We start from the raw sequence: 115,343 nt of genomic DNA on the forward strand, positions 1-115,343 counted from the left end.
CAAAGACATATCCTTTACACTGAGCTGAAGCTCCCTTACAAAGGGATCGAACATTTCTTTGGATACTGAGGGATTTCGTGTTTTCCCAAATGAAATATCCTCATAGAATTCCAAAACCTGTTTTAAATTTTGAAAGGCACCATTGTGCATATAGGGCGCGGTAAAACGTAGGTTTCTAAGTGAAGCTGTCCTAAACGCGAAACTTTCCTCAAAGCCGCTATCCGGTTCTGGAACCTTATTGTTTTCCGGAACTCCCAGTACGTGTAACTTATAGTCCGAAAACATGGGGCCATTATGGCAATTGATGCAACCAACCGATTTAAACAGTTCAAAGCCTTCCTTTTCCGAGTGGGATATAGCGTCAACATCCCCTGCCATATATTGATCAAAACGCGAATTGTTGGCCACTAGGGTTCTTTCAAAAGAGGCAATGGACATTCCAATATGAATGCTGTCTATTGGTGCATCCTCACCAAAAGCTTCCGCAAAAAGACTTTTGTATTCAGGAATGGATTCAAGTCTGGAGGCCACTTCGGTTAAAATTTGTGACTTCGAAAAATGGACACCCTTCATTTCTTCCAGAGTCTTGATAGGTTCCAACGCCTGTTTTTCCAAACTCTTTACACGGTCGTCCCAAAACATGGGAGCATTTTCCGGATCATAATCGTCCTTCCCATGTATTCCATTATATGCCGTGTTTAAAATGGTGGGTGAATTGCGTTTCATTTGGGGAATTATGTTGGGCTCCTTAAATGCCCTCTTGCTTCCCAAACCCTGACCATTTGCCCCAATGGACAGATCCAAGAACTCGGCATATCCGGTGGCCGGATGATGGCAACTGGCACAGGCAATGTCCTTGCTGCCCGAAAGAATGGGGTCATAGAAAAGAAGTTTCCCCAAAAGTTCCTTCTCCTTGGAATTTGGATTTCCTATCGGTGTTTTTATAATCTTAGGTAGGGCGGCAACCTTGGCAATCTCCTTGGGCTGAGGTATATCTATTTCCTGTTTCTTGTTAGGATGGCCACAGCCTGCCAAAATTACGAACAGGGCCAGTACATAAATACAAAAATAAATCCTCATACTTCTTTACTTTTACCAAGACAAGTTTACCACATAAACAGCTCAATAACAAGTACAAAACCTTAAAAAATTACAGATCCAACACCTTTATCTGATTCCGATAAAGTTCTATCTTGCCCTCATTTTCCATTTTTTTCAATAGCCGTGACACCACCACTCGGGAGGTGTGGAGATCGTAGGCTATTTCCTGATGTGTAGCATACAACACATCATCATGGGTTACTTTGGCCTTATCCTGCAGATGCTTCAATAAACGCTCATCCATTCTTAGAAAGGCAAGAGTATCTATGGTCTCCATAAGTTCCATCATTCTTGCGTGATAACTGTCCAGGATAAACTGTTGCCAAGTTTTATACTTGCCCATCCAAGTTTCCAGGTACCCCACCGGAATCATCAATAATTCCGTATCGGTTTCGGCAACGGCCCTTATACCACTTTTTTTGTCGCCCATACAACAGGAAAAAGTCATGGCACAGGTGTCTCCTTTTTCTACGAAGTACAACAACAGTTCATTACCATCATCATCTTCCCTTAAGACCTTAATAGCCCCACTTAGCAATAAGGGCATGGTCTTAATATTATCCCCTATTTCCATTAACGTTTGGCCCTGACTAACTTTTTTATAGCTACCCACCGTTCTAATTTCTTCCAACAACTCTGGCTCAAAAAGATAACCATAATGTAATTGTAATGCTTCTGTCATTCTTGTTGTATCAAATGTTAGGTTGAATAATTACGGAAAAAATCTTTTCAGATCCATTCACTGTCTGAAATCCTAGGTGTAAGTCCTCTTGGTTCACCGCATAAGGATAAAAGGAAATTGGCTCTATACACAGCATATTGGGTACCTCTGTCCACAACATAAAATTCCCAAAGCCTTCCGTTTTTATACTAAGCTTGCCATTATCCATTAAGGTAAGGGAAGTACAGTCCATTACTGGCAGTGCCCTACTTCCAACGTCAAGGACCTCCTGCAAAAAAATTGTTCTTTCTTCGGCTTGTATCGTTACATTTTCAGAATGCAACTTAAAGGCTGGATGATATCCCAACATAAAGGGCATACCTTCCTCTGTTATTATTTTAAATTGAATTTTTAATCCGTTTTCCAAAAGCTCGAAGGACTTCGTAAATTCAAAATTATAAGGCCATGACAAATATTCCTCGGTGGATTTAGAGGGATATTTGGAGTTCTTCATTGAAGTTCCCGAAGCATATTGTTTCCTAAAGACGGCTTTGGTATCGGTTTGCGACGCAAGTTGGTATGCCATTTCCCTTAAAAGACCATGTTGATCCTGGACCGCTATACCCTTAGGGGTAGTAACCCTAAAATTTGCTTCATTGGTGGGGCCTATTATCGGAAACATTTCGGTATCCGAGTTTCGCCATCCTGGGCTACCCTTTTGGTGAATATACTCGTGCCCGGCAACTGCATAACCTACCAATTCTCCTTTATCTATTTTCACTATTTGATCATGTAGTTTTAGATTCACCATCTACTTTTTCTTTTTAGGAGGAAAGTTATCACTTTGTTACTGATTCAAGATTCAAAAAAAATACAAAATTCTATTCGAACTTTATGGCCTTTACCGGTGATATTTTAGTAATAATATAGGACGGCAGAAGCAACATCAACAGACATAAAATTAAAACACCAATATTGAGCAATACCACGGTCATCACATCAAGGTGCACCGGAATATAATCTATATAATACTCCTTGGGGTTGGGAAATTTGAACATACGGAATTTGTACTGCAATCCTATAATGCCCAAACCAATGATATTGCCCAACAAAAGTCCAACACCAATCAAATAAGTGGCATTATATAAAAATATTTTGCGAATACTCCAATTGGATGACCCCAAGGCCTTTAAAATACCTATCATTTGGGTCCGCTCCAATATTAAAACGAGAAGCGCGGTTATCATATTGATACCCCCTACGATGATCATTATGCCAATGATCAATGCTATATTAAAATCGAAAAGACCAAGCCATTCAAAAATCCTGTAATACTTGTCCTTTATGGTCTGAGTATCAAGATTGGATAAGGTCTTCCCATAAATTTCCTTGGCCTTATTGTCCATTTCATCAAAATCGTCCACAAAAATTTCAAAGTTCCCCACTTCATTGTCGGCCCATTTATTCATATGTTGAATATGCCGCAGATCAATAAAAATATAGGAGCCATCCAGCTCTTCAAATCCACTGTCGTATATACCGGTTATAGTAAATTTTCTTTGATTAGGCATTTTGGATGCATCATCTTCCTTAAAGAAAATGGCAACGAAGGAGTCCCCTGTTTTTAAATTTAACCGATTGGACAATACCTGGGATATCAATGTTTCACTATTAATTTCCCCCTCAAAATTGGTTAGGGAACCATCTACCAAAAACTCTTTAAAAACATCCCAATTATAGTCAGGCCCAACACCTTTGGCCAGAATGCCTTCAAAAGTCTCTTCGGTTCTTATTATCCCTGCCTTGGTAGCTACTCCCTGAATATGCCGTATGCCGCTTACCGACTTAAATTCCGGGTAAAATTCCTGATCAAGGGAAACAGGAACCATGGAAACATCGGAAGTGTTGTTGTCGTAGTTATATATCTGGATATGGCCATTAAAGGCAGCGATCTTTTCCCGTATTTTATGCTTTAGACCAACCCCGGTAGAAATGGCCACCAACATCATTATCACCCCCAATGCAATTGCCGCTATAGCTATTTTTATTATTGGTGCAGATATACTAATTTTATGCTCTTTACCTGTAACCAGGCGTTTGGCAATAAAAAATTCTAAATTCAATTTATGGCAGTTTTTTCCGTTTTCAAAAATACAGTTTTATTATTGTTTTTTACACTTTCTGCTTGTGGAAACCACACCAAAACCAATAATAAGGAACTTAAATCCGTGGTAGCACGGGATACCGTTGCTACGGATCTACCCATAATCATAGCTGCCAACAGAACCGAAACTTACCTGCCTTTACTTGAGGGAAAAAGAGTTGGAATTGTAGCCAATCAGACCAGTGTGATCTTTAAGGATACCCAACCCTTGTCCTACACCCATATTGTGGATTCCCTTTTGGCCAAGGGCATCAATATTAAACTAGTATTTGCTCCTGAACACGGATTTCGGGGAGAAGCCGATGCCGGGGAAAAGGTAAGCGATGGAAAGGATGAAAAAACCGGACTTCCCATAATTTCCCTCTACGGAAAAAACCGTAAACCTTCCAAAGCTCAATTGCAGGATGTTGATGTTGTTCTGTTCGACATTCAGGATGTGGGGGTACGTTTCTACACCTATATTGCTACCATGCAATTGGTCATGGAGGCTTGTGCAGAAAACAATATTCCCATAATTGTATTGGACAGGCCCAACCCAAACGGGCATTACGTGGATGGTCCTACCATGGAAACCGAACACAGAGGCTTTTTGGGAATGACCAATATTCCCTTGGTATATGGCATGACCATTGGGGAGTATGCCAATATGATCAACAAAGAAGGATGGTTGGAAAACAAAGTTGTAGCGGACCTGACCGTAATCCCGATGGAAAATTACGATCATCATAAAGATTATATATTGCCCATTAGGCCCTCCCCCAACCTTCCCAACAACACCTCTATTTATCTCTACCCCAGTTTGGGATTATTTGAAGGGACCAATATAAATGCAGGCCGTGGAACAGAGTTTCAGTTTCAGCGTTACGGCGCCTCCTTTATGGACAGTACAAAATACAATTTTAAATATACCCCTGCTCCCAATTTTGGATCGAAGGACCCCAAACAGAATGGCAAAATTTGCTATGGAAAGGACCTCTCCAAAACCCCTAAAATGAATACCGTGAATTTGGAGTACCTATTGGATGCTTACAAAAACACCAAGGACAAAAGCCTGTTTTTTAATACAAGTGGCTTTACCAGACATGCCGGTACCACCAACTTACAAAAGCAGATCGAGGCCGGACTTTCCCATGAGGAAATAAAGAAAACCTGGCAAAAAGATATTGATCAATTCCAAAAAATAAGGGCCAAATATCTGATTTACAATTGACCCGTGGATTTTACATCCATTTTTTCAGGGGATTTATAAGGCTTAAACGGAATTTTCAATAAAGCTCCTATGTCTGAATTTTCCTTTTCATTGGGATAGGTATCCACACCATAGACAATTTCACTATTGGGCAATTTCATAAAGGTTCCAAGTAGCCTATCCCAAATAGAAAATATATTCCCATAATTGCTGTCCGTATAGGGTAATTTATAGTGGTGGTGCACTTTGTGCATATCTGGAGAAACAATGACCCAACTCAACACTTCATCCACCTTTTTGGGCAGTGAAATATTGGCATGGTTAAATTGTGACAAAATAACCGACAGGGCCTGATATATCATAATGATGGCTATAGGTGCCCCAACCACAAAAGTGCCGAAACATGTAAAAATAAACCGCACCACACTTTCTCCAGGATGGTGCCGATTGGCAGTAGTAGTATCCACTTCATGATCGGTATGATGAATAAGATGAAAGCCCCAAAGCACCTTTACCTTATGCTCTACCCAATGGGCCAACCAGGCACTAAGAAAATCCAGCATCATTACCCCCAACAAAATTTTTAACCATAAAGGCATTACAGGTAACCACTGTAGGATCCCAAAATTATTGGCTATGGTCCAATCACTGGTTTTTAACAATAAAAAAGCCAAGGGGAAATTTACAAGTATGGTGGTCAGGGTGAAAAAAATATTGATGCCAGCATGTCTTAGCTTGCTATATTTTAACTGAAACAGGGGGATGATATACTCCAGTATCCAAAAAAATGCAATCCCTGAAACCAATATGATACTTCGGTGTGCGGGAGGGATCGTTTCAAAATAATTGTAAATGGCTTCCATTCTCTAAATTTACAAAATAGTTGTATGTAAATAAATACCCAACAAAAAAGTAATTTATTGTTACCCTTTGATAATCAGGGTTAATTTTGGAAATGAGCTACTTAAGCTTAATTGCTTTTTTCATTTCTTCCACTATATTATATGCAGCTGGACAAATGGCCACATTCTTTAATGTGAGGCTACTTATTTGCTGAAATTTATTCCTATCCGTATGTGGAAATTCACGGCAGGCCTTAGGCCTTACCTCATAAATGGAACAGTAATTATCGGCACCCAAAAACGTACAGGGCACACTTTGAAGCACATAGTCATTATCCTCGTCCACCCTTAAAAATTGATCGATAAATTTCTGTGGTTTCATTCGGAAATGTTTGGCAATACGCTCTATATCGGCATTGGTAAATAGCGGACCAGTTGTCTTGCAACAATTGGCGCATTTTAAACAATCGGTTTTCCTAAACTCCGCCTCGTGCAGATCCTGCATTACATAGTCCAAATCCTTTGGTGGTTTTTTCCGAAGTTTGCCAAAGAATTTCTTATTCTCACTATGTTTTTCCTGCGCCAGCTTGGGAAGTTGCTTTATTACCTCATCCATTATGGAATAAACTTTTAAAAGTTGGTTAAAAGTCCCACATTTGCATGTAAATAACAAATTTAAATGGCTAAGGACATACTGGGCAAGGCACTTTTGGATTACCAATCCGGTAAATATTCTAAAGATATAAAGACCTATTCGTCATTGGATGAGGAGGATATAATACCCATTCCCTACCTCTTTAGGGACTTTAAGAAAATGCCCCCTTTGGAACAAAAGGCGCTAAAGCTTTGCAAGGGCAACATCCTGGATATTGGCTGTGGAGCAGGAAGCCATTCCCTCTATTTACAGAAAAAAGGCCTTGCCGTTACAGCCTTGGACCAATCTCCAGGAGCCATTGAAACCTGCAAACTAAGGGGTATAGAACATACTGTATTACAAGACATTCAAGATTTTAAGCTTCAAAAATACGACACCCTGTTAATGCTCATGAACGGAATTGGGATAGTGGGAAAATTAAAGAACATAGACCAATTCTTTACCCATTTAAAATCGCTCTTAAAACCTAAGGGGCAGATACTCCTGGATTCAAGCGATATCATATATATGTACGATGAAGATGAGGATGGGGGCTATTGGATTCCGGATAACCAAAACTACTATGGGGAAGTCACCTTTGAAATGGAATATAGGGGAGAGAAAAGTGAACCCTTGGATTGGTTATATTTGGATTATAATACCTTGCAACGTGCGGCAAACGCAAATAATTTAACTTGTGAACTTGTAAGCAAAGGAAAACATTACGACTATTTAGCCAGACTTACCCTTTTGGAGTAATACCGTGCCATATTTGTCGTTATCATAATAGTATCAGTCCTTTAATAAAAACTGACAATAATGAAAAAATTATCCCTAGGGCTCTTGTTGGCCTTTATCTTTTTCCTAGGTTGTTCCAAAGACTCCAGCGACAGCGATACCTTAACGGTTGATAAAACGGCCAATCTAAAAGGTCCGGGCGATTCTGCAAACGACTTACTGTCCGACTCCAAATTTAAAAACTTGGTCATCGAAATTGCCTATGTCACCAATTATGCGCCTACGGAAACTGCCGTTTCCAATTTTGTAGCGCTTTTAAACGAACGTTCCTACAAGGACGACATAAGTATTATATACCAAGAATTGGACTCTCCTAAAAAGGATAGTCTGTCCATTGAAGAAATATTCGATTTGGAAAAAGAAAACAGAACTGTATACAACAACGGTGACACCTTAGGGCTGTACATCTATTTCACAGATGCCACTGCCAGTGATGACAATCCAGATGAGGATCTTGTAACCCTTGGGGCCGTATACCGCAACACCTCCATGGTGATTTATGAAGCCACCATTAGAAATTTGGCCTCTAAAAGTTCGTTGATCAGCACATCTACAGTGGAAGCAGCTACCTTAAACCACGAGGCCGGACATTTATTTGGATTGGTAAACCTGGGAACACCGCCAGTAAACGAACACGAAGACCCTGATGCCAAAAGCCATTGCAACGAACAGAATTGCCTTATGCGGGCAGAACTCCAATTTGGATGGGGAATGGCCAAAATGTTAACGGCAAAAAACGGGGCAATCCCCAGTTTTGGACCTGAGTGTCTCCTTGATCTACAAGCCAACGGGGGCAAATAATTCTAATACGAAAACCTATTATAAACAAATGAAAAAAATAATTACCACCACAAACGCGCCTGCTCCGATAGGACCTTACAACCAAGCCGTACTGGCAGGAAACACCCTGTATATCTCAGGGCAAATTCCTATAGACCCAAAAACTGGGGATTTGGTATCAGGAGATATTAAAAAGGAAACCGAGCAATCCATGCAAAATTTAAAAGCCATTCTTACCGAGGCAGGAATGACTTTTGAAAATGTTGTTAAATCATCGATTTTCGTAAAGGATATGCATCAGTTTTCACAAATAAACGAGGTATATGGCGCCTATTTTGATGCAGATACCGCTCCGGCAAGGGAAACTGTTGAAGTTGCCAATCTTCCCAAATTTGTAAATGTTGAAATATCTATGATAGCTATTAAATAGAGCCTTTGTGAAATTCAACCAGACCTTCAATGGGTCTTTGTCTAATTACGCCTAGGATAAGATCATTTCTTTCTACCACTGTAGCCAGTTCTTCACGTAGGTAATATGCAATACTGCCCACAAAACTTACAGGAACTTTTGTGGCCAATTCAAACTGCATAATGTAATTGTTCACAAACTGCTGAAAGCCCTTATCTATCACCCCTCTACAATAGGGGTGGTTTTTATTTTCTACAATAAATCTGGCAAAAGTGGCCAAATAGGTATTTGGATTGGGTTGCTTGTAAAGATTTTCCTTGATTACATCAGCATCCAAATTATATTCCTTGGCAAACTTTGTAGCCAAGTCCATAGGGATTTTATTAAAGTAATAATCCCTTATCAATTTCCTTCCAAAAAAGTTACCACTACCATCATCCATAGGGATATAGCCCAAGGAGGTAACCTTTTGATGCAATTTCTCACCATCATAATAGCTGCAATTGGAACCCGTACCTAAAATACAAACAATTCCATGTTGCCCTATTTTTGTGGTAGCAAATATGGCCGCATAGGTATCTTCCTTAACCTCTGCCTTGGCATTGGGGAAAAAATCATTAAAAATCTCCGTTAAAAACTTTTTCATCCTATCGGTACCACAACCGGCACCGTAAAAATACAGGTGGGTAACAGCCTCCCTATTCTTTGAAAGCTCAAAATTATTGGCCAAACGGTCTTCGATTACAGGACGCGTCAACACTTCAGGACTTAATCCCAAAGTTTGTGTCATGAACAACTGGTTACCCTTCTCATCCAAGGCAATCCAATCCGATTTTGTTGCACCACTATCTACAATCAATATCATATAACAAGATTATTAATAAAGAATCCTGAAAATAAGCAAAAATTTACTTAATCTCAGGATTCTTTTAATTATTACCCTTTAAGACTATAATTTATGGATGTATTGCGCTAAGTCTACCAATTTATTGGAATATCCAGACTCGTTATCATACCAAGAAACTACTTTAAAGAATTTCGAATTCAATTCGATTCCAGCTCCAGCATCAAAAATACTAGTTCTGGCATCCCCGATAAAATCTTGGGAAACAACCGCCTCGTCCGTATATCCTAAAATTCCTTTCAATTCTCCTTCAGAAGCCTTTTTAAACGCTTTTTTGATCTCCTCATAAGAAGTCTCCTTCTCCAAACGTACCGTTAAATCCACTACAGACACATCGGCTGTTGGAACACGGAAAGCCATTCCTGTTAATTTACCTTGCAATGCTGGAATAACCTTGGTTACCGCCTTAGCTGCACCTGTTGAAGCGGGAATAATGTTCAATAGGGCACTTCTACCACCTCTCCAATCTTTTTTGGAAGGACCATCAACCGTCATTTGAGTAGCAGTTGTTGCGTGAACCGTAGTCATTAAAGCCTCTTCTATACCAAAACTATCATTCAATACTTTAGCCATAGGAGCCAAACAGTTGGTAGTACAGGAAGCGTTTGATACAATCTTATCGGATGCCTTAACTTCCTTATGGTTTACCCCCATTACAAACATAGGCGCATTGCTGGAAGGAGCTGAAATAACCACTTTCTTGGCACCACCATCTATGTGATATTGTGCAGTTTCCAAAGTAGTGAAAATACCGGTACATTCAGCAACGATATCGGCACCAACCTCATCCCACTTCAAATTCTTTGGATCTCTTTCAGCAGTAATCCTAACCGTTTTACCGTTTACTACCAAATTACCATCCTTTACTTCAACGGTACCATTGAATTTTCCATGAACCGAATCATATTCCAACAAATAAGCAAGATGTTCTACATCCAGCAAATCGTTAATAGCAACTACATCTACATTATCCCTTTCTACGGTAGCTCTGAAGACCAATCTTCCTATTCTACCGAAACCGTTAATCCCTATTTTCAAGTTTGACATTTTTATTGTTTTTAATGTTTAAAATTATGTTGTCATGATATCGGAAACCCTCATAAGCTCCTTATCAATTTTTGTATGCCCCTTTATTGCCTTACTGATAGGCGTAAGGGTAATTGTATTATCCTGTATACCAACCATTAAGTTGGTCTTTCCTTCCAATAATGCTTCTACTGCCTTAACACCCATTCTACTGGCCAATACACGATCAAAACAGGATGGTGCCCCTCCTCTTTGCATATGCCCCAAAACGGATACACGTACATCATAAATGGGCAGATGTTCTTCTACATATTCCTTTAGCTCGAAAACATTTTTACCAGTTTTGTCGCCTTCCGCTACCACCACAATACTTGATGATTTTCCGGATTGCTTACTGCGCTTCAAAGATTCCAACAATCTTTCAAGGCCCAAATTTTCCTCAGGAATCAAAATCTCTTCCGCTCCTGCGCCTACACCTGCATTTAAGGCGATGTGGCCAACATCCCGACCCATAACCTCTACAAAGAACAGCCTATTGTGCGAACTGGCGGTATCCCTAATCTTATCTATACATTCAACAGCGGTATTCAAGGCCGTGTCAAATCCTAAGGTATAGGTAGTGCCAAAAATATCGTTGTCTATAGTACCAGGGATTCCGATTACAGGAAAATCAAATTCCTTATTAAAGGTCAATGCACCCGTAAAGCTACCATCTCCCCCAATTACTACAAATGCATCTATACCTGCTTTTTTTAATTGGTCGTAAGCGACTTGCCGACCTTCCTTGGTCCTAAAAGGCAAACAACGGGCAGATTTAAGTATGGTGCCTCCCTTGTTTATAATGTTGTTTACACTACGTGCATCCATTACCTTAAAATCACCCTCCATCATGCCTTCATATCCTCTATAGATACCAACGCATTCAACTTTTAAATAGGCACATGTACGTACTACTGCCCTAATAGCAGCATTCATTCCCGGTGAGTCTCCTCCTGATGTAAAAACACCAATCTTTTTTATTGCTGAAGCCATAAAAATTTTAAAAAAACAAAACTAGCAAACTTATTTCAATAATTACCCGACTTTGGCTTTAATTTGACAACAACGGACCACTCCAACGTTTTCGTTGAATAATTTCTTGGAAATTGTTAAATTCATAAACAATTATTCATGAAAAGTGATTATTCCGAAATAAGACAAGACAACCAAAAATAGCCAAAATCGGCCCTTATTTCTTGCCTAAAATTTTGCGTAACAACTCTTTAAAGCTATCGAAGTCTACTTGATAGGAAAGTCCAACGCCTTGTGTATATCCCTGACGATCTGCCAGAAATTGCTGGATTTCATTTTCCCGATTGAAAATTTTGGCACTTAGGGTGCCTTCTTCGTTCAACAAAATCTGAACTTCCACATCTCCTGCAACCACAGTTTCAGATACTCCACCCACCGGGACCCCTACCCTTCCATTAAGCAAGACCCTGTCGCTGATCTGGGTAGACAAGGTTACCCCTAACCTATTCTCTGTCTGAATATCCGTGCTCCTATCCAAAATACCTTGCTCATAAGACAATCCAAAATTTAATTTGTCATTGTCGCCAGCCAATAAGGAGTTGAGTATTCCAGAGGCAGATTGAAGTAGGTTTCCTGTAACGGCCTGTTGGTTTATACTCGTCTGTTCATTTACAAAAGAGCCTTGTGCCAATAGAAAAAGGGCATTTTTTTCGGCAATGGTGGGATCCTGCAATCTGTATTCCAATTCGGATTTAACAATGGAATTGGTACCGGGGAACTCTATCCTCCAATCTATAACCGGACTTTCCAGTTCTCCGGTTAACCTTACCACTACATCGGTAGGTATACGCCTTGTATATCCGGGATTATCCAAAAGCGGAGCGGGGTTTGCATTTAAGGAATAAACGGCTTCCATATTTAACTGTGCCGCCAAGGGCTCCCTTTCCCAAGTAATATTACCTCCAGGTTTCACCTTAAAGGTCTTGTCCACAATGCCACCAAACTTATAGCGAAACTGTCCAGTCACTACCACAAAATCCCCGTACATGTTAAATTTACCGTTGGTATTGATTTCAATAAACAAAATTCCCGCACCTGTCCCCTTTAAGGAACTGCCTGTTTTGGTATCTACAACAATTTCAACCTCCGCATCAGGGGTAACATCCAGGTTAAAGGCCAGCTCAAGACCCTCCACCTCCTTTAAAACCCTTTGGCCCTTTTCCGTTTCCTCGACTTTCTTACCTACAAAATTGATAAATGAAAAATCCCCAACGCTAACTACATCACTTATTGGGATTTTTAAGGAAGTACCGCGTGCCGTCTCCCCATCTACATTGATGGTAAGGGCATTGGTAGGTCCAAATATTCTTCCCGTACCATTTAAATAACCGGCACCATAGTACAATACCTCTTCCTTAAATGGCGTATTAAGTATTAAAAAACGGTCATTGTTGGTATCCACATCCAAATCCAAACTCCAATTCCTAAATAGCCTATGTGTTATAGTACCATCCAAGGTTGCCTTGGTATTCATGGCCACATCGGTAAGTTTGATCTGCTGAAAATTAAAGGTCTGGTCGGATAACTTTACCCTGGAGTATGGCGCAAAACTATAATCCACATTTAAATAAGGAATGGCGATACCGGCTTCATTTAAAGAGAGTACACCGCTCCAATTAGGATTATTTATTGGCCCCTTAAGAATGGCACTACCCTGTAACAAGCCCCTAATATTGGTGATGACACCCTCGCCCAACGGGCTAAATGGCTCCAAATTAAACTTATTGAAATCCACTATGAGATTTGCCTGGGGAATCTCTTCCCTATTGGAGATATTCCCGACCACACTGAGCTTCTCAGCCCCCTTATCCACCAAGGTAGTGTTCACCACAAAATCTGTCAAATCCCTATTGCCCACAATACCAATGGCCAAATCTCCCAGGGTTATATTGTTGATCCCGAAGTTTTTGATATTCAAATTGGAGGATGGCAGGTAAACATTGTCTTTCTGTAAAACGTTCAAGGTACCGTTCACCTCCCCATGCAACTTAAGACTGTCTATGGCGGGTGTAATCTTGCCTAGGGTTACTATCTTAAACTGAAGCTCAACATCCTTATAGGTAGAATCGGCCAACTGTCCTCTTAAACGAATCTGCTCCTGTTCATTATTGTTCATTACCACTTCCTCAATAGTAATGCTATCCAAGGTTTTATTGAGGATTACCTTATTCTTATTGTTCCCATCCTTATTGAGTATCCATTTATTTCCTTTAAAACTAATATCGGAAGTTTTTAGACCAATAACAGATTTGTTCTCCTTGTTGAAGGTATGGTAGAAATTGAGGTTGTAACTGTCATTATATTCACTACCCCCTTTAAATTCCGTTCTAAAAAACAGGGTATCCTTTAAGGTAGTATTGATCAGATTAAAATCTTTCACATCATAGTAGGGCGTTGCCAGATCCCCAATAGAAACATAGGTATTGAATAATGGGTTTTTGTTGTCTATCTTAACGTCTATACTATCCAATTCATTACCGTAGGCAACTATACTGGGCGATTTAAACGTTAGTTTAAAATCCCCTTCATCGGCAATGATATTGCCCCTAATAAAAGTATTGGGATCAAACTTCACCTCTGGAAAGAACACATCCACAATCTTGTTGTAGATTTTGAAATTGAATGCCAATCTCTGATTTGCCGATATATTGAACGGTCTATAATTGGTGTAAATACTACCCAAGGAATTTTGCAGCAACCTGCCGAGCTCCTTGACTTTAAAATTACCTTTCAAATAACCGGTAATAATATCGGGCGAATTAATATCGATAATTCGGGTACTGTCGTTTTCAAAGGTAGACGAGACCTTAAAATCCTCAAAGTAGTAGGTCTCGTTCTTGTTCTGGTAATTGGTTTTGGTAAATTTTATATCCCCCACAATATTGTCCAAGGAATTACCACTAATATCCATATTTATATCCCCCTTGAAAATGGATACACTATCATTTATAAAGTTTATCTTTTTAAGATCTGCATAGTCTACCGAAGCGATAAAATTGAAATTATTCCTGTTTTCCGCAAAATCGGCCAATCCCTTAAAACTAAATTGAATATTTTCATCACTACATAGCAGGGAACCATCAAAAAGCTGCTCTTTAATTATACCAGACACGTTGATATCCTTATAGTCGTAGCCATTAAAATTTATGGAATACACCTGCCCTATTACCTCGGTGTTCAAATATTCCATGACCATCCCCTTGCCTTCCACATTAAAATCCAGATTTGTAACACCCACCTTATCGGCTTCGATTAAATTTCCAAGATCAAAATCGATCAAAGACACAAAACCCTTGTAAGAGGCGTCGTCAATATGATCTATATCCGTAAGTTCCAGGTCCACATAACTACTTCCAATAAGAGTATTGATGTTGGCCTTGGTATTTATTGAAGATTCCGTGATAAGGGCATCTCCCCTAACCGTAAACTGACCCAATTTCTGAATCGAGGAGGGCAACACGTCCAAAATATTGGGGAGCAAGGCCCTAAGTTCATAGTAACTGGAGGTAACGTTCTTCATATTGGCCTCTAGCACAAAGCCGACATCCTTCGTAAATAAGTTCTTGAAATTAAAATCCCCACGGATTCCCGTATTATCGGTTGTCAAAAACAGATCGTTCGTATTCAGATCGTTCAGCACGCCATCAACCATGGTGGAGAATGAAACAATAATATCACTCCCAAATTCATTATATAGTAAGTTCACTTCATTTAAGGCCACCGTAGATTCCACGAATTCGGCATCAATTTTTACCTTATTCAAAAAGTCCTTAAAATCTTCCCTTTCATAATTGAATATCACCTTGCCCATTAAATGGGATTGCGGAGTTTTGATGCTCAGGGAGTCAAAACGCATCTGCTGTTTGGTATATTTGAATTCGGTGGCCATTTCATTTACTACCACCCCCCTTTTACTATTAAAGGACATTTTTTCAATATTGGACGTAACATCCGGACCAACAATGGTAAAATCTGAAGCGGAAATATTAAGGTCCGTAAAATTCAACATTTCCGTGGTCTCCCTATTTTCATCTATGAGCCTAAATTTACTATCGCTTATTTCTACATCTGAGGAAGAAAAATAAAAGGGAGGCGTACCCGGGGCCCTGGGTTTTTTATCGTCCAACTTATCAATAAACACCTCAAGATTGGTATTCTTGTCATCCTGATAGGTCCTAAGCTTAAAATTGAGTCGCTCAATAGCTATATCGCCAAACTCCAATTTACCGTTCACCAAATTGCGCACGTTAAGGATAGAGGTGCTTAAATTGTCTATATAGAAGAGGGTATCCTGTTTGTAATCCTCGATATAAACGCCCTTAAGTGAGGTATCCCAGGAAATGAGGGAAATCCTTAGGCGATCTATATTAATATTGGTGCCAAATTCCTTATTGATCTCTGTAGTGGCGTACTTGGCAAAACGGGTCTGGACAAATGGCAAGGAAAGTATAACACTGCCCAAAACGCAAATAAGAACGAGCACCAAAAATACTCTGACCAGAATTTTTCTTAATTTTTTGATAGGGCTTTATGTTTTACCTTTGTACATTCAAATTTTATTCCAAACAAAGTGGATAATAAAACTATTTATATTTTAGCCATTGAATCCTCGTGCGATGACACTTCTGCAGCAGTATTGTGCGGCAATAGGACACTTAGCAATATTGTGGCCACGCAAAAAATACATGAGGAATACGGCGGGGTTGTTCCCGAACTTGCCTCACGGGCACACCAACAAAATATTGTACCTGTGGTGCACCAAGCATTAGCCAAAGCAAATATCGATAAAAAACAGTTATCCGCCATAGCTTTTACACGCGGACCAGGACTTATGGGATCTTTATTGGTAGGAACCTCTTTTGCCAAATCCCTATCCTTGGGATTGGGCATTCCTTTAATTGAGGTAAACCATATGCAAGCCCATATTTTATCGCACTTTATTGAGGAAGAAAATTACAAAAAGCCCTCCTTTCCCTTTTTGGCAATGACCATTAGTGGAGGACATACGCAAATAGTACTGGTAAAGGATTACTTCGACATGGAAATTTTAGGCGAATCCTTGGATGATGCGGTAGGGGAAGCCTATGACAAGAGTGCAAAAATATTGGGACTACCGTATCCAGGTGGACCCTTGGTAGACAAATATGCACAGTTGGGAAACCCCAGGGCCTTCCCTTTCCCCAAACCCAAGGTGGATGGATTAAACTTTAGTTTTAGCGGCCTCAAGACTAGTATCCTCTATTTTATACAGCGGGAAACAAAAAACAACCCCAATTTTATTGCCGAAAATTTGAACGATATCTGTGCCTCTATCCAATATACCATCATCAACATTCTAATGGATAAAATAAAGAAGGCCGCAAAGCAGACTGGAATAACACAAATAGCCATTGGAGGCGGAGTATCCGCAAATTCAGGCATAAGACAGGCCCTTAAAAAAGCAGAGGAGAAATGGGGATGGAATACCTACATCCCGAAATTTGAATATTGCACGGATAATGCGGCCATGATCGGCATTGTAGGATATTTGAAATACAAAGAAATGGACTTTGTAGATCAAAGTATTACTGCCAAGGCGAGATACGTAATCCAATAAAAATGCAGGCAGTTCAGAGCTTACTGATTACTTGATTTAAATTTACGGTTAATCCAGAATCCGGTTCAAGCATTTTTGGAATTCGTATCTTGAAAATTTATAATAATATGGCATACGACGAACAATTTGCACAAAGAATCAGGGCCAGCTTTGAATTGCAGCCGCAAGCCGTCCGAACCAATATCACCGAAAAGAAAATGTTTGGAGGAATTGCCTTTTTGTACTGTGGTAAAATGACCGTAGGTATTATAAAAGAGAATCTTATGGTAAGAGTCGTCTCCAGTAAAATGGATAGGATCCTAAGTACAGAACATGTAAGGCCCATGGATTTTGCAAAACGCCCCATGAAGGAATTTGTTTATGTTTCCCAAGAGGGAATTGCCACAGAGGAGCAATTATTAAATTACATTGAATTAGGACTGGAACACGCCAAACAAAAATTGAACGAACTGTAAATTTCACTACCAGCGCATGCAACTTTTCTACCATCCCGAATTAGAAACCAAGACCGAACAATTTATTTTTCCACCCGATGAAAGTCGGCATATTTCCAAAGTTTTGCGAAAAAGTTCAGGCGATATTTTGCAGATCACCAATGGAAAAGGGCTTTGGTTTGAAGCCGAAATACTTGTTCCCGACCATAAAAAATGTAGGGCAAAAATAATTTCACAAACCCAGGTACCGCCAAAAACATATCAACTGCATATGGCAGTGGCTCCAACAAAACTTAACGACCGATTTGAGTGGTTTTTGGAGAAAGCTACGGAAATTGGAGTTCATCAAATTACTCCCATTATTTGTGACCATTCCGAAAGAAAGGTCATTAAAATGGACAGAATGGAGAAGGTGATCCAAGCCGCCATGAAGCAATCGCTCCAATCCTATTTGCCTCAGTTAAATCCCGCCATTTCCTTCAAAGAATACTTGGCCCTACCCAAGAATGGGGAATTGTACATAGCACATTGCGAGGAAGACAAAAAAAAGGAACTGTCCCATTGTGCAGTAGCCAAGAAAAATACTACCATATTAATTGGCCCTGAAGGCGATTTCTCTCCGGAAGAGATAAAGTTGGCCTTGGACAACGGATTTCAAGCAGTTGCTTTGGGAAATACAAGGCTGCGTACAGAAACCGCAGCCATAGTAGCCTGTACCACCATTGCCCTAATTAATCTATAATACGCTGTTAGCATATATCTTGGTAAGGCATACTACTATTTAAATTACTTTTTTACCAAAACAAGGAATGTTATCCACAGCCCTTTTAGTTTTTTAACTGGTTAATATTCTTAAATTTGAATACCCTAATAGTCCGAGTGCATATGAAGCAGCTAGTTATAATATTATTGATATTCAATTTTTATTTGGCAGAAAGTTCATATGCTCAGGAAATTGCCACTTTAAAATATGGGGGCGGCGGTGATTGGTATGCCAACCCAACAGGACTTCCCAACTTAATAAAATTCTGCAACCAACAACTTAGGACTACCATTGACCCCAAGCCGCAAACAGTAGAGGTAGGCAGCTCCAATATTTTTCAATATCCATTTATACATATGACCGGGCATGGAAACATATTTTTTTCCGAAGAGGAAGCTGAAAACCTAAGAACCTATTTATTGGCAGGAGGTTTTTTACACATAGATGATAATTATGGGATGGAACCCTACCTGCGCAAAGAACTCGCCAAAGTATTTCCGGACAGGGAACTCACGGAATTAGGTGCGGACCACCCCATATTTAGTCAACAATTCCAATTTCCAAAAGGATTGCCCAAGATACATGAACATGATGGCAAAAGGCCGCAGGCGTTTGGCATCTTCGATCAGAACCGCCTAATCCTTCTTTTTACCTTTGAAAGCGACCTTGGGGACGGATGGGAAGACCCAGAAGTGCATAACGACCCCCAAGATGTACGTCTTAAGGCTTTACAAATGGGGGCCAATATAATCTCCTATGTTTTTAAAAGTTAAAATATGACCTCAAAGACCATTGCAGAAGGTATTCTAAGGGCTCTGGGCGTTATTCTAGCCATAGTAATCCTTCTTGCTTTCCTGTATAAAATTAGTGCGGTTTTAATATACATAGCCATAGCGGCAGTTGCCAGTTTGATAGGCCGACCCATTGTTTTATTTTTTCGTCAGAAATTAAAATTCAACAATACCGTGGCAGTAATCATAACTATGATATTCCTTGTTGGGGTAGTTGCAGGAGTCATTGCCCTATTTGTGCCCTTACTTATTCAACAGGGACAGAACCTATCCCTTCTCAACATAGATGCCTTACAGACCAATCTGGAGGACTTGTACCGCCAGTTACTGCAATATATCGGAGTTAAATCCGAGGATTTGGAACAAAGCATTAAAAATTCACATTTGTTTTCCAACCTAAACTTTGGGATACTTCCAGATTTCCTAAACTCCATAATCGGTATATTGGGGAGTTTTAGCGTAGGACTCTTTTCTGTACTCTTTATAGCCTTCTTCTTTTTAAAGGATAGTAAACTTTTCGAGGAATCCTTACTTACCCTAATCCCTGATAACAAAGAAAAAAGATTTCAACATTCCATGGAAACCATCAAAAATTTGCTTTCCCGGTACTTTGTAGGCCTAGTGTTCCAAATCTTGATCCTCTTTGTCATTTATTCCATTGTTCTTTTCGTTTTTGGAATCGAAAATGCCATAGTAATCGCCTTTCTCTGTGCCCTTCTCAACCTTATTCCCTATATAGGCCCCATTATTGGAGGGATATTAATGGCGGTTTTAACCATGACCAGTAATGTGGGAGCCGATTTTAGTAGCGTTATTTTGCCCAAAACAGGCTATGTAATGATTGGGTTCATTATAGGCCAATTAGTAGACAACTTTTTCTCCCAGCCTTTTATCTTCTCGAGCAGCGTAAAATCGCACCCCTTGGAAATTTTCCTCATCATCATTATTGGAGGACTGCTCCTAGGTGTAACCGGAATGATTATAGCAGTTCCAGGCTATACGGCCATAAAAGTAATCCTTAAAGAATTTTTCTCCGAGAATAAAATTGTAAAATCCCTTACAAAAAATTTATAATCCCGCCTTGAACAAGAACATATTAACATCTCAAATTCAAGATTTTATAAGCGAAAATTTAGGGACAGATCCTATTGCCCTTTTATTAAAGCCTATAAATTTGGATGGTGTTACCAACAAGGAAATTATAGAACAAATCGAAGCCAAGAACAGGTGCAAGGACAAGCTCCCAACTTGGTACGGCACAGACAATATCTACTACCCCAACAAACTAAATATTGAACAAACATCCTCAGAAAACACCGCCCAATACAAGGCCGGGATAATGAGTGGGACAGCTCTGCTGGACATGACAGGCGGCTTTGGGGTTGACAGTTATTTTTTCAGTTTCAATATAGGACAGGTGCATCATTGTGAAATTAACCGGGATCTGTCCCAAATAGCCACTCACAATTTTAAGACCTTGGACAGGACCAATATCCATACCCATGCCATGGATGGCATAGATTTTTTAAAAAGCTCGGAAGTCGATTTCGATTGGGTATTTATTGATCCCTCCCGTAGACATAATGCCAAAGGAAAGGTTTTTTTGTTGTCCGATTGTATTCCTAATGTACCGGATAATCTAGATATTATTTTGGCCAAGGCGAACAATATTATGATAAAAACCTCGCCACTTCTAGACCTATCGGCTGGCCTACGGGAGTTGCACTTTGTTAAGGAAATACATATTGTTGCGGTTAAAAATGAAGTGAAGGAAATACTATGGATATTGGAACGAGGCTATAAAAATGAGGTATTGGTAAAAACAGTAAATCTAAGCGGCTCAGCCATGGAACAGTTCAGCTTTTCCCTTGAAGATGAAAAATTAGCGATATCCAAATACTCCGATCCCTTGGAGTATTTATACGAGCCCAATTCGGCCATCCTTAAGGCTGGGGCATTTAAAACCGTAGGCGATAAATTCAATATGCACAAATTACATGATCACTCTCATTTATACACCCACTACCAATTATTGGATTTTCCCGGCAGGAGGTTCAAAGTTGTAAGGACCATTCCCTTCAATAAAAAAGAATTACAAAAACTGGACGTAAAAAAAGCAAATATTACCATTCGGAATTTTCCGATAAGCGTGGCAGAAATAAGGAAAAGGTTTAAAATTAAGGATGGAGGGGAAACCTATCTGTTTTTCACCACTAATCCTGAAGGTGAAAAAATGGTTGTTTATTGTCATAAATTATAAGGGCAGTGCGCAGCATGTAATAGCTACAATTAAGTAGCCTAATATTTGAGACTTCTCGTCACTTATTCTTCGCTCTGTCGAAGTGACTATTATAGTCTAGATTTCACATGGAGTTACATAAAAGATCTTGGAATCACTTAAACAATTTCAATCACAATCCCATTTAAAATTGGCCACTTTATCATTGGAGGCAGTACCCAAATTGTAATGCCACCATTCCGTTCTAATGGACCAGAATCCATGTTTTTCCATGGTTTCCTTTAACAGCAGCCTATTATCCAGGATATTCTTGGGCAAATCCAAATTGTCATGGTAGGCCCTTTTTCCAAAAAAATCAAAATCGGTTCCCATATCCAATTCTTCCCCATCCAAGGTCGTCAAAGTAATATCAACAGCACCGCCTTTATTATGGATTGATCCCTTAACGGGATTAGCTACATATTGTGGGTTGGGCACAATGGCCCACATTTTATATTGTACGTCATTGGGACGATAACAGTCGAAAAACTTAATTTTAAATCCTTTGTCCATAAATTCCTTATTGGCCATTAGCAGTGCCCTGGCCGTTTTAACCCTAGTGTAACATTCCGCACAATCGTAGACCTTGGCCTTTAAAAAATTATTTTCTGTGGCATAACGAAGGTCGTATACAAAATCATCACTATAATCGGCCAACCTTACAAACAAAGTATCCGCAAGGCCTTCAAGGGATTTTAGTTTTGGTACTGGATTTTCTTCTTTCTTTTCGATATCTATTTTTATAGTATCCACAACCTCCAATTCGGTTTCAACATCATTCCGTAAATCCTTGTTCACAGCCGTCTCTTTACACCCAAAATGAAGCGCCATTGCCAAAATGGCCATTCCTTTAAAAACTGTACACTTCCAATTCATATATTCCAGTACCAATTATTATTCCTTTACTCTACAGGGTACAAATGGTTCCCCACAACAAATAAACAAAAAAGCCCCGAAATGGGGCTTTTTATATATCTCATAGGATATTGAAATAACTAACTATATCTCCCTATTACCAATTTTAATGGAACTAGGTTAAGAGGTTGCCGTTTTCGTCCCAAGTAGCGATCTCATTCCTGGTACTTTGATCAATACATTTGGCTACCCATTCAGGATCGTAGGACACCCCATGCTGTGCCAACACATCGTCCGGAACACCATCCCAGACATTGGGCGTATTTCCTTTATAGCCCAATTCGGCAATTCCTACCTTGGAAGAATAATAGCCACAAACCGTTAATCCACGCATCAGGTAGAAAAATTGTATTTCGAGGGGTTGAACGTCCAACGGTTTTTCTATATCATGATAACAGATGGTATCCAATATCTGCTTTTGCTGGTCCAAAGTAGCCAATTTAAATTCGGTTCCGAAATCGGTATTGCTTTTATGGTCCAACCACATTAGTCCCCCTTTAAGGGTCAACTGCAACTCAGGGATATCCTTGCCCATAAATTCTATAAATTCCGGCACCTCCGCCTCTATTGGCCCTCCATTGGGCTCCTTGGGAGGAAGTATTATGGTGCTCAATACCGCTATGGTTTCCATTTCGTGTTCGGTAAAAAGCTGTTCTGCATTTAATTTTTCAATCAGCTCCAACTCCTCGGGGGTACGACCAAAATAATGCGTGTTTTCGGCCGCGGCCACGGCTTCCTTCGCCGTATCGGGGCCATCGGTCTTACACCCATGAAAGGCCAAGGCCGAGGCGCCCGCACCTAGAATTATTGTCTGTATACTCTTTCTTCTATCCATGGTCTAGATATTTTGCTGTTTTAATTGTTCAATAATATAATCACTGGCGCGCCAAGACAATGCCAAAATGGTCCAGGTACAGTTCTTATCCGCTTGGGAGGTAAAAGGTCCCGCATCTACAATAAACACATTGTCCACATCGTGCAACTGATTGAATTTATTGGTAACCGATGTTTTGGGATCATTGCCCATTCTAGTGGTTCCTACTTCGTGGATAATACGCCCTGGAGCTTCCAGCCCATAATCGCGATCTTTACCTGGCTTTTCCCCTAAAGGCTCTGCCCCTATATTGTGGAAAATCTCCTCAAAGGTGTCCTGCATATGCTTGGCCTGATTTTTCTCAAATTCGGACCATTTGTAATTAAACTTCAATACGGGAATACCGAACTGATCCACTGTAGTAGGGTCTATCTCACAATAATTCTCCTTACGGGCAATACCTTCGCCCCTTCCGGCAATACCTAGTACGGACCCATAATATTTTTTAACATCGTCCCTTAAGCTATCCCCATAACCTCCAACTTTGAGTCCAAAGAATTTATTAAACTCATTGGGGTTAAAACTAAAACCATATCCTGGCATCTTCATGCCACCACCTACTTCGATATGATAGCCCCTTGGAAAATCCAACTTGGAGTTATCACCCCACCAAGGAGAGTATACATGGTTACTACCTACTCCGTCTTCATTATACGATACCTTTCTGTTCATCAATGCCGGTACAAAAGCAGCCCTACTGGCACCAGTGGAATCGTGCAAGTATTTACCAACCAGGTCACTGCTATTTCCCAATCCGTTAGGATGTTGTTTACTTTTCGAATTCAATAGAATACGGGCAGAACTACAGGCGGAAGCCGCCAATACCACAACCTTGCCCCTTAATTTATACTCTTTTCTATCGTCCTTACTAATATACGATACCCCTGTTGCCTTGCCTTCTTCGTTGGTAGTCACTTCCCTTACCACACAATTGACATATAATTTAATACGCCCCCCGCTTTTTTGAGCAGGGAATATTAAACAGCTTCCCGATGAAAAATCGGCATAGACCGAACAGGATCGTGAACATTGTCCGCAATAGAAACAAACACCACGTTCTGTATTGATTCTTTTGGTAAGCATGGAAAGTCTACCTGGAATAGTAGGTATTCCTGCTTTTTTGGCCCCATTTATATAGAAAATCTCATGTAATCTGGGTTTTGGTGGAGGTAGAAAAAAACCATCTGGATCATTCTCCAAGCCTTCATTAGTACCAAATACCCCTATTAGTTTATCTACCTTGTCATAATATGGCTTTACATCCTCATAGCCTATTGGCCAATCCTCACCATGACCATCCCTGGTCTTCCCCTTAAAATCCTTTGGCCCAAAACGAAGGGAAATCCTCCCCCAGTGATTGGTACGCCCTCCCAACATATGTGATCGGAACCAATCGAATTCGGTACCAGGCTCACGGGTATATGGTTCCCCTTCAATTTCCCAACCGCCATAGGCAGCATCAAATTCCCCAAATGCCCGAGTAGTATTCGCTCCCCTTCTTGGAGATTCATAATTCCATTTTAACTGATTCATGGTTTTCGGATCTGCCGGGTCAAAAAATGGTCCAGCCTCGACCACTGCAACATTGAGTCCGGCATCGGCCAATTGCTTTGTGGCCATACCGCCACCCGCACCCGAACCAACGATTATTACATCATAAATTTCTGAGGATTCTTTTATCTGCATTTTGGAATGAATTAATTATGAACTTCAATATAATTTTAAAAACGAAATCAAATTAGAATTTTTTATCCAAACAACCTGAAAATTCATGTATTTTGATATAAAACCATCAATAATTGATAATATGTCATTATTAGGGCCACATCCTTGAAAGGGACAATAGAAAATACAGCTCCAAACCTTTGATTGAAACCTTAGGAACAAACAAAAGGCCTCCAAGCGGAGGCCTTTAAGGTCTATATCTACAAATGGAATCTTAATTATTTTAAACCTTCCAAATACCTTAAACTCTTTGGAACTTGTTCCACGACCCTGGAACATTCGTCCTCAATGAACATATACTTTATGCCCATTTTTTTGGCTTCGGCCACAACTCCGGCTATATCCACTTCTCCAGTGCCCAAAACCACATTTGTTTCCACATCTGCGTGGCCGGTATTATCTTTCTTGGTCCCTTTTTCCATATCCTTTAAATGCAATAAAATGAATTTGGAAGGGTACTTTCTAAGCAATTTAAGGGGATCCTCACCTCCGTGATGCACCCAATAAACATCCATTTCAAAATCGAAATACTTGGCATTCTCCGCCATATAATCAAATAAGGTCCCATCCTTATAGGGCCTGAATTCAAATCCATGGGCGTGATATGCCAATTTTAATCCATTATCCTTTAAAATCTTTCCGGCTCTATTGAATACCTCAACAGCCTTTTTGGTATCCACGATATCAAAATTGTTGCCATCGTGGGGGATCCACGCACACATCACATAGGTAGCACCGTAACTTTTGGCTTTTTTTACAACCTGCTCCGGCGCATTTGCTAAATCGTTGTATCCGGCACCTATACTAACGACTTTTAAATTATTTTTGGCAAGCAGCCCCTTAAACTCCTCCTCGGGCATTCCGTAGCTATCCCCTCCTTCCAGAACGGTAATACCCCAGTCATTTATCAATTTCAAGGTACTTGGAATATCTTCCTTAAACTGATTTCTTAGGCTGTACAATTGCAACCCCACCTCTTGGGCAGATACATTCGTAGTTCCGAAAAAAATCATGGTTATTAAAAATAACCCTAGGAGCTGTAATTTTTTCATATTTTATATAATTACCTATATTCCAAAAACAACCTACTAAGTTCTAGGTAAGCAAATTACCTTCGTCATCCCATTCTGCCATTTCGTTACGCTTACTTTGGTCCACACATTTGGCAAGCCACTCGGGATCATAGGATTTCCCATGCTTGGCCAAAACGTCTTCCGGTACTCCGTCCCAAACATTAGGGGAATTACCTTTATACCCCAAATCCTCAATACCTTCCTTGGAAGTATAGTATCCCGTAACGGTTAAATTGCGAATCAGGGAAAAGAATTGTTGCTCGTATGTTGGATTTTCTTTGTCCGGAAAGGCAATGGCATCCAAAATCTCTTTCTGCTGTGCCTCGGTGGCCGTTTTAAATTCCACTCCGTAGTCTTTATTGCTTTTGTGGTCCAACCACATTAAGCCACCTTGCAAGGGCGTTTGATAAGCAGGGATATCCTTGGCCATGAATTCAATAAAATCGGGCACCCCGGCATCGGTAGCACTGCCATAGGTACCGTTAGCTGGCAAAATCAAGGCACATAAAACACCCAAAGTTGCCATTTCATGTTCATTAAAAAACTGTTCCGCATGGAGTTTTTTCAACAACTCCTTTTCCTCTGGGGTCCTCCCAAAATGTTTTTCTTCCTGTACCAGGGCTTCTGCAGCTCCAGCTTCCCCTTCTGTTCCGGGCTTACATCCATTTATTGCCAATCCACCTGCTACACCTCCAAGAATAATGGATTTTATACTTTTTCTTCTATCCATAATACTAGATATTTTGTTTTTTCAATTGCTCAACTATATAATCTGATGTTCTCCAGGCAAGGGCCAAGATGGTCCATGTAGGGTTCTTGTCCGCTTGGGAAACAAAGGGGCCTGCATCAACAATAAAAACATTGTCCACATCGTGCATTTGCTCCCATTTATTAACGACAGAAGTTCTAGGATTATCTCCCATCCTTGTGGTACCTACCTCGTGGATTATTTCTCCTGGATTAAGCAAACCATAATCCCTATCCTTTCCTGCCGGTTTGCCTATAACCTGTCCGCCCATGTTGTGGATTATTTCCGAAAAGGTTTCCTGCATGTGCTTGGCTTGCAGACGTTCGTGATCTGACCACTGGTAATTAAAGCGCAATACTGGAATACCAAATTCATCCACTTTTCCTGGGTCTATTTCACAATAGTTGCTTTCCATGGCAATAGATTCGCCACGACCTGCAAAACCGATCATTGCTCCGTAATATTTCTTTACATCCTCCCTAAGGACATTGCCATAGCCACCAACTTTTTCACCAAAGAACTCGTTCATTGCATTGGGGTTAAATCCGAAACCGTAGCTTGGCATCCCCATTCCACCCCATATTTCTATGTGATAACCTCTGGCGAAATCGAGCTTCTTATTGTCTAACCACCAAGGGGTATAAACATGCATCCCTCCTACACCATCTTCGTTGTATGTCTTTCTATTCATCAATTCAGGGACAAATCCGGTCATTCCTCCCCCTGTGGAGTCATGCAGGTATTTCCCTACCACACCGCTACTATTTCCAAGTCCGGCCGGATGCTGCTTACTTTTGGAATTCAACAGGATTCTTGCGGTACTACAGGCCGATGCGGCAAGCACAACAATTTTTCCCTTTAATCCATATTCCTTTCTATCTTCCTTGTTGATATAAAGCACTCCTGTGGCCTTGCCTTCGTCATTGGTAGTCACCTCCCGCACCATGGCGTTCACAAAAAGGTCTATTTGGCCTCCATTTTTTTGCGCAGGGAAGATTAAACAGCTCCCTGCCGAAAAATCGGCATATATCTGACAAGATCTACCACATTGTCCGCAATAAAAGCATACCCCACGATCGTTGTTTATCTTTTTTGTAACCATGGACATCCTTGAAGGGATGACGGGAATATTGGATTTCCTTGCACCATCTATATAGTACAGTTCATGTAATCTCGGTTTTGGCGCAGGAAGAAAAAATCCATCAGGTTCGTTTTCCAAGCCTTCTTTTGACCCAAAAACACCAATTAACTTGTCTACCTTGTCATAATAAGGTTTCACATCCTCATAGCCTATAGGCCAGTTTTCCCCAAGACCATCAATATCCTTGTGTTTAAAATCGCGCTGACTGAAACGCAGGGAAATACGTCCCCAGTGATTTGTTCTACCCCCCAACATCCTTGACCTAAACCATGAAAATTTAGATCCATTTTTTTGGGTATAGGGTTCCCCTTCAATTTCCCAACCACCATAGGCAGCATCAAATTCCCCAAATGCCCTTGTGGTACTTGCACCTCTACGAGGTGATTCATATGGCCATTTCAACTGAGTAATTTGTTCCGGATTCTTAGGGTCAAAAAATGGACCCGCTTCTACTACGGCCACTTTTAAACCTGCCTCGGACAATACTTTTGTGGCCATACCACCACCGGCACCGGACCCAACTATGATGACATCATAAATAGTTGATGATTCTTTTATCTGCATACTATAGAGAATTAATTTTGAAGCTCAATATAAGTTTAAAACGATATTAAATTAAAATTTTTTATCCGAACAACCCGAAAATTCATGTAATTTGACACAAAACCATGGATAATTGATAAAATATTATAGACAAGGACAGTTAACAAAAATATGAATTCAGGATTAATTTCCAGAACAGTGATATTGCGTCTACCCCTTATATAATGGAAATCCTATCCTTAAAAATTCTTCAATTGCTCCAAAGCTTCCTTAGCGGTAGCTACCGGGAGCTTACAGGTATGATCCTGACAAACATAAATATAAGTCCCATCATCCGCATAACGCCCTTTGAACAAGGGCATATTACTATCCTTACTACTGCCCACAATTAAGGTATTGGGCAAATTTTGTTGTTGTAATTCAACTAACAACTGTTTGGCATCCGTGCCTACAACAGCAATTTCATAAAAGGGATACGCAGTTTTTAACAGGAGGAAATTCCATTTGGAATAATTATAGGCATTTTCCTCCAATACGGAAATCATGGAGGAAAGCATAGACCGTGCCTTTAGCGTAGCTTCCTTATCATAATCTATATGTCCCAAAAGAAACAGATTTTCTGCCATGACCGCATTGGGTGAAGGCAATACCCCATCATCGGTTTTAATTATTTGGGCAATTAATTCGTCATCAGAGTTAAAACTGTACATCCCAGAATTTTCATCCGCAAATTTGTCCTTGGCTATTTGATTCATTTTTTTGGCAAAGTCCAAATAGGAAACGGACATTGTTGTACTGTACAATTTTAAGGAAGCATTGGCCAAAAAGGAATAATCTTCCAAAAATCCATCGCTTTTTTTACTCCCTTTTTTGTAGGTATGGATCAACTGATCTTTGTCCAAACTATTTTTTTCAATAAATCGGAATATCTCCTCGGCTTTTTTCAAATAGGCCGTATCCTGAAAAACATTGTAGGCATCCACAAATCCATTGATTAACAGGGCGTTCCAGGAGGTAATGATCTTGTCATCTGTATTGGGCCTAATTCTTTTGTTCCTTGCCGTCAAAATTTTCTTTTGCCAGCGTTCCTGATATTCTGCCCACTCCTCCAAAGAGATTCCGTTCTCCTTAATAAAATCCTCGTCACCGGTGGTCCTAAAAAGAACATAGGAATCATTTTCCCAAATGTTGGAGCGTTTAATGTTATAGTATTTAGCAAAAGTTTCAAAATCGGATCCCAAAACCGACTTTAACTCCTCTTCTTTCCAAACGTAAAATTTACCTTCCTCGCCTTCACTGTCTGCATCAATGGCTGCATAATAGCCCCCCTCTGGATTTTTCATCTCCCTATCCAAAAAAGCAATAGTCTCCTCTACAACCTTCTTATACATAGGTTCCTTAAACACCTTATAGGCTTTGGAATAAAGGCTCAATAATTGAGCATTGTCATATAGCATTTTTTCAAAATGTGGCACCTTCCATTGCGCATCGGTACTATACCTATAGAACCCGCCCGCTATATGATCATAAACACCTCCCCAAGCAATTCTATCCAAGGTGGTTTTAACAAAATCCTTGGCATCATTATCCTCTGTTAAAATGGCATAATCCAACAAGAAATCCAGATTTACAGGAATCATAAATTTCTGCGACCCTTTATTTCCGCCCCATTTTAGGTCCCAGCTATCCTTCCATTTATCAACGCTATTTTTTAGGACCTCAGGAGTCAGCATCCCCAAGTCGGATACCGGCTGAATTATATTTACTTCCTGAATGCCTTTAGCTACCATATCGGCATATTCATTGGCCTTTTTGGGATCCTCCTTATATAGTTTGCTTACTTCTGACAAAACTTGGCTCCACTGTTCCTTGGTATGGTAAGTACCCCCATAAATGGGCTTGCCATTGGGCAGGGTAATTACGTTCAGAGGCCAACCTCCGTTCCCTTTAATAAGCTGCAAAGCAGTCATATATACGTGGTCTACATCGGGTCTCTCCTCCCTATCTACTTTAATATTTATAAAGTTTTCATTCATCAATTTGGCCACTTCCTCATCTTCAAAGGTCTCCTCTTCCATAACGTGGCACCAATGACAGGAAGAATAACCAACACTTACCAATACCAGTTTGTCCTCTTTTTTGGCATCTTCCAAAGCACTTGGACTCCAAGGCCTCCAATTTACCGGATTATGGGCATGCTGCAATAAATAGGGGCTGGTCTCATTTATAAGATCATTGGTATACTTATGGTCGCTTTTCTGACCTTTTATATCGGAGCAAGAAAATAGGATAATTGCCATCAATAAAAATAGATTATAAAAAGAAAGCCTAAGGCACATATTTCGGGTCATACAGTGCAAATATTGTTCAGTCTTGAAAAATACAACAATTGAATTCAATTATCCTAGATTTAATCAAAGTTCTACGCCCATTAAACTGTTAATTTTCAACCGGGACCTGCTTTTTCTGCGCCAAAAACCAATCGTATAGTTCATTGTTTTCATAGGCCCTGTCCCAAGCATTATGACCTACTCCCTTGTAAACGGTAAAATCCACATTGTATCCCATTTCCTTTAATTTGGCCACCATTTCAATGGATTCCGATATGGGTATCGACTTATCCTGGTCACCATGAAAGACCTTGATGGGTAAATTTTTATTTATCCAGGAGGCATAGGGCACAGGAGTCATTCCGCAAACCACGGCCAAAGCGGCAAATTTATCCGGATATTGCACGGCCATTTCCCAGGCCGCACCCCCACCCCTACTAAGACCGGTTAGGTATATTCTATTTTCGTCCACTTTATTAGTGGCAACGATACTATCCAAGAGTCGGTTAACAGCCCTGGTGTTCCACCACATTTTTTCTTCTGGATTCTGTGGTGCCAAGATGAGAAAAGGAAATTTCTTGCCTCCGGAAATAAGTTTTGGAGGGCCATTTCGCTTCACGGATTTTAAATTGCCCCCGGATTCTCCCCCGCCATGTAAAAATAGTAACAGGGGGAACTTCTCCTCCGGATTTACCTCATAATTACCCGGGTAATATAGATAATACCTAAGGGTTTCCGAGGTTACAACCTCCATTTCGGAATTGATCAGTTCAGGCGAGGACTGGGAGGCGCAGCCTTCAAAGATAAATAGGCAACAAAATATTAATACTATAGTTTTCATTCGTTATTTTAAATTGTTTGATGTAGGACTCCCCTTGTTTGTTTAAGGCAATATCCAGAAAATATTATTGTTATCAATCAGCATTCCAAATTGGTTGAAAATCCGCAAATTGATGCATTTTTCTTTAACTTACCTCCTGATTATACTTTTATTTAACATTCAGGATTATTCCCAAAACAAAAAACAGGATAATAGTTATAATTGTCTAAATGTATTTTCTTTTCGGGTTTTCGTTTTACTTTGGTACATTTATCCAGCAAACAAAAAATTTAGTATGAAGAAAGTCATCACTTTCGGGGAGATTCTCCTAAGGCTGTCGACCGAAAGACACCTTCGGTTTTCACAAGCCACCAATTTTAACGCTACCTATGGAGGTGGAGAGTTTAATGTAGCGGTATCCTTGGCCAATTATGGTTTTAATGCCGAATTCGTTACGCGTTTGCCAAAAAATGACATAGGGGAATGCGCCCTTCAGGAAATTAGAAAACATAACGTGGCCACCACCAACATACAGTTTGGGGGAGACCGTCTCGGAATTTATTTTTTGGAAACAGGTGCCGGAACTAGGGGGAGCAAGGTAGTCTATGATAGGGCCAATAGCGCCATTGCGGAAATAGAGCCGAATAGCATAGATTGGAAAGCAGTATTTAAGGATGCCGATTGGTTTCATTGGAGTGGGGTTACCCCCGCAATTTCCAGTAAGGCTGCAGCCGTATGTTTGGAGGCCGTCAAAGCTGCCCATAAAATGGGGATTACCATTTCATCGGATTTGAATTATCGTTCCAAATTATGGAAATACGGAAAAGAGCCAAAAGATATAATGCCTGAACTTTTAAAGTACAGCAATGTTATTTTAGGGGATTTGGACACGGCCTTTTTTATGACAGGGCAAGAACCACAGGACCCGGACTATCAGGATATGGACTCCTTACCTGAACTGTACGACCTACTTTACAAAGGCTCTCCAGACCTTAGTTATGTAGCTACAACTTTGCGTTATTCCGTAAATGCCTCCCATCAAAAAATAGGCGGTATTTTATATGACGGAAAAAAAATACACTATGCAAAAATCAGGGAGGTAACCCCTGTTGTTGACCGGGTAGGAAGTGGCGATGCCTTTATGGGAGGCTTGATATATGGACTCTTACAGGATAAAATAGATAATCAAAAAACAATAGATTTTGCTGCGGCCGCATGCTGTATCAAGCATACGATTACGGGAGATTTCAACTTGGCCACACTTGAAGAAATTGAGCAATTGGCAGGAGGAAATTCCTCTGGAAAAGTAAGCAGGTAAAACATATAAACTTATGTCACAGTTTTCAAGAATTGAAGTAGCTGCATTAATGAAAGAAACGGGTCTTGTACCCTTATTCTATCATCCAGATGTGGACTTAGGAAAAAAAATATTAAAAGCCTGCTATAATGGTGGTGCCCGATTAATAGAATTCACGGCACGCGGGGATTTCGCCCATGAAGTTTTTGCCGAACTAAATAAATTCGTCATTAAGGAATTGCCGGAAATGGCCGTAGGTGTAGGATCGGTAACCGATGCGGCAGCGGCATCCCTTTATATGCAAATGGGAGCCAATTTCATTGTAACCCCTTCCCTGCGCGAGGATATTGCCATTGTCTGTAACAGAAGAAAAGTATTATGGAGTCCGGGATGTGGTTCCCTTACGGAAATTAACAAAGCAGAAGAAATGGGCTGCGAAATTATAAAATTATTCCCTGGTGCCAATTTTGGACCAGACTTCGTAAAAGCTATTAAAGGCCCACAACCATGGACCAGTGTTATGCCAACGGGCGGTGTAACCTTGGAAGAATCCAATTTAAAAGGATGGTTCAATGCAGGGGTTACCTGTGTAGGTATGGGCTCCAACCTAATCAGTAAATCGGTAGTGGAAAACAAGGATTACAGTGGTTTGGAAAAATCGGTAAGGGAAACATTGGCCCTGATTAAAAGAATACGGAGCTAATAACCACTTTTATGATTTGCCTATCTTTGGCGCATTAAAAAAGTAAAACCTCCGATTGTTGAAAATCAGAGGTTTTTTTTGTAGTTCCAAATATCTTTTTCCCAGAAAAGGAAGGTTGGTTTATTTTATAGGGATCTTCTTATTCCCAATTCCAGCCCCCTTAACTCTGCAAGACCCCTAAGCCTTCCTATGGCAGAATATCCAGGGTTTGTTTTCTTCTTAAGGTCATCCAACATTTTATGACCGTGATCTGGCCGCATCGGCATCCTCAAATCCTTTCTTCCTGCAGCACTTCTCTTCTGTTGCTCTTCCACCAAAGCTCTTAGCACCCCGAACATGTCTACATCCCCGGCCAAATGATCGGCCTCATGAAAATTACCCTTTTCATCTCGCTGCGTACTTCTCAAGTGCATAAAATGAATGCGATGCCCCAAGCGCTTTACCATGCCTACCAAATCATTATCGGCCCTAACCCCAAATGACCCGGTACAAAAAGTGAGTCCGTTGTTGGGACTATCCACTGCATTATAAAGATCCAGTATGTCCTGCTCCGTACTTACTACCCTTGGCAATCCTAAAATTGGATATGGAGGGTCATCTGGATGTATGCACATACGCACCCCTGCTTTTTCGGCTATAGGAATTATACTTCGCAAAAAGGAGAACAGATGTTGCTTAAGTTCCTTGGCACCAATTTGGTCATAGGTTGCCAAAATCTGATTAAACTCCTTTAAACTATAGCCCTCTTCCGCCCCAGGCAGTCCAGCTATAATATTCTTGACCAATTTCTTTTGATCCTTCTCCGAAGTTTTTTCCAAATATTCCTTGGCCGCTTTCTGCTCTTCCACAGTATACGCTTTTTCAGCCCCAGGACGTTTTAATAAAAAGAGTTCAAAGGCCGCAAAGGCATCCTTTTCAAATCTCAAAGCGGTAGACCCGTCTTCCAATTCATAATCCAAGTTGGTACGCGTCCAATCCAATACCGGCATAAAGTTATAACAGATGGTATCAATCCCACAGGATCCTAAATTGGTGATGGTGGTCTTATAGTTTTCCACATACTTTTGGAAATCGCCTTGTTGTGTCTTAATACTTTCATGAATGGGAACACTTTCTACCACAGACCAGGTAAGGCCCACCGCCTCAATCTCCGCCTTTCTCTTTTTAATTTCCTCTACAGGCCAAACCTCCCCATTGGAAATATGATGTAGGGCAGTAACCACACCAGTAGCTCCGGACTGTTTAATATCCATCAAAGAAACAGGATCTTTGGGTCCGTACCATCTCCAAGTATTTTCTAAAGTCAAACTCATTAATATTATTTTTAAAAATAAAACATTACTTTATTGGCGGCATTGCGACAATCTTTTTTTAAACACAGGTCTTTTAAGTAAATAATTTACCAAGATATTAATTTTAAAAGTATTGCACTGACCATTTTGTGAAAGATTAAAAAGTATCACAAAATATGTTTTATTCTTAAACTTGATTAAAATTCCTTATCTTTTTTAGCCATTTAAATACTTTGTACTACTTTTATCGATTCAACCAAAAATGAACAAAAAATCTAGCTCTCCATGATTATAAGTAAAATCGACAAGGTTACCAGTTTTGAAAAACGGTTTGAAAAAATCAACACGGTAATCTTCGAGTCTTCCGAGGTTGCGTCCAAGGCAGCTGCTGCTGAAATTGCGACATTAATTAAGAAAAAACAAAAGGCCAATGAGATGTGTGTCCTTGGGCTTGCTACAGGTTCCACTCCAAAAAGGCTGTATGCAGAACTCGTACGTTTGCACAAGGAAGAAAACCTTAGCTTCAAAAATGTTATAGCCTTCAACCTGGACGAATATTATCCTATGGAACCGGACGCCATACAAAGTTATGTGCGTTTTATGAAAGAATTGCTCTTTAACCATGTGGACATTGAACCAGGAAATTATCATATTCCCGATGGTACGTTGGAGAAAAAGGATATTGCGGATTATTGTAAGGAGTATGAAGCCAAAATAGATGCTTTGGGCGGCATCGATTTACAGATCTTGGGTATAGGTGGTAACGGTCATATCGGTTTTAACGAATCCGGATCCCTACCCAATTCCAAAACCAGGCTGGTTACTCTGGACCACATTACAAGAGTGGCAGCCAGTAAAGATTTTCAAGGATTGTACAATACCCCTAAAACAGCTATTACACTTGGTATAAAGCAAATAATGCAGGCCAAGCAAGTTATCCTTATGGCTTGGGGGGAAGGAAAATCCTCAATCATTAAAGCTTCAGTAGAGGGACCTATTACAGAACAGGTACCGGCATCCTACTTACAGGAACATCCAAACAGTGTTTTTATCCTTGACAATGGATCTTCTTCAAAACTTACCAGGGTAAGCACCCCATGGATCGTTGAGAAAGTGGAATGGAATGAGAAAATGATCAAGAAAGCCGTAGTTGGACTGGCGTTAAGATTGGAGAAACCAGTCTTAATGTTGACCGAGGCCGACTATATTGAAAACGGTATGAGCGATTTGTTGACCGAAGTTGGGGATGCCTACGATATCAACATTAGAATTTTTAATAAACTACAGCATACCATCACCGGTTGGCCTGGAGGTAAGCCAAATGCCGATGACAGCAATAGACCGGAAAGAGCAAATCCGGCCAAAAAACGCGTACTTATTTTTAGTCCGCACCCAGATGATGATATCATTAGTATGGGAGGTACGTTCATGCGTCTACAAAATCAAGGCCATGAAGTGCATGTAGCTTATCAGACTTCCGGAAATATAGCAGTAGCCGATGACGAAGCCCTGCGATTCTCGGACTTCGTGATCGATTACAACCGCTCATTTGGTCTGGACAACAGAAAATCAATTGAGATATACAAAAAGGCAACGGAGTTCATCAAGAACAAAAAGACCAGTGAAATAGACATTGAAGAAGTAAGAAACATAAAGGGTCTTATCCGTAGAAGTGAGGCTAGGGCAACTAGTTATTACGTTGGACTTACGGACGAACAGATTCATTTTAACGATCTGCCCTTCTACGAAACCGGTACCATTGAGAAGAATCCTCCGGGAGAGGAAGATATCAAAATTACCATGGATTTGATAGAAAAAATTAAACCTCACCAAATCTATGCCGCCGGCGATTTGGCAGATCCACATGGTACCCACAAGGTGTGTTTGGACATTATTTTTGAAGCCCTAAAACGCCTTAAGACTAAATCCTACATGAAGGATTGTTGGTTGTGGTTGTACCGTGGAGCATGGCAAGAATGGGATATAGAGGACATTGAAATGGCCGTGCCTATGAGTCCAAGCCAGGTTTTGGCTAAGCGCTATGGAATTTTCAAACACCAGTCCCAAAAAGACGGAGTGGTATTCCAAGGATCGGATTCACGGGAGTTTTGGCAACGTGCAGAAGACAGGAACAAAGAAACTGCTACCAAATATGATGAATTGGGATTGGCACATTACGCGGCCATGGAAGCATTTGTTCGTTACCATTTTTAAACACCAAGAGTTTACAATACAAAAAGGCTGCCCAATGGGCAGCCTTTTTTATATCCTATAAGCTAGTACTATTTAAAATTCCAATTCAAAGTATAGACTACTTGCTTCGTTCTCGTCGGTAATATCCTCACCTTTTAATACTTCTCCTGTACTGTTCAACAATTTTAGATTAAGTTTCCAATATCCTGTCATGGTCAAGGACAGTTTTCCGTTATACGCTTTGGTAACAGCGTCATAGGTTAAATCTTCATTGTTGGGGGAACTGTGGTTACCCATACTAGGCATGCGTGGATCAAGTGCTATAGTATAGTTTTCCACGATGGGAAAGCTCATCATACTTTCCATTTTAAACAACATGGCCTTTATATCGTTAACGGCAACCTCCGGATCTGTTGGTTCTACCATTGCCAAAACGTACCTTACATCATCACTTCCCATAAATGAAGTAACCGTTTGTTTTCCATCGCTTGGTGCTGTAACGTCTATGGTCTCCGTCACCGAAAATTCCTGTCCCTCTACCTCATAGGTAAACGTTATGTCCCAAAATTCATCGGTATTTCCAGGCATCTGGAATACGATATATCCCGTAGCCACCGTGTCGTAATCATCTGAAATGCTTAGTTCGGATATTGGACAGGAATGATTCATACTCATCATATGCATTACGGGCAGCCATGTAATTTCAGGATTCGTATAATACGTATCATCTGCATTATTTTTTATACGCACAAAAAGTTCGTTGTATCCGGTGTTAAAACCCGTTTTCCCCTCGGAATACAGTTCCAAACTATGGCCATTGGCCTCAATATTTGCTACCAAGTTAAATTCTGCCAAAGGATTTACATCATTTTTTGGTGAATCGTCCCCATCGGATGAGCATGATATCATCCCCATAGCAGCTATAATTGTTACTAGACCTAGTTTTATTGTTTTCATATGATTATTGTTATTAATTAATTGAATAAGAAAGTGTTAAAAAAAAGTTTCGTCCCATTCTTGGGATATTTTTCCAATCGGTATAGGTGGAGTAGTTTTCGTCAAAAATATTCTCTACCCCGAACTTCGCGTACATGGAATCGTTGTTAAACTTAAAAGTCTTGCCAAAGGTCAAGGAACAAACCGTATAGGCCTGTGTTTGATCTTCCCCGAATTCGGGGTTGTAGTTCACTTGTTTCCCAGCTCCGGTTATCCTTAAAGCAGCTGAAAATGACCTATTATCAAACTGAAGACCGGATCGGTAAGAAAATGGACTTATAAAAGGTATGTTGTCACCATTATTGTCCGTACCACGATGATAGGAGATCAATCCGGACCATGTCAGTTCCGGTAGAATGGCGTACTCCAAATCCAAGGAAGTGTTGAACAAATTGGCGTACTCCAGGTTCTTGTAAATCTTTACTCCCTCTGCCCCTATGGTCATCACACTCAGGGAAGGATCAATTTCCCCAATGATATAATCGGCGATGTGGAAAAAATTAGCCTCGCCACTTAGTTTTAGCTTGGATTTTTCCCAGGAGATCTTGGTATTGGCCTCCATAGATTTTTCGTTGACAAGGCCTGGATCTCCAATATAGTCATGGTTATCAAAACTGTTGAACAAATAAAACCCATAGCCTTCGGTAACTGAAGGTGCCCTATCCCCGTAGGAAAGTCCAGCATTAAAATGCCATGGCATCCACATTTTGTGCCATTGCCCAGAAATACTTTTTAGGAACCTTGTTTTGGATTTCTCCATCTCCGGATAAAAAATCTTTAGACTATTCAGCCCAAACTCGTCCGCAACATTCTGGTTTTGAACGGTCATCCTGGTCGCTATTTTAAGAAAACTCCCCTTAAGATCCAGCTCATCCTCCGCATAGACCCCGCCATTGGCGGTGCGTACATCGGGCCAGGTGAGCATAAACATGGGCAACTCATTTGGGTCATTGGGGTACATTGTCATTTCTGCCAAGGACTTATTGTAATACCCGTCTACCTTAAATAAAAATTGATGTTTTTTGGCCTGCAGTGCTGCTTGGGAATAAAAGCCATAGGTATCGCTCCAACCCGGCATATCCATATGGATAGGTACGTCTGGCCTCTTGGTATCATCCATGACATGGGTTACCTTATTAAAATATAGCTTGGATTTCCAATTGCTTAAACTGCCCCACAAAGCATCCTGCTCAAAACCCACAGATGCAATGATGGCCCTTGCCAAGGAAACATCCATAGTCAATGCAGGATAACCTACATCCCTAGCTTCATCGTAAATAAGACTTGCTGTCAGTGCCTGATCTTCGGCAATTTTATAGCCCCCATTGGCGGAGAAATTATATTTCTCAAATTGGGAGAACTCCACTTCTTCATCGCCCCCAGCAAAATAATTTTCTGCCTTGCGATAAATGATATCCGTATCCACGTAGAAATTGGAATTGGAATAATTAAGTTCGGCCCCAACAACACTCATTTGGTTGTTGCTCTCAAAACCCGTCTCCACTCCACCGTATAGTCCCGTTTCCTTAAAATTACCCCTGTCGAGCTCCAAATTAATGGTCCCACCAATGGTGTTTCCGTGTTCGGTGCCCTGCTGGCCGGAAGCTATATGCGCCTGTGATAAATTGGACACATCCACATAGGAAGTCACGGGGTCCATCTTATCCGTACATGCACCAAAAATTCTCATTCCATCAATAGTTACCGAAAGACGTTCCGAAAACATATTGTTCAGAGTCGGTTCCCATGCATAAGCTCCACGTTTCACCATATCAACCTTTTTAGAGGATTCCAAATACTCGTCCAAGGTAGAGAGAGGTTTGGGCTGGCGGTGGTAATCCAAAGTCTTTCTGGCCGAAATAAGTATAACTTCGTCCAAATTGATGGTTATGATCGAATCCTTTGGCAAAACCAATTCCTGTGCACCAATGTTAATGGGAAAAATAAATATCCCCAACAACAACACCCAAATGTATATAGGTCTGCTTGTTTCCATAAGTATTGTACACACCTTATGGACACATTTAATAATGTTCATTTGATTTATTTAGATAATACAATTCCTTTAAGACGTCATGGCTTAGCAAAAAGGACTTAGCTGTCCATTGACGATAATTGAATTATCCCAGCTCTGGTGGCTGTGCAATATCTGTAGTATAAAGACCGGGAATCAAAGTTTGGATTCCCTTATAATTATTTTGAACGGTAACACCCCATTCATTGGCCGACCCAAGAACGAATAATGGGTCGAATGAAGAAATGTACTGGATTTCCAAATTGAACCGTTTGCCCTCAAACGGGTTTTTATCGCTTCCTTCCGATTCTTTGGCCAATTGTTTGGCCAAATAACATTTACCATCGCAATGTAAGGAAGGGGTAGCCCTGTTTTCGCAAAGATTCTCCACAATATAATCGTAATTTACAGCATACTCAGCTAAAGGCCAAAGTGGCTTTATCAGCATGATTATCGCTACAAATAGGATTAAATGTTTCATTATTGATTTTCAAATTGATGCAATCCCTCATGACAAAAGACTGCAATATTTTAAATACTGCACAAATATAATGCATATTTAAAACATAAAAAGATGACAATTGTCAGGTAATGAACTAATTTGTTTTTATTCAATTTAAATAAGGAATTAAGTAACCACTGTTACCTAATTTAATTTTTTGTTATTTAATTTTAAGCCAAAATAAACCTTAAGTTTTTTTTCATGGAGGATATGCTCTTTTATGATAGAATGCAATTTGCCTTTACTATCACCTTCCACTATTTGTTTCCACAACTTACCATGGGCCTCTCCCTGATCATCGTTTATTTTAAATGGAAATTCCTCAGAACCCGAATTGATCATTATAATGAGGCAGCCAAATTCTGGATGCGGATCTTTGCCCTTAATTTTGCCATGGGGGTGGTTACCGGAATACCCATGGAATTTCAATTTGGGACCAATTGGGCCAAATTTTCCGAATTGACGGGGGGAATCATTGGGCAGACCTTGGCCATGGAAGGGATGTTCTCCTTTTTTCTTGAATCCTCATTTTTGGGACTGTTTTTGTTCGGCGAGAAATTATTGGGACACAAATTGCACTTTGTAACAGGTTTCCTGGTCTTTTTAGGTTCCTGGGCCAGTGGTTTTTTAATCATTGCCACCCATTCCTGGATGCAGCATCCTGTAGGATATGAAATATTGAGCAATGGCAAATTTGTATTGAACAATTTTGGCGCCTTGTTCTCAAACCCTTGGCTCTTGCCCTCCTATTTGCACAATCAGTTGGCCAGTTTGGTAACCGCATCCTTTGTAATGGCCTCCATTGGGGCATTTTATATTTTGAACGACAAGCACAGTAGTTTCGGTAAGCTATTTGTTAAGACAGGGGTAATATTTGGGCTTATATCCTCTGTATTGGTAGCCTTTCCAACTGGTGATTGGGCAGCAAAAAATGTGGTGGAACATCAGCCTGTTACTTTTGCGGCCATGGAAGGATTATTTGAAACCCAGGATGGCGGATCGGAAATTGTGTTGATTGGGCAGCCTAACGTGGTCGATAAGAAATTGGACAACAAAATTGCAGTTCCCAATATACTGAGCTTTTTAACCTATCAAAAATGGGATGCACAGGTAAAAGGATTGAACGAATTTGAACCGGAAAACTACCCCACCAATATACCTGGATTATATTATGCCTATCACATTATGGTAGGTCTGGGCACCCTATTTATAGGAATAATGGCGTTGGGAGCCTTTCAACTATGGCGTAAAAAATTATACAGTACCAAATGGATTTTGTGGTCCCTGCTGTTCTTCCTCCCCTTTCCCTATATTGCCAATACCACTGGTTGGTATACTGCAGAATTGGGGAGACAGCCCTGGTTGGTATATAACCTATTGCGCACTTCTGAAGGAATTTCCCCAACGGTATCCTCCGGAAATACCTTGTTCACCTTATTGGGATTTATTGGATTATATCTTCTTTTGGGAATGTTATTTTTAATACTTGTAGGTAAAATTATAAATAAAGGACCTGTAACCGCTGAAGCTTAACTATGGAATTATTCTGGTACATTGTTTTAATGAGTATGTTGGCCATCTATGTAGTTTTGGATGGTTATGATTTTGGAGCGGGAATAGTACATTTATTTTTCGCAAAAAAAGAAAAGGACAAAAAGGCCATTACCAATGCCATTGGCCCTTTCTGGGATGCCAACGAAGTTTGGCTCATCGCCTCGGGAGGTGTTCTTTTCTTTGCTTTCCCTACCTTATATGCCTCTTCATTTAGCGGATTTTACCTGCCCTTGATCATGATTCTATGGCTGCTTATCTTTAGGGCGATAGGCCTGGAACTAAGAGGTCAGATCCATAACAGATTATGGGAGGCAGTCTGGGACAAAGCCTTTGGAATAGCTAGTTTCCTTTTGGCCCTTTTCTTTGGTATAGCCCTGGGCAATGTTGTTAGGGGGGTAAATTTGGGTATGGTAGAAAACGGTGTCTCTGCCCACGAGGCCCACTATTTTTTTCTTCCTTTGTGGAATCCCACTTTTAGTCCAACTGCAGAACATCTTGGAATTATTGATTGGTTTACTATTTTGCTGGGGCTGGTCGGGGTGGTCACCCTTACCATTCATGGCGCCAATTGGATCATCTACAAGACCAATTCTGACCTCAACAATACCTTACGAACGGTTATTTTTAGACTCAATTTCGTCTTAATGGCTCTGGTAGTCCTCTCCCTTGTTGTTTGGCATGTTATAGCCCCAAAGCCCTTTCATAATTTTATTGAAACGCCATGGTTGTGGATTTTTCCAATATTGACCCTCATTGGCCTTTTCGGGCTATTTCTGATAAGGACCTTTAAAAAGGATGGGACAGGCTTTATATTCTCCTCCCTATTTATCCTTGGGGGTTTTGCCTCCACCGCAGCGTCTATTTTTCCAAAGCTCCTACCGTCTACAAATGCAGTAAATCCGTCTTTGACCGTTTACAATGTAGCGGCAGATGAATATGGCCTTTCAGTAGGCATAAATTGGTTTATAATTGCCGTTATCCTCCTAATTGCCTATATATTTATTCAATATAGGGTATTTAAAGGGAAAATGGACGATATAGGTTACGGGGAGCATTAGCAATAAAACCCTATGACCTAAATTAAAAAAGTGTCATGAATATTTATTTAGGATAAATTTGTCCGAAATAAGAATAAGCATTATATTTGTAACGATTTAATATAAAAACAATATGTTTTCAAAGGCCTGCGAGTACGGAATTAAAGCAACCATCTACATAGCTGTAAAATCTATGCGGCAAGAGCGCGTAAGCCTTAAAGAGATAGCGGAAGAGGTAGATTCACCTGTGGCATTTACCGCAAAAATATTGCAATCCTTGGCCAAAAACGGGATCATAGATTCCCACAAGGGCCCAACAGGGGGATTTCAGATCGAGGAAACTAAAATAGATACCATAAAATTACACGATATAGTACATGCCATAGACGGTGACAAAATATTCAGTGGCTGTGGTCTGGGTCTGGAACAATGTGATGCCAGGCAGCCTTGTCCCGTTCATGATAAATTTGTGGGTATCAGGGACAATCTAAAGATAATGTTACAAAATACCAGCCTGTATGAATTGGCAACAGGATTGGAAATTGGTCTAACCCACTTAAAAAGATAAAATTTTACATTAATAAAAGATAAAAAGGTCTTAAAATCTTTAACTAACGAACCATGATGTCCATTACACCATTAAATCAACAATAATCTGTCCATGTTAAACATTACCAACAAATTAGTAGAAAAATACCAGGCCCTTGGGGAAAATCCCGACACCTATCTAGAGGGCCTACTTCATGCAAAACCAATTACCTATTGGGATTATGTAGAAGTAGAAACCCTACTTTCCCTTCAAAGACCGCGAACCAATTTTAAGGATGAGTCCATTTTTATAATGTACCATCAGGTGACTGAATTATACCTAAAGATGATGCTGCATGAATTACAGCAGATAGTAAAAGAAGAATTACCTACTACCCGCTTTCTCATAGACAAAGTGGACCGACTTATACATTACACCTCCATGCTGATCAGTTCTTTTGATATCATGAAGGTTGGTATGGACTATGAGGATTACAACACCTTTAGAAAAACATTGACCCCTGCCAGCGGTTTTCAATCTGCTCAATTCAGGTTTATAGAACTGCATTGCACCTCCTTGGTAAACCTAATTAGCCATAGATTTAAAAAAGAACGTTCCAACAATCCGGATTTAAGGGAATGTTTTGACCATATTTATTGGAAAGATGCCGGAACAGATCCCAAAACTGGCAAAAAGACCTTGACACTTCAACTTTTTGAGGAAAAATATCTCTCAAGCTTGACGGAAACTGCCAAAACTGTCATGGGCAATACCTTGGAAGATAAGTTGGACCAACTGCCCTATGTCCCGGATGCACTTAGGAACAGGCTTCGCACCTTCGACAAGCTGTACAATATTGATTGGCCCATAGTCCATTTAAGCACTGCCGAACACTATTTGGACAAACAAGGCGAAAACAAACAGGCCACTGGTGGTTCGGATTGGAAAAAATACCTCCATCCAAAATATCAGCAACGCAAATTCTTTCCAAGCTTATGGACGGAAACAGAAAAACAAAACTGGGGAATTAAGCATAAAAATGAACAATATGGAAGTATTGAACAGACCACAATTGACACACCTACAGGTAGGTGAAAATCTAAAAGTATTACAAATTGAGGCCGTGGCGGATACGGGTATGCCAGAACACAGTAGCTCCCATGAAGCGGTCATTGTTGTCCAAGAAGGTAAAGCCATACTTAAAACCAAGGACACTAATTACATATTGAGGAAAGGGTCTACTATGTTGGTTCCTGCAGGATTGAAACATAGTCTTACCGTAATAAAGGATTTTAAAGCAGTTGCCATTATGGCAACGGATTCAATTATAAATTTTAACAATTAATAACTATGGAAAATTTAATGACGAAGAATATTGGCGAAATAGTAGCAGAAAACTATCGTACGGCCCAAGTATTCAAAAATCATAAAATAGATTTTTGTTGCAAGGGAAACCGGAGTATTGTAGAGGTAGCGGAAAATAGTAAGCTGGACCCCAATCTTCTCTTACAGGAAATTGAAACAGTACAGCATCAAACCAATGATGACAATATCGATTTTAAAACATGGCCTTTAGACCTCTTGGCAGACTATATAGAGAAAAAACATCATAGATACGTTGAGGCACAAATACCTATCTTAAATCAATATTTAGCAAAACTATGCCGGGTACATGGCGACCGGCATCCGGAGCTTTTTGAAATTACGGAGCATTTTAACAAATGCGCAGGTGAACTGGCCATGCACATGAAAAAAGAGGAACTCATCGTCTTCCCTGCCGTACGCAAAATGATTCAGAGCAAACAATACGGTAACCCACTGGCAGAACAACATTTTGGCACCATTCAAAACCCCATACAAATGATGATGCAGGAACATGAAAATGAAGGGGACCGATTTAGACTTATTGATGAGTTGAGCAACAACTACAATCCACCTGCCGATGCCTGCAATACCTATAGGGTCACATTTTCCCTATTACAGGAGTTTGAAGAGGATCTTCATAGGCATATACATTTGGAGAATAACATACTCTTTCCAAAAGCTATTGCGCTGGAAAAGCAATTAAGTGCTTAGAGCTTACCAGACGACCCATTTTGTAACCAATAAGGTGCGGCATAATACTTTAAATAGTCTCCCCCCGCCGTGCCTCATTGGATTACAATGCCGCCAACCTCTACTGTACAAAACAGTAATCGGTTAACCATTAAAATTGGCCCTAACCATAATAAAACAACTTGATATGAAAGTTAAACCCATAAAAAGACATAAAGCCATACAACCATTGAGTAGGGAACACCATCAAGGTTTATTGCTATCCTGGAAAATTAGGACCGGTCTTTCCAAAGGAGTATCTACAGATCGGATAAAAACCTATGCCGATTGGTTTTATAAAACCTATTTGATCCCACATTTTGAAGAGGAAGAAAAACACCTCTTCCCTATTCTGGGAAATGACAACAGTTTGGTAAAAAAGGCAATTGCACAACACCGGAGACTGGATCGCCTTTTCCATAGCACCACCGAATTAAAAAAGTCCCTAAACCACATAGAGGAGGAACTGGAGCAACATATACGTTTTGAGGAAAGGGTACTGTTCAATGAAATTCAGAAGGTGGCCAATGAACAGCAATTGCAATTTATTTTAGAACATCATAAGGAAACCAAATTTTTGGAAAACACCACAGATAGGTTTTGGGAATAACACTAAAATTTGATGATTATGAGACTTTACAATCAACTGCTAAACGAATTTAAAAGGGAACAGACAGGGTATTCCACCATTGCCATTATTGGGCAAAGTTGTATTGGATCCGTGGCCGCCATGGTAGTCCTAATGAACCATATGCCCGAGGCAATCAAATTGTCCTTGCTTTTCCTGGTAACTATTTTATGCATGGCCTATAACGCTGCGGTTTTGGCTAGATTAAGCACTAAAACTACCTTTAACCTATTAGTTTTGAGTGTCATTTTCAGTATCTTGACCATTGTAGGGATTCTTATTTAAAAATAAATGAAGCCGGAACCCTACACTTTTACTTATATAGACGAATTTGGCCACACCAATTCCGCCGCTTGTAGGCAAAACGAATACCATAGCCTCATGGAACTTCTTTTTGACAAATATTTGCAGGAATGGGGTGACTGTAAGGGAAGGGCATGGTGCGGAACTTGTCATATACAAATTCTTGAAGGATCTTTAAGTTCGAAAATGCAACAAGAAGAAAAACAGACCTTGTCCCATCTTGATGATGCCTGCGCTCAAAGTAGATTGGCATGCCAAATTCCCGTCAATGCGGAGCTACATAATTTAGTTTTTAAAGTTATAACGGAAAATGATTACGGATAAAATATTCCACAAACATGAAAACACAATAAATTATGAAATGCCTGTGTGGGTTTGAACGATTGCCAATACCTATTCCACATAACCAATTATTGTAAAATACAAATGCAACGAATTACCTTTACGGTATTCCCTAAGGAGTTAGATTAATCTTATGTTATTAAAATCGGAAATTAAGGAGAGACAGGATGTAAACCTATTGGTGGTTAGTTTTTACGCCAAGATTAGGGAGCACGAAATATTGGGGCCCATTTTTAATGGCATAATCAAAGACTGGGACAGTCACTTGGAATTATTGACCGATTTTTGGGAGAGTCAATTACTCTTAAAACGAAAATATATAGGCAACCCCATAGCCGTTCACCAAGAGGTAGACAAAAAAATGAACCATACAATCACCCCGGAACATTTTGGACTTTGGCTTAACGAATGGTTTGCCACTATTGATGAGCTTTTTGAAGGAGAAGTTGCATGGATTGCCAAGAACAGGGCCCAGAAAATGTCCACCATGTTATATATGCATATCTATCAACACAGGATCAAGGGCAATTAAGCTTCCGTCTTAATCAGATTGACCTTGTTGGGCCATAGGACCAAAATTAGGGCTAGCGGAATTAATAGACTTCCACCTGCAAGGAATTGTGAATAATCTTCAAACAGGGGCCAACCCAACCATGCCGCCATCCCCCTATAAAAAATAAGGGCTTCTGTAAGTAGAAAACCGCCCAAATAAAATGCTATGGCCATTTTGGACAATTTTATCAATCCAAAAAATTCCAAAAAGAAAAATAATCCTATGCTAATGACCCCCAAAAAGGTCCAATGTAAATAACCAATAGTAAAATCCAAAACCGTAGCCGCCAAATTTGCAAAGTAGGGCCAGGCGGTGAACCATTGCAAAATCATTTTAATCAACAATAGGAAGGCAACCAACTTTAAAACATTCAACTGAAGTTGGGAAAGGGCAGATTTCATAATCGTCCTGTTTATAAAGCAGATGTTTATTAAAATTCCAAAGCCTATTAACTGCAATACGGCGCCCAGACCTCCCAAAATGTAATATATCATTGGAGGCCCAGTCCACAGCGTAGACAGAAAAAAACTCAAAATAATTCCCAGAATCGTAGTCAGGAAAAAGTTCCTAAATGTCTTGGTGGAAATTTTAATTTTAAGGTATTCCAAGAAGTAAAAAAAAAGTCCTATAAGTGCCAAAATCATCCATCCGTTGTACTGAAAGTGCAAATAGAAATAGATAGCCAGTCGGTACCATATGGATTCAGGGCCCAAAACCGTCATAATAGCACCTAAAGACCAAGGGCCTATACTAGATCCTATCATAAACCAGAGGGCATACTTCAGGCAGATATAGGCCTTTGTATCCTTTAAGGATTTAGGAGCATATTTTATAAAAAAAGCGGAAAACCAATAGGAAGCCAAAAGGAATAAGGTAGAGAACACTATAGAAAACAAGGCATACCCCTGAAAGGGAAAAGTTAACAACATCCCCAGTAAACAGATCTGTGTAAACCAGAAAATCCTGCGGTACTTCCTCTCCAGACCCTGCTTCACCATAAAAAGATGGTACAACAAGGTGGTAAGCGCAATATATACCCAACCCAAAAGTGCTATATGGGAATGGGTATGTACTATAAACCGGTAATTGATGGGCAGTGGGGCAACTACAAAAGTCCTCAATACAACACCAAGCAAAGCGGCCAATAAAAAATAGCCTAAGGATACTTTAATATGGGATTTGGTAGCAATCACGCACTATCATGGAATTGAGCTAAAGGTACTATTAAAAATCCTTTCTTTTGGCAACATAGCCCAAACGCCAAACAGGGATGACCGTCCAAAGGAACAACATAAAGATAGACATTAAAAGCCCTAGGTTTGTACCAAAAAACTGCTTAAAAATAGCTCCGGTATACCCCAAGAGAGCAGAAATATCCAGTTTCAGCAAAATTAAGGTCCGGGATAGGTCTATTGGATTAAACATCGTTGCAATCAAGGAAAGGTTATCCAAGGGATACTCCTCAAAAACAATTAATGACATTAGAAAGAGTCCGTCGTAAATTACCGCCAAAAACAACCAGGCCAGTACGGCATATCCAAATCCTTTTATCTTATTTTCATTGGCAAGGGCTATATTAAAAGCTACAGCGGTAAAGATCAATGTTAAGAACGCACCCGTTAACAATAATAGCGAAAAATCCCAAATGGCATTACTTTGGAACAGTCCGTACAATGTAAACGGAATACCCAGCCCCAATACCAGGCTCACCGTCAACGAACCGGCAACTCCAAAATATTGGCCCAGAAAAATAGACGACCTTTTAATGGGCTGCGCCAAAAGTAGTTCTGTAAATTCCTTGGAGTTATAGTAATACATTACCCCAAAAATAGTCCCGATCAAGGGTACCAATACAATGATAACGTTCATTAAGGTTATCACGGCCTTGGAGAGCTCGTTGTTCAAAAACAGTAGTACAAAGCCCAACAACAGATAGAACAGAAAATACACGTAACTCCAGCGGCTACGCATTAGGTCGTAAAAACTATATTTTAATATTTTAATCATGGTTGTTGTGGGTTGATATTGCCGCAATGGCATGTTCAAAATTGCTTTGTCCGGTTTTGGTCTTTAATTCCGAAATACTGCCTTTAAAGTAAATTTTACCTTCCAGCAGATATACGATCTGGTCGGAAACCTCTTCTACAAACTGCATAATGTGGGAGGTGATCAAAAAGGTCTTTCCCTTAGCCTTTTCTTCAAAAATAAGTTCCTTAAGGCGGATCAGCGCCAAGGGATCCAGACCATTGGTGGGTTCGTCTAAAATAATCAAGGGACTGTCGAACATAAAGGTCAATACAATGTTTACCTTTTGTTTGGTTCCCCCGGAAAGGTTGCTCAATTTTTTATCCAGAAAAGGCTCCAATCCAAATAGGCCGATTAACTTTTGCTCATTGCTGGGTTTCTGCCTAATATCCTTTATCATTGCTATTAATTCCTTAACCCTAAGGTTTCCTGGGAAATTGGCAATTTGGGGAAGGTAATTTATGTCCTGACGATACTTCCACTTATTTCTAACTGGGGAATCCATCACGGTTATGCTGCCTTTATTGGGAATTACCATCCCCAGTAAGGTTTTTATCAAAGTAGTTTTACCGGAACCATTGGGTCCCAGGATAGCAAAAATTCCACCTTGGTGAATATCGAGCTCCAATCCGGCCAATACCACATTTTTACCAAATCTCTTATGAAGGCTTTCAACCTGTATCATTTAATTTTTTTCATTAAAGGTTTTGCATCAACTAATTCGTCCGGAGTAAAAACAGGGGACACTTTTTCCGAAAAATCGATAATATCCATAAATAGACTGCGCAACAGAATAATAGTTTCTGGGGTTCTGTTTACGATATAGGAAAACAATTTTACCGGTCTGTAGGGAATATCCCCAGTTCCGTTCCTATCCAGATCATAACCTGTATAGTCGCTCCAATAGTTTTCCTCAAAAATATTATCGTTCAAATTGCTATTGTAGGCCAGATCAAAGGAATTGTACATAAAGTTATTATGGTTAAAGGTATTGGAATAACAGGCTCCACGTACTTTAATGGCCCATCCATTTTTTATGAAATTATTTTTTGAATAATTTATCCTATTGGAGCCTTCAATGCTGATACCCACCGTATTCTCCTCAAAGGTATTGCCCGTAATTTCCGCATCGTTGATCTCTTTTAACAACACGCCAAAGGAAGTGGTTCCCCAATTCTTTTTAAACGTATTGCCCAGCATTTTTATCCTTTTGGAAAACATGACCGCTACCCCTGCCCCATTATTCTCAAAGGTATTGTCCTTATAAATGTCATCATTGGAGAACATAAAGTGAAGCCCATACCGAAGATTGTCCGAACTAATGTTGTTTTCAATGGTGATATTGTCCGAGAACTCCAGGTAGATGCCATCCCTAACATGTTGAACAATATTGCGCTCCACAACTATATTTTGCGAATACCACAGTTGTATACCATTCCCCGAATTGTATTCGTCCACGGCATCCCCGATGATCTTATTATGGTATACCCTGCCGTTCTTGCTCTTCTCCAAATAAATACCGAAAAACAGCTTTTCCAGCACCACGTTCTGTATTAAAAAGTTTTCGCTCTGCACCACCCTTATGGCGGCATAATCTGCCGTATAACTGGTGCCCACGTTTATAATAAAAAGGCCGTCTATGGTAACATTGTTTGAAACTACGGTTATGATCTCGCCATTATCCTCCCCATCAATTACAGGATAGTTTTCCCCAATGATGGTCAAGGGTTTGGTGACTTGAATATTGAATTCCTTATAGGTACCTTTTTTGATCAAAAGTGTATCAAAATCAGCAGCCACGGCTATGCCTTGCTTTATGGTTTTCACCTCACAGGATCCACAGACCGTAATGGTCCCAGCCCACAAATGATTACCAACAAGACATAACAGAAAACAGAAAAGTACTGTTATCCTTCCCATTATCTAATGATCAGAAATTTGGAATTTTCCTCGGCAGACACCCAATGTGGCACATCTTTGGGAAAGCTAAAGTGTTGTTGCCCACTTATAAAATAGGATTTACCATTGATATGAAAGATGATCTTTCCTTCCAAAACAATCAATTGAACATCCCTAGGGGCGGTATGTTCCGGAAAAATGGCATCCTTTTCCAAGCTAACATTCAAAATCTCCAAGGCATCTGTTTTTACCAATTTATTTACCTGAAGCTTATTGTATTCCTGATTTTTTATCTGATCGTTAATGGTGTACATAGTCATTGTTTTTTAAGGCCATTTATTTCCAAACATATCTAAATGTCAGAATCAACATAAAAGCCAGTTCTTGATAACCTTCCAAAGCAATCCCTTGGATTGCTTTTTGGATGTCTATAAGTTAAATCTTAGTTTAAGTTGTTCCCAGGTCAATAGGTCCCCCTCATACGTCATTAGGGCATCCACTGCCGCTTGCTCCGTCTTAAAGGCCGTTAAAAATTCCCCCATGGGACTAGGAATGCGTTCACTGATCAGATAGGTAGCTTTAGTTGCATTTATCAATTCCCCAGGTTGATTGTAATCATTGACCAGATAAAGGGCTACCTGTTTCTGGTCTATATCCTTGAGGTGGTTCATCATACATTCACTGGAATCGAACTTAAAGACCTTACCTTTATCCGTAACAATTTCAGCGGCATGTTGCCGGTCCACAATGGTCATTCTACAAAAATGACATCCATCAGATCCATAGGCAATGGGCTTAGGACCAACGTTACAGGACGTGACCAACATTAAAAACATAAAAACAACTATACTATACTTCACCATATCTTAAAATTATGCAGCTACCGCTTTTTTTGATTGCTGTTTTACCTTTGTCCCCTTACTCTTCCAACCTATATAGGATGCCAGCAATGTAAGCGACATTCCGATGAACATCATATAGGCCCCAATACTTGGAAGGGAGGTTACATCAAAATTCAACATTTTTTGGAAACCCAACAAGGGTGGTTTATAGGTCATTGGGGTTCCATCCTCATTGACAACCTTTATGATGGCATGTGGATCCAAGTTGGAACCATAATCCGTTAGCCATTCATTAAAGTCGTACATACCCAGAACGCCTAAAACGGACATCAAAACAAACCAGCCCAAAAACCATTTAAAATCTACTTTTCCAAAGAATCCCAATAGCCCTATTAGCACTCCAAGTACCACCATTCCTATAATTACCTTGGGAAAAACATCAAATTCCCACATTTCCCCGGGTTTTGGAATCGTCTTCATACCAATATAATGATTTAATCCGTCTATATTCTGTAAATCAAATTCTGAGACACCCTCAATTCCTGAAATATGAATATTCATGCCCAATGGTTCTGGATATTGAGGCGCTCCCAACATAATGTTCCACAAAGGAAAGGCAAACAATCCCAATAGAAATAGGGGACCAATAATCATTATTAAACTTGCATTTTTCATTTCTTATCGTCATTTTATTATTTACAAATCGAAAAATGTATTGGATGGTTGTCCCCTTCTTCAACTTGTTAAAAAAGCGGGCAGTTTCTTAAACTAGACCCGCTTTTCATCTTAAAAACTAATAATAAGTAATCTTAATCGCCTAGGGACCAGGATAGCTCTATGTTGGAATTTGCTGGTGAAACCCTAACATATCCTTGCATCTCTTGGTGAAGTGCAGAACAGAAATCGGTACAGTAGAACGGCCATACCCCAACTTGTTTAGGTTCCCAGATAATTGTCTTGGTCTGACCCGGCATAACCAACAATTCGGAGGTGTTAGCACCTATTACAGCAAAACCGTGTGGTACATCAAAATCCTGTTCTTGATTGGTTATATGGAAATATACTTTGTCGCCCACCTTAACACCTTCAATGTTGTCAGGAGTAAAATGACTTCTGATGGTTGACATATAAATATGAACATCCTTACCATCGCGCACTACCTTGGCATCAGCTGCCCCTAAGGTAGCATATGGGTGTTTGTTTTCTGCCAGCTTATAGATCTTCTGCGATTTTGGCGCTAGGATCTCAGCCGGGATTCCTGCCGCATAGTGTGGCTCTCCATGAGTGGGGAAATCATAAATAAGTTCCATTTTATCTCCTGAAATATCATATAATTGAGCAGAGTGCTCCAATTCAGGACCTGTGGGCAAATATCTATCCTTGGTAATCTTGTTCATCGCTACTACATATTTACCAAAGGGCTTTCTTGAATTTCCTCCTGGAATCATCAAGTGACCTACAGAATAATAAGTTGGCTTTCTATCGATAACCTCCCAAGTTCCCAATTTCCACATCACCACCTCCGAAGAGATAAAGAAGGTAGTATAGGCATTGCCCTCGCCATCAAATTCGGTATGTAATGGTCCAAGACCACCACTTTTTACGGTTCCGGCTAGTACGTCCTCAAATTTTAGGATAGGAATGCCATAGGCTTCCCCATCAAACTTTTTACCTTCAATGGCCGCAATCATTTTATCAAAAGAGTGCACTGTTAAATCTGCCGACAGCTTTCCGTTACCAATAATATATTCGCCAGAAGGATCCACATCACAACCGTGAGGTGATTTTGGAGTGGGTAAGAAAAATACCGCTCCAGGTATTTTGGTAGGATCTACGGTAAGAACTTCTTTTCTCATAATAGAGGTTGCCGTATGGGTATGCTCGTCATATACGTTATGAGCGTAATTTGCAGGCATTTTTGTACCACCTCCATTGTTTACGTATTCTTCGATTTTTTTCCAGTTTATAGCTGCAATAAAATCCTTGTCATTTTGAGATGCGTTAACCTCTAAAAGCGAGTTAGCCTCTTCCGTATTATAGGTGGTAAAGAAGAACCAACCGTGGGATTTTCCACGTCCGGGATGTGATAGATCATAGTTAAAACCAGGCATCAATATTTGGAATTTAATATCCATATGGCCATGTTCCGGATCTACACTAATAAAGGATAAGGCACCCTTAAAATTGCCCTTGTATTCCTTAATTGGCATATCGGCCTGGGGAACAGGTACCGAGAAACGGGTTCCTGCCACAACATATTCGGTGTTTTCGGTAATGAAGGACGAACTGTGGTTACCGGCACTATTGGGTACCTCAATGATTTCCTCAGTTTCAAAGGTCGTAAGGCTTATACGTGCAATCCTTGGGGTGTTATTTCCATTTATAAAGATCCATCTTCCGTCCAATTCTCCATTGGTTTGACTGATATCAGGGTGGTGGGAGTCATCCCATGGCACAAAGCCAAAAGAGGTGTTCAACATTGGCTTGGTCTCCTCCGAATAGCCGTAGCCAGAGGTGGCAAATTGGGAGAATACGGGGATTTCCTTGAACATACGTCCAGATGGCAGTCCATAAACTGTTAGGTTGCCGCTATATCCCCCGGACATAAAGGCGTAAAACTCGTCATGTTCCCCAGGGGCCACATAGACTTTTTCAGCGTTGCTCGAATTTAATGCTCCTGAAGAACCTTTGCCTTGATTGCCGTTACCGCAACTAGTCAATAAGGCGGCAAAGCCCAAGAGTCCCATTACTAAATAGGTATGCTTTTTCATTGTTTTTGATTTAATTGATTATTGAGTTCTATAATTATTCTGTTGGGGGCAACATTACTTTGTCTACCACATGTACAATTCCGTTGCCCGCAGGTACACTGGCCAAAATTTTAGCGCCGCCTACCAAAACATCTTCCCCTACTACCTCAACGGCAACGTTCTGATCATTGGCCTGCCCCAATTTTTTAAACTTCATTAAAAATTCCTTGCTGTAATTACCAGCCGTAACATGATATTTTAGAATATTGGCCAAAGCCGCTTTGTTCTCCGGCTTTAATAGGTCTTCCACAGTGCCTTCGGGCAAGGCTGCGAACGCTTCATTGGTAGGGGCAAATACCATTAGGGGACCTGCATTTACCAAGGCGTTTTCCAATTCCGCGGCCTGCACCGCTGCCACCAAAGTAGAATGGTCTGGGGAACCCATTGCAATCTGCAGAACATTGGGCGTGGAACCATCATCTTCGATAAAGGCCTGGCCCTGCTTTTCAACTTCCTCCGTCCCAGCGTTGTCCTGGGTAGGGGAGGTTGCCGTCTTCGCTTCATTTTTACAACTGAACATAACGCCCAGCATCAGAAATGATAATATAAATGCCTTTAAATTGGTTGTCGGGAACATAGTGTTATATATTTAAGATTATAAGGTTCTAAAGTATTCCAATACTGCCCTGGCCTGTTCTTCGGTAAGTCCTTGATTGGCCATTGGAGCTCCGTTAAATTCGGCCAATAAAGCTTTTGCCAACGGATCTTCCTTTACCATAACCTCAGGGTTCAAGATCATGTTCATCACCCATTCTGGGCTACGTCTTTCTAATATGCCTTTTGGAGCAGGCCCTATGAATTTTTTATCTACCCTATGACAGGCCAAACACATTTGGTTATAGACTTCCTCTCCTTTTTTGGCCATTTCCTGATCCACTTCGGCGGCCAAACTTACCGAGGTAATGGGCCCAACTCCTTTGTTGGTCAAATCTATGGTCTCAGAGGGTTTTACATCTGATGCGGCCGGCGCTGGCGCAGGTTGTTCCGTTGTGGTCTTTGCCCTGTCCACGCTAAAACCTTCTTTTTTCTTTTCTTCCTTACCTCCACAGCTCATCATTAAAACTGAAAAAAGAACTGCGCTACTTTTTAAAATTATTTTCATCACTTTATTTTTATTTGTTGTTTATAGGTCGTTTTTAACTATTTGTACTTTTAATTTGAACGTTGTTGATGGAAAAGATTTAATGCATAATTTGCGATTTTTAACAATTTATTGGGACAAAATTAGGTTGCCATTGAAACAAAAAACATGATAAAAATCATATTAAGGATAAAAATGTCCTTTTTTTTGTTCGTTTATTCCTGAATGAAACATTTAAATGGGTCCTTTTTGCTAAATAAACCACCCTTTAATACCCTAAATAATTGAGGTACAATAAAATAACCTTCACTTTACATGAATCTATAAAATCCCAGATCCTAGGATTTAACTCAGCAGTATCTGTCTTTTAAATCTTTTACATATCTTAGTAAAAGCACTTCAATGGAAACATTGGTGCCAATTGTCAGGATAATTTTTGGGCCCTTTAAATTTATTTTCAAACCAACATTGAAGGTCCAAGAATGGGATATAAAATGATTTGCGACAATGTGGAGTGGTTTATTGGCATTTTACATTTAGCATTAACCTTTTACATCCTTTGTTTTTAATTATTAATCGCGCCATGGTCTTATCAACACAAGCCTATGCCCAATTGCGAACCCGTATTTTATGGCCAACTACGATATTACCATCGATAAGGAAAAATTCAATTTAAGTTCCAAGTATATAGCATCCCTGGATATTGTTCCCATAGGCAATCAGCAATTTCACGCGCTTAGGCACAACCGGTCCTATAAGATCAAAATCTTGAATACCGATTTTGCCCAAAAAACTATGACCTTGGAAGTAAATGGCAATACTTATGAAATGGTCCTGGCAGATGAGTATGATCAAATGGTAGACAAAATGGGATTGTTATCTACCAAAACCCATAAAATAAATAATATTAAAGCCCCCATGCCCGGGCTCATAATAGATGTTATGGCCATGATAGGACAAAAAGTAGAAACGGGAACTCCCTTGATAGTGCTATCGGCCATGAAAATGGAGAATATCATCACCTCTCAGGGGGAAGGCATTATAAAAAGTATAAATGTCGAGGTAAACGATGCTGTGGACAAAGGACAGCTAATTATTGAAATGGAATAGCCTTAGTATGGAGATAAATAAAATATTGGTAGCCAACCGGGGAGAAATAGCCTTGCGTATCATGCGGACGGCTCAAAATATGGGAATAAAAACAGTGGCGGTCTATTCGGATGCCGATAGGGAGGCACCCCATGTACGCTTTGCCGATGAGGCCGTTCACTTAGGAAATTCACCTTCTTCGGAATCCTATCTGAATATGGACAAAATTGTGGAAGCAGCAATAAAAACCAAGTCCCAAGCTATACATCCAGGGTACGGTTTTTTAAGTGAGAACGCCGTTTTTGCCCAACTGGTAGCCGACAACGGAATTACCTTTATAGGCCCCAAGCCCCATGCCATAAAGGTTATGGGCAATAAATTGGCGGCCAAGGAGGCCGTAAAGGCTTACAATATTCCCATGGTACCAGGTATTGAAGAGTCCATTACCGATATTGCCCTGGCCCGGAAAGTTTCCGAAGAGATCGGATTCCCCATTTTAATAAAGGCCTCCGCCGGTGGTGGTGGCAAAGGAATGCGGGTGGTGCATCAGCCATCGGAATTAGAGGAGCAGATGGAACGTGCCATAAGTGAGGCCAAGGCCGCCTTTGGAGACGGCGCGGTCTTTTTGGAGAAATATATTGAATCTCCCAGGCATATAGAAATCCAGATATTGGCCGATACCCATGGCCACATTATACACCTATTTGAAAGGGAATGCAGTATACAAAGAAGGCACCAAAAGGTAGTGGAAGAGGCCCCGTCCACCATATTGACCCCTAAAATAAGGGAAGCTATGGGGGAAGCTGCCGTAAAGGTAGCCAAGGCCTGCGACTATGTAGGGGCCGGAACAGTGGAATTCCTCCTGGACAGTGATAAAAATTTCTATTTTCTGGAAATGAATACCCGCCTACAGGTAGAACATCCGGTAACAGAATTGATTACCGGTATAGATTTGGTGGAACAACAGATCAGAATTGCCAGAAATGAAAAGCTGGCATTTTCACAGGAAAACTTAAGTATAAAAGGACATGCCCTGGAAGTTAGGGTGTATGCGGAAGACCCGTTGGACAATTTTCTACCCAGCATGGGTACTTTGGAAACCTATAGGCGGCCACAGGGCAAAGGAATAAGGTTGGACGACGGATTTGAGGAAGGCATGACCATTCCCATTTATTACGACCCCATGCTGGCCAAATTAATTACCTATGGCAAAAACAGGGAAGAAGCTATTCAATTAATGATCAATGCCATATCGGAATACAAGATAAAGGGCATATCCACTACCCTAGCCTTTGGCAAGTTTGTCTGTGAACATAAGGCCTTTACCTCTGGGAATTTTGACACCCATTTTGTTAAGAACTACTACACTCCGGAACTGTTGCAACAACAATATCAAGAGGAGCGCGAAATTGCGGCCATGGTGGGATTGAAACTGTTTTTGGAACACCAGGACATACTTAAAGTGCCAAAAAGTGAAAACTCCAATTGGCCCATAAAACGGACCAATTGATAAGTACCATTCAGGACCAATGGTCTTTTAAGGCAAAAAGCATTATTTAATGAAGGAAAAAACAAAAATACTCGAAGATAAAATTGCCCAGGCCCAATTGGGTGGAGGCCTAAAACGTATTGAAACCCAACACTCCAAAGGCAAGCTTACTGCCCGGGAACGAATCCATTTTCTGTTGGACGAGGGATCGTTTGAGGAGCTGGGTGCCCTGGTGACCCATAGGACCAAAGACTTTGGTATGGGCAAGCAGATATTTTATGGGGACGGGGTAGTTACGGGTTATGGAACCATCAATGGCAGACAGGTCTGTGTTTTTGCACAGGATTTTACCGTATTTGGAGGTTCGCTTTCCGAGACCCATGCCGAAAAAATATGCAAGGTAATGGATATGGCCATGAAAATAGGTGTGCCTATAATTGGCTTGAACGATAGTGGTGGGGCAAGAATACAGGAAGGGGTTAGATCTCTAGGCGGTTATGCCGATATCTTTCATAGGAATGTAATGGCCTCTGGGGTAATTCCGCAAATTTCCGCCATTATGGGGCCCTGTGCCGGAGGAGCCGTCTACTCCCCTGCCATGACCGACTTTACCCTGATGGTGGAAAATTCCAGCTATATGTTCGTCACCGGTCCCAATGTGGTTAAAACCGTGACCAATGAAGAAGTAAGTTCGGAAGAATTGGGCGGGGCAATGACCCACGCCACCAAATCCGGAGTTACCCATTTTACAGCTGAAAATGATCTGGAGTGTCTTGGCCAAATAAAGGAACTTGTTGGTTATTTACCGCAGAATTGTGAAGATTCCCCCATGTCGCTCCCCTATTCCCTAAATACCGAAATCAGGGAAAAATTGGAAAACATAATTCCCGAAAATGCCAATCAGCCCTATGACATGAGGCATATCATCAATGAAATCATAGACGAATCCCCATTCTTTGAGGTCCATAAGCATTATGCGGAAAATATTGTCGTGGGCTTTGCTAGATTGGCCGGAAAAAGTATCGGGATCGTTGCCAATCAGCCTATGAGCCTAGCTGGGGTTTTGGATGTAAACAGTTCCAAAAAAGCGGCCCGATTTACCAGATGTTGTGATTGTTTCAATATTCCCCTTTTGGTATTGGTAGATGTCCCAGGATTCCTACCAGGTACCGATCAGGAATGGAACGGCATAATAACCAATGGTGCCAAGCTGCTGTACGCCCTTAGTGAGGCCACGGTTCCCAAAGTAACGGTTATTACAAGAAAGGCCTACGGCGGGGCCTATGATGTGATGAACTCCAAACATATTGGGGCCGACCTCAACTATGCCTGGCCCGGTGCCGAAATTGCGGTAATGGGGGCCAAGGGAGCCAGTGAGATCATCTTTAAGAAAGAAATAGATTCGGCAGAGGATCCGGAGGCCAAATTAAAGGAAAAAGAGGAGGAATACGCCGATAAGTTCGCCAATCCGTACAGCGCAGCGGAAAGGGGGTTTATAGATGAAGTAATCCTTCCCAAGGATACCCGGAGGAAATTGATAAAAGCCTTTGCGCTGCTAGAAAATAAAGTGGTGCAACTGCCCAAGAAAAAACATGGTAATATACCTTTGTAATCCATTGCCGACCACTTAGCGTAATTATGAATCGATAACAGAACATGAGCAATTTAGAAGAACTTATACAATTACTTACTTTAGAACGTATAAACGACAATACCTTTGTGGGACAAAACTATCAGGCCCCATGGGGCAGGGTCTTTGGGGGACAGGTTTTGGGCCAGTCATTGCATGCCGCCTACCAAACAGTATCCAATGATAAGATGGCCCACTCCATGCACGGGTATTTTATTTTGGGGGGAGACCTGAGCATTCCCATTACCTATGAAGTAGATTGTCTGAGGGACGGACGTAGTTTTACCACACGTAGGGTGGTAGCAAAACAAAACGGCAAGGCCATATTTAATATGGCAGCATCCTTTCAGATCAAGGAAGATGGTGTGGAGCACCAGATTACCATGCCCAATTTAATTACCCCCAAAAAGTTAATGAACAGCTTGGAGCAAATTGAGGAAATGAAAACTACAGATCCGGACTCCTATAACCTTATAAAACTTACCCATCCCAAGGTCTTCGAATTTAAACCCGTTGAACGGTTAACCGCCCTACTTGCCAAAGACGGCCCACCATTCAACCATATGTGGATGCGCGCTACGGAGAAGGTAAAAGCCGATTTGCCACTACAACAGCAATTATTGGCCTATGCCTCGGATTATAACATTCTAACGACCGCATCCCTTCCCCATCGTGAAGAACTTAGAAAGGGGAAGACATTTTATGCCAGTATAGACCATGCTATTTGGTTCCACCGCAATTTTAAAATAGACGAATGGCTTTTATACACTATGGACAGTCCCAGTGCGTGCAATTCCAGAGGTTTTTCCAGGGGGAGTATTTTTGATAGAAATGGTGTTCTGGTGGCCTCTGTGGCACAGGAGGGTTTAATGCGCAGCACCAAGTAGATTAACAACACAGGATTGTTCGAAATTAATTTTAGGAACATCTCGTCATGCGATGGTGCCCAATACCCATTTTTCGACCCTCTTAACCGTATATAGATCAGTGTCCAATGATTTTTGAAAAGGCCCAAAAGCATTTTTTGCAATCTATTTCCTTAGGCCAAACTTACGCCCACCTTTTGCAGACGGGCTTGAATAGATGAACTGCACTTCGGTTAAACACCGATAATATTCATAAAATAGCTCTTGGATCATTGAACACCTCTGCGGTTTATCCCTTGTATAATGCCGTTTATCCGAGCAAAAATATCCCTCTCGTTTTTTAACCATTTTTTTCCCCTTTTGACCACTAAATTTCCATTTAGGCCAAGGCTGGTCGAATTTTGCCGTATAACATTAAACAGAAGATATGAAAACATTATTACTCGTTAAAGAAATTTATTTAGAAGGATTTAAAAACTTGGGAAACATCATTGTCAGAAATTATTTCAAAGCTTTCCTATGGTTCAGTGTAGCTATGTTTGCCGTTGTATTGTACGCTTTCATTTTTAGATTGACCACTGGATTTGTTTGGGATTAAAAAAGGCAGATATGCAATAGTATGAAAGTTATGCAATATTTAAGGGAATTATTGGTAGGAAAAAGTGATGGAATCGAGGTTCCAATGACACTAAAATTGTTATTGATCTTGGTCTTTCTTTGCTTTTTCCTAGCCTTATTCTCTATTCTGTTGTACACCTTTGAATAGCATTGCTTTGTTGCAAAAACATTAGGTTCTGCAAACTTTCAATTTTACACTATTTTTTAATGTTATGTAGTTCCCCCATTTCAACTGTATAACCAAGATAGTTTTTTTTGATGTTGGTCCAAGCGTAAATTGATCTTGAAATAAATTATGGATATTATCCAAAATATTGGAAATATTCCATAATTTAGCATACCCTTTTTTGGTATGCCATGAACAAGACAATACTTCATTTGGATTTGGATACCTTTTTTGTATCCGTAGAGCGACTTCAGGACAGTAAATTGGAGCATAGGCCCATACTCGTTGGCGGCGTTAGCGACAGAGGAGTGGTGGCCGCATGTAGCTACGAGACCAGAGGTTTTGGGGTGCATTCCGGCATGCCTATGAAAATGGCCAAGGAACTCTGTCCGGAAGCCATTATCATAAAAGGGAATGCGGGAACCTATAGCAAACATTCGGATATTGTAACCGATATTATCAAAGAACAGGTACCGGTCTTCGAAAAATCAAGCATAGATGAATTTTATGCAGATCTTACGGGAATGGACCGCTTTTATGGTTGCCACCAATTCTCTACCGAACTGCGCCATAAGATTATCAAGGAAACCGGACTTCCCATTTCCTTTGGCCTGTCGGTAAACAAGGTAGTATCCAAAGTAGCCACCAATGAGGCCAAACCCAACAATGAACTGAAGATAGATATAGGCCATGAGAAACCTTTTTTAGCGCCCTTATCCATAAAAAAAATACCTATGGTGGGTGACAAGACCTACCAGACCCTCCGCAATTTGGGATTACGCCAAATAAAGACCATCCAGGAAATGCCCATGGATATGATGCAGCGGGTATTGGGTGCCAATGGGGGTGTAATATGGAAACGGGCCAATGGTATAGACAACACACCTGTCATCCCTTTTTCCGAACGTAAATCCATTTCCACCGAACGTACTTTTGAGAGGGATACCATAGATGTCATTAAACTACGGGGAATCCTTATTGCCATGACCGAGAATCTGGCCTATCAGTTGCGGAGGGGAAAAAAACTTACCGCCTGCATTGCGGTAAAAATTCGCTATTCCGATTTTAATACCTATTCCAAACAATTAAAGATTCCGTACACCAGTGCGGACCATATCCTGATTCCCAAGATTTTGGACCTCTTCAACACATTGTACAACAAAAGACTGTTGATTAGGCTTATCGGTATTCGTTTCAGTCACTTGGTTCAGGGCAACTACCAGATAGATCTATTTGATGATACCGAGGAAATATTAAACCTGTACAACGCCTTGGACAAGATTAGGGAACGCTATGGGGACAAGAGTGTTATAAGGGCCTCTGGCATGGACGCCAAGACCATTGGCAGAATGCACAATCCTTTCAACGGCCAGCCCCCTATTGTATTGGCTCATAGGAAACAGTGAGGCTGTGTTTAAAGTTCAAAGTTGGAAAGTTCAAAGCCGTTTCCGTCATTTAGGAGATTCAGTCAACATACCTGAAGGCTGGCGTAATCGAGAGCGAAGAAGACAGCAAAACTAGCAATCACCCTCAAAAAAAGCTCCTTCCCCTAGCTAGGGGAAGGTGGATCCTCAACTATCATGCGAGGAGACCGAAGGGGTGCCTGCTTATGGTTAATTAATCAGTAGTGAGCAATCAGTATTGAGTAGTGAGAAAAAAGAACCTAGAATCTAGAGACTAGATCTTAGACGCTCAAAGTAGTTGCCGTCATTGCGAGTCTACCTGTCGATAGACAGGCTTGCCTACCGATAGGTAGGTGTAGCGCGGCAATCTGTTTATTGCAATGGCGGTAAAAGGTGAACAGTAGTGAGAAAAAAGAAACTAGAATCTAGAGACTAGAGACTAGAGACTAGAGGATATAAATCGAAAGTCATTTAGGGGATTCGGCCTACATAACTGCAGGCAGGCCTGTCTACCGGCCTCTAGGTAGACGTAATAGAAATCGTAGTAGACAGCAAAAATTGCAATCACGCTAAAAAAGGCTCCTTCCCCTAACTAGGGGAAGGTGGGTCCTCAACTATCAGGAGAGGAGACGGAAGGGGTGCCAGCTTATGGTTTAGGAAATAGGTTTATTAAGTAGTAGTGAGCATCCTGTATTCCAAGATCTTTAACTTTAAACTTTCCAACTTTGAACATTCAACTTACGTCTACGGTATATTCAAATACTTATGGGTCTGTAGGGACACTTTCCACTTGGGGTTTTGCATTACATACTCTACGATCCAGGGAACTACCTTGTCCCGTACGCTCCATTCTGGCTGCAGGTACAAAATACAATCCTTATTGGTCTTCGCCGCCTGTTCCTCGGCAAAAATAAAGTCGTGCTTATTGTACACAATCATCTTTAGTTCATGCGCCTTCTCATAGATAATGCCCTCGGGCAACTTGTTCTTTTTGGGGGACAGACAGATCCAGTCCCAGGTTCCTGAAAGCGGATAGGCTCCGGAAGTCTCTATATGGGTCTTTAGGTTTTTGGCCTTAAGGGCATCGGTTAGGGGCCCCATATCCCAGGTAAGGGGTTCTCCCCCGGTAATGACAATGGTATCGGAATATTTGGCCGCATTGGTTACAATATGGTCTATCCCTGTTGGAGGGTGGGTTTCCGCATTCCAACTTTCCTTTACATCGCACCAATGGCAACCCACATCGCAACCGCCCACACGTATAAAATAAGCCGCAGTCCCCTTATGGAAACCTTCGCCCTGAATAGTGTAAAACTCCTCCATTAAAGGCAGCATAAGGCCTTGATCTACCAACGCTAAAACATCTTCTTTTACCATGGCGCAAAGATAGAAAATACCCCGCTCTGGCACTACTAATTAAGAAAAAGATATTTTGGCAAGCGCTAATCCCTGCTTTTCGAATAAAATTGTAAATTAAACTTTTATAACTGCCCGAAGAATTAATTGTAAGTGCAAAATAGACTAACTTTAGATGACCAAACACTCTCCAACCCAACTTGAATGGGATATGGACACAAATCCTTAAATGGTTACTCCCAAAAAAATCTCCTTGCAAACCCAAAAAAATGAGTTTAAATGAAGATAAAAGAAATACTAGAGAAGTTAGATTCTGAAAATAACTATATAGGTTTTCAACTTTCAAAAAGAAATGGGTTGATTAATACAACTTGGCTTCTATATAAAAAAGACTTGGCATACTATTTTTTTGATATAAACCAGAAAATCGAATTTGAGGATAATTACAAGTACAGTACAATAGAATTATTAAATGAGCTGGAAAAAGCAAGTTTTGAAATTGAACTATCTATAAATTAATCTGATATTGGATTCTTCTATTTCTGATTTTTTTTTCTAGTTCTTCAATTGTTAACAATGCATAAGAAGGAGACTTTTCATTTAAACAAACGAAACAAAATCTAAATCTATCTCCTAATAATTTACCAAAATTAAATTCATTTTCTGTCGCACCAAAAAAGAACCCTTTTGGATTTTCAGGCAAGTATTTCTTGGTGGTTTTCAATTCAATAAATAGAATCTCGTCAAGATGGGTTTCTATGTAATCTTTATCAAACACAATCCCTTTTAATTTCGGTATATAAACCATATCAAAAGATTGTAAAAAATTATGTGGAATATTGACTTTGTCCAGAAGTTCCTTTTTCATCAACTTATCAATTTTAAAGAAACCCGTCTGTTCTTCAACCAGATAATTTATTCCTTGTTTTTCCGTAACATTATTAGATAATGTCAATTTGAAAGAGTGTTTTCTTGACATTAATCTTCAGTTTTTAACCTGTATTGTTTTAGTAATTCTTTTGAATTATTAAATTTTAATAGTTCATCAATTGTTAAATCGAACGCTTTAGCAAAAATTGCCATATTGGTAAGTGAAATATTCCGTTCGCCTCTTTCAATCATTCCAATATAGGTTCTGTGAAATCCCGTTTTATAAGAAAGTTGTTCTTGACTCAAATTTTCCAGAGTTCTTAAGTGTCGAATTCTATCACCAAATTCTTTTAAAAGAAAGTTATTAATCATTGATTAAAACTATACATATTGTATGTTTTGATCAACAGACAATATGTATCATAAATGATTCTACCTTTTGCCTTTGAGATTGAAGTCGACGTACTTTTTGTTGGCTATTTGAAACTAAATGAATTGCAATTAACAGTCAAAAACATTAGGCAAATTCAACATTATTTAGTCAATCCTTACTGTGTTAGGAGACTGGCATTTTGATAGTACCCTAAAAATTGCTTTAAAATCTAAAAGCTTCTTATATTGTTAAAGAAAAATTGTTGATTTTAGAGATGTCCTTAAAAAGGTAAGGTTATATTATGATTAAAATAACACAGGCAAATAGGGAGCACTCCCAAATAATTGCCGAAATAGGAAAACAAGCCTTTTGGGAATCCCACGGGCACAGCGCTTCAAAAGAAGATATTAACAGCTTTATTGCTAAAACCTATAGCAAGGCGGCCATTAATAAGGAATTTGAGAATGCAAATATCCTATACCATCTGGTCTCTTTCAATGATAAAATTGCAGGCTTTTCAAAAATTGAATTAAACACTTCCAACATTAATATTAAGGATCCAAACATAACTAAACTGGACAGGCTTTATCTTTTAAAAGAATTTTATGGGAAAAATTTAGGTGCAAAGCTAGTCGATCTTATTATTGAATTATCTAAACAAAACCATCAGAACGGTATTTGGTTGGCTGTTTGGAAAGAGAACCAAAAAGCGCTGAACTTTTACTTAAAAGCTGGATTTAAGATTGTTGGGGAGTTTAATTTTAAAATATCGGAAACTCACTCCAACCCCAACCACATCATGTATCTAAAATACTAACCCTATTCCCTTAAGATTCAATATTTAGGCGAGTTCCATTGAATTTTAATACCTAAGGAGGCAGGACTGCCATTATGTATAAACTTAATTTCAATTATTTTTGATTTATGAAATGAGCATTGACCAAATTAATTTTTGCATACACTATCAATAATTATGGCGACAATACAACTAAACTCCCTGTCTTCCGGCAGACAGGCTTAGGTGTAATTGCCCGTTAATCGTTAAAAAAAAATAAATGGTAGGCGGGGGCGTAGGGGGCGTTTTATGCAGAATATTTTTATAACCCTCATTATTAGATTAATATAAATTTTAAAGAGATGAAAAGAATCGTTAATTATTTTCTACAAGGCTTGTTATATATAGCACCCTTGGGAATCACGGCCTACATTATATATGTCATATTCAATTTTATAGATAATCTATTGCATGACAAGCTAGAGGAAATTTTTAAAATTGATATTCCGGGATTGGGATTGGCGGTAATCTTTATATTTCTTGTTTTGGTCGGGATCGCAGGACAAAGCATATTTGCGCAACCATTTAAGGTATTGTTTAAACGGATTCTTGAAAAAGCCCCTTTACTAAAGCTAATATTTTCAGCTTTGAACGATCTTTTCTCAGCCTTTGTTGGCAAGGAAAAGAAGTTTAATAAACCTGTGATGGTCTTGGTGAACCCCATATCGAATTTAGAAAAGTTGGGTTTCCTCACCGAAGAGGATTTAAGTATCCTTGATGAAAAGGAAAAGGTAGCCGTTTATTTTCCACATTCCTATAATTTTTCCGGAGAGTTGTTCATAGTACCTAAAAACCAAGTAAGGTTAATTGATGTAAACCCTTCGGCCGTTATGAAATTTATTTTATCAGGGGGTGTTTCAGGTATCGATGAAGAAGAAGAGACTCCCAAAGATTAGAAACCTATGGTATAGGTCAGCAATTTTATTCATTGTTGCCCTAATGGTACGCTTGTAACTTATTTTAGTCAGTTCCCTATAAACATGACGCTTATTTTGCCCCAAAATTAATAACTTAGGACATATACTCTAATCAAGTACCTGGTTATAGGTTACTTACAAAATCAGACCTTATGAACCCAAAAGTGGTGGATAGATTTTTAGACAGGGCCAAAAAATGGAAGCCGGAAATGACTTTGTTGAGGGAAATCTGCCTGGATTGTGGCCTTACGGAAGAATTTAAATGGATGCACCCCTGCTATACGTTCCAAGGCAAAAATGTTGTCTTAATCCATGGATTTAAAGAATATTGCGCCCTTCTTTTTCATAAAGGAGTCCTGTTAAAGGACACCCACAACATTCTAATCCAACAAACCGAGAACGTACAAGCTGCCCGTCAACTAAGATTTACAAGCCTACAGGAAATCATAGATCTAAAACCTACTATCAAAGCCTATATTTTTGAGGCCATTGAAGTAGAAAAAGCGGGCTTGGAAGTGACATTGAAAAAGACCTCCGAATTTAATATGCCCGATGAACTTAAAGAGGCCTTGGATAATAATCCCGACTTAAAAGCTGCCTTCCATAGCCTTACCCCAGGAAGACAAAGAGGATATTTACTGTATTTCTCACAGGCCAAACAATCGGCAACAAGAGCCAATAGAGTGGAAAAATATATCCCTAAAATTCTTCAGGGCAAGGGGTTGAATGACCAATAACAACACTGCACATAATCACATTGCTCAAATGGGTGCCAATGGCAGGACATTTGGCCATCAGACCTTTGAATTAATGATTGAAACTACAAGGAAGGAATTAACAATAAACCTAGTAATTGGAAAAACCTCAACACAAAACCAACAGGCCAAAAGACTAGTGGAAATACTAGGATTTACGAATACAGTGTCAAACGATTTAGAAACCCATCTGTCGAAAACATTAACTGGTTAAAAACTTTGATTATTCCCAAACGCTGTGAGTATTAGATAATATGAGATTGAACTTCCCCAGAGTTCATGCTGTTCATTTTTTGCATCGCCCAAAAAACGACCAGGGCCGAATAACCAAGGTACATTGTACCATGGTTAGGAGGAGCCAGCTATAGCGCGGGCATGTATCTTATCTGGACGCCTGCCTGGCGGTAGACAGGGCTACCCCCGCCCCAGTGCGAAAACCACTTGATTTAAGACGAAATTAAAAATAGGCCGTTCCTTAATCCCGTCAAACTACATACCGAAGATAAATCATTGTCATTTATCAAATTCCTCTGAACATTGTCTTCAAAGTCTATGGACTGGTCGGTCTTCTTCCGTGGTGGAGATGTCATGGCCGTAAAGAATTATTGAAGCCTTGGAAATAATTTAGGCCATGGCATCGGTCCTTAAAATCCCGAGATTTTAGGGACCACATAGTGAAGAAGGGTCTTTTCTTTTGTTTCGTTTTCTTTGGACAAGCAAAGAAAATGAAAGGATTATAACAAGGTAAGCAAATGTTTTGCCTAAAGACAATAATTAAGAATAACCTATTAACTTCAATAGCTACAACAGTCCAAAACTTAATATAAATAAACAATGCCCAGGATCCAAGACCCTGGGCATTGCCATTGCTCCAACGAACCATTAGGTTTAAATGGTTATTATCTGGAGCTACCTCCTATTATATGTGAATTCGACATAAAAAATAATTACAAAACATTCATTTAGTGTCAATTAAATATAAATCGAAATCCAGTTATTAAACATTTTCAGGAACTTCAAATCCTTCCCTATAGTCCCGTCTTAGCATCCTATCCGCTTCAGCATCGTTTACAAACGATTCCGATTTTGGATTGAAGGTAAGGACACGATCCAATCTATAGGCAATGTTGCCCAAATGTGCCAAACCAGAGGAAAGATGGGCTGTTTCCACAGGTCCGTTCAAGATAGTTTTATCGCGCTTGCGCACCGCCTCTATAAAATTGGCAAAATGTCCGTCCGTTCCACCGGCACCTCGATCCATTCCGGTTCCAGATTCTCCGCCGTCCTCGCCAGATTTACCAGGGGTCCTATCCTGTCCTAAATATGTTTTATACTTGTCATAACCGTCTACGACCAATATACCCTTATCGCCATAGAAAATGTTACCTACGGTAGCACCTTCTTCGGTATTGGTACACCAAGGGCGTACTTCAAACTGTATGATCTTTCTTTCTTCAGGGTAGTTATACACAGAAGTAAGCACTTCTGGCACTTCCTTGCAATCGTCCCAAAGGTACTTGCCGCCCATGGAGGTGATCTTTGTAGGCAGCCCTACATCCAAGCCCCACATACATAGATCGGTTTCATGAATACCTTGGTTACCTACATCCCCATTGCCATAATCCCAATGCCAGTGCCAATTGTAGTGCACCAAATTTCTGGTAAATGGTCTTTTTGGAGCTGGGCCCGTCCACAGGTCATAGTCTATTCCTGCCGGAACGGGAGAGAAACCTTGGTCGCCAATATCACCCCTCCAACGAAAAACAATACCCCTAGCCATATAAACCCTTCCTATATAGCCATCACGCATTAAATTAATGGCCTCGTTTACGGCAGGGGAGCTCCTTAACTGAACCCCGTGCTGTACAATCCTATCATATTTTGCAGCTGCCTCTACCATTTTACGGCCTTCCCATATGTTGTGGGAGCCGGGTTTTTCCACATAGGCATCCTTCCCGGCCTGACAGGCCCAAATAACGGAAAGTGCATGCCAGTGGTTTGGAGATGCAATACTAACTACGTCTATATCCTTATTATCCATTACCCTACGTAGATCCTGTTCCAAGGCCACATCCTTTTTATAGGTTTCTTTAAACGATTTTTGGCGTTCCCTCAACAAGTTCATATCGGGATCGCACAAGGTGGTAACCTGCACATTTTTTTGTGCCATTAGGCCCTGGATGTGGCTTTTTCCACGCCCATTAACCCCCAAAACTGCCGCATTGATACGGTCGTTGGCCCCAAAAACAGTCGATGAGATTATGGTAGGTGCCGCAATAACAGCAGAACTTGCCACGGCCGTTCTTTTAATAAATGATCTTCTCGTAGATTTCATTTGCAATTATATTTACGTTAACTATTAATTTTATTGACATTATACTACGGCCCGACCTGGAATTCAAAACCGTTTAATCCTTTAAGCAACCAACCACCCACTGGGCATTTTTGCCTTGGAGACCAACCTTTACAATTCATGTAAAAGACACCTTATCCCCTTTTGCAATGAAAGTTAGCATTATTTTTTTATTCGTTAACGTTAACAGGGGTAGTTTTTTGTTAATTTTTCAACTTTAGTTGTTGTTTACAACATATATCATACTTTTTTTTGGATTAATTTCATTTATCCATTGCTCGTCCCAATTCAAATTATGGGTCACGACAAGTTTGCGGCTAGCTTCAGACCACAACTTTATCCCCCAACTAATTTATCAGACCTGTCGCGCACTATCTATTACTGACGGCCATTGACCAAGAAGTCGTGCTCATTATCAATAATCAATATGGGGATAAAGCCAACAAACCAATATAAACGTAATTCCAAACGGCTTAAAAACAACCTTTAACCCTTGTAAATCAACCCTTAAAACTTTCTTATTTAGATTTAATATAAATAATTTGCTCAATTCAAATCTTAAAGATATTTTTGTCGCCGAACAATTATTTATTATTAGTCTAAATAAGAATAGATGAAAAACCAACTAACATTACTACTTCTCCTTTGCCTAAATTCCATGGCATTTTCACAAGGCCCAACCGTTAGCGGAACCATAAAGGACAATACCGAAACGCCTCTATTTGGGGTAAATATTCTGGTAAAGAATTCCCAAATAGGGGCCCAGACCGATGAAAAAGGCCACTTTGAAATCACCAATCTTGATGAAGGTGCACATACCCTGTCCATTTCCTATCTTGGCTATAGAACCAGGGATGTCCCATTTACCGTTACCAACGGAAAAGCAAAGGATCTTGGTGATTTGATCCTATATGAAGGAAACGAAATCCTCACCGAGGTAATCGTTGAAGGGGAACGCATCAATAAATTTTCTAGAAAGAAAACGGCCTATGTATCCAAGCTCCCACTAAAGGACATTGAGAATACCCAGGTGTATAACACTATTACCACCGACCTTTTGGAATCACAGATAGTGACCAACTTTGACGATGCCCTTAAAAATGCCGCCGGAGTGGAAAACCTATGGACCTCTACCGGTAGGGGTGGTGATGGGGCCGGATACTACTCCATGCGGGGATTCTCCGTACAACCACAATTGGTAAACGGCCTACCAGGTTTAACCAACGGCACTATAAATCCGGCAAATATTGAACGGATAGAAGTCTTAAAAGGACCTTCTGCAACCTTGTTCGGCAATGCGGTAAGCTCCTATGGCGGTCTTATAAATGTGGTTACCAAAAAACCATATGCAGGTAGCGGTGGTGAACTTTCCTTTACCTCCGGTACTTACGGACTAAATCAGATTACCGGCGATTTCAATACCGCTCTGAATAAAAGTGAAAACCTATATTTTAGGCTCAACACCTCCTACTCCACCGAACAGAGTTTTCAGGATGCCGGCTTTAGAAAATCCTTTTTCGTAGCCCCTTCCCTATCCTACAAGGTAAACAACAAACTATCCTTCTCCTTCTATGGTGAAATTACCCAGGCGGAACAGACCAATCCTACCTTCTTGTTTTTAAATAGAGGGGCTCCTACCGAATCCAAAAACCTGGAGGAGTTGAACTACAACAACAAACTGTCCTTTACAAGCAATGACCTTAGTTTGGAAAATCCGACACAGAATTATAGGATTGAAATGGACTATAAACTGTCCGACACATGGCAATCACAGACCTTACTTTCAAAAAGTTCCACTTCTACAAAGGGCTACTATTCCTATCTGTACGATTATGGCATCTTAGGGAACGATACCTTTACAAGGTTCATCAACAAACAAAACGCCAATACCCAAACCACGGATATACAGCAAAATTTTATTGGCGATTTTAAGATCGCATCCCTTAGGAACCGAGTGGTAATTGGTCTGGATTATTTCAATGCCACGGAAATCAATAATAGTACGGGATATGCTTTCTATGGGAATGTAACTCCAGAAGGTGGATCCAATGGGGACAACCCTTTTACTGCCGATGTGGAAACCGATACCTATGCCCTATCTACGGCTGCAGTAGATGCCGTTTTGGCTTCACAGGCCGTAGGGAACATTAAATCTAAATATCATATTTATAGTCTTTATGCTTCGGATGTCCTAAATATCAGCAATAACCTTTCGGCCATGCTGGGACTTCGGATAGATCATTTTGACAATGAGGGCAACCTGGCCAGTGTGGAGGATGATTATGACCAAACCACTTTATCGCCCAAGTTTGGATTGCTCTACCAGCCAATTTTGGATCAACTCTCTATCTTCGCCAATTACCAAAACGGATTCACCAACGTTGCCCCGCAATTGGTAGGAGATCCGGACGCGGGACCACAGACACTGGAAACTTTTGATCCGGAACAGGCCAATCAGTTTGAATTTGGTGTTAAGACCAATCTGTTCAATAATAGATTAAATGCAACCATTAGTTACTACGACATTAAAGTAAAAGACCGTGTCATTACAGATCCCTCCTCACCTTTTAACAAAATTCAAGGCGGTGAGGTGGAAAGCAAAGGATTTGAAATTGAAGTCAATGCCAATCCTGTTAGAGGTTTGAACCTAAGGGCCGGCTTTAGCAATAACGATAGTGAAACCACCAAATCTGACAATACCGAGATTCTGAATCGCAGACCCCTGGAGGCCGGTCCCGAAACACAGTATAATTTCTGGGCCAACTATGAATTACAGGAGGGTATGTTGGACGGTTTTGGAATGGGACTTGGGTTTAACGGTGCAAGTGAGCGCTTTGCCATAAACTATGCCTCCACAGGAGAATTCATCCTGCCAAGCTATACCATAGCCAACGCCTCCCTTTATTACCAAGCCAACAAATATCGCATTGGCCTTAAGCTAAATAATGTCTTTAACAAAGAATATTACAAAGGCTGGTCCACTATAAATCCACAGGCCCCAAGGGTGTTATTGGCCAATTTCACCTATAAGTTTTAAGCAAAAAATATAGATTTTCAACCTTGTACAAATGAACCTCAGAAAAATTATCTTCGAACTTCATAAAATTTTAGGCCTTACCACCGGTATCGTTGTATTTATTGTAGCGATTACCGGCTGTTGCTGGGCCTTTAGAGATGAGATTGAAAGTCTGTATGACGACTATAAAAAGGTAAGCCCCCAAAACGAACCCATTCTTACCCCTACTGAGGCCAAAATGTATGCCAAGGAGGTTTTCCCCGATAACCATATACACGGTACCCTATTTAAAAAGGCGGATGATGCCATTGAGGTTATTTTTTACGACCCCGAACCAGAATTTTACCAAAGTGTTTTTTTAAACCCATATACCGGCAAGGTGATACAGGTAGATGACCATTTATCCGGATTTTTTGCGTTTATCCTAAAGGGCCATATGCGGTTATGGTTGCCAAAAGAAATTGGGGAACAGGTGGTAGGAGCGTCCATCCTAATATTTATGGTGATAATCCTTTCCGGAATCTTCCTTTGGGTACCTAAGAAGCGGAAAAATCTTAAACAACGCTTAAAGTTTAACTGGAAAGATACTACCCGCTGGAAACGAAAGAACTTTGACCTTCATACCATAATAGGTTTTTACATATGTTCCCTGGCACTGATCCTTGCTTTTACGGGTTCGGTAATGTCCTACAATTGGATGAAGTATGTTCTTTATAAATCTTTGGGGGGAGACAAGGAAGCTGCATTTATAATTCCTGAAAATATTGGTTCTCCAAGCCAGGGAAAAGGTGTATTGCCAATAGACCTTCTTATACCCAAACTTCAGGCAGCATCGCCCAACGCGGAAAGTTTTGAACTTCACTATCCCACAGGCCCGGATGCAAGTATTTATGTGGAAGTTTCCAATAGCTCTGGATTATACTATGATTCGGACTTTCGGTTTTTTGACCAACATACCTTGGAGGAAATAGAGACCCCGAGTATATATGGCAAATACGAAAATGCCAAGGTAGCGGACAAAATACTGCGTATGAACTATGACATCCATATTGGGGCCATAGGGGGCATTGCCGGAAAAATAATTGCCTTTTTGGTGAGCCTGCTTACTGCCAGTCTGCCCGTTACCGGTATTTTGCTTTGGTATGGTAGGACTTATAAAAAGAAAAAAAGCTTGGTACAAATTGAATCTTAAGGTATAATTAAAAAATATTGTAAATTAATCCCTTAATACTTCCCCCATTTTATATAATATAAGTTATAAAGACAGTAATATTTTTTTATAAATATTGATTAGATACGATTGTTAACAGCTATAGCAGTATCCATGAGAAAAAGCCTAATTATAACACTAATCATATTTATATTATTCTCCTTCAAATCAAACCCTTATCCTAATTCCCAAAGAATTGAAAATCTTAAAACTTTTGCAAAAGTATATGGATTCATCAAATATTTTCATCCAAGTGATGAAGCCTCAGAAATAAACTGGAACAAATTTGCGTCCTATGGAGCATCGCAGGTATGGCCATGTACATCCCGGGAGGAATTAATACAGAAATTACAAGATATATTTGAGCCAATTGCCCCATCAATAAAGTTTTCAACTGAAAAGTTGAATTTATACGACATTTCAAAATTATCACCCCCGGGTTCAGATAATTATGATTTGACCTACTGGCAACACCGAGGTGTAGGTTTAGGTATGAAAACTTATTCCCAAAGTCCATATAAAAGTGTCCGTGTAAACGGTTTGGTGGAAAAAGAAACGCCAAAAAACTATGGTATACTAACTAATATTATCAAAGTAAATGATTATAAAGATAAAAAGATACGCTTTACAATATCCGCCAAATTAAAGGAGCCATCCAATACATCCGCCTATATTAGATTGGCACTTGTTAATACAGATGGTTCTACTATTTTAAAAAAAGAAACTATTGGCACCAGTGAATGGAACTCCTATTTAATTGAAACCGAAATAAAAGAAGTAACAGAGGTTATTGAAATTGGGGCAGCCTTGAAAGGAGATTCATCTTTATTCTTGGATGATGCAGAGCTGGCCTTTTGGAACGGAGATAATTGGGAAATTATTCCTTTAGATAACGCCGATTTTGAACAAGACACTATAATTGAAGTGCCAGAAGTAAACCAATGGTCACATAGGGGCGACGGATATGTTTCAGAAATTACCAAAGAGGAGAGCTACCATGGACAAAGTGCCGCAAAGCTTTTCCAAAATTTAGATAGTCAACCCATGTTTGGGAAAAAATTATTTGAAACAGCCCCAGAATTTGGTGAGGTCATAAACGAAGAAATTGGACAATCTATCTTTTGTCAAGTCCCCCTGGTTTTATATTCAAATACCCAAGGAACTTATCCTAAGTCCAATTCACTTAAATTAAAAAATCTTCTTAAAGATATGAGTGAAATGACCTACACGTCCAATTTACTTGACCTAAGCCTAGGTAACATAATTAACACTTATAATGTATTTCAGCACTTTTACCCTTATATGGATGCTGTTGAAGTTGATTGGGACAAAGAACTATCCATAGCCTTGTCGAGATGTTTCATAGACAAATCCAGGGATGAACATTATATTACATTAGAGAAATTTACAGCTCCACTTAAAGATGGGCACATTAATGTTCAGTATTCAGGGATACATGAAATATATGCCCCGAGTATAACTTGGGAATGGATAGAGAATAAATTGGTGATAACCGCTGTCTTAAATAATAAAATACCACTAAAAATCGGCGATGTGGTAACTCATGTAGATGGGATAAGTTCGCGTGATTATTTTCAAGAGATATATTCCCGTATTTCAGCTAGCAATAAGGGTTGGTTAGAGTTCAGGGGTAAAAGAAAAAGTCTGCTGGGAGAATTCGAAGAGATTATGACTATCAGAGTAGACGAAAAGGAAATCGGCCTGAATCGATCTTCTGTAGCATATAATGAAGGACCTCGTCAATCGACATACGAAAAGCTTAATGATGAATCTTATTACATCAATATAAGTAGAATAGAGATGGACCAAATAACGAAACTACTTCCTGACTTAGCAAAGGCCAAAGCTATAATCTGTGATTTAAGAGGTTATCCCAACAAGAACCACATGTTCCTATCCCATCTCCTTAAAGAGAGAGACACTTCCAATTCTTGGATGCAAATACCTGAAATCATCTATCCAAATCAAAAAAACATAGCCCACTTTGAAAAATATTCTTGGAACCTACCAACCAAGAAGCCTTATTTGGGAGATAAACAGGTTATTTTCATAACTGATGGGAGCGCAATTAGTTATGCAGAAAGTTATATGGGCTTTATAGAGGGCTATGATTTAGCTACAATCATAGGACAACCGACCGCCGGCACCAATGGAAATACAAATAGCTTTGAGTTGGAGGGTGGATTCAGTATTACTTGGACAGGAATGAAGGTATTGAAGCACGATGGGTCACAACATCATGGCATTGGTATAACACCTGATATTTATTTGGAAAAAACCATTAAAGGCATAAGGGAAGGTAAGGATGAATTTTTAGAAAAAGCAATTGAACTTATAAATTAAGACTGACACCTAAAAATTGACAATCCAAGAGATATGCATTTAATGAAAAATTAGCTAACCATTTTAGAGAATATATTATGGTTATCAGTATATCAGAGTTAATTTATGAGTATATAAAATACCTCTGATGTTTCTCAACTTTTTGAATATAGACATTAGGGGCCTTAGCTAAGGGCAATTACCACTTAACTAAACTATCCCAAAAAGCCAACTACCCTTTGTATTGAAAAAAATTGTATTTTTCTTTCGGCTAAATACCTGAGGCACAAAAGCCTATAGGGTATTATTACTTATTTATATAAGGGAGGTTGTTCATCCCAATGTTGACTTAAATATTTAGGAAATTATATGAAAATGAGTCTTAAATTCCTTCCCCTAAAAGATCTGTTCTATTCCATTTTTCCAACGGTAGGGACCTATGGTGGTTATATACAGGGAATAGCGCCTACCTTGTTCCCCAATATATGGATTGCCGTGGGCATAGGACTTCTGGCCTCCGTAATTCTGGCAGTTGTGTTTTATAAGGAAAATGTAAAAGCCTATAAAAAGTCTTTGGCCGAAATTCTTGCCACTGGCTATTTTATGAATTTCACCGGACGTTTTGGTAAACTTCTTAAAACCAAAACCCCTATTCATTTTTCCTTTCCGGACCATAAAATAAGGACTTTTACTGCCAATCAAATTACCGTGGAAGTAGGAATGCCCACCAGCCTCAAATCCTTGACCGAATATGCCGAGATGGTCGAAAATAAATATGAAATTGTCTATGTGCGTGAAGCCACCTTCAGTGAGCCATTTTGGTTACGGGCACAATTGGTCGACAATAGACTAATTATCCATGAATTCCCAAGAACCTTGTTCTCCCTTTCCAGGTATTTAAAAGATGATTTTATAGATCAAAAGCTGGCAGAAAAAAATTCCAAAAAAATATATGCCTGCTTCCAGAATAAGATAGATCAATTAAGAATTGAATATTCCAGTGAAATTTCAAATGACAAATTGAAGTTTATCACGGTATAAGTATATTTATAGTTAGGTAACATGCCACGGGCAATAAATGGCCATCACACCCTATGTTTGCCCGGAAAAAGTAGCATAGTATCAGTCGAACATCGATCGGCGAAATATAAATAGCTTTGGGAATGGAAAAAAAGGACAACAAAACAAAACCAATTATTCTAGAAGCCGGGCAAGGCAGAACATACCATTGTGGTAGCATGACCGCCATTTTTAAGGCCGATGAAAAAGAGACCGACGAAAAATATAGTATTTCCGAATGGTGGTTGGAGCCCAATTCCATGGGTCCCGGAGCACATAGCCATGAGGATAATGACGAAGTATTTTACGTTTTGGAAGGCAGTTGTTCCTTTCTTGTAGGAAACAAGTGGACAGAAGCTGGTAAAGGAACCTTTTTAAGGGTTCCTGCCAAAACAGTGCACGATTTTGCCAACAGGACGGATCAAAAAACCGGCATCTTAAATTTCTTTGTGCCCGGAGGTTTTGAACGAAATATGCCCTCTATCGTAAAATGGTTTAAAGACAATCCAAATTCCTAAGAAATGAACGGCATAACAGTAGAAGCCCAAATGATGATCAGAAAACCCCTGAAAGAGGTTTTTCAGGCCTTTATAGACCCCAACATAACCACTAAATTTTGGTTTACAAAATCTACTGGCCCCCTCAAAAAAGGGAAAACTGTTATCTGGGAATGGGAAATGTACAAGGCCAAGGCCGAAGTCCACACTATAGATATTAAACCAAACAAATTAATTGCCACTCGTTGGGGAACCCCTTCAACACTGGTAGACTACGAATTCAAGGAACTAAGTCCACAAAACACCTATGTAACCATAAAAAATTACGGTTTTACGGAAACGGGGGAAGAGCTGCATAAAACCCTTATGAACAACACCGGTGGCTTTACTACCGTTTTGGACGGACTAAAAGCCTATTTGGAGCATGGCATACAGCTCAACCTAGTCGCGGACAAGTTTCCACAGAACCTGCAGGATTAATTAGAACTTCATTGGCGATATTATATAAATTACAACCCTGATTAAATGAAAAATTCTATTGAAATAAAGATGGCCGAAACGGCGACCGACTTCGCACATGCCAAAAAATTGATTTTGGAATATGTAGCCTGGTTGGGCATTGATCTGTCTTTTCAAAATTTTGATAAGGAAATGGCGGGCCTGCCCGAAATGTACAATCATGAGGATGGCGGATTATTTATTGCCTATATAAACGAGGAGGCTGTTGGCATCGCCGGAATCCGAAGGTTTAATAAGAACGATGGAGAAATAAAACGCATGTTCGTACAACCTAACAGCAGGGGTTTGGGCATAGGACAATTACTTCTCAACCATTGTATTGATAAAGCCAGAAAGCTTAACTACGACACCATAAAACTGGACACGGCCGACTTTATGAAATCGGCCATAAAATTGTATACTGATCATGGTTTTAAAGAAATTTCTGCCTATCGCCATAATCCACACGAATCGGCCAAGTATTTTGAATTAAACCTTAAAGAGTAATCGTTTTCAAGAAACCGGAAGCCCGGTTTTACAGCTGCATTCAGCAACAGCCCTCTGAAAAATTCTAACCCAACTAGAACCCACACCCCTTACAAATGAGGTTTATTTCATATTAAAATATTCATAATAATTTGTTTAGTTAGGATTCCTTACTATATTTGTATGGCAATAGTGCAATAATCTAAAATCAATAAAAATGAAAAAATCGGTTTTTTATCACGCAGGATGTCCCGTATGCGTTAGTGCGGAACATGACATTTTAGAATTAGTGGGTCGGGATAATGTAGAAATAGTACACTTCGGCCAAAACAAATCCCGTATTCCCGAAGCGGAAAAAGCAGGTGTTAAGTCGGTCCCAGCCCTACTTACACCCAATGGCAATGTACTACATATCAACTTTGGTGCTTCCATGGCAGACGTAAAAGGTTAATTTTTTGACCCGAAAAGTTAGGATTCCTAATAGATTACATTTTAAATGATGAACTACATGAAAATATCAGTTTGGGACACCTATGTGCCCCGGGAAGACGGCAAGACCATGCATTTTGATATATTGGTCCCCAGCACTATGGAAGAAAAGGAAAGCATTTTCGGTTATGGACGTGAATACCTGTCTTCCAAACCGTTTCAAACAGCCGAACTATCCTCCAAGGAATGTAGGTTCTGCCATATGGAACAGGCTCCGGAAGCCATAGCGGATATCATAAATAAAAAAGGGTATTATATCATAGAAATGGAAAATTGCGAATAATATCATTAGGATAACTAACTTTGCCTGTCGGGCAATTCCCGGCAGGCTTTTTATATGGACAAAAGTATTTTTAATCCGGACCATCAAGAAAGGGATGTTAGCAGCAAAATTATAGCCGGACTTGAACGCATTTCGGAAGCCTTCAAGGTCTTGCTCTGGGACAAGGCCAAATTGCTAGGTTTAAGTCCCATCCAAATACAAATCCTAATTTTCATCGCTTACCACAAAAATGAAATTTGCAATGTTAGTCACTTGGCCAAAGAATTCAACATAACCAAGCCTACCATAAGCGATGCCATTAAGGTATTGGACAAAAAAGGCCTGATTACAAAAGAATATTCTTCCAGTGATAGTAGAAGCTATTCCATTAGCCTCTCTGAAACCGGAACGGAAACCATAGGACAAATTTCAGATTTTGCCAATCCCTTAAAGAAGCAGCTCAATACCGTTGATAATCCCGAATTGGAATCCCTGTTTGGCACTTTGAGCAAACTTATCTATCAACTGAACACAAGTGGAATCCTTAGTGTACAGAGAACCTGTTATGGTTGCAAGTTCTACGGTAAAGAAAGTAATAGGGATTACTGCAACCTGCTCAACAAAGAATTACTGAACAAGGACATTCGATTGGACTGTCCTGAATTTGAAGTAAGACACGCCCAATAAATCCTCCGGTCCAAAAGCCAATAATAATTCCCAAAAGCGGAATATCTTCCCTACAACTTTGTGAGATTTACCAAGATTTAGGATATTTACCGCTTCCATGTTTTAAGAAAAACGGGCAAATCCAAACCTAAGGTAACCCTAGGCTTATAAATAAAGTAAATGAAGAACACTTGGCTATTGTGCGGCATATTTCTATTGTCCATTATCCCTTGTCTTGCGCAACAAGGAAATACCTCAACCTTATCTATCAAAGAAATTATGCAGGGCGATGACTTTGTGGGCCATCTTCCTTCCAATCCCCAATGGTCCCTGGACAGCCAGACCCTATATTTTGATTGGAACCCCTCAAAGGCACAAAACGATTCCCTGTATGCCTACCATTTAAAATCGGCCAAAACTATCAAAACCGATTTTGAAACCTCCTACTCCCTTCCCAGTAGCGGCGGAGTTTTTAACAAGGATAGAACCTTAAAATTATATGCCAAACGGGGCGACATATTTCTGTTAAACCTTAAGACCCAAGGCCTAATTCAAATTACCAGGACAGAAGAATATGAAAGTGCTCCCCATTTTACCGAAAACGGCACCAAAGTGGCCTATAGACAGGGCAACAATCTTTTTACCTGGGATATTGCGACCGGGAGTACGGTACAACTGACCAAAATTAAGTCCGCAAAAAAGGACGACGAAAAAAGTGATAAAGACCAATGGCTCTACGAAGATCAGTTGGGACTATTTGAGGTACTGCGCGAACGAAAGGCCAAAAAGGACAAGACAGAGGAAGCGAAAAAACTCCTTGAAGCCAAAGGACCCCTACCTATTGACCCTGACGGTAAATCCATATACAACCAAAGAATAAGCCCCATAGGAAATTACATTACCTACTTAACTACAAAATCGCCTACAAATAAGGGTACCATTGTTCCCCATTATGTAACCGAATCCGGGTATACTGAAGATGAAGATGCCAGATCCAAGGTAGGCAATGCACCTTATGAATATGAAATGTTCGTGTACGATATTGCCAAGAAAAAGGCCTATCCAGTGGTCCTAGACAGTTTGGAAGGTCTGGATTATGTACCTGAATACACCAAGGACTATCCGGATAAGACCTATGAAAATAAAAACAGGCTGGACTATATTGATGGACCTCTGTGGAGCGAAGATGGAAAGTATGCGGTACTGGACATTAATAGCAACGACTATAAGGACCGTTGGATAGTACTATTGGATCCCAAAAACGGTACGGTTACACAATTGGATCGCCAACATGACGAAGCTTGGATAGCCGGCCCGGGTATTGGGGGATATTCAGGTGGTGAAATGGGCTGGATGCCCGACGGAAAAAGTATCTGGTTCCAATCCGAAAAAACAGGTTATTCGCATCTTTATGCCATTGATGTATCTACAAAAAAAACAAAGGCACTAACTTCCGGGGAATTTGAAATTTACGATCCCAGAATCTCAAAGGACAAAAAACGCTGGTATTTCACGGCCAACAAAAACCATCCTGGAGACCGACAGTTTTATAGCATGCCCATTGGAGGCGGAAAAATGCAGCAACTTACCCAAATGACCGGATCCAATGAGGTTAACCTGTCCCCTGACGAACGTAAAATGGCCATTTTGCATTCGTACACCAACAAGCCCACAGAACTTTACCTACAGGACAATCCTATTTGGGGTAAATCCAAGGCAGAGGCAAAACGCATTACCTACTCCACTACCAAGGATTTTGATTCTTACCAATGGCGCGATCCTGAAATAATCACCTTTAAGGCAGAAGATGGCGAGGCGGTACACGCGAGGCTGTACCAACCAAATTCCGACACAAAAAATAAGGCAGCCATTATATTTGTCCATGGAGCCGGTTATTTACAGAACGCCCATAAATGGTGGAGCACTTATTTTAGGGAGTATATGTTCCACAATCTCCTAGTGGACAACGGCTATACCGTGCTGGACATAGATTATAGGGGAAGTGCAGGTTATGGCAGGGACTGGCGTACCGGGATCTACAGATATATGGGCGGAAAGGACCTGTCCGACCATGTGGATGGGGCCAAATATTTAATAAATGAACTGGGTATCGAAGAAAATAAAATTGGCATTTATGGCGGCTCCTATGGCGGATTCATCACTTTAATGGCCATGTTTAACGCCCCTGACACCTTTAAGGCCGGTGCCGCCATACGATCTGTTGGCGATTGGGCTGCCTACAACCACGGTTATACGGCCCGTATATTGAACACCCCGGTTACCGATAGCCTGGCCTACCGAAGAAGTTCCCCTATATATTTTGCGGAAGGCTTAAAGGGAGACTTGCTCATATTACATGGCATGATAGACGACAATGTGCATTTTCAGGATATGGTTCGACTCTCGCAACGTTTAATCGAATTGGAGAAGCATAATTGGGAAATGGCCGTCTACCCTGTAGAACGGCACAGCTTTGTGGAACCCAGTAGTTGGACCGATGAATACACCCGTATTTTTAAGCTATTCCAAAAAAGCTTATTGGACAAAAATTAGCATTGACCACAGGCAGTAAAGCATACCGGTTGGCCATTGCTTAATGGTCACCTGGGCAAACCTATTATTCTATTCCATATACTGCAACCTTGCATTTAGATTGTACCTATAATAATATAAGCAATGTACAACCGTGTCTCTTCAAGTTGACATCTCAGATGCATAAAGTATTCGGCAACAATTAAAGGCACAAAAAGCCTACAGGTACATACGTATTTAAAAAATAAGTCGTTTACATTATATATTATCTAAAACTAAGCATATATTAACATTTAAAATTGATAGGTACAAGGCCAAGTCTACAAAAGTAATTGGTAATATAAGATAAGCAACTAGAGGATTTTTAAGGAATATGGGAACGCTGAACAAGTTTTATGGATGGAGATGGGATGAAGAAGACCCAATATTCAAGAATCTTGAATACATTAAAAAAGTCCTAGGATATGTAGCTCCGGATGATCAATCATTTACTGCCAACAATTTCAAGGAATTATTCTATCCAGGAGATTTTGAACTACTTCAAAAATCTTGGAAGGCTTATAAGACTGGCACCAATCATTCCTTTGAAAAGTCCTATAGGTTTAAGCATAAGGATGGGTCCTGGAGATGGATAAAAGAATCCGGTCTAGCCAATGAATTTAATCCCTCCAACAATCCTATTGGTGCAATTGGCACCATACAAGAAGTTACGGACAAGAAAAAAAAGAATACCCATTTAAAATCTATCCTTAAAAGCGTTTCCATTATTATATTGCGCTTAAAACAGGATTCCAATAACAATCTTAAGGTTGAGCATATAAGTGAGGAGGCTTTACAACACTGGAATATTCCATGTAAAACCCTTTTAAAAGACGAAGACTATTTACGCAATTTAGCACATAAGGATGATCTTGGGAGAATTAGAACTGCCTTAAACAATTCCTTCTCGAAAATGGAATTTTTCGAATGCCAATGGCGGGTGGTTTCACAGGAAGATAAGATTATTTGGTGTCAGGGTGTAGGCACACCCATAAAAGATAAAGATGGTAGTTGTTTTCTGGATATTGTAATTACGGATATCACCAAGGAGAAATTGTATACCGAACAACTTAAGGTATCTGAAGAAAAATATCATAGCCTTTTTCAGCATTCCCCCCAGCCTTCATGGGTGTATAACCTAGAAACATTGGCTTTTTTAAATGTTAATTCTGCTGCTATAGAAAAATATGGTTATAGCAAAGATGAGTTCATGGGCATGACTTTAGCGGATATAAGACCAGAATGTGAAATGAAATATCTGGAAAAACAGGTCCAAAAAACTCGGGAAAATTATTTGAACCTTTTCGATGGACATTTTAAACATATTACCAAAAAGGGCGAAATATTTACAGTGCATCTATATAGCAGCCCCATCACTTACAATGGTCAAAAATGCAGGCAGATCATTGCTATAGATATTTCAGAAAAAATGAAATACCTAAAGTTTATAGAAAATCAGAATAAGAGCTTAAAAAAGATTGGCTGGATGCAGTCCCACGAACTTAGGGCTCCTTTGGTTAGATTAATGGGCCTAATAAATTTACTGAACGATCATGATTCCATATGTAAGGAGGAAATGAATTATATCAATAAGGAAATTATAAATTCGGCCAATGAAATGGATGTCATGACGAAAAATATAGCCAAGATTATTAACGATACCCAATTAAAAGAGAAAAGGAATGACGCACAGATTATTGCAGATTGATGACGATCCGGTAATTCTTTTTTTGCATAACAAACTGTTTTCCAAATACACCAATTCCAAAATTGAACAATTTAAGAATGGGAAATTGGCATTGGATCATATACTCGCCAACAATGGTCCTGACATTTCATATATGTTGCTTTTAGATATCAATATGCCCGTAATAAATGGCTGGGAATTTATGGATGAGATTTGCAACCTTGGCCTGGACCGGAGCATTAGCGTCGTAATCTTAACTTCCTCCGCAGATTATGCCGATTTGGACAAATCCAAATCATATGACAACATTGTACATTTTATTCAAAAACCATTGACCAGGGAAAAGATTGAAAAAATACCATTGCTTTTGGAATATCTGAATTTACAGTAGTAACCGGTATGGTTGTCTATCAATTATGTCTTTAATTAACAATCGTGACAAGCATTGACCCGTTCCCATTAGTGTAGTTTTGTTCGGCATCAAAATGCCTACAAAGTTCTATTGATACACTCTAACATAATCCACCTCCATAGTGGAGGATACAAAATTTGGATCAACACTGAACCAACTTCCTCCCATGGCTACATTCAAAATAATAAATTGATCTGCCGTATATGGCCACGTATCCTTGTCCTTGAGCGTTGGATTATAGGCATAGACAAATTCATCATCGATAAAAAATCTTAGGGAATCCTTGTTCCATTCAACTGCATATACATGAAATTCTGTATTGTAATCCGCAATAATAGTGGTTCCAACAGTTACATCAGTGCATCCACCATGGCAGGATGGAGTATGGGTGGCACTTGAAATTTTCTTCGGATCATGTCCCCAATGCTCCATAATATCTATTTCTCCACAAGCAGGCCAACCCTCGGTTTCAATATTGGATCCTAACATCCAAATGGCAGGCCATGTCCCATGTCCAAATGGAAGCTTGGCCCTTACCTCTACCCTTCCATAGGTAAAGGAAAAAAGCGAATTTAATCTGGCCGAAGTATATTCCTTGGTAGTTCCCTGGGCCGTGTATTGCTCCTTTTTAGCCACAATTTTAAGAGTCCCGTCCGAAACATACGCATTATCCTGCCTGTTTGTGTAATGCTGTAATTCACCATTGTACCAGCTGCCGTTATCTGGGGCTATAGTTTCCAATTTCCAATTTTGCGCGGAAAGTGTGCCATCCCCTTCAAACTCATCAGACCATACGAGCTTGGCTTCATATTCGGCCACAAAAACAGAAATAGTTTCCGAAAAAGCTATGGATTCGCCCGTAATGGAATAGGCCAAGACCGTTATTTTGTAATCATGTATACCTTCCTCCCTAAAGGTATAGGTAAAATTGCCATCCGTGCTTACCTCCTCAGATACGTCATTGAACCTATAACCATATTTAACCGCATTTTTGGCTACCGCCGAAAACTGTACCACACCTGTACCATTGCCACTTGGATTATTGCTATCCACTCCCAATACCTCTACAGACAGGTTAAGTTCTGTAGGCACAACTTTCTCCCTTTCCCCATTGGTGTAGACAAAGCCATCCTCCTCATTATTTTGGCCGCCACAAGCCATAATAATTACCAATAAAAAATATATTGTCAATTTCATAATTCGCATTTACCAAATAAAAATTAACTGCCATAAAGAAAAACCTTGCTGACTTCGACCATCTACCAGCAAGGTTTAACAACTAAATCAACCAACCTGAAAATTTTTGTATGCCATTGGGTTTACACAAATGCCATACATTTCCTTTTCCAAAAAATATAATTAAATGGACCTTTTTCCAAAACTCTACTATTCTATAGACCGATCCATTTCTTTGTAGAATACTTTTATTACCACTACTGTGGCCTAAAGACCCAGGTCCATCCGGTACCGCCACCATTGTTGGCAACATATAGCACCATCTCATCCTCTGTCAAAGAGATTATGGTATAAAGTCCGTCCGGATTACCCCTAGGTTCCTCAGCCCCCAAAATATTTGCATTATTAATTTTTAAAGTTTGATTGGCAACATCCAAAACAAAATTGCCCGATTGTGGAGTAGCATCCGGACCTGAATAATAGGTAAAGTTTGCACCTCCATCCAGATCAAACTTCATGCTTCCTGCCGCATCCGCTGGAGGACAACAGTCCCCAGCTGCATTCCACCATGCCGTGGCCCAAGCTCCCGGGTCATTTGGGGGAGACATATACCACCATCTTCCTCCATCCGGTGAAGGGCCTCCATTAAAAACCCAAGTCTTACCATCAGAAGTGTTGTCACTTACCAAATCATACCAATCCTGATCCAGCGCACTGTCTAACTGATCTATCTGAACATCTATCGTTTTGGTAAAAAACTCGGCCCCTAAAGTTCCTGTAAACGTAAAGGTTGCTGTCCCCGGTATAGGATATACAAATTCTACCTTATCCGAATAGGCCCTACCCAAATTGTAGTCCCAGTAACCGGTAACCCCTGGGGTAGCCATATTAAGTTCAATTTTATTTCCCCCTGCTGTGCTTTGTGTGGCAACAAGCTGAACTCCCGCTACATCGGTAGTGTTTTCCAAATAGTCCCGATCTTCTATGGGCTCACAGCCCACGGCAATCAGGAATAGTGAGGCAATAACCGATCTTAAAATTATTATTCCATTATTTTTCATCTGTCTATATTTTTTGTGATTTCAACTATTTTACCAGCCTGGATTCTGTGAATAAACTCCTCCTGACAATCTTATCTCGGTCTCTGGAACTGGGACCAATCCTTTTGTTTCCGGACGGTAAGTAACTTTGTAAACGGCATCAATACCAGAATTTCGAACATTGATGGCATCGTCAAAAGCTGTGTTTACATCACCCCAACGTACCAAGTCGAACCATCTTATTCCTTCAAACGCCAATTCATGCAAGCGCTCTTCCTTTAGGGCTTCCAAAGAATACCCTATTTCTCCTAGGCCTGCCCTAACCCTTACTCTGTTCATACCTGTTGCAGTACCGGAAATTTCGGAATGCATCAACAGCACATCTGCAAAACGCATCAATATATAATCTTGGGCCGCCCATAACTGCATGGGATCACCATTGTTCATATCGTACAAGAAGTAGAACATACCTTTCACTCCGTCCACTCCGTCCGGATCGGGATGCTGTACCGTAGTGTATTTTTTATTGAAGAAGCCGGTCTCATGATCACCTTTGTCCGCTTCGTAACCAGCAGTTCCCTGATCGGCATTGCCCAATTCAATAATGGACCCCACCTTTCTTTTATCTGCATCATCCCACTGGTTCCAAAGTTTTGGGTTTATGGTTCCCCAGCCCCAACCTTGTCCAAATGGGACCATGGAGTTATCACGGATCCCCATAAACAACGGCATCCTATTGTTGTATTTCTGTCCTTCGCCCCAACTGGTAGTGGAATATCTAAGGGCAAACATGGTTTCTTTGTTTCCAGTACCAAATGTTGGCGAATGTCCGTCCTGTCCTACCCAGGCCAAGCCTTCAGTTTCTGCCCAGGGAAGAACAGTTGTACCTGCACTTTCATTTACATAGGAATAAGGCCATAAATTCCTAAAATCCGTGGCCAATTCATAACCACTATTATTAATACAATCATCCAGATAAGCAAGAATATTGCTCTGGGATAAAGATCCTCCGTCTGCCAAAGGCAAATCTGAGGTAGACTGTCCTTCAATATTGGTCATATACCCGGTATAGAACAAATATGCTTTTGCCATATAGGCTTCTGCAACCCATTTGTTGGCATGACCATAACTGGAAGTTGGGATATCATTAAAATTAATGGAAGGCATCGTTTCTATGGCCAATTTAAAGTCGGACGCAATTTGTGCAAAAGTCTCGCTAAAGGAGGCCCTTGGCGCATCTCTGGGATCATCTATTGCCAGGATCAAAGGCATACCACCAAAGAATTTTGCTGCTCTAAAATAGTAATAGCCCCTCATAAAATAGGCTTCCCCTACCGTCTGGTTCTTGAAAGCAATGGACTCCTCCGGAGTATCAAAAAAGGAAGAGAAATCCACTTCTTCCACCTTTTCCAAAATAGCATTTGCACGGGTTACCCCATTATAGGTTTCCACCCAAAGATCACGATAGGTATCCTCTTCGGGGTCTTCAAATTTATCCACGTTTTTAGCCGATTTATCATCTGGGCCACCACCACCCAACATCATATCGGACAATAAATTGGCTGCAATACCTTCATCACTATGAACACCAGCTGTATACATGGCGTTATAAACACCGGACATGGCCTCCTCTATATCTTGTGGACTGCTGTAAAAATTATCCAAACTTTTCTCGTAAAGATTTTCGGTGTCCAAAAATTTCTCGCTACAACTGGTGGCAAGCACCAAAGTTGCTATGCCTATGTTATATATTAGTTTTTTCATCATCTACTTTTTTAAAATTAAAAATCAACACTAAATCCAAACATTACAGTTCTAGGTAGGGGATATAGACCAAGGTCTATACCGGAGGCCCAACTGGCATCGTGGCCAAATGATACTTCTGGATCCATACCCGTGTAATTGGTAAAAGTGTATAGGTTGTTGATAGCGGCGTATACCTTAATATCGGAGAATAACTTAATATTGGAAATATAGTCGCCCAATTTAACCCCAACGGTCAAATTATTGATTCTTAGGTAATCTGCATCCTGCATATAAATGTCAGAAATCCAGTTGGTATTCCTATTGGATACCGAGCTCAAGCGAGGTAATGTATTGGACGTTCCCGCACCGTGCCAGCGCCCAAATATCTCGGTAGTATAGTTTTGGTCAAAACGGTCGGCAAAGGATCTATAGGATTGCATAACCTGCATTCCATATTTCCCGGACAAGGTAACATTGGCATAGAAACCTTTGTATTCCGCATTGAGTTGAATACCCAGTTCAAAATCGGGATTAGGATTCCCCAACATCTTTTTATCGCTCTCATCTATAACCCCATCCTGATTTTGATCTACGAACCTAACATCACCAGGACGTTGATCACTGAAATAAGGGGTACCATCCGTTGGCTTCACATATGCATCAACCTCATCCTGAGTTTGTAGAATGCCGTCTGTTTCATAGCCGTAAAAGAATCCTATTGGCTTACCTACTTCCGCTCTGGAAACTGAGGCCGTACCTTGAGACAATACAGAGCTTGGTCCTTGGATAATACCGTCCGAGTTTGCTATTTTAGTAATTTCATTCTTGTTGAAGGCCCCACTTATGGTAGCCCCATATTTAAAATCGCCAATGTTATCGTTCCATGACAACATAAGTTCATAACCCGTATTCTCTATGTCACCACCGTTAATGTACGGTGCTCCCGCTCCCGATGTACCTTGAATAGGGGCAACCACTAACCAGTCCTTTGTAGTTTTCTTATACCAGTCTGCCGTAAAATCCAGTCTGGAATTAAAGAACCTAGCATCCAATCCAAAATTCAATTGCTCCGAGGTTTCCCAGGTTACATCCGGATTGGTTACCCTGGCCGGAACAGCTGTTGCTCCGGAAATAGGTTTGGTATCTCCAAAATAATACCCTGGATTTAGATATGCTATATTAGAGCTATAAATAAAATTATCTATGGATTGATTTCCGTTCTGCCCCCAGCTTCCCCTAAATTTGGCAAAGTCCAAGACACCATTGTTGTTGGATAGAAAATCCTCATTGGTAAGGATCCATCCTGCAGATACTGAAGGGAAATAACCCCATCGGTTGCCTTTGGCAAAGTTGGAAGAACCGTCTGCCCTCATGGTTGCCGATAACAAATACTTTTCCTTATAATCGTATTGTGCCCTTGCTATATAGGACAACAATCCTCCTCCTCCTGCCGCGTAGTCTGCGCCAAAAGTATTAATGGAATTTACATCGGTCTTGTCTACATTGTTCAAATAAGCGTATTCCGGCAATCCAAATCTTGTGTTGGCCATACTGCCCCCAACGGAATTATTGATCTGGTTTTTATATACCTCATTACCTATCAATGCATTTATATTGTGATTCCCAAAAGTACGTTCATAGGTTAGCGTGTTGGTCCAAGTTAAATTGGCCCCTAAATATTGGTATTGTGACGCCCCATCGTTGGCATTACTGAAAAGCACCCCCAAAGCAAAGGTTGGTGTCCAGGAGCGACCGTGGCCAAACCATGAATCCAAACCGTAGGACGACCTAAATTTCAAATCCTCTATAGGCTCCAATTCCATATAAACGTTTCCGACCAATGTATTGTCCTTGTTCCCCAAATTACTATAGTTACTTCTGTAAAACATAACCGCCAGCGGATTTGCCTGGTCGTTGGCAAGTCCATCCAAAGTTGGGGTAAACCCGTTTGCATCAGGTGATTTATCCCAATACGCAGGCATTAAAGGATTTTGAACCAAGGCATTGTGAAGATCGTTCCAGTAAATGTTTCCAGTGGCCACTCCCCTATATTCCGAATTGGTGTAGGTAAGGTTCTCCCCTATGGTAAGTATACTATGATCATCATTTTTGAAAAGCACAAATTCAGTATTCATACGGGCAGTAAGCCTTTTGTAGCCCGCATCAATAATACTGCCTCCAATAATCCCGGTTTGATCCAAATACGAAACACCGAAGGCATAGGTACTATCCTCACCTCCACCTGTAATATTTACGGAGTGACTGGTTACAGGTGCACTTTTGGTAGACATTTCATCTATCCAATTGGTTCCTTCCCAGCCATTTTGCAGCATACCCCATATTTCAGAACCTAATTCGGTCCCTAAATTATTGGGATAATTATTATTTAGCCAGTTATTATTCTGTAAAATAGCCTCCCAATCATTTGGCTCCAAACCATCATTTACCCTTCCTTCGTCCATGATGTACATGTATTCCTGGGCATTTAATGGCGATAGATTCTTGTATATTTTCTGAATCCCGTAATAGGAATCGTATTGTATCTGCGCCTTGCTACCTTTCCTACCTTTATGGGTCGTTACCAATACCACTCCGTTGGCTGCTCTGGATCCATAGATGGCGGCAGATGCAGCATCCTTTAAAACGTCTATGGACTGAATATCCGAAGAGTTTAAATAATCAATATTGCCTACCGCTACCCCATCCACGATATAGAGTGGGCTGGAATTACCAATTGTCCCCAGACCACGAATGGTAACCTTGGTACCTGCTCCCGGTTCCCCATTGTTCCTGGTAACGCTTACCCCAGGTGCAACACCTTGAAGGGCCTCCATAGCGGTTGATGTATTCAACTCGGCAATATCTTCTCCCTTTACGTTAAGATTGGCCCCTGTGGTCAAGGCCTTTTTTTGAACCCCATACCCTACTACAACAACCTCTTCCAAAGACTCATAAGATTCCAGTAAGGTTACATTGATTGCGGTTTGCTGTCCTACGGTGATTGTTTGGCTTACCATACCTATATAGGTATAAACCAAACGATCCTCCGGTCCTACATTTCCAATGGAATAATTCCCATCAAAATCTGTGGTGGCTCCATTAACGGTACCTTGCACCACTACCGATACTCCTGGCAATGGCAAGCCCGCCTCATCGGACACCAGTCCTGTTATGGTTTTGGTCTGCGAAAAAAGGTTTTGCGCACAAACCATTACCAAAGTGATAATCAAGAATTTGAACTTTAGCATCATTTAAAAAAGTTTAGGTTAATTAATCGAGTTTTTATTAGTGTAAAATTTTGTTTTTCATCTTGAGCCAAAAGGCCCATAAGCGTATTATTAAAGAATATAAAGGATGACAAAAACCAGCAATGCAACGATGGCCATTATCAGCAGTAACTCCATCAACTGCTTCCATTTGAATTTTGAATCCTTGTTTTTCATTCCTTCAAATGTTAAATAAATATTAAATCTTGTGTAGCATTTATTCTGCATCAAATAGAAATTTTGCTGCAACTTTCCTATAAAAACCTCAAATGCATCATCTGTTGCATGCAATGCAACAATAGTTATATGGAAGACGGTAATAGGACCAACAGAGATATGACTTCTTGTAGTGGAATTAAGGAAATCTAAAAATGCTGTTAACAAGATCTACCGCAAAAAGGCGCATTCCTAGTACCTGGACAAGGTAAGTATCAAGTATTGTTTAATTAATCAGAGACCAACCCAAGGGATCCGAAACCCAAGTCACTCCCATAGGGCATTGAATGGCTATTACCGACAACATTTAGTGGGCCAGATAAATGGAACGGGCGAGTGGACAAACGCCTGAGCCTTCAAATCCCACTAAGTAGGTAAGACTATAATAATTATGTATGGTTGAAATGACCCCGATCGGGTTCAATTTTTATATGTAATTAGCATTAATCCGGATGAAATTATACTTGAACGTATACCGCCCTATGTCCTCTCTGAAGTATATCATAATCGATGGAGCCTAACCAACCCTTCACGAAGGGTGTCGTTGACATATCAACATTGGCACATCACAATATGTTTTATGGGCCTGAATTTAAGATTTGATAGGGTCTACCTCTGTGGGCAATATTCCAAAATGGGCTTTAAAACATTTTGTAAAATAGGAGGGCGAGGAAAACCCAACCTGATAACACACTTCACTTATATTGGTATTTCCCATTTCTATAATCTGTTTTGCCCTTTCAATTCTAATATTCCTTAAGAATTCGTTGGCCGTCTGATTGGTAAGTGCCTTAATTTTTCTATAAAACTGACTTCTGCTCAAATTAAGGTTTGTAGCCAGAACCTCCACACTTAAATCAGGGTCATCTATATTATTGTTGATATAGTTCAGTACCTTTTCTATAAAATCCTTATCTAGGGAGGTGGTATTCTTATTCACCGGAACATCGCTGATAACACTGAAATATTTATTAAAAATAAGTTGTCTACTAGTAATAAGTTGGGACAACCGCAGTCTTAGCAGTCGTAGATCAAAAGGCTTAACCATATAGGCATCGGCACCAGTTTCAATGCCTTCCATTCTATCATCTATACGTGCTTTGGCCGTAAGCATCAATAAAGGAATATGGCTGGTCCTCATATCTCCCTTTATTTTTTTACAAAATTCGAATCCGTCCATTTCGGGCATAATAACGTCCGTAATAATAATATCCGGCAGCGCAGACTTGGCCAGCTCCAAACCTTCCTTTCCATTTTTAGCCAAGAGTATCCTGTATTGATTTTTGAGTTCATTCCTCAAGTAGCTCCTAAGTTCTCCATTATCCTCAACGATCAATAAGGTATAGGAGGTGGTTGCCTCTTCCGGGCCAATGTCGGATATGTCCTCCATTTTGGATTTTAGAAGGTTAACCCGCTCTTTTTGGGAATCAGGTTCCTTAACGTCCGTAAATATCTCGTTCTCTGCAAAATGCTGTGGTCCTTTTGGCAAAATTATTCTGAAGGATGTTCCGCTTCCTGCCTCACTCTTAACTTCAATTTTACCTTTGTGCAATTCCACAAAACTTTGCACTACTTCCAGACCAATACCCGTACCACCATAATAGGTCTTATTAAGGTTTTCTACTTGATAAAAACGTTCAAAGATCCTCTCCGTTTCCTCTTGTTTAAGTCCTGGTCCCGTATCTGAAATTATTAACTCTACCCCCACCGTAGGTTTAGATTTATCCACTAGCGGCAGATTGTACAATTCATCCTTGGATAGTAATTCAATAGTTATGGCCCCACCTTCAGGAGTAACCTTAAAGGCATTGGAAAGTAAATTGAAAATTATTTTCTCCATCATACTCTCATCAGCCCAGATGTTCAAATCCTCAGAATCCGAATCCAAACTAAGATGTATGTTTTTTTCCAGTGCCTCTTCCTTAAAATGGCTGACCACTTCCTGGGTTAAATTGCCCAAATCAATTTCCTTGGCCCTTACACCAATTTTATTTAATTCCAATTTCCTAAAATCCAACAGCTCATTCACCAATCTATAAAGTCGATCTGTATTCTTATAGATAATATTGTGCTTTTCCTTTATTCTGTGCGGCAGGCTTAGACTATCGTCATTAAGAATATCCTTAAGTGGATTAATAATTAGGGTGAGGGGTGTCCTAAATTCATGGGAGATATTGGTGAAAAATTGAAACTTTTTTTCGTCCAGATCTTTTTCCTGCAATCTTTTTTCACGCTCAGAATGAATGATCTGCTTTTCCCGTATTCTGGACTGTGTCATTTTATTTAGTAAGTAGATTCCTAAAATAAACAAAGCTATATAAGAAAATAAGGCCCAGCTGGTTTTCCACCAAGGTGATAAAACAGTGATGCTTAAGGTCAAGGGGGATTGGTTCCAAACACCATCATTGTTGGCTGCTTTTAATTTAAAGGTATAACTCCCCGGGTCCAAGTTGGTATAGGTTGCACTTCTTTTTTTACCTACATAATTCCAAGATTCCTCATAACCCTCCAAATAATAGGCATATTCATTTTTTTCCGGACGGGTAAAGTTTATGCCCGAATATTCAATCGTAAAAACAGATTGATCATGTTTTAGTACAATACTATCCGTTTCTGAAATTACTTTCTTTAAGGGTGAATTCTCCTTGGTAGGCAATACTTTTTCATTGAACAGCCTAAACTCCGATAGATATAATGAAGTCTCATTGGTATTGGTTATAATTTCTGAGGGATTAAAATAATTGACCCCTTGATAACTTCCAAAGTAAATATTTCCCTGGTCATCCCTAAAGGCCGAATTAATATTAAAATCGTTGGCAAGGAGTCCATCATCCGTGGTGTAATTATGAAACTCCATGGTCTCCATATCCAATTTTGAAATTCCAGCATTGCCTCCCAACCAAATGTTGCCATCCAAGCTTTCAATAATCCCACATACATTTTCCTCTTCAAGACCATTGAATTTATCATACCAAATAAATCTATCGGTATTGGGAAGGTAGCGGCATAGACCAGCACCTTTTGTCCCTATCCAAATGCTATGGTCTGAACTTTCATAAATTGATAAAATGTAATTGGAAGAAGAATTATTTGTGGATTCTTGGGACATTCTGTCAATCATGGAAACTACTGAAAACTTTTGGCCAGGAAGCTTGTTTATTTTGTACAATCCTTGGGTTGTCCCCAACCAAATATTATCCTCAAAATCTACCAAAACCTTATAGGCACTACTGCCACTGACTCCCAAATCATTAAATGGCTCGGAATTATAATATTTAAATAGCCCAGAATCCGGGTCGAAGGAATGCAATCCACTATGATAGGTCCCAATCCATATAGTACCGTCAGCGTCCTCATCAAAACTCATCGCCGAATTGGATGTAAGGCCTCCTTGGGTATTGTTGGTATTGTAATTGATGAATTTATTGGCCCCTTTTTTCAATAAATAGATTCCACCTTCCCAACTTCCGGCCCAAATATTGCCCTTGCTATCCAAAAATATGGTCTGTATATAGTCGCTAGCCAGTCCATTATATGCATTGTTACTAGCCTTGTTTATATGGGTATAATCATTATTTTTTAAATCCAGAATGTCTATACCCCCACCGTCCATTCCTATCCATAGCTTGCCCGAGGGATCTTTGACAATTGAGGTAACCGAGCTTATTTGCAAGGAATTGGGGTTATTGTATAGGCTTTCTATGTCTTTGAATTTATCGTATAAGCGATCGTATACCGCTACGCCTTTGTTGTAATATCCCAGCCATATTTTTTCATCATTGTCCAAATACAAAGTCCATATGGAATTTGACAAAAGACTTTTTTCGTCTTTTTTGTTGGTCAAATAATGATTCAGTACCGCCCCATCCTTATTTATATGGTACAGACCGTCGTTCTCCGTTCCACACATTAAAGTACCGTCCGGAAGCGCCATTAAAGTAAAAAAGGGATGGGTTGAAAAAGAGTACCTTTCCATAACCGAGGGTTGCCCTAATTCCGGATTGGCAATTTTCACTTTATACAGTCCTTCATACAAAGTCCCCACCCAAATATTATCTGAACCGTCTATTAGCAATGACCTAATTGGAACCTCAATGGCCTCCAATTGCCCTTGCTTCCATATACCCAAACGATTAAGTATTCCCGTTTTTCCATCAACCGTATACAGCCCCATATTGGTCCCGACATATATTTTGCCGTTCGTATCTGTCTGTATAGCCCTCACTACCAAAGGATCTGCTACATCCGATATGTTGATCCCAACATTTTCCACCTCGAAATTATCCAAATTCATTTTGAACAATCCCAAACGGAAAGAACCAATAAGTAAATTCCCCTCATCATCTTCCTTCAAAGCACTTATGGACATTGTGGGACCGTTCTGCAAACCGGCGGACAAAACTGGAATACGCCTAAATTGATCTTTATCACGATCATAAAGATTTAGTCCTACCTCTGTACCTACCCATAATCTATTCCTGCTATCCAAATACGAACAATTAATTTGACTACTGCTTATGGAAGTGGAATCATTAATTATATGTTTGTAGGATTTATAATCTATCCCGTCAAAGCGGTACAATCCAGAACCGTTGGTACCGATCCAAATAAAGCCATAATCGTCCTGTAAAATGGAATAGACCCCTACTTTGGATATTCCTTCTTTAATATTGACAAAATTTAATTTTGGAACATCCTCTTGAGCCTTCATATTAGAATTAAAAAGACCTAGAACAATAAAAAAAACGAGGATTCCTCTAAAATCTACTGGCATTTAACCGAAGTTTAAGTTGAGCTTTTAAGACACCGGTAAAATAGGAATAAAAACATAAACTCCATATTACAATTAGCTTTTAGAAATCACAGGCATAAAAATTTGTTTAAGGGAGGGGCGCAAAAGGGACAATATTCCTGCATAAAAACAAGCTTCATGTAAGAAGGTATAGGAAGAACTAAAAAATCAACAACTTTTCTTTTGATAAAAATTAGTCTATTTTTATCAAAAATTAGCTCAATGGACATCAAGGACAAATTCTTTGCACATATAGAGGAAGGATATACCACAAAAGGGGACTTTATCACTATGGGATCCGCCATGCTGAACGGGGAAACCATAACAGATGCACACGTTAAGATACCTTTAAAAACACTTAACCGGCATGGTCTAATTGCCGGGGCAACCGGTACAGGTAAGACCAAAACCTTACAGGTAATTGCGGAAAATCTTTCGGACAAAGGAATTCCCGTATTATTAATGGACCTCAAAGGGGACCTTAGTGGTCTGGCAAAACCCAGTCCCGGACATGCAAAAATTGATGAACGCCATGCCAAAATAGGCAGCCTTCCATTTACTCCTAAAGCCTTTCCCGTGGAAATTCTTTCGCTCTCCGAACAGGACGGTGTAAAATTGAGGGCCACAGTTTCAGAATTTGGACCGGTGCTCCTAAGCCGAATTTTAGACCTTTCCGTTACACAGGAAGGCATTGTAGCGGTTGTTTTTAAATATTGTGATGACAACAAGCTTCCGTTATTGGACCTTAAGGATTTTAAAAAAGTATTGCAATATGCCACAGAGGAAGGCAAAAAGGAATTTTCCGATTCCTATGGGCGTATCTCCACCAGTTCTACCGGGACCATTCTGAGAAAAATAATAGAGCTGGAACAGCAAGGTGCCGAACTATTTTTTGGAGAAAAATCATTTGATGTAGAGGACCTTACCCGTATAGATGAAAATGGCAGGGGCTACATCAACATTATACGTCTAACCGATATTCAGGACCGACCTAAATTGTTTTCTACCTTTATGTTGAGCCTATTGGCAGAAATCTATGATACCTTTCCGGAACAGGGGGATACGGGCAGACCGGAATTGGTCCTTTTTATAGACGAAGCCCACCTCATTTTCGACGAGGCTTCAAAAGCTTTATTGAATCAAATTGAGAGTATCGTAAAATTAATACGCTCCAAAGGAATAGGGGTATATTTTGTTACCCAAAACCCTACCGATGTGCCGGACGCAGTCCTTTCCCAATTGGGCTTAAAGGTGCAACACGCCCTACGTGCGTTTACCGCAAAAGATAGGAAAGCCATAAAACTTACTGCGGAAAACTACCCCATTTCAGAATTTTATGATACCAAGGAAGTTTTGACCTCCCTAGGTATAGGGGAGGCATTGATCAGTGCCCTGGACGAAAAGGGAAGACCAACCCCCCTTGCAGCCACTATGCTAAGGGCGCCAATGAGCCGGATGGATATTCTTACCGATAGTGAGCTTAAAGAGGTAATAGACAAATCTAAACTGGTTGGAAAATACAACGAAACCATAGACCGGGAAAGCGCTTATGAACTTCTAAACGAGAAGATTGAAAAGGCAGAAAAACTAGCTGAAGAGGAAAAGGCCTCTTCCAGCAGTAGATCAACCCGATCTAGCTCCAGAAGGACCAGTACACGCCAAAATCCTGTAATAAAAGTATTGACCAGTGCAACTTTTATTAGGGGAGTCCTGGGCGTATTAAAGAAAGTAATGAAATAGTCCTTTGGATTATAGATAAACAACACCTAAAAAAAATAATCTTTAAAAATTCCTTTTACCTTAAAATGATAAGAAAATCAATTTTTGCCGTAGTATTAAGCTCGCTACTCTTTATACAATGTAACACCAATACAGATTTTGTAATTGCCAAGGACCAAGTAGGCAAATTGATGAAATCCAATACCATTGATGATATAGAAACTGTGTTTGCCAGCGATTCCATTGTTAGGGATACCGCAGTTACCAGGATTGGCACGGCTGTAAAAAAGATCAACATTTATGAAAAGGGAGGCAAACATTTACTTGCCCTCACCCCTAATATGGACAGTATTCCCAAAATAGAAATTATCCGTATTTACGATCCAAGATATGTTACCGAAAAAGGCGTTGGACTCAATAGTACCTTTAAGGATATCAAGGACAAACACAGCATTAAAAAAATTATAACCGCCCTCAACAACGTGGTGATCTTCCTAAAGGACTCCGACGCCTATTTTACCATTGCCAAGACCGAACTGCCAAGCAACCTTCAATACGGCAACAATACCGATATTGAAGCTGTTCAGATACCGGACAAGGCAAAGATCAAATATATGATGGTGGGCTGGGAATAGCAGCAAATATCCTATGCGAAAACTACTTTACCGTACTCTAGCACTTTCATACGGTGCCTATTTTAATTCTACCGCACTTTTCTCTGAAAAAGAGGCGGGAAAAAAGGCATTCAAAACGTTTACGACCCCTAGAAAGGGAAGAATATTGCCAGTACAGCAAGAATACTTACAAGAGTATTTGGGCAAAAGGGTTACGGTCAACAACACTGGGCTGCAGACCTATGAATGGCCAGGAACCGGGGAAACCGTACTTTTAATGCACGGTTGGGAAAGCAATGCTTTTAGGTGGCGATATCTTATTGAAAAATTACAGGAAAGGGAATTCAATATCATTGCCTTTGATGCCCCGGGCCATGGATATTCAGAAGGAAAAAGGTTAAATGTGGTCACCTATGCGGAAAGTGCACGACACCTTATAGACCTATACCGCCCCAAACATATCGTTGGGCATTCAATGGGGGGACTTGCTACCCTTCATAATCAATATCAAAATCCAAACACCTCCATCGAAAAAATAGTGACTTTGGGAGCTCCGGCCGAACTCTCCGAGCTAATGGCACATTACCAAAACCTGGTCAGGTTCAACAACAAGGTACTTGAGGCCTTGGATAGGCACGTGTATGAAAATTTCAACTTTCGAATTCACGACATCTCCACCCCTAAGTTTGCCAAAAATATTGCCCAGAAAGGGCTGATCATACATGACGAATGGGATACAATAACCCCGTTCAACGCTTCCGAACGTCTCCATCAAAACTGGAAAAACAGCTGCTTAATAAAAACCACCGGACTTGGCCACTCGCTTCACCAAGAAGAGATCAACTTGCAGATAGTGGACTTTTTAATGTCTTAAATTTTTAGTGCTATTTCATAACTAAACCTATTTCCCTTTCAAATTATGCTTATTTTTAAACCATTATTCCATAATTTAAAGAATTTGATATATGCCTGAAATCACTCCCTTCCATATTGCCATTCCCGTCCATAATCTGGCCGAGTGCCGTACCTTTTACGGAGAGATATTAAATTGTGAAGAAGGAAGAAGCAGCGATCATTGGGTAGACTTTAATCTATTTGGCCATCAATTGGTAATCCATTACAAACCCAAGGCCAAAGACGAAAAATTGCACGTTAACCCAGTAGATGGCAAGGACGTTCCCGTACCGCACTACGGGGTGGTCCTCCCCTGGGATACCTTTAAATCCTTTTCGGAAGAACTTATTGCTAAAGGGGTAAATTTTGTTATTGAGCCCTATATCCGTTTTAAGGGAGAGGTTGGCGAACAGGCCACCATGTTCTTTTTGGACCCTGCAGGGAATGCCCTGGAATTCAAAGCCTTTAAGGATATGGGACAATTGTTTGCCAAATAACCAATCCTAACCCTAAACTTCAACCAACCCTTAACTTTAGGTTCATGAAAAACCTTTATAGGTTTTTCATGAACTTCATATTGTGCGTCATACTCTCAAAAGGGGTACTGGCGTACTCCTCTTGCTCTATGAAGATATATTTCAGTCCGGATTCCTTTTTATATTTAAGCATTTGGGCTATATCCAAACCTCCTTTTCCAAACTCTGTGCTTTCCTTTTTCACCATGTCCATATCCTTCAAATGCCACAATGGAAACCTACCTTCATACTTTCTAAAATAGTCCAACGGATCCTTCCCGGCAACCACGACCCAGCCTAGATCAAGTTCCATATGCACCAGGTTGGCTTGGGTATTTTTCAACAGGATATCATAGAACACCTCCCCGTTTTCGGATTCAAATTCATATTCGTGATTGTGGTATCCGAATTTAATATTTTTACTGCTACACTCTTCCCCTGCCTTATTAAAGGCTTCGGCTACGGCCTTATAGTTGTCCGCCGTTTGTCCTTCCGTAGGCATGGAGGAGCAAATTAGATATTCCTGTCCGGCCTCGGCCGCCTGATCCATAGTCTCTTTCCAATGTTCGTCCAAGGCTACATGTCCGCTTCTAAGGGTCATGCCAAGATCTTCACAAACATCTTTCATTTCTTTCGGCTTCAGACCGTAATATAGTCCCTTGGTACTTCTTGCCGACTCAATTTGCTTAATTCCCAAGGCCGCTATTCGCTTTAAGGTACCAACAGCATCTTCCAACATCTCCTTGCGAAAGGTATACAATTGAACCCCTAAATTCTTTTTTGGATTCTTATACGGCAAAGTAAAGGATGGCAATAAAACCACTCCTGCTGCCAACATTCCTGACTGCATTAAAAATTCTTTTCTCGTTGTCATATTCTATCCTTTAGATTACTGCGACCATGAGGTTGGTTTTCTATCCCACCTATGGCCCTTCAATTCTTGATATAAGTTGTTTGGCAGGCCTTTTCCATCACTTAAGGCCGTATTCATTAACACGTTCCTTTCCTTGCGCATTCCAGGAATAATAGTACTTACCGTTTTGTTCATTGTAATAAAGCGCAAAGCCATTTCCGCCATGGTCATTCCTTCCGGAACCAATGGCCTCAACAGGTCTGCCCTTTCCGCACTCGCAATTAAATTCTCGGGAACAAAATACGTCCCCCTCCAATCCCCTTCCGGAAATTGGGTCTCTTTGGTAATATTCCCGGTCAAGGTACCTTCATCAAAAGGAACCCTTGCAATAACAGCGATATCCAAGGCTGAACATAAGGGAAAAAGTACATCTTCGGGAGCTTGGTCAAAAATATTGTAAATCACCTGCACCGCATCAAAGGCTCCTGTTTTAAGGGCCTTGATACCATTTTCTGGCTCCCAGCGGTTTACACTGATTCCCATGGCAGCTACCTTCCCTGATTTTTTTAAATCTTCAACAGCTCTTTGCCACTCCTCCCGATCGGACCAACTATCGTCCCAGGTATGGAACTGCATTAAATCCAATTGCTCCGTACGCAAATTCTTCAGGGTCTTTTCCGTATATTCCACAATATGGGACGTAGGATAGGATTTCTCTAAAGTATATTCCGGTTTTGCCGGCCATTTAAAATTCTTAGCTGGAATCTTGCTGGCGGTAAAAAGTTTTTTATCGGGATACCTTCGCAATAGATCACCCAATAATTTTTCACTGTGCCCATGGCCATAGGCCCAAGCGGTATCGAAAAAATTAACTCCATTTTCCACGGCCAGATCCAATGACTTGGCAGACAATAGATCGTCGGACTCTGTCCATCCGCCCATGCCCCACATTCCATATCCTATTTCACTTACATCCCACTGGGTTCTTCCAAATTTTCTAAAAATCATATTTCTTCTTTACTTTCTTGCTCCGAGAAATCCCGGATACTAGTTAATGTGAGTTTAATTTAAAATTAAATACAAATACCTAAAGACCAATCTATTTAAGTTAATGCTCTGTCTTCTCTAGCACAGTCGAGAGGTTATTGACAATTACGGCTTTACAATGAGGTCTGGACTGCGCCCGCCTGAACGGAACGGGCAGGCTCGACCGGACAACATTACACTAAGCCACTCATACACAATTAAAATCAATCGAACTCACCCTATTTATACATCAATACTGATGGAAGGCATCGGATACAAACTCCAGAACCGCAGGAAGTGACTCCCGCCAATAGGTCCAACTATGACGTCCTTCCCTGACCCTATATTCATGGGGCACCTCTTTCTTTTTCATGGCAATGTGCACTAAACTATTGCCTTCATAAAGAAAATCATCGTCCCCACAATCTATATACCATCTAACCGATTTTAAATCTTCCAGGGATGAATCCCGTATCAGGGATAGGGCATTGTGCTTTTCATAATAGGCACTTACAAGGCCATCTTCATAACTCTCATTATTACTTTTAAGTCTTTGTTTAAAATCGTCCAAGCTTAAGGCCCCGATATAGGCACTTAAAGGACAGGCCGAAGAAAACAGCTCAGGATGGCGCAACGCGTACATAAACGATCCACCGCCTCCCATGGAAAGTCCGGCTATGGCCCTATAGCGTTTCTCCCCCTTAATGCGATACTTCTTCTCTACATAGGGTATTAACTCATCAAAAAAGAAATCCTCATACCTCCAGTCCCCTTTAATGGAATTAAAATATCCCCTGGTTCCCGTGTTGGCGTCCGGCATAACAATAACCATAGGAGTAGCCTTGCCCTCTTTAATGGCGTTATCCGTAAGGCGCAACACCTCTCCAAATTGCACCCAACCCGTTTGATCATCACCAGCACCGTGCAACAAATACAACACAGGGTAACTCCTATTGGAAGTTTCGTAATCCGGTGGCAGATATACGGCAAATTTCCTTTCACTTTTTAGGATTTCACTCTTCATTGTGAGTGCGTCAAATACCTTTCCAGTCTGCGCGTTGGAGACGGCCAGGCACATTAGCATACATAGCAATAATAGATTGTTTCGCATATTTATCAAATTTCTACCGAAGCAGTATAAATTTATGATTGGGTAAGGGAGACAAAAATTTACTGAAGCCCAGGAATTTCCACTAATTCATTCACGTCCTCATCATAATCCACCCCTTCTACCATAAACCCGAACAAATTGAAGAAATCTTTTTCATAACCCTTAAGGTCACCAATTTTAGGCAAGGTTTCCGTAGTGGCCTCCTTCCAAAGTTCTGCTACCCTGGCCTGCACATCTGCACGCATTTCCCAATCATCTATACGTATCCTTCCCTCATCATCTGTAGGCGTTGTGTCCGCATACAACCGATCTTGGAACAAACGTTGGATTTGCTCTATACAGCCTTCATGTATACCTTCTTCCTTCATTACCTTGTACAATAGGGATATGTATAGCGGAATTACAGGTATGGCAGAACTTGCCTGGGTTACCAATGCCTTATTTACGGAAACATAAGCTTTCCCATTTAATGGTTTTAAACTGTCCGATATGGTAAAAGCCGTAGCCTCCAAATGATCCTTGGCACGACCAATGGTACCTTTTCTATACACGGCTTCCGTAAGTGAAGGGCCAATATAGGAGTAGGCTATCGTAGTAAATCCTTCTGCAAGCAGCCCTTCGTTTTTCAAGGCATCGATCCACATTTTCCAGTCTTCACCTCCCATGACGGCCACAGTATTGTCTATATCATCCCCTTGGGCCGGTTCTATGGACACTTCGGATACTACCCCGGTATGAAAGTCCACTGTTTTGTTTTGAAATTTATCTCCTATTGGCTTTAGGACCGATTTATATCTTACCCCAGTATCCGGATGCGTCCTTACCGGTGAAGCCAAACTGTAAATAACCATATCCACTTGTCCCAAATCCGCTTTGATCAGATCTAAGGTTTGCTTTTTTATTTCATTGGAAAATGCGTCCCCGTTTATACTTTTGGCGTACAACCCTGCCTTATGTGCCTCTTTTTCAAAGGCCGCACTGTTGTACCAACCTGGTGAGGCCGGCCTGCCCTCTGCGGGTGGTTTTTCAAAAAACACCCCTATGGTAGAAGCTCCGGATCCAAAGGCACTGGTAATCCTGGATGCCAGGCCGAAACCAGTGGAAGCTCCTATTACCAATACTTTTTTGGCCCCGTCAATGGCTCCCTTGGATTTTATATATTCAATTTGATCAATAACATTTTGTTCACATCCTTTAGGATGGGAGGTAAGGCAAATAAATCCGCGTGTTCTAGGCTCTATTATCATTTCTTAATTTATTTTCTGCACTTTCCCCATATGGGATATGTAATAGTGCATATTATTTATAATTTTCCCAATTATCGAAGATATATAAAAGATTCAAAAGATAAAGTTGAAGTGGGGAAAATTGCATCCTTTAATCAGGATTTAAATGAAAACCGACCCAATACTACGGTAATTGCCCCATTAAGAACCGCCTAACATTCTCCCCCATAATGGCTCTGATCTCCGATTCAGAAAATCCTTGGTTCATCAATTCCTGAACAATAAAGGGAAGGCCGGTAACATCAATAGGCGTTGTGGCCGCCCCGTCAAAATCGGAACCTAGGGCCACATGCTCAATACCGACTAGATCACGCACATACTTCATGGCCTCCACAATGTGCTTAATCTCCCCTTTTATAGCTCCCCTAAAGAATCCAATTCCTATTAGTCCGCCAGAGGCAGCAATTCTATTGATATGGTGGTCGGAAATATTCCGGGGGCTATCCTTGGTCCCTTTAACGCCAGTGTGCGACACCAGGACCGGCCGTGTAGTTAGGTCCAAAATTTCATCTATCATTTTTGGGGAGACATGTGCCAAATCTATTATAACCCCCAAGCGGTTCATCTCATGGATTACCTCCCGGCCAAAATCGGTAAGCCCTGCCCCGGAAATACCGTGTGCAGAACCTCCAAGTTCATTATCAAAAAAATGCGTGGGAGCCATCATTCTAACCCCTTCGTAATAAAGATTTTGTAGGTTGTCCAAATTCCCTTCCAAACAATGTGCCCCTTCAATCCCTAAGAAACCTCCGATTACCTCAGGGTCTGTTTTTTTTAATTCGATCAAATCTTTTAAATCTTGGCGTGATTTCACCAAAAGGAACTTGCCGGCATACTTCTCTTGATAATCCTGCAAAGCCCTCGCCTGATACACGGCCCGCTTATAAAGACTAAACCACTTATCCGGCAGTCGGCCCTGTACGAAATTCAACATCGTAATCTTATCGAAGGCGTCCGCACTATTCTGCTTAAAATTCTGCCCTTTGGGAGATTTGGTAACAATGGTAAACGCCTGCAAGCTCATATTTGCCTGTTGCATTCGCGGAAAATCCAAATGGGCATAATCCAACTTTTTTGTCAAGTCCCTATCCCATAGTAAAGCGTCGCAGTGCAAGTCGGCTATAAACTCCAGTGAATTATATAATTCTTTTGCTTCGGTCCCCAGTTGCCTTGGATCGTTATATTCAACAAGGTTCATCTGCTTGTCCAAAATGGGGGATACAATAAAGGTTGCCAAGAAGAATAGAAAGAGCACAATGGCCAAAGTGTACCTAAGAAATTTTTTCATTCAATCCCGCCAGTTTTGTGACCTAAAAATTAATCAAAATAAATTAAACACAGCTCTAAAACGGCTCGATTTATAAATTATAAACCCCAAATTGGGCAGACATCCTTTTTATGCCCGTCTGAAACACAAATAGCTACAAAACAAAAATGCGAATTGAACGTTATAGCATTAAATTGAATTTAGACACACCTACTAAAATCTGAACTCATGAAAAAAATAATCTATTTAGCCACATTCCTATTTTGTGCCCTAACCATCAGCAGTTGTACCAACGACGAAGATGAAGAAAAAATTGATGTCCTTACCCCAACGGACAATGCTCAGACCGAGCAAGTGCTTTAACATCATCTGATAAAAACATCAAAAAGAGATTTATTTAAAGGCTACCCAACCTTTATTAAATCTCTTTTGTCCAAATTCTACAGTGCGCCAACAACCAAAACGGAATGGTTATTGGCACGTTATTTAAAGGTAATGGTAAACGTAGTACCCTTATCAACAGCACTATCTACGGAGATTTTACCCCCTAGGTTTGTTATGTGATTGTACACCAAATATAGACCTACCCCTTTACTATCCCCATTATGGTGGAATTTTTGATTTAATCCAAAGATCTTGTCACCAACTTTATCCATATCAAAACCAAGTCCGTTGTCCGTATAGACCAACTGTTTCCTATCCTCCAATATCCGTGATGTTATGGAAATAACGGGTGGCACATCTGGCTTTGCATATTTTATGGAATTGGTCATCAGGTTCAGAAAAACACTTTCCAAATAATTCACATTATGCCTTACTCCCTTTAAGGCTGAAAAATCGACCTTAAACGTTACATTGGCATTGACCAACAGGGAACTGATGGATGTCTTGACCTGTTTGAGTATAGATTCAAAATCCACTTCTTCCAACTCAATGTTAGAGTTGTCTTTCTTACTTAATAGATCTACATACTTGTTTAGGGATCTATTAAGGCCCTCGGTGGCCATCTTCATATAATCCAGGGTTTCCAATATTTCATGGTCATCAATTTTACTAACATCCAAAAACCCGAATATAGACAGTAGATTGTTCACTGGAGACCTTAAATCATGGGATGTGGTATAATTGAGCCGCTTTAGCTCTTGGTTCTTATCCACCAAGTTTATCAGATGCTCTATGCGCTCCTTTTCCAATTTCTTTTTGTGGGTAATATTTTTGGCGATGGCATACACCAAATTCTCATCATCCAACGGTATGGAAGTCCAATGCAACCATACAATCTCCCCTGATTTACAGACGTATCTGTTTTCATAATTAACCAAGGGCAGGTTATTTTTCAAATTCTCCCTGTACCTAGCGGTAAGATCCCTATCTTCTTCATAGATAAATTCCCTAATTGGCCTAGAGAACAATTCCTCTTCCGAATAACCTAAAAGTTTTACCACAGCGGGATTTATTTTTTTAAAATAGCCATCATAACCGGCTATACACAATAAATCCATTGAAAGATTAAAAAAGGGTTCCAGGCTAAGGCTTTGAGTTTCTTGCATGCTGCTGATAAGATAAGGGTAATATACGGTTTTTAACCAATAAATAAATACTTCTGCCTCTCCTTGCCTTGCCAAGACCAGGCCCCCACATGTTCATAAAACAATCATAGGCGGCTACATTTTCAAAGCACCTAGTGGGTATCTAAGTAAAAGCAAAAAAACCGCAGATGAAATGAATTGCGGTCTTCCGTGCATTATTTTTGGCTTCTATGCCTTTCCCGAGCCAACAGGGTATTTTTCAACAACATGGCAATAGTCATTGGCCCTACACCTCCAGGAACCGGAGTAATGTAAGAGGCCTTCTTGCTCACATTTTCAAAATCTACATCCCCTGTTATATAATAACCCTTTTCTTTGGTTTCGTCCGGCACTCTGGTAATACCCACATCTATGATTACGGCATCATCCTTTACCATTTCGGCTTTTAAAAAGTTGGGTACTCCCAAGGCGGAAATAACGATATCGGCCTGCGAAATTATCTGGGTAATATTTTTTGTATGGCTATGCGTCAAGGTTACCGTAGAGTTTCCAGGCCAACCTTTTCTTCCCATAAGTATGCTCATTGGTCTACCCACTATATGGCTACGACCAATGACCACGGTATGTTTCCCCTTAGTTTCTACCTTGTACCTTTCCAATAGCTCCAATATACCAAAAGGTGTGGCCGGAATAAAAGTACTCATATCCAAGGCCATTTTACCAAAATTGGTAGGGTGGAATCCGTCCACATCCTTATCTGGATCAACCGCCAATAGAACACGTTGTGTATTAATTTGCTCTGGCAAGGGCAATTGGACAATAAATCCGTCTATATCCTCATCCTGATTAAGTTCTTCTATCTTGTTCAACAATTCCTGCTCCGAAGTGGTGCTTGGCAATTGCACCAAGGTAGATTCGAATCCTACTTTCTCACAAGACCTTACCTTGCTACCAACATAGGTTAGACTGGCTCCGTCATTTCCGACGATAACTGCCGCCAAATGTGGCACCTTTTCTCCGCGCTCCCTCATTTTAGCCACCTCTGCGGCTATTTCCTCCTTAATTTGATTCGATACTTTTTTACCGTCCAGTAATTCCATTTTATTTAGTATTCAATTCCCAGTGGCCATTGGCAGTCCCTTAAACACCATACTTGCCCGGGTTGTTAATCATGTATTGTAATAATCGTCCTGTTTCCAAACTTCCTTCAATAAGGTTCCTTTTTATCAACAGCTGATATATTTTGACAAGATTCGGTAAATTTCAACCAAACCTGGGTTTCCGAATTTTCACTATCAGCATCTGTCAACTTGCTGATAAAATATTTATCCTATCCCCCGAGCCAACTGCCATATTTCCAAATCTTCAAACCTTTCAACCTTTGCCATTAGGACATCTCATTTGCACAAGGAACCTTGAACCTTGAACCTTGAACCTTAAATAATATTATTTCATCCCCTTCATGGCCCCCATCATCTGCATCATCTTTTTGCCGCCGCCGCCCTGCATCATCTTCATCATCTTGCTCATTTGATCAAATTGCTTCAACAATTGATTTATTTCCTGAATGCTGGTACCACTGCCTTTGGCTATCCGCTTTTTACGGCTAGCATTTAATTTGGCAGGCGTAGATCGTTCATCCGGGGTCATGGAATGTATAATGGCCTCTATATGTTTAAAGGCGTCATCATCTATATCCAAACCTTTTAATGCCTTTCCAGCACCTGGGATCATCCCCATAAGGTCTTTAAGACTCCCCATCTTTTTTATCTGCTGGATCTGGCTTAAAAAGTCATCGAAACCAAATTTGTTCTTGGCTATCTTCTTCTGGATTTTTCTGGCCTCTTCCTCATCAAACTGTTCCTGAGCCCTTTCCACCAAAGAAACTACATCTCCCATACCAAGAATTCTCTCGGCCATACGGGAAGGGTAGAAGACATCTATGGCATCCATCTTTTCCCCAGTACCTATAAACTTAATGGGTTTGTTTACAACCGACTTAATTGAAATGGCCGCACCACCACGGGTATCACCATCCAACTTTGTTAGTATTACCCCATCAAAGTTAAGAACATCGTTAAATGATTTGGCGGTATTAACAGCATCCTGACCAGTCATGGAATCCACCACAAACAGGGTTTCCTGAGGCTGAATGGCTTTATGGATATTGGCAATTTCATTCATCATTTGCTCATCCACAGCCAAACGACCTGCCGTATCTATAATAACTACGTTAAATCCATTGGCCTTTGCATGGGCAATACCAGCTTTTGAGATGGCAACGGGATCATTATTCCCCCTGTCCGAAAAAACCTCAACGCCAATCTGTTCCCCAACAACATGCAATTGGTCTATGGCTGCAGGCCTATATACATCACAGGCCACCAACAATGGTTTTTTAGTCTTTTTGGTCTTAAGATAATTGGCCAATTTTCCCGAAAAGGTAGTTTTACCCGAACCCTGCAAACCGGACATTAGGATTACGGAGGGTGTACCGGACAAATTGATGCCTTCGGCGTCTCCGCCCATGAGCTCCGTAAGTTCATCCTTGACCAATTTTACCATTAACTGGCCAGGTTGAAGGGAGGTCAACACATCCTGTCCCAATGCCTTTTCCTTAACCTTGTTGGTAAACTCCTTGGCAATTTTAAAGTTGACATCCGCATCCAAAAGTGCCCTACGCACCTCCTTTAAGGTTTCCGCAACATTGATCTCTGTAATTTGTCCATGTCCTTTTAGAACATGTAACGCCTTATCCAACTTTTCACTTAAATTATCAAACATAGTCTTACTGTATTATCAGGAAAGCGCAAATTTAAGAATAACTGCCGTAAGTGTGAAGCTTGGGATGAAAAATATAAATGCAAAAAAAGGGCAGCTTCCTGAAGAAGCCACCCTTTTCCAAAAATTGGGGCAAAATTTTTATTTCTTTTCGAAAACGAGAACCTCTATGCCGTTCTCATTAATCATCTTTAACTCTATACGTTCATTGGTTATGGAAACAATTTTCCAGTCATCCATTAAGACCTGCATAGCAGTGGCCAAACCAAAATTAAGATAACATTTCAATTCTCCTTCACTATCCCTGATTATTCTCCAAAGCCCTGGATAGGTAGGTCCGGTTTCACCCGTTGTAACATTAACGGCAAGTTCGGCCTGGAATGCAAAGGTAAAAGCAGCATAATTCTGGGTTTCATCATTATCGCCCTCTGTATATTTTGCAATCATCCATTCCCCGCCCATCATTATATTTCTTATTTCGGCAACATCGTCATCATCGGAATTATTATCACAAACCCTTTCCAAAATAAGTTCATAATTGGAATCCTCAATACTAAACCCTAAGCGTTCGTCCCTAAGATCGGACAACAACCATTCAAAGCTTACCCCTGGCTCGTCTCCCATGGTAATGGCCATTACCAAACGTCCTTGGGCATTGGTAGTGATAGCCCATGTTCCTTCGGAAATATTGGACTCGTTGCTTAAAGTGACCACTCCTTCTGCATGAAAACTAAACTCATATCCTAAAAGCCTATCAACATCCTCGTTGTTCAGCTTTACTTTTTTAATGACCCAGCTACATTCCTTCAAAATTTCCCTCAAGGTATCTGGTGTATTGTCTACGATACCACATGCCTTTTTCATAATGATCTTCTCTCCTTCACCGGCATACAATTTAATTTTACCATCTTCCAGATCATAAACAAACCACTCCAGATCAAAATCGGCCAAAGCCTCAAACTCCAACTTCAGCAATACCCTGTTCTCCCCAATTCTGGTACTCCAGGTTCCCATTAAACTGTTACCGACCCTATCTTTCATTACCACACTTCCGTCTTCGGTAAAATTCATTACATAATCAAAATACTGACCTGTGTTGTCCACATTGGCCCTTATTACTTCATTCACCAACCAGGGGCAGGCAACAAGATATTCTTCCAAACGCTCTTGGGTAAAGTCATCATCATAATCGTCATCATCATCCTCATCACATTCGCTTTTGGCTGTTTCAATAGCATTGGCCAATTCAGCATTATTACTTACACTAACCTTGGTATCATCATATAACTCCAAGGTAATTGGGAAATCAAAACTCAGAAGATCATCATCTCCACGCTCAGCAAAATAACGTCTTAATTGCATATCATTTTGCACAGTTACATTACCGGTTTGCTGCAGATTAATATCAAAGGAATACACTACGATAGGATACACAAAATCTATACATTCTATGTCATCGTCATCCCCACCTTCAATACATTCCTCTACTCTCTCACGTAGTTGTTCCTTACTAGTTATGGTTATTTCGGTATAATCCGATAAAGTTATCTGTATAGGGAAAATAATTTCCAAGATATCATCATCTACCTCTACTTCATTAAAAATTTGCTTTATCAGCTTTAAATCTTCAACAGCATAGATATTGATCTCCAAGCCATTTACATTTACCACATAAGGAAAGTTGATGGCAAAACAACTGGCTCCATCCACGATATTATCATAGGAACCATCTTTAGAGGAAGTTCTTTTTATTAATTGTGCCGTACTGGAACTTGCCAATATGGCTTCCTGGCTATCCTCACCAGGCAATTCTTCAAATTCCTCCTGACAGGAAGTAAAACTTAATGCTACAAGAAGTAGGCTCGAGAACATTAAATATGACATAAACTTTTTCATAACGATTTGGTTTTTATTTGTTCGTATATCTCTAAAACAACTCACTTTTAAAATACCCTACCCAATTTTTCGTTTTTTTTAAAATATCTTTGAAAAAAATTAAAAACAAGCAGGCTTGAAAGCTATCAAAGAAGAACATGTATGCAAGGATGACGTTTACGCCTCAATCTTCAGCACTTATTCCAAAACGGTCTTTAACTATATATATTATAAGTTTGGCAATGAAGAAAAAGCGTATGATGTTGTACAGGAAGCTTTTATAAAATTATGGGAAAACTGTTCCAAGGTTGCCCCGGATAAAGCAAAGTCCTATGTATATACCATTGCCAACAATTTATATCTGAATGTTCTAAAGGCCGAAAAAGTTAGATTAAAATACGCCCCTGACACCAGTGCTGTGGTAAATGAATCCCCAGACTTTATATTGGAAGAACAGGAATATAAAGAAAAATTGGAACGCGCTTTGGCAGCTTTGCCCGAAAACCAACGTACCACCTTTCTATTAAATAGGATCGATGGAAAGAAATATGCGGAAATAGCCGATATGGAAGGTGTAAGCGTAAAAGCCATAGAAAAAAGAATGCACCTGGCCCTAAAAACGCTTAGGGAACAGATTGAAGGAATATAAAGAACGGTAATGAGTACAAAGTATTTAGTAAGGAGTAAATGGACAATTGGATTGTTTTATGTTAAATGGAATTAATAATTTTCATTAAAATCTGCAGTCCCAATCCCAGTACTCAATATTAAAAACTCAATACCAATAATAAATGTTGATTTAAAAGTAGGGTATTTTCTTTTTTGATTGTTATACCTATATAAAGCTAGAAACCATGCAAGAAAATTATTTGGCAAAATGGCTCAACAACGAACTCACGAAAGAGGAGTTGGCTGAATTTAAGGAGTCCAAAGAATATGCCTCGTATTTAAAACTACGGGAGGCCACCAATAATTTGGCAGCGCCAGACTTTGACATGGCCAAGGCTTGGGAGAACCTTAAGAAAAACAAGGACAACTCTAAAGGCAAGGTAATTAAACTTCATGCCTATAAAAAATACATGGGCATCGCTGCTGCCATAGCCCTAATTTTTGTTGCCTCCTTTTTATATTATGGCAATTTAGACGAAAAAATAAGTACACAATATGCAGAAAGAGCCCAAATAGTGCTTCCGGATGCATCTGAGGTTCAACTAAATGCCGATTCCCAACTTTCGTACAGCGAAAAAAATTGGTCCAAAAAAAGGGATATATCGCTGCAAGGGGAAGCCTTTTTTAAAGTGGCAAAAGGAAAGCGTTTTACCGTAACTACAGAGAGCGGAACCGTTACCGTTCTGGGCACCCAATTTAATGTAGAAAATAGAAAAGGATATTTCGAAGTGGCCTGTTACGAAGGTTT

103 protein-coding genes (2 of these 103 cut by a window edge) are annotated in these 115,343 nt (G+C 40.2%); 53 read left to right on the forward strand and 50 right to left on the reverse strand.

From position 1 onward, the window contains the following. From BUA60_RS16370 to BUA60_RS16385, 4 genes are all read right to left on the reverse strand, one after another. Positions 1 to 1,080 carry the 5' portion of a cytochrome-c peroxidase gene (locus BUA60_RS16370; RefSeq protein WP_072863532.1) on the reverse strand. It extends 99 nt beyond the left edge of the window, so the window shows 1,080 of its 1,179 coding nt (coding positions 1-1,080); its start codon is at positions 1,078 to 1,080; the stop codon falls past the left edge of the window. A 70-nt stretch (positions 1,081 to 1,150) separates the two neighbouring features. Continuing rightward, positions 1,151 to 1,783 carry a Crp/Fnr family transcriptional regulator gene (locus BUA60_RS16375; RefSeq protein ID WP_072863533.1) on the reverse strand — a complete coding sequence of 211 codons (633 nt, stop codon included), beginning with the start codon at positions 1,781 to 1,783 and terminating at the stop codon, positions 1,151 to 1,153. 10 nt (positions 1,784 to 1,793) lie between these two features. Then, the gene (locus tag BUA60_RS16380; RefSeq protein ID WP_072863535.1) at positions 1,794 to 2,573 is read right to left on the reverse strand and encodes an aldose epimerase family protein; all 780 of its coding nucleotides are present in this window, start codon (positions 2,571 to 2,573) and stop codon (positions 1,794 to 1,796) included. Between the two features lie 70 nt (positions 2,574 to 2,643). Further along, positions 2,644 to 3,885: an ABC transporter permease gene (locus tag BUA60_RS16385; RefSeq protein WP_072863537.1), complete on the reverse strand. Its 1,242-nt coding sequence runs from the start codon at positions 3,883 to 3,885 to the stop codon at positions 2,644 to 2,646. A gap of 3 nt (positions 3,886 to 3,888) precedes the next feature. On the opposite strand from BUA60_RS16385, the gene BUA60_RS16390 reads away from it, so the two are divergent. Then, positions 3,889 to 5,136 (forward strand): exo-beta-N-acetylmuramidase NamZ family protein, encoded by a 1,248-nt coding sequence (locus BUA60_RS16390; RefSeq protein WP_072863539.1) that lies wholly within the window; start codon positions 3,889 to 3,891, stop codon positions 5,134 to 5,136. Here the strand turns inward: BUA60_RS16390 and BUA60_RS16395 are convergent. Both BUA60_RS16395 and BUA60_RS16400 read right to left on the reverse strand, forming a co-directional pair. Beyond that, entirely contained in the window at positions 5,127 to 5,978 is an 852-nt protein-coding gene (locus BUA60_RS16395) for a sterol desaturase family protein (protein ID WP_072863541.1), read from the reverse strand. The genes BUA60_RS16390 and BUA60_RS16395 overlap by 10 nt on opposite strands. 97 nt (positions 5,979 to 6,075) lie before the next feature. Further along, the gene (locus BUA60_RS16400) at positions 6,076 to 6,573 is read right to left on the reverse strand and encodes a YkgJ family cysteine cluster protein (RefSeq protein WP_072863543.1); all 498 of its coding nucleotides are present in this window, start codon (positions 6,571 to 6,573) and stop codon (positions 6,076 to 6,078) included. Positions 6,574 to 6,636: 63 nt separating this feature from the next. Here BUA60_RS16400 and BUA60_RS16405 point away from each other — a divergent pair, with 63 nt between their 5' ends. Genes BUA60_RS16405 through BUA60_RS16415 form a run of 3 tightly spaced genes read left to right on the forward strand, consistent with a single transcriptional unit; the run spans position 6,637 to position 8,599 of the window. After that, positions 6,637 to 7,350 carry a class I SAM-dependent methyltransferase gene (locus tag BUA60_RS16405; protein ID WP_072863545.1) on the forward strand — a complete coding sequence of 238 codons (714 nt, stop codon included), beginning with the start codon at positions 6,637 to 6,639 and terminating at the stop codon, positions 7,348 to 7,350. 60 nt (positions 7,351 to 7,410) lie between these two features. Next, the gene (locus tag BUA60_RS16410; RefSeq protein ID WP_072863546.1) at positions 7,411 to 8,190 is read left to right on the forward strand and encodes a hypothetical protein; all 780 of its coding nucleotides are present in this window, start codon (positions 7,411 to 7,413) and stop codon (positions 8,188 to 8,190) included. 28 nt (positions 8,191 to 8,218) lie between these two features. Next, the gene (locus tag BUA60_RS16415) at positions 8,219 to 8,599 is read left to right on the forward strand and encodes a RidA family protein (protein WP_072863548.1); all 381 of its coding nucleotides are present in this window, start codon (positions 8,219 to 8,221) and stop codon (positions 8,597 to 8,599) included. On the opposite strand, the gene BUA60_RS16420 is transcribed toward BUA60_RS16415, so the two are convergent. The 4 genes from BUA60_RS16420 to BUA60_RS16435 all read right to left on the reverse strand — a co-directional run bounded on the left by BUA60_RS16420 (position 8,592) and on the right by BUA60_RS16435 (position 16,062). Next, positions 8,592 to 9,443, reverse strand: a complete 852-nt coding sequence (locus BUA60_RS16420; RefSeq protein ID WP_072863551.1) for an N-acetylglucosamine kinase — start codon at positions 9,441 to 9,443, stop codon at positions 8,592 to 8,594. The genes BUA60_RS16415 and BUA60_RS16420 overlap by 8 nt on opposite strands. A gap of 84 nt (positions 9,444 to 9,527) precedes the next feature. Further along, positions 9,528 to 10,529 (reverse strand): type I glyceraldehyde-3-phosphate dehydrogenase, encoded by a 1,002-nt coding sequence (gene gap / locus BUA60_RS16425; RefSeq protein ID WP_072863553.1) that lies wholly within the window; start codon positions 10,527 to 10,529, stop codon positions 9,528 to 9,530. A gap of 24 nt (positions 10,530 to 10,553) precedes the next feature. After that, the gene (pfkA, locus tag BUA60_RS16430) at positions 10,554 to 11,540 is read right to left on the reverse strand and encodes a 6-phosphofructokinase (protein ID WP_031444987.1); all 987 of its coding nucleotides are present in this window, start codon (positions 11,538 to 11,540) and stop codon (positions 10,554 to 10,556) included. 196 nt (positions 11,541 to 11,736) lie between these two features. Then, a complete protein-coding gene (locus BUA60_RS16435; protein WP_317043212.1) occupies positions 11,737 to 16,062 on the reverse strand; it encodes a translocation/assembly module TamB domain-containing protein in 4,326 nt (1,441 codons plus the stop codon). Between the two features lie 87 nt (positions 16,063 to 16,149). Between BUA60_RS16435 and tsaD the strand changes: the two genes are divergently transcribed. The 6 genes from tsaD to BUA60_RS16465 all read left to right on the forward strand — a co-directional run bounded on the left by tsaD (position 16,150) and on the right by BUA60_RS16465 (position 21,423). Next, positions 16,150 to 17,175 (forward strand): tRNA (adenosine(37)-N6)-threonylcarbamoyltransferase complex transferase subunit TsaD, encoded by a 1,026-nt coding sequence (gene tsaD, locus BUA60_RS16440; RefSeq protein ID WP_072863555.1) that lies wholly within the window; start codon positions 16,150 to 16,152, stop codon positions 17,173 to 17,175. 107 nt (positions 17,176 to 17,282) lie between these two features. Beyond that, a complete protein-coding gene (locus tag BUA60_RS16445) occupies positions 17,283 to 17,630 on the forward strand; it encodes a TfoX/Sxy family protein (RefSeq protein ID WP_072863557.1) in 348 nt (115 codons plus the stop codon). A 16-nt stretch (positions 17,631 to 17,646) separates the two neighbouring features. Further along, complete coding sequence (locus tag BUA60_RS16450) at positions 17,647 to 18,351, forward strand: 16S rRNA (uracil(1498)-N(3))-methyltransferase (protein ID WP_072863558.1); 705 nt, start codon at positions 17,647 to 17,649, stop codon at positions 18,349 to 18,351. A gap of 143 nt (positions 18,352 to 18,494) precedes the next feature. Further along, entirely contained in the window at positions 18,495 to 19,145 is a 651-nt protein-coding gene (locus BUA60_RS16455) for a DUF4159 domain-containing protein (protein ID WP_072863560.1), read from the forward strand. A 3-nt stretch (positions 19,146 to 19,148) separates the two neighbouring features. Further along, a complete protein-coding gene (locus tag BUA60_RS16460; RefSeq protein WP_072863563.1) occupies positions 19,149 to 20,237 on the forward strand; it encodes an AI-2E family transporter in 1,089 nt (362 codons plus the stop codon). 7 nt (positions 20,238 to 20,244) lie between these two features. Next, on the forward strand, positions 20,245 to 21,423 hold the full coding sequence (locus BUA60_RS16465) for a THUMP-like domain-containing protein (RefSeq protein WP_072863565.1): 1,179 nt from the start codon (positions 20,245 to 20,247) through the stop codon (positions 21,421 to 21,423). Positions 21,424 to 21,570: 147 nt separating this feature from the next. Here the strand turns inward: BUA60_RS16465 and BUA60_RS16470 are convergent, their stop codons facing one another. From BUA60_RS16470 to BUA60_RS16505, 8 genes are all read right to left on the reverse strand, one after another. Then, a complete protein-coding gene (locus BUA60_RS16470) occupies positions 21,571 to 22,317 on the reverse strand; it encodes a M15 family metallopeptidase (RefSeq protein ID WP_245802568.1) in 747 nt (248 codons plus the stop codon). A gap of 154 nt (positions 22,318 to 22,471) precedes the next feature. Further along, positions 22,472 to 23,191, reverse strand: coding sequence for a gluconate 2-dehydrogenase subunit 3 family protein (locus tag BUA60_RS16475; RefSeq protein ID WP_072863569.1), 720 nt, complete (start codon positions 23,189 to 23,191; stop codon positions 22,472 to 22,474). Positions 23,192 to 23,194: 3 nt separating this feature from the next. Further along, on the reverse strand, positions 23,195 to 24,916 hold the full coding sequence (locus tag BUA60_RS16480) for a GMC family oxidoreductase (RefSeq protein WP_072863571.1): 1,722 nt from the start codon (positions 24,914 to 24,916) through the stop codon (positions 23,195 to 23,197). A gap of 257 nt (positions 24,917 to 25,173) precedes the next feature. Continuing rightward, positions 25,174 to 26,007, reverse strand: a complete 834-nt coding sequence (locus BUA60_RS16485; RefSeq protein WP_072863573.1) for a sugar phosphate isomerase/epimerase family protein — start codon at positions 26,005 to 26,007, stop codon at positions 25,174 to 25,176. A 43-nt stretch (positions 26,008 to 26,050) separates the two neighbouring features. Continuing rightward, positions 26,051 to 26,758 carry a gluconate 2-dehydrogenase subunit 3 family protein gene (locus BUA60_RS16490; RefSeq protein ID WP_072863575.1) on the reverse strand — a complete coding sequence of 236 codons (708 nt, stop codon included), beginning with the start codon at positions 26,756 to 26,758 and terminating at the stop codon, positions 26,051 to 26,053. Between the two features lie 4 nt (positions 26,759 to 26,762). Next, a complete protein-coding gene (locus tag BUA60_RS16495; protein WP_072863577.1) occupies positions 26,763 to 28,481 on the reverse strand; it encodes a GMC family oxidoreductase in 1,719 nt (572 codons plus the stop codon). Between the two features lie 218 nt (positions 28,482 to 28,699). After that, on the reverse strand, positions 28,700 to 30,760 hold the full coding sequence (locus BUA60_RS16500) for a thioredoxin domain-containing protein (protein WP_072863752.1): 2,061 nt from the start codon (positions 30,758 to 30,760) through the stop codon (positions 28,700 to 28,702). Between the two features lie 139 nt (positions 30,761 to 30,899). Beyond that, positions 30,900 to 31,631 carry a carboxylesterase family protein gene (locus BUA60_RS16505; protein WP_072863579.1) on the reverse strand — a complete coding sequence of 244 codons (732 nt, stop codon included), beginning with the start codon at positions 31,629 to 31,631 and terminating at the stop codon, positions 30,900 to 30,902. A 274-nt stretch (positions 31,632 to 31,905) separates the two neighbouring features. Here BUA60_RS16505 and BUA60_RS16510 point away from each other — a divergent pair, with 274 nt between their 5' ends. Beyond that, positions 31,906 to 32,928 (forward strand): sugar kinase, encoded by a 1,023-nt coding sequence (locus BUA60_RS16510; protein WP_072863754.1) that lies wholly within the window; start codon positions 31,906 to 31,908, stop codon positions 32,926 to 32,928. A gap of 13 nt (positions 32,929 to 32,941) precedes the next feature. Beyond that, positions 32,942 to 33,610 (forward strand): bifunctional 4-hydroxy-2-oxoglutarate aldolase/2-dehydro-3-deoxy-phosphogluconate aldolase, encoded by a 669-nt coding sequence (locus BUA60_RS16515; RefSeq protein WP_072863581.1) that lies wholly within the window; start codon positions 32,942 to 32,944, stop codon positions 33,608 to 33,610. Between the two features lie 125 nt (positions 33,611 to 33,735). Here BUA60_RS16515 and uxuA read toward each other — a convergent pair whose 3' ends face one another. Next, a complete protein-coding gene (gene uxuA / locus BUA60_RS16520) occupies positions 33,736 to 34,923 on the reverse strand; it encodes a mannonate dehydratase (RefSeq protein WP_218587938.1) in 1,188 nt (395 codons plus the stop codon). A 264-nt stretch (positions 34,924 to 35,187) separates the two neighbouring features. Here uxuA and nagB point away from each other — a divergent pair, with 264 nt between their 5' ends. Next, entirely contained in the window at positions 35,188 to 37,116 is a 1,929-nt protein-coding gene (gene nagB / locus BUA60_RS16525) for a glucosamine-6-phosphate deaminase (protein ID WP_072863583.1), read from the forward strand. 72 nt (positions 37,117 to 37,188) lie between these two features. On the opposite strand, the gene BUA60_RS16530 is transcribed toward nagB, so the two are convergent. The 3 genes from BUA60_RS16530 to BUA60_RS16540 all read right to left on the reverse strand — a co-directional run bounded on the left by BUA60_RS16530 (position 37,189) and on the right by BUA60_RS16540 (position 40,586). Continuing rightward, positions 37,189 to 38,052, reverse strand: a complete 864-nt coding sequence (locus tag BUA60_RS16530; RefSeq protein WP_072863584.1) for a hypothetical protein — start codon at positions 38,050 to 38,052, stop codon at positions 37,189 to 37,191. Between the two features lie 13 nt (positions 38,053 to 38,065). Next, entirely contained in the window at positions 38,066 to 40,129 is a 2,064-nt protein-coding gene (locus BUA60_RS16535; RefSeq protein WP_143153213.1) for a TonB-copper family protein, read from the reverse strand. Between the two features lie 82 nt (positions 40,130 to 40,211). After that, entirely contained in the window at positions 40,212 to 40,586 is a 375-nt protein-coding gene (locus BUA60_RS16540; protein WP_143153214.1) for a hypothetical protein, read from the reverse strand. A 222-nt stretch (positions 40,587 to 40,808) separates the two neighbouring features. Between BUA60_RS16540 and BUA60_RS16545 the strand changes: the two genes are divergently transcribed. From BUA60_RS16545 to BUA60_RS16590, 10 genes are all read left to right on the forward strand, one after another. Beyond that, positions 40,809 to 42,140 carry a cytochrome ubiquinol oxidase subunit I gene (locus BUA60_RS16545; protein ID WP_072863589.1) on the forward strand — a complete coding sequence of 444 codons (1,332 nt, stop codon included), beginning with the start codon at positions 40,809 to 40,811 and terminating at the stop codon, positions 42,138 to 42,140. Positions 42,141 to 42,142: 2 nt separating this feature from the next. Then, the gene (gene cydB, locus BUA60_RS16550) at positions 42,143 to 43,219 is read left to right on the forward strand and encodes a cytochrome d ubiquinol oxidase subunit II (RefSeq protein WP_072863591.1); all 1,077 of its coding nucleotides are present in this window, start codon (positions 42,143 to 42,145) and stop codon (positions 43,217 to 43,219) included. A 112-nt stretch (positions 43,220 to 43,331) separates the two neighbouring features. Next, on the forward strand, positions 43,332 to 43,766 hold the full coding sequence (locus tag BUA60_RS16555; protein WP_072863593.1) for an RrF2 family transcriptional regulator: 435 nt from the start codon (positions 43,332 to 43,334) through the stop codon (positions 43,764 to 43,766). 93 nt (positions 43,767 to 43,859) lie between these two features. Further along, on the forward strand, positions 43,860 to 44,822 hold the full coding sequence (locus BUA60_RS16560; RefSeq protein ID WP_072863595.1) for a tryptophan 2,3-dioxygenase family protein: 963 nt from the start codon (positions 43,860 to 43,862) through the stop codon (positions 44,820 to 44,822). Further along, positions 44,776 to 45,072 carry a cupin domain-containing protein gene (locus BUA60_RS16565; RefSeq protein ID WP_072863596.1) on the forward strand — a complete coding sequence of 99 codons (297 nt, stop codon included), beginning with the start codon at positions 44,776 to 44,778 and terminating at the stop codon, positions 45,070 to 45,072. Before BUA60_RS16560 ends, BUA60_RS16565 begins: the two co-directional genes overlap by 47 nt. Positions 45,073 to 45,077: 5 nt before the next feature. Then, the gene (ric, locus tag BUA60_RS16570) at positions 45,078 to 45,803 is read left to right on the forward strand and encodes an iron-sulfur cluster repair di-iron protein (RefSeq protein WP_072863598.1); all 726 of its coding nucleotides are present in this window, start codon (positions 45,078 to 45,080) and stop codon (positions 45,801 to 45,803) included. 166 nt (positions 45,804 to 45,969) lie between these two features. Next, complete coding sequence (locus tag BUA60_RS16575) at positions 45,970 to 46,431, forward strand: hemerythrin domain-containing protein (RefSeq protein ID WP_072863599.1); 462 nt, start codon at positions 45,970 to 45,972, stop codon at positions 46,429 to 46,431. Between the two features lie 18 nt (positions 46,432 to 46,449). Next, on the forward strand, positions 46,450 to 46,734 hold the full coding sequence (locus BUA60_RS16580) for a hypothetical protein (RefSeq protein ID WP_072863601.1): 285 nt from the start codon (positions 46,450 to 46,452) through the stop codon (positions 46,732 to 46,734). Between the two features lie 6 nt (positions 46,735 to 46,740). Continuing rightward, positions 46,741 to 47,076 carry a 2Fe-2S iron-sulfur cluster-binding protein gene (locus BUA60_RS16585; protein ID WP_072863602.1) on the forward strand — a complete coding sequence of 112 codons (336 nt, stop codon included), beginning with the start codon at positions 46,741 to 46,743 and terminating at the stop codon, positions 47,074 to 47,076. A gap of 151 nt (positions 47,077 to 47,227) precedes the next feature. Next, complete coding sequence (locus tag BUA60_RS16590; RefSeq protein WP_072863604.1) at positions 47,228 to 47,626, forward strand: group III truncated hemoglobin; 399 nt, start codon at positions 47,228 to 47,230, stop codon at positions 47,624 to 47,626. On the opposite strand, the gene BUA60_RS16595 is transcribed toward BUA60_RS16590, so the two are convergent. The 10 genes from BUA60_RS16595 to BUA60_RS16640 form a co-directional block, all read right to left on the reverse strand. After that, positions 47,623 to 48,840 carry a hypothetical protein gene (locus BUA60_RS16595; protein ID WP_072863606.1) on the reverse strand — a complete coding sequence of 406 codons (1,218 nt, stop codon included), beginning with the start codon at positions 48,838 to 48,840 and terminating at the stop codon, positions 47,623 to 47,625. The two genes, BUA60_RS16590 and BUA60_RS16595, sit on opposite strands and share 4 nt — an antisense overlap. 31 nt (positions 48,841 to 48,871) lie before the next feature. Beyond that, entirely contained in the window at positions 48,872 to 49,654 is a 783-nt protein-coding gene (locus tag BUA60_RS16600; RefSeq protein WP_072863608.1) for an ABC transporter permease, read from the reverse strand. After that, a complete protein-coding gene (locus BUA60_RS16605; RefSeq protein WP_072863610.1) occupies positions 49,647 to 50,357 on the reverse strand; it encodes an ABC transporter ATP-binding protein in 711 nt (236 codons plus the stop codon). Before BUA60_RS16605 ends, BUA60_RS16600 begins: the two co-directional genes overlap by 8 nt. After that, positions 50,354 to 51,592 carry a nitrous oxide reductase family maturation protein NosD gene (locus tag BUA60_RS16610; protein ID WP_072863612.1) on the reverse strand — a complete coding sequence of 413 codons (1,239 nt, stop codon included), beginning with the start codon at positions 51,590 to 51,592 and terminating at the stop codon, positions 50,354 to 50,356. Before BUA60_RS16610 ends, BUA60_RS16605 begins: the two co-directional genes overlap by 4 nt. Then, positions 51,592 to 51,885 (reverse strand): cupin domain-containing protein, encoded by a 294-nt coding sequence (locus tag BUA60_RS16615; RefSeq protein ID WP_072863614.1) that lies wholly within the window; start codon positions 51,883 to 51,885, stop codon positions 51,592 to 51,594. The genes BUA60_RS16610 and BUA60_RS16615 overlap by 1 nt, the downstream gene beginning before the upstream one ends. Before the next feature lie 114 nt (positions 51,886 to 51,999). After that, a complete protein-coding gene (locus BUA60_RS16620) occupies positions 52,000 to 52,434 on the reverse strand; it encodes a nitrous oxide reductase accessory protein NosL (protein ID WP_072863616.1) in 435 nt (144 codons plus the stop codon). Positions 52,435 to 52,443: 9 nt separating this feature from the next. Then, the gene (locus BUA60_RS16625) at positions 52,444 to 53,088 is read right to left on the reverse strand and encodes a hypothetical protein (RefSeq protein WP_072863617.1); all 645 of its coding nucleotides are present in this window, start codon (positions 53,086 to 53,088) and stop codon (positions 52,444 to 52,446) included. A gap of 134 nt (positions 53,089 to 53,222) precedes the next feature. Continuing rightward, positions 53,223 to 55,184, reverse strand: a complete 1,962-nt coding sequence (nosZ, locus tag BUA60_RS16630) for a Sec-dependent nitrous-oxide reductase (protein WP_072863619.1) — start codon at positions 55,182 to 55,184, stop codon at positions 53,223 to 53,225. A gap of 34 nt (positions 55,185 to 55,218) precedes the next feature. Continuing rightward, on the reverse strand, positions 55,219 to 55,800 hold the full coding sequence (locus BUA60_RS16635) for a fasciclin domain-containing protein (protein WP_072863622.1): 582 nt from the start codon (positions 55,798 to 55,800) through the stop codon (positions 55,219 to 55,221). Between the two features lie 18 nt (positions 55,801 to 55,818). After that, the gene (locus BUA60_RS16640; protein ID WP_072863624.1) at positions 55,819 to 56,325 is read right to left on the reverse strand and encodes a c-type cytochrome; all 507 of its coding nucleotides are present in this window, start codon (positions 56,323 to 56,325) and stop codon (positions 55,819 to 55,821) included. A gap of 609 nt (positions 56,326 to 56,934) precedes the next feature. On the opposite strand from BUA60_RS16640, the gene BUA60_RS16645 reads away from it, so the two are divergent. The 6 genes from BUA60_RS16645 (at position 56,935) to BUA60_RS16665 (ending at position 63,568) form a co-directional block, all read left to right on the forward strand. Next, positions 56,935 to 57,414 carry an acyl-CoA carboxylase biotin carboxyl carrier protein subunit gene (locus BUA60_RS16645; protein ID WP_072863626.1) on the forward strand — a complete coding sequence of 160 codons (480 nt, stop codon included), beginning with the start codon at positions 56,935 to 56,937 and terminating at the stop codon, positions 57,412 to 57,414. A 13-nt stretch (positions 57,415 to 57,427) separates the two neighbouring features. Continuing rightward, complete coding sequence (accC, locus tag BUA60_RS16650) at positions 57,428 to 58,903, forward strand: acetyl-CoA carboxylase biotin carboxylase subunit (protein WP_072863758.1); 1,476 nt, start codon at positions 57,428 to 57,430, stop codon at positions 58,901 to 58,903. Positions 58,904 to 58,952: 49 nt separating this feature from the next. Continuing rightward, the gene (locus tag BUA60_RS16655) at positions 58,953 to 60,494 is read left to right on the forward strand and encodes an acyl-CoA carboxylase subunit beta (protein WP_072863628.1); all 1,542 of its coding nucleotides are present in this window, start codon (positions 58,953 to 58,955) and stop codon (positions 60,492 to 60,494) included. A 44-nt stretch (positions 60,495 to 60,538) separates the two neighbouring features. Further along, a complete protein-coding gene (locus BUA60_RS16660; RefSeq protein ID WP_072863630.1) occupies positions 60,539 to 61,399 on the forward strand; it encodes an acyl-CoA thioesterase in 861 nt (286 codons plus the stop codon). Between the two features lie 406 nt (positions 61,400 to 61,805). Beyond that, the gene (locus BUA60_RS23070; RefSeq protein WP_178347017.1) at positions 61,806 to 61,976 is read left to right on the forward strand and encodes a DUF6747 family protein; all 171 of its coding nucleotides are present in this window, start codon (positions 61,806 to 61,808) and stop codon (positions 61,974 to 61,976) included. 377 nt (positions 61,977 to 62,353) lie between these two features. Then, positions 62,354 to 63,568, forward strand: coding sequence for a DNA polymerase Y family protein (locus tag BUA60_RS16665; protein ID WP_072863631.1), 1,215 nt, complete (start codon positions 62,354 to 62,356; stop codon positions 63,566 to 63,568). A 741-nt stretch (positions 63,569 to 64,309) separates the two neighbouring features. On the opposite strand, the gene BUA60_RS16670 is transcribed toward BUA60_RS16665, so the two are convergent. Further along, on the reverse strand, positions 64,310 to 64,942 hold the full coding sequence (locus BUA60_RS16670) for a 7-carboxy-7-deazaguanine synthase QueE (protein WP_072863633.1): 633 nt from the start codon (positions 64,940 to 64,942) through the stop codon (positions 64,310 to 64,312). Between the two features lie 258 nt (positions 64,943 to 65,200). On the opposite strand from BUA60_RS16670, the gene BUA60_RS16675 reads away from it, so the two are divergent. Then, positions 65,201 to 65,440 carry a hypothetical protein gene (locus tag BUA60_RS16675; protein ID WP_072863635.1) on the forward strand — a complete coding sequence of 80 codons (240 nt, stop codon included), beginning with the start codon at positions 65,201 to 65,203 and terminating at the stop codon, positions 65,438 to 65,440. Here BUA60_RS16675 and BUA60_RS16680 read toward each other — a convergent pair. Further along, positions 65,430 to 65,900 (reverse strand): hypothetical protein, encoded by a 471-nt coding sequence (locus BUA60_RS16680; protein WP_072863636.1) that lies wholly within the window; start codon positions 65,898 to 65,900, stop codon positions 65,430 to 65,432. The two genes, BUA60_RS16675 and BUA60_RS16680, sit on opposite strands and share 11 nt — an antisense overlap. Further along, positions 65,900 to 66,163: a helix-turn-helix domain-containing protein gene (locus BUA60_RS16685; protein WP_072863638.1), complete on the reverse strand. Its 264-nt coding sequence runs from the start codon at positions 66,161 to 66,163 to the stop codon at positions 65,900 to 65,902. The genes BUA60_RS16680 and BUA60_RS16685 overlap by 1 nt, the downstream gene beginning before the upstream one ends. Positions 66,164 to 66,465: 302 nt before the next feature. On the opposite strand from BUA60_RS16685, the gene BUA60_RS16690 reads away from it, so the two are divergent. The 3 genes from BUA60_RS16690 to BUA60_RS16700 all read left to right on the forward strand — a co-directional run bounded on the left by BUA60_RS16690 (position 66,466) and on the right by BUA60_RS16700 (position 68,653). After that, the gene (locus tag BUA60_RS16690; RefSeq protein ID WP_072863640.1) at positions 66,466 to 66,981 is read left to right on the forward strand and encodes a GNAT family N-acetyltransferase; all 516 of its coding nucleotides are present in this window, start codon (positions 66,466 to 66,468) and stop codon (positions 66,979 to 66,981) included. 320 nt (positions 66,982 to 67,301) lie between these two features. After that, on the forward strand, positions 67,302 to 67,895 hold the full coding sequence (locus BUA60_RS16695) for a DUF502 domain-containing protein (protein WP_072863642.1): 594 nt from the start codon (positions 67,302 to 67,304) through the stop codon (positions 67,893 to 67,895). A 173-nt stretch (positions 67,896 to 68,068) separates the two neighbouring features. Further along, positions 68,069 to 68,653, forward strand: coding sequence for a YdeI/OmpD-associated family protein (locus BUA60_RS16700; protein WP_072863644.1), 585 nt, complete (start codon positions 68,069 to 68,071; stop codon positions 68,651 to 68,653). Positions 68,654 to 69,668: 1,015 nt separating this feature from the next. On the opposite strand, the gene BUA60_RS16715 is transcribed toward BUA60_RS16700, so the two are convergent. Continuing rightward, positions 69,669 to 71,006 carry a Gfo/Idh/MocA family protein gene (locus BUA60_RS16715; protein WP_072863650.1) on the reverse strand — a complete coding sequence of 446 codons (1,338 nt, stop codon included), beginning with the start codon at positions 71,004 to 71,006 and terminating at the stop codon, positions 69,669 to 69,671. 631 nt (positions 71,007 to 71,637) lie between these two features. On the opposite strand from BUA60_RS16715, the gene BUA60_RS16720 reads away from it, so the two are divergent. The 13 genes from BUA60_RS16720 to BUA60_RS16780 all read left to right on the forward strand — a co-directional run bounded on the left by BUA60_RS16720 (position 71,638) and on the right by BUA60_RS16780 (position 86,199). Further along, a complete protein-coding gene (locus tag BUA60_RS16720) occupies positions 71,638 to 74,061 on the forward strand; it encodes a TonB-dependent receptor (RefSeq protein WP_072863652.1) in 2,424 nt (807 codons plus the stop codon). A gap of 31 nt (positions 74,062 to 74,092) precedes the next feature. Then, positions 74,093 to 75,232 (forward strand): PepSY-associated TM helix domain-containing protein, encoded by a 1,140-nt coding sequence (locus BUA60_RS16725; protein WP_072863653.1) that lies wholly within the window; start codon positions 74,093 to 74,095, stop codon positions 75,230 to 75,232. 132 nt (positions 75,233 to 75,364) lie between these two features. After that, a complete protein-coding gene (locus tag BUA60_RS16730) occupies positions 75,365 to 77,614 on the forward strand; it encodes a S41 family peptidase (RefSeq protein WP_072863655.1) in 2,250 nt (749 codons plus the stop codon). A gap of 348 nt (positions 77,615 to 77,962) precedes the next feature. Then, the gene (locus BUA60_RS16735; RefSeq protein ID WP_178347018.1) at positions 77,963 to 78,634 is read left to right on the forward strand and encodes an STING domain-containing protein; all 672 of its coding nucleotides are present in this window, start codon (positions 77,963 to 77,965) and stop codon (positions 78,632 to 78,634) included. A gap of 122 nt (positions 78,635 to 78,756) precedes the next feature. Continuing rightward, positions 78,757 to 79,170, forward strand: a complete 414-nt coding sequence (locus BUA60_RS16740) for a cupin domain-containing protein (RefSeq protein ID WP_072863659.1) — start codon at positions 78,757 to 78,759, stop codon at positions 79,168 to 79,170. 3 nt (positions 79,171 to 79,173) lie between these two features. Beyond that, positions 79,174 to 79,629 (forward strand): SRPBCC family protein, encoded by a 456-nt coding sequence (locus tag BUA60_RS16745; RefSeq protein WP_072863661.1) that lies wholly within the window; start codon positions 79,174 to 79,176, stop codon positions 79,627 to 79,629. A 45-nt stretch (positions 79,630 to 79,674) separates the two neighbouring features. Continuing rightward, positions 79,675 to 80,154 (forward strand): GNAT family N-acetyltransferase, encoded by a 480-nt coding sequence (locus tag BUA60_RS16750; protein ID WP_072863663.1) that lies wholly within the window; start codon positions 79,675 to 79,677, stop codon positions 80,152 to 80,154. A gap of 196 nt (positions 80,155 to 80,350) precedes the next feature. Beyond that, on the forward strand, positions 80,351 to 80,584 hold the full coding sequence (locus tag BUA60_RS16755) for a thioredoxin family protein (protein WP_072863665.1): 234 nt from the start codon (positions 80,351 to 80,353) through the stop codon (positions 80,582 to 80,584). A 57-nt stretch (positions 80,585 to 80,641) separates the two neighbouring features. Then, entirely contained in the window at positions 80,642 to 80,905 is a 264-nt protein-coding gene (locus BUA60_RS16760) for a DUF2024 family protein (RefSeq protein ID WP_072863667.1), read from the forward strand. Between the two features lie 54 nt (positions 80,906 to 80,959). Beyond that, on the forward strand, positions 80,960 to 81,571 hold the full coding sequence (locus BUA60_RS16765) for a MarR family transcriptional regulator (RefSeq protein ID WP_072863669.1): 612 nt from the start codon (positions 80,960 to 80,962) through the stop codon (positions 81,569 to 81,571). 159 nt (positions 81,572 to 81,730) lie between these two features. Continuing rightward, positions 81,731 to 84,103, forward strand: coding sequence for a S9 family peptidase (locus BUA60_RS16770; protein WP_072863671.1), 2,373 nt, complete (start codon positions 81,731 to 81,733; stop codon positions 84,101 to 84,103). 352 nt (positions 84,104 to 84,455) lie between these two features. After that, entirely contained in the window at positions 84,456 to 85,829 is a 1,374-nt protein-coding gene (locus BUA60_RS16775; protein ID WP_072863673.1) for a PAS domain-containing protein, read from the forward strand. Beyond that, positions 85,804 to 86,199 (forward strand): response regulator, encoded by a 396-nt coding sequence (locus BUA60_RS16780; RefSeq protein WP_072863675.1) that lies wholly within the window; start codon positions 85,804 to 85,806, stop codon positions 86,197 to 86,199. The genes BUA60_RS16775 and BUA60_RS16780 overlap by 26 nt, the downstream gene beginning before the upstream one ends. 108 nt (positions 86,200 to 86,307) lie before the next feature. Here the strand turns inward: BUA60_RS16780 and BUA60_RS16785 are convergent, their stop codons facing one another. The 5 genes from BUA60_RS16785 to BUA60_RS16810 all read right to left on the reverse strand — a co-directional run bounded on the left by BUA60_RS16785 (position 86,308) and on the right by BUA60_RS16810 (position 98,438). Continuing rightward, the gene (locus tag BUA60_RS16785) at positions 86,308 to 87,417 is read right to left on the reverse strand and encodes a glycoside hydrolase family 16 protein (RefSeq protein ID WP_178347019.1); all 1,110 of its coding nucleotides are present in this window, start codon (positions 87,415 to 87,417) and stop codon (positions 86,308 to 86,310) included. A 236-nt stretch (positions 87,418 to 87,653) separates the two neighbouring features. Next, the gene (locus tag BUA60_RS16790; protein WP_072863678.1) at positions 87,654 to 88,457 is read right to left on the reverse strand and encodes a hypothetical protein; all 804 of its coding nucleotides are present in this window, start codon (positions 88,455 to 88,457) and stop codon (positions 87,654 to 87,656) included. 30 nt (positions 88,458 to 88,487) lie between these two features. Then, positions 88,488 to 90,203 carry a RagB/SusD family nutrient uptake outer membrane protein gene (locus BUA60_RS16795; RefSeq protein WP_245802569.1) on the reverse strand — a complete coding sequence of 572 codons (1,716 nt, stop codon included), beginning with the start codon at positions 90,201 to 90,203 and terminating at the stop codon, positions 88,488 to 88,490. Positions 90,204 to 90,217: 14 nt separating this feature from the next. Further along, complete coding sequence (locus tag BUA60_RS16800; protein WP_072863680.1) at positions 90,218 to 93,433, reverse strand: SusC/RagA family TonB-linked outer membrane protein; 3,216 nt, start codon at positions 93,431 to 93,433, stop codon at positions 90,218 to 90,220. Between the two features lie 823 nt (positions 93,434 to 94,256). Next, entirely contained in the window at positions 94,257 to 98,438 is a 4,182-nt protein-coding gene (locus tag BUA60_RS16810) for a hybrid sensor histidine kinase/response regulator transcription factor (protein WP_072863684.1), read from the reverse strand. Positions 98,439 to 98,678: 240 nt separating this feature from the next. On the opposite strand from BUA60_RS16810, the gene BUA60_RS16815 reads away from it, so the two are divergent. The 4 genes from BUA60_RS16815 (at position 98,679) to BUA60_RS22880 (ending at position 102,180) form a co-directional block, all read left to right on the forward strand. Then, positions 98,679 to 100,196, forward strand: a complete 1,518-nt coding sequence (locus BUA60_RS16815) for a helicase HerA-like domain-containing protein (RefSeq protein WP_072863686.1) — start codon at positions 98,679 to 98,681, stop codon at positions 100,194 to 100,196. Between the two features lie 65 nt (positions 100,197 to 100,261). Further along, positions 100,262 to 100,810, forward strand: a complete 549-nt coding sequence (locus BUA60_RS16820; RefSeq protein ID WP_072863688.1) for a hypothetical protein — start codon at positions 100,262 to 100,264, stop codon at positions 100,808 to 100,810. A 13-nt stretch (positions 100,811 to 100,823) separates the two neighbouring features. Next, on the forward strand, positions 100,824 to 101,663 hold the full coding sequence (locus tag BUA60_RS16825) for an alpha/beta fold hydrolase (protein ID WP_072863690.1): 840 nt from the start codon (positions 100,824 to 100,826) through the stop codon (positions 101,661 to 101,663). A 91-nt stretch (positions 101,664 to 101,754) separates the two neighbouring features. Beyond that, the gene (locus tag BUA60_RS22880; protein ID WP_143153215.1) at positions 101,755 to 102,180 is read left to right on the forward strand and encodes a VOC family protein; all 426 of its coding nucleotides are present in this window, start codon (positions 101,755 to 101,757) and stop codon (positions 102,178 to 102,180) included. Positions 102,181 to 102,235: 55 nt separating this feature from the next. Here the strand turns inward: BUA60_RS22880 and BUA60_RS16830 are convergent, their stop codons facing one another. The 5 genes from BUA60_RS16830 to BUA60_RS16850 form a co-directional block, all read right to left on the reverse strand. After that, on the reverse strand, positions 102,236 to 103,072 hold the full coding sequence (locus BUA60_RS16830; RefSeq protein ID WP_072863692.1) for a sugar phosphate isomerase/epimerase family protein: 837 nt from the start codon (positions 103,070 to 103,072) through the stop codon (positions 102,236 to 102,238). 15 nt (positions 103,073 to 103,087) lie between these two features. Continuing rightward, entirely contained in the window at positions 103,088 to 104,059 is a 972-nt protein-coding gene (locus BUA60_RS16835) for an aldo/keto reductase (protein ID WP_072863694.1), read from the reverse strand. Positions 104,060 to 104,327: 268 nt separating this feature from the next. Then, positions 104,328 to 105,188, reverse strand: a complete 861-nt coding sequence (locus BUA60_RS16840; protein WP_072863696.1) for an alpha/beta hydrolase — start codon at positions 105,186 to 105,188, stop codon at positions 104,328 to 104,330. Positions 105,189 to 105,247: 59 nt separating this feature from the next. After that, a complete protein-coding gene (gene fabV, locus BUA60_RS16845; protein ID WP_072863698.1) occupies positions 105,248 to 106,435 on the reverse strand; it encodes an enoyl-ACP reductase FabV in 1,188 nt (395 codons plus the stop codon). Positions 106,436 to 106,598: 163 nt separating this feature from the next. After that, complete coding sequence (locus BUA60_RS16850; protein WP_072863700.1) at positions 106,599 to 107,762, reverse strand: dipeptidase; 1,164 nt, start codon at positions 107,760 to 107,762, stop codon at positions 106,599 to 106,601. Between the two features lie 207 nt (positions 107,763 to 107,969). Here BUA60_RS16850 and BUA60_RS23400 point away from each other — a divergent pair, with 207 nt between their 5' ends. Beyond that, entirely contained in the window at positions 107,970 to 108,104 is a 135-nt protein-coding gene (locus tag BUA60_RS23400) for a hypothetical protein (RefSeq protein WP_262483041.1), read from the forward strand. Positions 108,105 to 108,223: 119 nt separating this feature from the next. Here the strand turns inward: BUA60_RS23400 and BUA60_RS16855 are convergent, their stop codons facing one another. The 4 genes from BUA60_RS16855 to BUA60_RS16870 all read right to left on the reverse strand — a co-directional run bounded on the left by BUA60_RS16855 (position 108,224) and on the right by BUA60_RS16870 (position 113,947). After that, complete coding sequence (locus tag BUA60_RS16855) at positions 108,224 to 109,291, reverse strand: sensor histidine kinase (RefSeq protein ID WP_072863762.1); 1,068 nt, start codon at positions 109,289 to 109,291, stop codon at positions 108,224 to 108,226. A gap of 194 nt (positions 109,292 to 109,485) precedes the next feature. Beyond that, the gene (locus BUA60_RS16860) at positions 109,486 to 110,370 is read right to left on the reverse strand and encodes a bifunctional 5,10-methylenetetrahydrofolate dehydrogenase/5,10-methenyltetrahydrofolate cyclohydrolase (protein ID WP_072863702.1); all 885 of its coding nucleotides are present in this window, start codon (positions 110,368 to 110,370) and stop codon (positions 109,486 to 109,488) included. 346 nt (positions 110,371 to 110,716) lie between these two features. Next, positions 110,717 to 112,054 carry a signal recognition particle protein gene (gene ffh / locus BUA60_RS16865; protein ID WP_072863704.1) on the reverse strand — a complete coding sequence of 446 codons (1,338 nt, stop codon included), beginning with the start codon at positions 112,052 to 112,054 and terminating at the stop codon, positions 110,717 to 110,719. Positions 112,055 to 112,192: 138 nt separating this feature from the next. Further along, positions 112,193 to 113,947, reverse strand: a complete 1,755-nt coding sequence (locus BUA60_RS16870; RefSeq protein ID WP_072863706.1) for a hypothetical protein — start codon at positions 113,945 to 113,947, stop codon at positions 112,193 to 112,195. Between the two features lie 115 nt (positions 113,948 to 114,062). Here BUA60_RS16870 and BUA60_RS16875 point away from each other — a divergent pair, with 115 nt between their 5' ends. Both BUA60_RS16875 and BUA60_RS16880 read left to right on the forward strand, forming a co-directional pair. Further along, positions 114,063 to 114,575 carry an RNA polymerase sigma factor gene (locus tag BUA60_RS16875; RefSeq protein ID WP_072863708.1) on the forward strand — a complete coding sequence of 171 codons (513 nt, stop codon included), beginning with the start codon at positions 114,063 to 114,065 and terminating at the stop codon, positions 114,573 to 114,575. A 205-nt stretch (positions 114,576 to 114,780) separates the two neighbouring features. After that, positions 114,781 to 115,343, forward strand: the 5' portion of a protein-coding gene (locus BUA60_RS16880) for a FecR family protein (RefSeq protein ID WP_072863710.1). Its footprint extends 346 nt past the window's final position; the window shows 563 of its 909 coding nt (coding positions 1-563); it begins with the start codon at positions 114,781 to 114,783; its stop codon lies off the right edge, out of view.

The sequence above is a fragment of the Arenibacter palladensis genome (genome assembly GCF_900129275.1).
GTDB classification, from domain to species: Bacteria; Bacteroidota; Bacteroidia; order Flavobacteriales; family Flavobacteriaceae; genus Arenibacter; species Arenibacter palladensis.

Coding starts and splice junctions, on each gene's coding strand:
- BUA60_RS16375 (WP_072863533.1), bottom strand. CDS start 1,783: ATGACAGAAGCATTACAATTACATTATGGTTATCTTTTTGAGCCAGAG.
- BUA60_RS16380 (WP_072863535.1), bottom strand. CDS start 2,573: ATGGTGAATCTAAAACTACATGATCAAATAGTGAAAATAGATAAAGGA.
- BUA60_RS16390 (WP_072863539.1), top strand. CDS start 3,889: ATGGCAGTTTTTTCCGTTTTCAAAAATACAGTTTTATTATTGTTTTTT.
- BUA60_RS16395 (WP_072863541.1), bottom strand. CDS start 5,978: ATGGAAGCCATTTACAATTATTTTGAAACGATCCCTCCCGCACACCGA.
- BUA60_RS16400 (WP_072863543.1), bottom strand. CDS start 6,573: ATGGATGAGGTAATAAAGCAACTTCCCAAGCTGGCGCAGGAAAAACAT.
- BUA60_RS16405 (WP_072863545.1), top strand. CDS start 6,637: ATGGCTAAGGACATACTGGGCAAGGCACTTTTGGATTACCAATCCGGT.
- BUA60_RS16410 (WP_072863546.1), top strand. CDS start 7,411: ATGAAAAAATTATCCCTAGGGCTCTTGTTGGCCTTTATCTTTTTCCTA.
- BUA60_RS16415 (WP_072863548.1), top strand. CDS start 8,219: ATGAAAAAAATAATTACCACCACAAACGCGCCTGCTCCGATAGGACCT.
- BUA60_RS16420 (WP_072863551.1), bottom strand. CDS start 9,443: ATGATATTGATTGTAGATAGTGGTGCAACAAAATCGGATTGGATTGCC.
- gap (WP_072863553.1), bottom strand. CDS start 10,529: ATGTCAAACTTGAAAATAGGGATTAACGGTTTCGGTAGAATAGGAAGA.
- pfkA (WP_031444987.1), bottom strand. CDS start 11,540: ATGGCTTCAGCAATAAAAAAGATTGGTGTTTTTACATCAGGAGGAGAC.
- BUA60_RS16445 (WP_072863557.1), top strand. CDS start 17,283: ATGGCATACGACGAACAATTTGCACAAAGAATCAGGGCCAGCTTTGAA.
- BUA60_RS16450 (WP_072863558.1), top strand. CDS start 17,647: ATGCAACTTTTCTACCATCCCGAATTAGAAACCAAGACCGAACAATTT.
- BUA60_RS16455 (WP_072863560.1), top strand. CDS start 18,495: ATGAAGCAGCTAGTTATAATATTATTGATATTCAATTTTTATTTGGCA.
- BUA60_RS16460 (WP_072863563.1), top strand. CDS start 19,149: ATGACCTCAAAGACCATTGCAGAAGGTATTCTAAGGGCTCTGGGCGTT.
- BUA60_RS16470 (WP_245802568.1), bottom strand. CDS start 22,317: ATGAATTGGAAGTGTACAGTTTTTAAAGGAATGGCCATTTTGGCAATG.
- BUA60_RS16475 (WP_072863569.1), bottom strand. CDS start 23,191: ATGGATAGAAGAAAGAGTATACAGACAATAATTCTAGGTGCGGGCGCC.
- BUA60_RS16480 (WP_072863571.1), bottom strand. CDS start 24,916: ATGCAGATAAAAGAATCCTCAGAAATTTATGATGTAATAATCGTTGGT.
- BUA60_RS16485 (WP_072863573.1), bottom strand. CDS start 26,007: ATGAAAAAATTACAGCTCCTAGGGTTATTTTTAATAACCATGATTTTT.
- BUA60_RS16490 (WP_072863575.1), bottom strand. CDS start 26,758: ATGGATAGAAGAAAAAGTATAAAATCCATTATTCTTGGAGGTGTAGCA.
- BUA60_RS16495 (WP_072863577.1), bottom strand. CDS start 28,481: ATGCAGATAAAAGAATCATCAACTATTTATGATGTCATCATAGTTGGG.
- BUA60_RS16500 (WP_072863752.1), bottom strand. CDS start 30,760: ATGGCAATTATCCTATTTTCTTGCTCCGATATAAAAGGTCAGAAAAGC.
- BUA60_RS16505 (WP_072863579.1), bottom strand. CDS start 31,631: ATGAAAACTATAGTATTAATATTTTGTTGCCTATTTATCTTTGAAGGC.
- BUA60_RS16510 (WP_072863754.1), top strand. CDS start 31,906: ATGAAGAAAGTCATCACTTTCGGGGAGATTCTCCTAAGGCTGTCGACC.
- BUA60_RS16515 (WP_072863581.1), top strand. CDS start 32,942: ATGTCACAGTTTTCAAGAATTGAAGTAGCTGCATTAATGAAAGAAACG.
- uxuA (WP_218587938.1), bottom strand. CDS start 34,923: ATGAGTTTGACTTTAGAAAATACTTGGAGATGGTACGGACCCAAAGAT.
- nagB (WP_072863583.1), top strand. CDS start 35,188: ATGATTATAAGTAAAATCGACAAGGTTACCAGTTTTGAAAAACGGTTT.
- BUA60_RS16530 (WP_072863584.1), bottom strand. CDS start 38,052: ATGAAAACAATAAAACTAGGTCTAGTAACAATTATAGCTGCTATGGGG.
- BUA60_RS16535 (WP_143153213.1), bottom strand. CDS start 40,129: ATGAACATTATTAAATGTGTCCATAAGGTGTGTACAATACTTATGGAA.
- BUA60_RS16540 (WP_143153214.1), bottom strand. CDS start 40,586: ATGAAACATTTAATCCTATTTGTAGCGATAATCATGCTGATAAAGCCA.
- BUA60_RS16545 (WP_072863589.1), top strand. CDS start 40,809: ATGGAGGATATGCTCTTTTATGATAGAATGCAATTTGCCTTTACTATC.
- cydB (WP_072863591.1), top strand. CDS start 42,143: ATGGAATTATTCTGGTACATTGTTTTAATGAGTATGTTGGCCATCTAT.
- BUA60_RS16555 (WP_072863593.1), top strand. CDS start 43,332: ATGTTTTCAAAGGCCTGCGAGTACGGAATTAAAGCAACCATCTACATA.
- BUA60_RS16560 (WP_072863595.1), top strand. CDS start 43,860: ATGTTAAACATTACCAACAAATTAGTAGAAAAATACCAGGCCCTTGGG.
- BUA60_RS16565 (WP_072863596.1), top strand. CDS start 44,776: ATGGAAGTATTGAACAGACCACAATTGACACACCTACAGGTAGGTGAA.
- ric (WP_072863598.1), top strand. CDS start 45,078: ATGGAAAATTTAATGACGAAGAATATTGGCGAAATAGTAGCAGAAAAC.
- BUA60_RS16575 (WP_072863599.1), top strand. CDS start 45,970: ATGAAAGTTAAACCCATAAAAAGACATAAAGCCATACAACCATTGAGT.
- BUA60_RS16580 (WP_072863601.1), top strand. CDS start 46,450: ATGAGACTTTACAATCAACTGCTAAACGAATTTAAAAGGGAACAGACA.
- BUA60_RS16585 (WP_072863602.1), top strand. CDS start 46,741: ATGAAGCCGGAACCCTACACTTTTACTTATATAGACGAATTTGGCCAC.
- BUA60_RS16590 (WP_072863604.1), top strand. CDS start 47,228: ATGTTATTAAAATCGGAAATTAAGGAGAGACAGGATGTAAACCTATTG.
- BUA60_RS16600 (WP_072863608.1), bottom strand. CDS start 49,654: ATGATTAAAATATTAAAATATAGTTTTTACGACCTAATGCGTAGCCGC.
- BUA60_RS16605 (WP_072863610.1), bottom strand. CDS start 50,357: ATGATACAGGTTGAAAGCCTTCATAAGAGATTTGGTAAAAATGTGGTA.
- BUA60_RS16610 (WP_072863612.1), bottom strand. CDS start 51,592: ATGGGAAGGATAACAGTACTTTTCTGTTTTCTGTTATGTCTTGTTGGT.
- BUA60_RS16615 (WP_072863614.1), bottom strand. CDS start 51,885: ATGTACACCATTAACGATCAGATAAAAAATCAGGAATACAATAAGCTT.
- BUA60_RS16620 (WP_072863616.1), bottom strand. CDS start 52,434: ATGGTGAAGTATAGTATAGTTGTTTTTATGTTTTTAATGTTGGTCACG.
- BUA60_RS16625 (WP_072863617.1), bottom strand. CDS start 53,088: ATGAAAAATGCAAGTTTAATAATGATTATTGGTCCCCTATTTCTATTG.
- nosZ (WP_072863619.1), bottom strand. CDS start 55,184: ATGAAAAAGCATACCTATTTAGTAATGGGACTCTTGGGCTTTGCCGCC.
- BUA60_RS16635 (WP_072863622.1), bottom strand. CDS start 55,800: ATGTTCCCGACAACCAATTTAAAGGCATTTATATTATCATTTCTGATG.
- BUA60_RS16640 (WP_072863624.1), bottom strand. CDS start 56,325: ATGAAAATAATTTTAAAAAGTAGCGCAGTTCTTTTTTCAGTTTTAATG.
- BUA60_RS16645 (WP_072863626.1), top strand. CDS start 56,935: ATGGCCAACTACGATATTACCATCGATAAGGAAAAATTCAATTTAAGT.
- BUA60_RS16655 (WP_072863628.1), top strand. CDS start 58,953: ATGAAGGAAAAAACAAAAATACTCGAAGATAAAATTGCCCAGGCCCAA.
- BUA60_RS16660 (WP_072863630.1), top strand. CDS start 60,539: ATGAGCAATTTAGAAGAACTTATACAATTACTTACTTTAGAACGTATA.
- BUA60_RS23070 (WP_178347017.1), top strand. CDS start 61,806: ATGAAAACATTATTACTCGTTAAAGAAATTTATTTAGAAGGATTTAAA.
- BUA60_RS16665 (WP_072863631.1), top strand. CDS start 62,354: ATGAACAAGACAATACTTCATTTGGATTTGGATACCTTTTTTGTATCC.
- BUA60_RS16670 (WP_072863633.1), bottom strand. CDS start 64,942: ATGGTAAAAGAAGATGTTTTAGCGTTGGTAGATCAAGGCCTTATGCTG.
- BUA60_RS16675 (WP_072863635.1), top strand. CDS start 65,201: ATGAAGATAAAAGAAATACTAGAGAAGTTAGATTCTGAAAATAACTAT.
- BUA60_RS16680 (WP_072863636.1), bottom strand. CDS start 65,900: ATGTCAAGAAAACACTCTTTCAAATTGACATTATCTAATAATGTTACG.
- BUA60_RS16685 (WP_072863638.1), bottom strand. CDS start 66,163: ATGATTAATAACTTTCTTTTAAAAGAATTTGGTGATAGAATTCGACAC.
- BUA60_RS16690 (WP_072863640.1), top strand. CDS start 66,466: ATGATTAAAATAACACAGGCAAATAGGGAGCACTCCCAAATAATTGCC.
- BUA60_RS16695 (WP_072863642.1), top strand. CDS start 67,302: ATGAAAAGAATCGTTAATTATTTTCTACAAGGCTTGTTATATATAGCA.
- BUA60_RS16700 (WP_072863644.1), top strand. CDS start 68,069: ATGAACCCAAAAGTGGTGGATAGATTTTTAGACAGGGCCAAAAAATGG.
- BUA60_RS16715 (WP_072863650.1), bottom strand. CDS start 71,006: ATGAAATCTACGAGAAGATCATTTATTAAAAGAACGGCCGTGGCAAGT.
- BUA60_RS16720 (WP_072863652.1), top strand. CDS start 71,638: ATGAAAAACCAACTAACATTACTACTTCTCCTTTGCCTAAATTCCATG.
- BUA60_RS16725 (WP_072863653.1), top strand. CDS start 74,093: ATGAACCTCAGAAAAATTATCTTCGAACTTCATAAAATTTTAGGCCTT.
- BUA60_RS16730 (WP_072863655.1), top strand. CDS start 75,365: ATGAGAAAAAGCCTAATTATAACACTAATCATATTTATATTATTCTCC.
- BUA60_RS16735 (WP_178347018.1), top strand. CDS start 77,963: ATGAAAATGAGTCTTAAATTCCTTCCCCTAAAAGATCTGTTCTATTCC.
- BUA60_RS16740 (WP_072863659.1), top strand. CDS start 78,757: ATGGAAAAAAAGGACAACAAAACAAAACCAATTATTCTAGAAGCCGGG.
- BUA60_RS16745 (WP_072863661.1), top strand. CDS start 79,174: ATGAACGGCATAACAGTAGAAGCCCAAATGATGATCAGAAAACCCCTG.
- BUA60_RS16750 (WP_072863663.1), top strand. CDS start 79,675: ATGAAAAATTCTATTGAAATAAAGATGGCCGAAACGGCGACCGACTTC.
- BUA60_RS16755 (WP_072863665.1), top strand. CDS start 80,351: ATGAAAAAATCGGTTTTTTATCACGCAGGATGTCCCGTATGCGTTAGT.
- BUA60_RS16760 (WP_072863667.1), top strand. CDS start 80,642: ATGAAAATATCAGTTTGGGACACCTATGTGCCCCGGGAAGACGGCAAG.
- BUA60_RS16765 (WP_072863669.1), top strand. CDS start 80,960: ATGGACAAAAGTATTTTTAATCCGGACCATCAAGAAAGGGATGTTAGC.
- BUA60_RS16770 (WP_072863671.1), top strand. CDS start 81,731: ATGAAGAACACTTGGCTATTGTGCGGCATATTTCTATTGTCCATTATC.
- BUA60_RS16775 (WP_072863673.1), top strand. CDS start 84,456: ATGGGAACGCTGAACAAGTTTTATGGATGGAGATGGGATGAAGAAGAC.
- BUA60_RS16780 (WP_072863675.1), top strand. CDS start 85,804: ATGACGCACAGATTATTGCAGATTGATGACGATCCGGTAATTCTTTTT.
- BUA60_RS16785 (WP_178347019.1), bottom strand. CDS start 87,417: ATGAAATTGACAATATATTTTTTATTGGTAATTATTATGGCTTGTGGC.
- BUA60_RS16790 (WP_072863678.1), bottom strand. CDS start 88,457: ATGAAAAATAATGGAATAATAATTTTAAGATCGGTTATTGCCTCACTA.
- BUA60_RS16795 (WP_245802569.1), bottom strand. CDS start 90,203: ATGATGAAAAAACTAATATATAACATAGGCATAGCAACTTTGGTGCTT.
- BUA60_RS16800 (WP_072863680.1), bottom strand. CDS start 93,433: ATGATGCTAAAGTTCAAATTCTTGATTATCACTTTGGTAATGGTTTGT.
- BUA60_RS16810 (WP_072863684.1), bottom strand. CDS start 98,438: ATGCCAGTAGATTTTAGAGGAATCCTCGTTTTTTTTATTGTTCTAGGT.
- BUA60_RS16815 (WP_072863686.1), top strand. CDS start 98,679: ATGGACATCAAGGACAAATTCTTTGCACATATAGAGGAAGGATATACC.
- BUA60_RS16820 (WP_072863688.1), top strand. CDS start 100,262: ATGATAAGAAAATCAATTTTTGCCGTAGTATTAAGCTCGCTACTCTTT.
- BUA60_RS16825 (WP_072863690.1), top strand. CDS start 100,824: ATGCGAAAACTACTTTACCGTACTCTAGCACTTTCATACGGTGCCTAT.
- BUA60_RS22880 (WP_143153215.1), top strand. CDS start 101,755: ATGCCTGAAATCACTCCCTTCCATATTGCCATTCCCGTCCATAATCTG.
- BUA60_RS16830 (WP_072863692.1), bottom strand. CDS start 103,072: ATGACAACGAGAAAAGAATTTTTAATGCAGTCAGGAATGTTGGCAGCA.
- BUA60_RS16835 (WP_072863694.1), bottom strand. CDS start 104,059: ATGATTTTTAGAAAATTTGGAAGAACCCAGTGGGATGTAAGTGAAATA.
- BUA60_RS16840 (WP_072863696.1), bottom strand. CDS start 105,188: ATGCGAAACAATCTATTATTGCTATGTATGCTAATGTGCCTGGCCGTC.
- fabV (WP_072863698.1), bottom strand. CDS start 106,435: ATGATAATAGAGCCTAGAACACGCGGATTTATTTGCCTTACCTCCCAT.
- BUA60_RS16850 (WP_072863700.1), bottom strand. CDS start 107,762: ATGAAAAAATTTCTTAGGTACACTTTGGCCATTGTGCTCTTTCTATTC.
- BUA60_RS23400 (WP_262483041.1), top strand. CDS start 107,970: ATGAAAAAAATAATCTATTTAGCCACATTCCTATTTTGTGCCCTAACC.
- BUA60_RS16855 (WP_072863762.1), bottom strand. CDS start 109,291: ATGCAAGAAACTCAAAGCCTTAGCCTGGAACCCTTTTTTAATCTTTCA.
- BUA60_RS16860 (WP_072863702.1), bottom strand. CDS start 110,370: ATGGAATTACTGGACGGTAAAAAAGTATCGAATCAAATTAAGGAGGAA.
- ffh (WP_072863704.1), bottom strand. CDS start 112,054: ATGTTTGATAATTTAAGTGAAAAGTTGGATAAGGCGTTACATGTTCTA.
- BUA60_RS16870 (WP_072863706.1), bottom strand. CDS start 113,947: ATGAAAAAGTTTATGTCATATTTAATGTTCTCGAGCCTACTTCTTGTA.